Here is a 115,343-nt window from a genome sequence, read left to right as displayed (position 1 = left end):
AGCACCAGCTATACCCGTAAACGTAAAAACTGGTTTGGTGTCTTACCTTGGTCGTGTAAATTACGATTATAAAGGCAAGTACATTGCTACGGCCAGTTTACGTACAGACGAGAGTTCTATTTTTGGCCCAGGTAACAGAAGAGGTTGGTTCCCAGCTTTCTCTGCAGGTTGGAACATTGCATCCGAATCGTTCATGAAAGGCTCAAAAAAATGGTTAGAGAACCTTAAAATTAGAGCAAGTTATGGCGAAACAGGAAACAACCGAATCACGCCATTCTCTTATTTAGATTTGTTGTTTAGATCTAACTATGTATTTGGCGAAGGTACAGGTCAAGTTAGCCCGGGTCAATCGCCAAATAATTTGGTAACCTTTGGCCCAAATATCACGTGGGAAACCACAAAGTCTACCAATATTGGTTTAGATGTGGGCTTATTTAGAAATAAAATTCAGTTAAGCTTAGAATATTACCACTCCATAACCGATAAACTTTTGCTGCAACAAGCACAACAGGCAATTACTGGTTCTGATTCTTTTTGGACAAACAACGGCAAAATCAGAAATCAAGGTTTCGAAATAGAATTTACCTCTAACAACATAGGTACTAAAAACTTTAATTGGACAACCTCTCTTAATGTGGCGGCAAATAGAAACAAACTGCTAAAGCTTGGGGGTAATGAGCCTTACTTGCTAAACTACGGCGAGCGTAGCGAAATTTACGCTTCTATTGTTGGGCAACCTTATGTGCAGTTTTTTGGTTACAAAACCGATGGCGTGTGGATATCGCAAGACGAAGCGGATGCAGCTGTTGCTGGCGGACAAACCTCTATTTTGCAAGGCTACTTTGCCGCAGGAGGTGTAAAGTTAAAAGACATCAATGGCGATAATAAAATTGACCTTAGCGATAGGGTAATAATGGGAAACCCTTTTCCAGATTTTACCTGGGGCTTAACCAATACCATCAGATATAAGAAATTTGATTTGAATATCTTGATGCAGGGTTCTCAAGGTGGCCAATTAATTAACGGCGATTTATTCTATAACGAATCGAAAAGACAGAACGAGCGATACATCAAAGATAGATGGGTAAGTCCAGCCAACCCCGGCGATGGTAAAACACCATATTTTACCAATGGTATTGCCGCAGATTTGTTGCTAACAGATTACGGTGTAGAAAGTGCAACCTACGCCTATCTTAGAAACATCATTGTAGGTTATACACTACCAGCTAAGGCACTTAAAAAGTTTAATGTAAGTAGTTTAAGGTTGTATGCTTCTGTAGATAATGTGTTTTTTATTACAGGTAGTTCTTACCGAGGAATTAATCCCGAAGCTAGGTTAACTACGGCCTCTTATGCATCGCCAGTAGTGGCGGGTTACCAAAGAGGTGGTTTCCCAGTGAATAGAACTTACACTTTTGGTCTTGATTTTAACTTCTAATACCATCAAATCATGAAACAATTTAAACAAATAACAACTCGCTTCATTATTGTGGTATCATTGGCTGCTGCCCTTACTTCATGCAAAAAAATAATTGATGTAGAACCTGTATCTAACGAAACGGTAAACAATTTTTACAAGAATTATAAGGAGGTTAGTGTAGCCTTATCAGGATGCTACAACGGCATGCAAGAACCACTAATTAACGAATGGCAATTTACAGAGCTAAGAAGCGATAATGCCCGCCAGCGTTCGGTAAATAGTACTACCAATACCAACATGGAGCTTAATGTGCTTAACCTGTACACCGCTGGGCCACAACACCAGCAAATTTACAACTATTGGTTAGCAACTTATAAAAATATCAGAAACGTAAATTATGTGCTCAGAAGTTTGGGCGTAACCTATCAAAACAATCAATTGGTATTTAGTACGCCTACGGCAGATGTTACCGAAGCACAACGTGATGAATTGGTGGGGCAAGCACTTTTTATTAGAGCTTATCACTATTTTAACCTAGTGCGTTTGTACGGTGGTGTTTTTTTAGTTACAGAACCTTTAGAGGCTGCACAGGCCAGAAAAGTTAATCGTTCTTCAATTAACGATACCTACAACCTAATTACAAAAGATTTAGAAGCTGCGGTAGCAAAAGCTAGTTTAAGGCCCTACACACAAATTGTTTCTACCGATTTAGGCAGGGCAAACGCATGGGCTGCCAAAGCATTATTGGCCAAAGTTTACCTAACCTTACCGGTACCTCGTGCTGCTGATGCGTTAACGCTATTAGATGATGTGATAGCCAATAGCGGCTATGGGTTAGAAAGTAGTTTTGCTCGTGTATTTGCCATTAATAACGAAATGAACAAAGAAATTTTATTCGCTGTGCGATATAAAGCGGGTTTGGTAGGCTTGGGTAATCCAATGGCAAATCTTTTTGCACCAGCCAGTAGTGGCGATGCCGTAATTAACGGCGATGGTAGTGGGTTTAACTATCCAACCACGAGCGTTTATAATGCTTTCACAGCCAGTACAACTAGTTTTTCCGACGCCCGTAGAGACGTAACAGTCGCTGTTTATGCTAACAGTACCACACCATTTTATGTTAATAAATTCTTTTCTAAAGTTGTAGTAGCGGGCGATGCGGAGAATGATTTTACGGTACTTCGTTTTTCTGACGTGTTATTGATGAAAGCAGAAGCGCAGGGTTATAATGGTGCTTCTGGTACTTCGGTAGGCTTAATTAACCAAGTAAGGGCAAGAGCAGGTGCGGGCAATTTTACCAGCGGTACTTTTACCAGTGCATTTTACCAGTACCCAGTAACTGGCCCAGATGCTATTGCCAGCGAAGCTGATTTTCAGGCTGCTTTGTTAAAAGAGAGACGTTTAGAGTTTGCCTTCGAAAACCAACGTTTTTTTGATTTGGTACGTTTTGGACAAGCGGTAACCACCATGCAAAACCATTACAGTGCAGAGTATAGTGCCTATTATAGTAGGTTTAGACCGCAAATTCCGTTGGCTACTTTACAAGCTAACATTAACAACAACAAATTATTGTTGCCAATTCCGCAAAGAGAAATTGATACCAATACAGAGATTACCATTCCACAAAATCCAGGATACTAAAAACTAAGCAGATGAAAAAAATTCTAAAAACCTTATTGTTTTGCTTTTTAGCAATAGCGATAATTGTTGGTTGTAAGAAAAACGATTTCTCTGATATTGGAGAAGGAACCGTTGAAGCCAAAGAATATACCTTTAACAGGGCAACCAAAACCTTTGATTTGGGCGACGAGCTGAAAAGCAATATTGCGGCAGCGGAAGGAGTTAAATTTGTTTATTGCTACCTACAACGTACCGATAAAACAGATTCTTTAATTCATGTAACCGATAATAAAGGGGTAATTTCGCCCACTTACGAACTAGCTATCCCAATTGCGGCCTTTCCGGTAAACAATATGAGTACCGTAAAAGGGGTAAAGGTATTGGTAAAACAAGGCAACAACAGTTCTTTAGAAGGTTTCGTGCCTATCAAATATTTAGATCCAGCTCTGCCTCAATTTAGTGCATTTCCAGCAACCATCAATGCCAATTTAAATGGTTTGCCAACTGCCATTACGGCTACCATTAAATCAGAATTTGGTATTAAACAAGTTGATATTTTAGACGATTACCAAACCGAGAACACTTATGTGCTGGTAAACAGCATTACTGGTATTGCCAATGTTAAAGAGTACGTATTAAACTATGCTTACACTTACCGTAAGGCAGCTCAACATATCAAAATTAGAGCAACCGATATTTATAACCAAACTAACGAGCAAATTATCGACATGCCAGTTGATGTGTCAATTTTCAAGCCTAGGTTCGAAAATTTTTCAACCACGATAGTACCTAACACTACCGGAACAACGGCTATAACTGGGTTAATTACATCAATAACCGGATTAAAACAAGTAAAAATATATGATGATTATCAAGGTGCTTACGTAGAAATTGCCGATCTAAATAGTTTGAATAATACTTTAAGCTACTCATTTAATTATGCGTACACTTTTAGAAAAAGAGCACAACATTTAAAATTGATAGCTATAGATAAGGAAGATCTACAAACAGAGTTTATCATTACTTTAGATTACAGTTACGGAAGTTTTGTTTATCGCGATGTGGTAATGTCTGCTCAAGGTACGGCATCTGCTGGCTCTGCCAATAGTGTTTTCATATCCGAAACAGGAGCGGTGGTAGGTAACTGCGAATTAAGCGCCAACGAAGACAAAATGGCTTTTGTAATGTATGGTGGTGGTAGTGGCGTAACAGCTAGTATGAACTTCTATAGTCCAACAAATACCGCTAACGTGGCCACAAACTACAGATGTAACGGCGTATCGTGGATTCGCGGTAACGGTACTTTTAAAGCAACCAGGTTTAGGGTGTTAACACAGGGTACCACAGTTAATGATAAAATATATAGCGATGTGGCTAGCGGCGATATTGATTTGATGGATGCAGCTTATTTTACAGGAATAGCAGCGCCAAGTAGTTCTAGCGTACCTTCTTATCATGCAAGCTCGCAGGTTTACAATACAACAAATGCCTCAATTATTTATGCGCAAATACCAAATAGCGCCGGGGTAATGAAAAACTGTATCATCAAAGTGAAAGAGTTTAGCGTAAATAGCACCGTAGGTAACTCAACAATTAAGTTCGATATCTATATACAGAAATAATGATTTTTTTGGTTTATATGTAAAATGATTGCCGTTTCGGTTGGGACAAAACAAGGAAGTAGTATTTCTATTTTCTTCTCCAATTGAGACGGCAGCATTTTTTTTAAGGGATCGGGTATCAGTGGTCAGGTATCAGTTGCTCAAAATTATCAATAACCAATGAACGAATAACCAATGAACCAAAATCTGCGAAGATCTGCGGTTAAAATCAGCGTACATCAGCGGGAGAAAAAGCAACCAATAACCAATAAACCAATAGACCAATGAACCAATGAACCAAAATCTGCGTATATCAGCGGGAGAAGTAGCAACCAACAAACCAATAACCAATAAAACCAAATTCCTTCGTTCAATGATGAAGTTCCATATTCTTTTTCTAGCCCTTTTCCTTACTGTATTTTCAACCAATGCAGCCGAAATTCTGGTAAACTCGCCACAAGAATTAAAATCTGCTGTTGCCAAAGCCAAGCCTGGAGATGTCATTTTACTTAAAAACAAAGTTTGGACAGATGTGCAGTTGGTGGTTGCTGGCAAAGGAACCAAAGAAAAACCAATTTGGATAAAACCCGAAACAGGGGAAAAATTACAGATTTCTGGGAAATCGAACCTGAAAATAGGAGGCGAATATATCTACATCAAAGGGCTTCATTTTAAAAACGGTTACAGCCCAAAAGATCATGTCATTAATTTTAGGGTTGATAACGATAATTTGGCAAACAACTGCCGCATCACACAATTTGCGATAGAAGATTTTAGTCAACCAGAACGGTTTAAGGGAGATTCGTGGGTGGCACTTTGGGGAAAGAACAACCGTGTAGACCATTGCACTTTTACCAATAAGTTAAATGCTGGCCCAGTAATTATTGCAGAGCTTAACGACGAGCGTAGTCAGCAGAATTATCACAGTATTGATTCAAATTACTTTAATGGCCGTCAGCGTTTTGGTTCTAATGGTGGCGAAACTATTCGCATTGGTGTTTCTAGATATTCTTTAACAGCATCAAGAACTCAGATTGTACATAACCTTTTCGAACGTTGCAATGGCGAAGTAGAAATCGTTTCTATCAAATCTGGAGAAAATAACATCAGTTTCAATACTTTTTTAGAATGTGAAGGCAGTTTGGTGTTAAGGCATGGTTCTAAAAATGTAGTGCAAGGCAATTTATTTTTAGGAAACAACAAGCCATTTACCGGTGGCGTAAGGGTAATTAATCCAGGGCACCAAGTTTTTGATAACGTATTTAAAGATTTGAGAGGAACTGCTTTCCGCTCGCCATTGGCAGTAATGAACGGCGTTCAAAATTCGCTCATTAATCGTTATCATCAAGTGGTTGATGCCAAAATAGAGCGCAATACTTTCATTAACTGCGAGCCATCCTTATTTGGTGCAGGTAAAGATGCCGAACGGACTTTAGCTCCACAAAATGTGATTTTTTCGAAGAATTTATTGGTTCAGCCAGTAAATGCACTCTATACAGACGAGAACAAAGATGGTGGCATCAGTATTAAAGACAATGCGGTGGTTTCAAATCTGGCAGTTCAAGAAGGTTTTGTAAGCAAGAAACCATCATACGTAACTATTAATAGCATTTCGTTGCCTTACTTGGCAAATTACGGCGCTCCGTTAAATAAAATGAAGTTTGTACAAAAGGCCGATGTGGGTGCAGCTTGGTATAAGCAAGAAGTAAAAGCCGTAAACCGAAATCCCCAAATTGTTAAACTTAGTGCTAAAGAAAGCAATACTATACAGCAGGCAATTGCGAAATTAAACGGTGGCGATGTTTTAGAACTAATTGATACAGGTTTTTACAGCGTGGAGGACGAAATTGTAGTAGGAAAATCTATTACCATTAGAGCGGCAGCAGACTTAAAAACCAAACCAATCTTTGTAAATGGTAGTAATAAAACTTTGCCCGCTTTTATCACTATAGATAATGGGGCAACGTTAAAAGTGTACGGCATTGCATTTAAGGGCGCATTTGGTAGTGCTGGCGAGGTTCGCTGCGGTATCCGCTCTACAGAATTACCCATGAATAAACCTTACAAAGCATTTATTGATGGCTGTGAGTTTTACGATTATAACGAAAGTTCATTTGCCGGCTTTAAAGGCAGCAAATCTACCTTGGCAGATAGCCTGGTAATTACAAATTCAATATTCAGGAACATTTCTGGTACAGGTATCAACTTGGCCGAAGAAAGGGATGATAAAGGTATTTACGGAGCGGAATATACGGTGATTAAAAACTGCGTGTTTACCAATATTTTGGGAAGTGCAATTAACGTATATCGTGGCGGAAACGACGAAAGTACACTGGGTCCCTTTGTAACCATAGAAAATTGTACCCTTAACGAAGTAGATAACAGAGAGCAAGGCTCTGCCGTTCGTTTGCTAGGTGCGCAATATGCCAGAGTGTTAAATTCCAATTTCGTAAATAGTGGTCAGGGTGGTAGATCTGTAGAGTTTAGAGAATTTCGTTGGGACAATATTTTGGTGGATAACTGTAACTTTTATAATTCAGGTAAGGTTGACACTTTTTATAATAAAGCGCTAGGCAAACGTATTTTCGAAATTAAGTCAGAGTTTAACGATACCGAAGCTTTTGATTTCACATTAAAGGCGGGTAACGCTTTACTAGCTAATGGTATTGGCGCAAATATTCGATAACAAATAAATCATCCAATTAGTATGAAAAAATTTAATAGCCTATTCTTGATGTTTTTATTGGTTAACTGCGTGTTTTGCAGCTCTTGTACAGCTTCAAACGTGGCAGAGGTAGTCGAAGAAAGAAAACAGCAGGCTCCATCAGAAGCTAAGGTTTACACTATAAGCTCAGCTATAGAGTTAAATGCATTAACTTTAGCGCCTGGCGACAAGGTAGTGATGAAGGCTGGCGAATGGAAAAACCAGTTGATTAATTTCAAAGCCAAAGGCACTGCCGAAAAACCAATTACCTTAATTGCGGAAACAAAGGGTAGTGTGATACTATCGGGAAATTCTAACTTAAAGATAGACGGAGAGTGGCTAGTGGTGGATGGATTATCTTTCAAAAATGGTTTTTCATTAAAGGATGATGTGGTAATTTTTACTAAAAACACTGCTAACAGCCGATTAACCAATACCAGTATCGAAAATTATAACCCGAGCGATAAAACGGTTGACTACAAGTGGGTGTCGTTGCATGGAAGAAATAACCGCGTAGATCACTGCGCTATTTCTGGTAAAACGCATCAAGGTACAACCTTGGTAGTCTGGTTAGATGATAAGCCTAACTATCATCAAATAGACCACAATTATTTTGGCCCACGCCCAGATTTAGGGGTAAACGGAGGCGAAACTATCCGTATTGGTACCAGCACCTATTCTATGAACGATTCGTACACCACAGTACAGCACAACATTTTCGATAAGTGCAATGGCGAAATGGAAATCATTTCTATCAAATCTGGCTACAATAAAATTCTGAATAACTTATTTTACGAGTGTGTAGGTACCATAACGTTTAGGCATGGCAACCACTCTGAGGTTAGCAACAATTATTTGGTTGGTAATGGTGTAGCTAATACAGGTGGTATCCGCATCATTGGCGAAAGCCAAAAAGTAACGGGCAATTATCTTTATAAAATTGCCGGAACCAGTTTGCGTGCGGCTATTTCTGTAATGAACGCTTACGAAAATCCAGAGTTAAACGAGTATTGGCAAGTTAAAAATGCTGTTATCGAAAATAATATCATTGTTAATGGAAGAGAAGCTTTTGTGTTGGGTGCAGGAAAAGATAGTAAAAGGGTTTTGGCTCCAGATGGAGTGAAAATCATGAATAATTACATTATCAATGCAGCAACATTGTTGGTAAGCCAAGACGAACCCAAAAACTTAACCTTACAAAATAATCAGGTAGATGGAGGTAATTTCTCTAGCGGTTTCGTAAAAATGGGTAACGATTTGCAACTGTCTGATGGTATTTGGCAAAATAAAACATCGGTAAAAACTCCCTTTTGGTTAAACACAGCCGTTGGTCCAGATTGGAAAAAAGACAATCGGAGTTTTATTTTTAAGTAAAAAGTTTAACGTAAATTTAAACAGTTTCTCAAAAGCATCTTAAATTCCTTAACAAAATTTAACGCATCAACCTTTGCTTCTTAATCAATAACTTTCGTATATTTACGATTATTTCGTAATTAATTGATGGAGAAGTTAACACAGCAAGAAGAGGAAGCAATGCTAGCCATTTGGCAAGTGGGCCCAGGGTTTATTAAAGAATTTATGGATGCCATGCCAGAGCCTAAAGCGCCTTATACTACGCTTGCATCAACAGTAAAAAATTTAGAGCGCAAAGGTTTTTTAAAGGGAGAGCGTTATGCAAATGCCATTCGTTACAGCGCCAAAGTGAAAGAAGCTGATTATAAGAAGCGTTTCATGAACGGTTTTGTAAACGATTATTTCCAAAGTTCGTATAAAGAATTGGTGGCGTTTTTTGCTAAAGATAAAAAGATAAGTGCAGCAGAATTAAAAGAGATAATTGACCTTATTGAACAACCTGAAGATAAATAGAGATGCCATATCTTTTTATTATTCTGTTAAAGATAAACTTGGTGCTGCTGCTATTTGCAGCCACTTATTATCTGGTATTGCGTAGGTTAACTTTCTATATTTTAAATCGTTGTTTTTTGGTTTTAGGGATTGTTTTTTCCACAGCTTATCCATTCATAGATTTAACAGAGTTTTTCCATCAACGAGAAGTAGTTGCTTATTTACCAGAACTTAATCAAAAAGCATCGGCATTAGTACCTACTGGATTTTTTATTAATAATTGGCCAATTTTAAGCGCTTTGTTTTATTTGGGTGTGTTATTTATGACTGTAAGATTGTCCATTCAGTTCATCTCACTTTACAAAATCCATAAAAAATCTAATCCAAATACAGTAGCTAACTACAAAGTGAGAACTTTAGATGAAAGTGTTAGTCCGTTTTCATTTTGGCAAACTATTTACGTTAATCCTAGCTTGCACAACGAAAAGGAATTGGATACCATTTTAGCACACGAAATGGTTCATGTTAAACAATGGCATTCTGTAGATATTATTTTAGCCGAACTAAGTGTGGTTTTTTATTGGTTTAATCCAGGCGTTTGGTTAATGAAAAAAGCTGTAAAAGAAAACCTAGAGTTTATTACCGACCAAAAGATTTTGAAAAAAGGGATGGATAGAAAGGCTTATCAATATAGTTTGTTGGGCGTTGGTCAGTTAAACAATTCAGTAGCCATTGTCAATAATTTCAATATTTCCGATTTAAAGAAACGTATTCAGATGATGAACTTGAAGCGTTCTTCTCGTTTAACTTTAAGTAGGTACGCCTTAGCTTTGCCAGTATTGTTGGCAACAACTTTAGCATTTACGGTTTCAAAAAAAGAAATAAAAACCAATTTGCCACAATTGGTCAAAATTATTCCTCAATTGGCAGATAGCGACGAAAAGCCGAAAGAAGTGGCTCCTGTGGTTAAGGCAAAGCGTACTAAAATATCAGCAAAAACCCAAGAAACTAAAATTAAGGTCGATACGGTTTTCGAAATGCGTGAGGTGGTAAATGCCATTTTTATTAAAAGAGATAGTGGCGCTATTGGCAAACTAACTGCATCAGAATTGGCAGCAATGATGGCAGCTATGAAAGAAAGAGTAGGTTCTTTTACCGATGTAAACAACCCCATAACAAACGGGAAAGTAAACAAAATGGTAATTTACAGGCAAAACGGAGTTGATACGGCAAAGATGGCTGAAGCAAAAAAAATTGCTATTACGTTTAAAGCAACTGCTAAATTTGAAGATGACAAACCCTTACAAACTGACAAAGCAAAAATGGTCACTATTAAAGCTTTTAAATTTGGAGATAATACTACCCACGATCAAATAGAGTATGTAGTTAATGGGAAAGTTTCTCGTGTTAACGATATTAAAAACCTTAATCCGAACGAAATAGAACAAATTAACGTAATTAAGGGTAGCGAGAACAAACCTCAAATGCGTATAGAGATGAAAAAGAGAGCCGAATTGTAGTTAGGCACTTTTTGTTATAAAATGCTTTTTAAACGCAAATGTTGTATTAGCATTATGGTTTTGGCATCTTTAATTTCACCATTATCAATCATTTGTAATGCTTTCTCAAAATCCAATTCCAGTACTTCAATATGTTCTTCTTCGTGAGCTAAACCTCCGCCATCGTTTACTTTCATGCTTTTATTGTAAGCCGCAGTAAAAAAGTAGAGAATTTCTGTTACCGAACCTGGCGACATGTACACTTCAAATATTTTGCGTACATCTGTTATTTTGTAACCAGTTTCTTCTTCGGTTTCGCGTTTAATACAATCTTCTGCATTGTCTTTATCTAATAAACCCGCACAGGCCTCTATCAACATCCCAGAGGGATTTCCGTTTAAATAGGTAGGTAAACGAAATTGTTTGGTAAGAATAATCGACTTTTGTTCTAAGTTATAAAGTAGGATGGTGGCGCCATTTCCTCTATCATAAGCTTCTCGGTTTTGGATCTGCTGGCTACCATCTGGCTTGGTAAACTGGTAGGTAACTTTATTTAGCGTGTACCAATTGTCGCTTAAAATTTCAGTATTTAAAATTTGTATATCCTTGATCATTTATAGAAGGTTTAGATGATAGACGCAATTTTTCAGTTTTTGTAACAGTAAATATCAAAAAAAGAAAAGCGGAAGTATCGGCAATCCTGCCACTTCCGCTTTCATCTAAATTAACGCTCTCGTATATATAAACTAAATTTTAGCGAGATTATTGTTGGGGCGAAAAATTTTTCGCCCATTATAATGGGTTACTGTTGGGACGAAGTTTTTTTTTCACAACCTCGCAATGAGGAACTTTATAAACGTCTAGTAATTAAATGTTGCTCTAAACATGGCTACTCTTCCCGGAATTTGATACGTTCCTACCGTTAAAGAGTTGGCGGTAACGTTAATTGCTTCGAATTGCTTAACATTAGTTAAGTTGGTAATACCAAATTCCAGATCGGTTTTTAGCTTCAATACTTTGTATCGGATGTTAAAATCGGCAAATAGGTATTTTAAATCTGGCTGACTAGATTGTTGCGTAAAAATATGTTCTGCAGAGAAATTTAAAAATACAGATTTGAGCATCGTTACCGCTAAGCCAGATTGTTGCCTCCATTGCTGATAGTTAGTGCTTATTCCAATACCGGCAGTTTTATTTTTACTGTTGGTAAAAGTGCCTAGATAAGTAAAGTTCATAAATTTGGTCAACTTGGCTTCAATACCCGCTTTGTAAGTAAAATTATCGCTTTCGAAAGGCAACAATTGGTTGTTTTGTAGCTGCTGGAATTGGCTGTGCGAATAAGCAAAACCCGCATTTACGGTACTTTTTAAAGCGAATAAGTATTTGCTTAGGCCAGAGTTTAAGCCAAAGTTTTTTGCTTGGTTTGCCAGTGGAATCACAATACGTTGTTGCGCATTATCGGTAAGTATTGATGAAGAAATGGTATTGAGGTTGGTGGTGCTGTAGTTCAAGCTAATGTTGCCAAAAATCATTTCAATCGCTTTGCGAAAGTTAAAAGAGCCAGAAAACGAGTGCGAAGAATTTTCTGAAACAGGCGCATTATTAGCGAAAAGAGAACGGTAGTTGCGTAAAACAGTTCCACTAAAAACATCGTCTATGGTACCTAGATTATTTCTGAAACTGTAAGCTGCATTTACATAGTTTTCTGCACTGGTTTGGTATTTAAAGCTTACCGCTGGGTTTACAAAAAAGCGATGAAGACTTTTATCCATGTCGTGGTTCGCATCAGCATAACTAATACTGTTGTAGCTCAAAGGAACTCTAACTGTAGCCGTTATTTTGTCTGTAGTATATTCGTAGCCATTTTCTATGTATAACCTCGAGCGTAGCCAATCTAAATCGTTTATAGCGCTGGCTGCGGCAAGTTCGCTGCTGCCATTATTTTGCAATTTAGTTAAATTGGTAGATAAGTTTTGTTGTTGAACTAAGAAACCTGCCCTGTAGCTTTGCACAAAATTACCCTTCGGAAAAGCCATTGAAGCAAAGTTATTGGTGTAAAAGGTGGGTAAATCTAAATACTGGTTTAAAGCTGCGTAAGGAGTGCCGCTATTCAAAATTTCCTCATTTAAACCCGGTTTAATATTTAGTGTTTCTGGCTGTGTGCTTCTGCTAACCGCCGATGACAAATGTAAAATGTTGCCAGATTTCAGTTTTTTGCGATACCCTAAATCGTTAGATAACGCAAACATGTCTTGCTTTAACGACTGAAAAGCGCCTACGCCATTGATAAATACATTAGAATTTGTGCGAGTTGGATTATACTCCACAGCAAGAGCATTATTAAAATAGTAGCCATCTGTATTTCCGTTTAAAGTAAATTGACCTTTTAATTTTTGTGGGTTAAGAAAATTGTCTTGATTTTCTTGGTAACTGATGGTTTGCCCAGCCAATCTAGTTTCCGATGATTTATTATAAACCTGTTTGCGTTCATCATACAAATAAGAAACATTTGCTCTTAATTGCAGTTCGTTTTTAAACTTAAAAAGGTTGTTTAAGTTGGCTTGGCCAGCTTTATTAAATAAGGTACGGCTTTGTGGTAGGGTAGGTACGCCTGCTGCTCCGGCAGAGAGTAGGTTGCCAGGTTTAGAGTTTTCATTTGCCAATGGATTAAATGAGGTAAGGTCTAAACTTGGGTCAATACCAATATTGTTGCCTTTTAAATTGTTGAGGAACTTAACCTTTTTGTTGAACAACATGGCATTCACATTGCCATCAAACCGGTCGGGAGCGCCCAAACCTGCTTTCACTTCGCCCATCACTTTTAGCTTGGCGTCATCTTTAATTACCAGGTTTAAAGCAACATCATCGCTGGTATTGTTTTTTTGCAGCATTTTTATGGGCTGGTCTTTTTCAATTACCTGCACTTTATCTACTGCTCCATGTGGAATAGCTTTGGTGCCAATTCCATATTTATCCTCCAATAAGTTGTCGCCATCAATGTACATGTTGGAGATGTTTTTACCGTTATAACTTATTTTTCCGTTTTCTGCTACTTCAATACCGGGCATTTTTTTCAAAACATCGCCAATGTTACGGTCTTGCTTATCAGAAAAATCAGAAGTTTTATAGTTTAGCGTATCTCCGTTAGCGCTTAGCCGAGGGCGATTTTTAACTTCTACCGTTTTAAGGTTAATCTCGCTTTCTGCCAAGCTAATTTCATTGGTTTTTGCGAAATCTAAAAGGTTAATGGTTTTCTTTCCAAAACCTAAGATGCTAAATTCCAAATTTAAGTCTGCTCCGTTTTCGTCTGTATTGATTATGAAATCGCCTTTCTCGTTAGTTCTGGCAAAACCAAGCGTGCTTCCTTCTTTGTCTTTTAAACTAACCATAACAGAAGGAAGCGGCTTAGCTTCATCATCTTTAACCTTGCCTTTAATTTGCTTTTGTGCGAGCACGGCAATAGTACTAACACTCATAAAAATGAGCATAAATAATACCTTTTTCATTAGAACGTGTGTGAGTAAAAGGCTGTATCAAAATAGGAAGGACACAATTTTAAAAGGATTAAATTTGGCGTTATCGTCATTCCCGCGAAGGCGGGAATCATAAAGCGATTTTAATTAAAATAAATTTTGCTTCACAATGCGCAGTAGAACTGGGCATGGCAACTTTCAAAATATTATTTCGCTAGCAAATTCATTTCATCATTTTTGAGACAGCCTAAATAGTTTGTTTGGTTTGGTTTATTTTTTTTCGGGCAGTTCAATAGGGTTATTCATTACCATTTTTTTGGCTCCGCCAGGTGCAGCTACAAAACTGGTGCTGGTTTTTATATTTGCTCCCATGTTTCTTCCTGCCATTTGGGCGTTGATAAATCCTTGTGGGTCTTTGTCTCTGGCTTCTTTTAGCTTGTCTATTTCTTTTTGGGTGGTTTTTACCGCATCCGTAGGTAATTTAATTTCGCTACCTAAATAAGTGCCGCTGTCCATGCCACTAAATTTAAAGGTGCCTGTGCCACCATTGGGCATAGCAATAGTTTGCTCTGCTTCTTTAGGTTTTTCTTCTTCTATCACTTTGTCAATTCCTGCAAACTGAAATTTAACCTCATTTTTTTCATCATGAGCTTCGATAATTAAGCCAGGCAAACCATTTAGTTTCCAAGGGCCACTTTGAAAAGGCAATTCTGGAGCAAACCAAGCAATCCAGTTTCTACCTTTAAAATAAGCAGTTGCTTTTTGGCATTTTATACCCGAAAAGCTTGCGGTATCTTTATTTATTTTCCAGTTAATTTTTGGTGCAGTTTCCTCTACCAAGTAATTACTGATCACACGTTCTTTCGTGTAGAACTTATTTTCATTTGCAAAATAGAAATAGTCTACAGGGCTAACAGGTTTGGTAGAAGTTCTGTTGATGTTGAGACTTGTTAGCGTGCCTCCTTGGCTTTTAATTTGGTCTTCTATAGATTTTTTGATTTCTAGATCACGATTAATCTTATCATAACTGGTATACACCGAAGCGTTGTTTCCAGTTACCAATAGCATGTTTTCGGTATAGAAATTATCTCTTTGTGTGGTATCTCTCATGTGCGAGAAAGTGTACCTTACCCTGGCCAAAGCTTTATCAGCCTTTTGTGCGAATGCAAAAGTGCTAATGGTTGCGGCAATTAATGTAGTGGTTAAAATTTTCATCTGTTTGTTTTATTTAATGGTTGATGAATGGTTTACTGTCGATTAATTTTTCGTAAATCTACGAAATATTCGTAATAAGAGAATATTTTTTAACATTTTTTAACGAGGCTATGGTGTGTAAACTAATTCTCATTGGTAAGAAACTAAGAACTTTGTCCCTTAAAAATATAAAACAAATGAACTATTCAGGGCAAACGCATTAAAATTAAGCATTCTGTTTTGTTGATACTCTAATAATAGCAGAACCTTACCCAAGAACGGATTGGCCTAGCGGATATTTTGAGGAAAAATAGTTGAAACCACCTGTAGTTCCTCTCTAATTGCATTGCACAAAATAATTTTCAGTCGCGAGAAGGCAAAAGGGAAGGGCAAGACCTTAAATTATTTTCGAGGGTGGTTTGACTAATTTTTACCAAAATAGATGCAAGCCTTGATTTTTACTCCACTTTTTGTCAAGAAAAAGTGGAAAAACCTTTCTGGCAAGACAAAAATATTTTAATGCATTTGCTCTGGTAAACTATTGAGCTCATTTGCCTCTTTCGAAAAAAAGAATAGCTTTGTAGCAACACCAAAAATGATATGAACATGCAGCAAAATCCATTTAAGATAGGCGTTACTACCGAAATTGGACGGTTAAGAAAATTATTGGTACACAGCCCAGATAGTGGCTTGGGCAAGGTTGTCCCTTCTAAAGCGCAAGATTGGCTTTTTGAAGATATTGTGCATTTAGACACGATTAGAAAAGACGAATACGATTATTATACGAAGCTCTTAATGTATTTTCTTGATCCGGAAAAGATTAAAGGAAAACTGGCTGAGATAGACAGCGAAGCTGCAAACCGCGGTTTTTACAAGCCCAATCATCCAAACTTCCATAATTCTGAAAATGTGATAGAGCTACAGAATTTATTGGCTGATATTTTGGCAGATGAGTATATCAGCAAGAAGTTAACAGCAGCAGTTTGTGCCATAGAGGGCTGTACCTATAAGCTGCAATTAAAGTTAAGCGCTACAGACCCAAAAGAATTGGCAGAGATTTTTATTTCGGGTACCATGGCCGATGATACGATGGTTTTTGCACGGTGCCCAATTTGATTTTTACTCGCGATGTGGGTATAACCATTAACAATCATGTTTTACTGAACAAACCTGCAAAAAAAGCCCGCGTTCGCGAAACCATGTTGATGCGTTACATCTTTTTTAACCATCCGTTTTTTGCTACCTACCAAAATAATGTCATCGAAATTCCTGACCCAACACAACATTTTTTAAGGCCAGGAGATGAGCCTGCTTTTCGTACTACTTTAGAAGGTGGCGATGTGATGATGGTAGCGCCTAATCACGTGCTAATTGGAGTAAGCGAACGTACTTCGGAAGAGGGCGCAAACGAAGCAATTAAGTTGCTTTTTGAAAATAATGTGGTAGAGAAAGTAACGGTGGTAAAAATTCCAGCTAAGCGAGATTATATGCACTTAGACACCGTTTTTACGCAGGTAAAACGAGACACTTGGGTAATTTTGCATAGCATAGCGCATAGTCCGGTTTATGATGCCACAGAGCCTATTCATTTTTTAAAAGAACCCGAAAAATTGGAAGCTACTACGGCTATCCAATTCCATAAAGATAAACCTGGCATACCTAAATATTACGAGCATGTAGAAGCTTTGCTAGACGATATCAGCAGAAATGATTTGGGGAGCACTACACCTACTAAAGTAATTTATAGTGGAGACGGCGTTTTCCCTTACGATAGTAGAGAACAGTGGACAGACTCTTGTAATTTGTTAGCATTGAAAGAAGGCGTAGTTCTAGGTTACGATCGTAATGATAAAACCGTTGAAGCTTTTAAAGCCAATGGTTTTAACGTAGTTAATGTGAAAGATTTAATTCAGGATTTAGAAAGTGGAAAAGTTGATGCAGAAACGTTAACGGATACTTTAGTGTTAATGCCGTCAGCAGAATTATCAAGAGCCAGGGGCGGTTTTCATTGTATGAGCTTGCCACTCTTGAGAGATGAGATTTAGCACAACTTGTTAAAGTTACCAATTATTGGTAACTTTAATTAAACATATTATTAAAGTAATGGGACATAACACTTCTGTATCATTAGGCAGCTATTTTGAAGAATTTGTTGAAAATAGCATTTCTAAAGGTCGTTATAAAAATGCCAGTGAAATGATACGTGCTGGTTTACGACTTTTAGAAGAAGAAGAAAACAAGACAATTGTCTTGAAAAAAGCTATAAAAGAAGGCTTGGATAGCGGTATTGCACACGACTTCGATCCAAAAAAACATTTAGCTTCCTTAAAAGCCAGAAGTAAAAATGGCTAATTATTTATTTACCAATAAAGCTGTTGAAGACTTAACAGAGATTTGGTACTGTACTTATTATAGCTGGTCTGAAAAACAAGCCGACAAATATTACGAACTTTTAATTTATACTTTTAATCAAATTGCAGAAAAGCCTGAAATTGGCAAAAAATACGATGGTATAGGTGATGCAATATTGGGTGTAAACATTGGTAAACATATTATATTCTACCATGAAACAAAGCCAGATAGCATTGAAATTATAAGAATATTACACGAGCAAATGGATTATAAAAATAGGCTCAAAGAGAAATAAAATGCAAACAACTTCACATATACTCATGATACGCCCGGTTGATTTTAAATTTAACGAGCAAACTGCGGGCGATAATAAATTTCAAGTAGCAAGCGAGCAGGGCAATGTACAACAAAAAGCTTTAGCAGAATTTGATGGCTTTGTGGCTGTGTTACGTGAAAATGGCATAGATGTTACTGTAGTTGATGATACATTGCAACTAGAAACACCTGATTCTATTTTCCCAAACAATTGGGTTTCTTTTCACGAAGATGGTGCGGTTTTTATACCCCATGCACTCGCCAAACAGAAGGCAAGAGCGAAGAAAAAGATATTATTGATGAGTTGAGCAAAAAATTTGAAGTAGATCACTTAACCGATTTAAGTTTTTTTGAACTGCAAGAACGCTTTTTGGAAGGCACGGGCAGCATGGTTTTAGACAGGGTCAACAAAATTGCCTATGCCTGTTTAAGTGTACGTACAGATGAGGAAGTGCTGAACAATTTTGCGATGTTGATTGGCTATCGTGTCATTGCGTTTGAAGCGGTAGACCAGCATGGGTTCCCAATTTACCATACCAATGTAATGATGTGCATTGGCGAAAAGTTTGCAGTGGTGTGTTTAGAAAGTATTAAGTCTACAGCAGACAAAATTATGGTGCTCGAAAGTTATAAGGCAACCCATAAAACAGTTGTTGATATTTCTTTTGAGCAAATGAACCACTTTGCAGGCAATATGCTCGAAGTGCAAAATAAAGATGGAGAGAGTTTGTTGGTTATGTCTGAGCAAGCGCTGAAAGCCTTGCATGGTACGCAGGTTACTGCGCTTTCTGCATTTTCTAAAATTGTGAGTGCTCCGCTTTATACGATAGAGCAAAATGGAGGTGGTAGTGCTAGGTGTATGTTGGCCGAAGTGCATTTGCCGTTGAAAAGATAAAATCTGATCTGGTTTTATTACGTTGTACTATGTCTGTAAGATTGGCAAAGCTTTTTGCTTGTATTTCGTTAATACAGTCCTTCCGATGACAAACTTGTAAACTAAAAATTTAAAAAACCACCCAACCAACCAACCAAATTCCTATTTTTGCATCTTATTTTTTTGACCTAATCATCAATGAGTTTATCTACAAAATACAATCCACAAGAAACTGAAGACAAATGGTACAGCTATTGGTTGGAGAAGCGTTTTTTCCATTCAGAGCCAGATGAGCGTGAGCCGTATACCATCGTAATTCCTCCACCAAACGTAACTGGAGTGTTGCACATGGGGCACATGCTTAACAATACCATTCAGGATGTATTGATCCGTAAAGCTCGTATGCAGGGCAAAAACGCTTGTTGGGTACCTGGTACCGATCATGCTTCTATTGCTACCGAAGCTAAAGTAGTAGCCATGTTAAAAGAGCAGGGCATCAACAAAAAAGACCTTTCTCGTGAAGAGTTTTTAAAGTATGCCTGGGAGTGGAAAGAGAAGTACGGCGGCATTATTTTAGAGCAGTTAAAAAAACTAGGCGCAAGCTGCGATTGGGACAGAACTCGTTTTACGATGGAGGAAGACCTTTCTGATGCGGTAATTGATAGTTTTATCCATTTATATAAGAAAGGATTGATTTACCGCGGCTACCGTATGGTAAACTGGGACCCACAGGGAAAAACCTCTATTTCTGACGAAGAGGTAATCCGTAAAGAAGTAAATTCGAAGCTGTATTATATCAAGTATTTTGTTAGTCAAAAAGACGGAAAGACGATTGATGGGCAACTAGACACCCAAACTTTGGACTTCGGACTTCGGACTTCGGACTATCTGACTATAGCAACCACCCGTCCAGAAACCATCATGGCCGATGCGGCGATTTTCGTGAACCCTAACGACGAACGCTTTAAACATTTGGTAGGTAAAAAGGTACTTATTCCATTAATTAACCGCGAAATAGAGGTAATGACAGATGAGTACGTGGATATGGAATTTGGAACAGGTTGTTTAAAAGTAACACCGGCTCACGATACCAACGACTACGAATTAGGCTTGAAATATAACCTTACGCCTTTCTTAGATATTTTAGATGATGATGCCAAGCTGAACGAAAAGGCCGAAATTTTAGTTGGCGAAGACCGTTTTGTGGCTCGTAAGAAAATTGCCAAAATGCTTGAAGAAGCTGGTAATTTAGAGAAGGTAGAAGATTACAAATCGCAGGTAGGTTTCTCTGAACGTACAGACGCAGTTATTGAGCCTAAGGTGTCGTTACAGTGGTTTGTGAAAATGAAAGAGTTTGCGCAACCCGCTTTAGACGATGTAGTAAATGGCGAAGTAAACTTAATTCCAAACAAGTTTGAGAACACGTACCGTCATTGGATGGAAAATGTTCGCGATTGGAATATTTCTCGCCAGTTGTGGTGGGGACAGCGTATTCCGGCTTGGTATTTACCAGATGGAACGTATGTAATAGCCAAAACACAGGAAGAAGCTTTTGAGGAAGCGAAGTTGAAAGATCCAGCTTTACAGCCTTCAGACTTAAAACAAGATGAAGATGTGATGGATACTTGGTTCTCGTCTTGGTTGTGGCCAATTTCTGTTTTCGATGGATTCCAAAATCCTGATAACAAAGATTTCAACTACTATTACCCAACTAATGATTTGGTAACTGCGCCAGAGATTTTATTCTTCTGGGTAGCACGTATGATCATGGCTGGTCGTGAGTTTACGGGCAAAAAGCCATTTACTAACGTATACCTAACAGGTATCGTTCGTGATAAATTGGGCCGTAAAATGTCTAAATCATTGGGTAATTCACCAGATCCAATTGGTTTAATTGAAAAATACGGAGCAGATGGTGTAAGGGTAGGGATGTTAATGTCGAGCCCAGCGGGTAACGATTTAATGTTCGATGAAGCTTACTGCGAACAAGGCAGAAACTTTGCCAGCAAGGTATGGAATGCTTTCCGTTTGGTAAAAGGCTGGGAAACTGATGCCAACTTGGGTAATCCTAACGAGCAGGCCATCGCTTGGTTCGAAAGTCGATTTAGCGAAGCATTGGTAGAAATTGAGCATAACTTTAAGCAATACCGTTTGTCGGAAGCTTTAATGGCTACCTATAAATTGGTTTGGGACGATTTCTGCGCTTGGTACCTAGAAATGGTAAAACCAGCTTATCAGCAACCTGTAGATGCTGCTACCAAAGCGGCTACAGTGAACTTCTTTGAGCAGATCTTGAAATTATTGCATCCGTTTATGCCTTTCATTACCGAAGAGCTTTATCACGATGAATTGTTTGGCCAACGTGCTGAGATGGATTGTTGTATTGTAGCCGACTATCCTGTTGTTGGTGCCGTAAACGATTGCTTATTGAAAGAAGCAGAGTTGGTTAAGGGGCTGGTTTCGGAAATTAGAAACGTAAGAAATACCCGTCAGATTTCTCCAAAAGAGGCTCTGGAATTAAGCATTAAATCAAATTCTGAGGTTAATTATAACAACTGGTTAAACATTGTTTACAAATTGGCCAATGTAAGCAAAGCTGATTTTGTAAGTGATAAAATTGTAGGTGCAGCGAGCTTTATGGTAGGTAAGGATGAGTTTTTTATCCCACTAAGCCAAAATGTTGATGCTGATGCGGAGAAAGAACGTTTGACGAAAGAACTAGCCTACTTGCAAGGTTTCCTCAAATCTGTTGATGCGAAGTTGAGCAACGAGCGTTTTGTGCAAAATGCAAAACCAGAAATCATCGAAAACGAGCGCAACAAAAAAGCAGATGCAGAATCGAAAATAGAGATTATTAAGGAGAGCTTAGCGGCATTGTAAATGGAAATGAAAAAACTAATCATATTATTTGTTTGTGTAGCTTGGGTTAGTAGCCTATATGCTCAAAAAGCCCCTAACCAAACGAAAAGGATAATTAAATCTAAGACATTGCAGTTTTCAGATCAAAAGAGTATCGACTCTGTTTACCGTGATTTGTTAAAGAAAAAGACAAAGCCAATCATCGTTTTGGATGGAGAGATAACAGACCTTTCCCCGTTTCAACAATGGGATGCCTCTAGGATTAAATTGGTAGAGATTTTAAGTAAGGAAGAAGCAATTAGCATTTATGGAGCCGAGGGAGTAAAAGGTGTAATAAGGTTTACCCCTAAACCTCATAAAGATGGCCTCGTCTTAATGAATTATGTAGGAGATGACGGGCGTAGACCCGAACCTGTAAAGGAAGAGAGTAGGATATATGATAGTAAAACTCCGAACATTTTTATGGCTTCGTTCCCAAGAGGTTTAGACGCTTTAAATGCATTTATAAAAGAAAAGACGGTTTATCCTGAAGATGCGAAAAAAAATAAAATCAAGGGTAAAGTGTATCTCTCTTTCATCGTTGAAAAATACGGGGAAATCACAAATATTAAAGTAGATAAAGGTTTGGGTTACGGTTTGGATGAAGAAGCTAAAAGATTAATAGCTCTGAAAAGATGGAATCTAGCTATATTAAATGGGAATCCAGTAAGGGTATCTTATCAAATGCCAATTGAGTTTATTTTAGAGTAGTTTTTTAAGAAAATATAAACAGCTTAGTTTACGCATTACGATCCCAGACTAAATCTGGGATGACGTTCTTGGGAGTGGTAGTACGGTTTCGGCGTTTTTTCTTTCTTTCTGCGACATCTTCTGTACCTCATCATTCACTTTTGTATAGTCTTATGCGGTTTGCCTCATTCCCGCGTAGGCGGGAATCTTAAAGCGATAGAAAGGAAATTGAAACATGTCTCAATCTCGAATAACCTAGCTACCGCATTATGATCCCAGACTAAATCTGGGATGACGTTCTTGGGAATGGTAGTATGGCGATCAGCAATTAAAGTTGTTCGAAGCTTAATATTTGTTAGCGGGGGACACCAACAAAGGAACATCTACCTTTGGCGTTCCCGCCATCGATTCGTGTTAACTTATATGGTATTTCTTCTTTCAAACACCCCTAATCAGCAATCCACAACGTCTCAGTTGCTCTCCTGTATCAACCCTTTTACAAGTAAAATTCCAATTTTAAAGTAAAACTTGCGTTCTTTATCATTAGAAATAAAAACGCCAATTATGAAAAGAATTTTCCTGTTTTTTGTAGCTGCAGCAGCTTTATCATGCACCAATAGCGAATCCCAAAAAGCAACTACCGCATCAAACATTTTTATAGAGCAAAAAGTATCTGAATTTGTTGCCCAACACCCAGAGTGGACTAACGGCGACAATACCAATGAAGAAATAACCGACAAGTTTCAGCATGAGGTAAAACGTTGGAGTAATGAGCAAAATTTCTTAAAAGATATGCCTTTACAATTGAAATCAATCAGAGATACTACCATAAGTGGCCAAGATGTTAAATTAGGTACTTTCGCTGGATATAATGATAACACTCGCCCCTCGGGTTCTATTTTAAATTACATCCAAGTAACTATTGACGGTATAATGCCGGCAGATATAGCGCAGCAAGTAAAAGTAGATGGCAAATATACCTTAGATGCGATGATGTACAGACAAGGTAGTCGCAAAGATGTTAAGTTAATCCATGTAGCTGATTTTAAGGGATACGACTTAGGGAAATATGTTTTCTCGGTAGTGAAAGCTAATCCAATAGCAACGAAATAGATTAATGATACTGGTAAAGTCTCTTTGCATTTGCGAGAGACTTTTTTGGGATATTAACTTGAAAACGTAGTAAATTAGGCAGAAGTTAATCACTACAATTACTTTAACCTTTCTAATCTTCCTTTTCGTTTAACAATGTTTTTATAATCCCATTGAATGTCCTTCGCTTTTGCTAACCAACGCTTTAAGTCTGCTATGTTTACCTGCTCAACAGCGGTATAACGAGCTTCGGCAGCTTTAAACTTACCTTCGTTTTGCAAGGCTTCTTCCTCAAAAGATTGCCCGCTCCAGAACAGTAAACGAACGCTGTCTTTCAACTTGCTATAACCAACAACTGGGTTGCCATCTAAAAACCAAACCGGATGCGCATGCCAAATTTTATTTTCTGCTTCGCTCAGTTCAACATCAATGGTTAGTGCTAGTAAATCGCAAATAGCTTTGTCTTCAGCTAACTGCTTGTTGTTGTAATCCTGTATCTCAGTTTTCATTTGGTTTGTTTATAAATTCATCTGTGAAGTGAGCTTTTTGGGGTTGCTCGGCAAATTTTTCTGCATTATATGCTTCAGATTTTCCTTTTGGAATAGATAACGATTGCCAACCTTGGCTAGCCAACATTTTGCCCAGCATTACCATTTGACCGATATGGTAGGGGTAGTGTGCCAATTGCCTGTTAATAGCTTCTGTTACCGTGTGGCCTTGGTTGCGTATATAAACGATTTTATCTAAATCAGCTTCGTTTAACGGGGCAATTGCATTGAAAAGGCAAGCCCAACCTTCTTCCCATTTTCTTAAAATCTCGGTTTTACTGACCGTCTGGTGCTCAAATTCTAGATCTCTATTTCGCCATTGTTTTTCGCCGTCGGTAGTGAGAAACGCTGTAAATCGAGAAAGCATATTACCGTGAAGATGGTTTACAATCATAGCAATGCTGTTGCTATCTTCATTGTATTGCCAAAACAAAGTTTCTTCAGTTAGCTGAGCGAAAGTTTTATCGCCGAGCATTTTGTAATACTGGAATTGCTTTTTAACGCTTTCGAGGTAATTGTTGGTCATTTTTTTAAGGTTGCTTGTTTAAATATAGGGATTATTTGCAACTCTCTCTTTGCGTTGCTTGGCTATTGCTTCTAAAACTTTGTATTTAATTTTTACGGCAAACAAATAAAGAATGATGCTAAGCTTGCGAAGTTTTATGAGATGTTTTTTGTTTTTTAAACCTGATTGTAATGAAAAGCCCACAGCCGAGCTTGCGAGGCGAGGAATTGTAATGAAAAGCAGGGCTTTCGATAAAAAAGAAACACAGGTTTTGCTTTTCTACTAAAATTTTACTGAAAATGAATAGAACTAACGTTTAATAATAAAAAATAAATCAAGTTTTGCTTTTCGAAAAAGAATAATACCTTTGCAGCATCAATAAGGGGTGCCTTGTTTTGTAAGAAACACAAATAAAGGCTGAGATCATACCCATTTTGAGATGTAGAGTAATAAGTAGTAAGTGATAAGTAGTAAGTCTGAAGACGTAGAACTTAAAAACTTAAAACGTAGAACTTAAAACCTCAAATGCACCTGATCCAGGTAATGCTGGCGTAGGGATGGTTTATGAAGTTTAACTAATGTCGGGCGTAACCCCTACAACCGATGGGTTTAACTAAAAAACAACAATAAGTTGAAAAAATTAAGATTTGCAGTTTTGGCTGCACTGCTGTGTCCGCTTGTGGCGTTGGCACAGTTCAAAATTTCGGGAAAAGTTTCCGGAACCGAAGGTAAAGCGCTTTCTGGCGCTGGTGTGAAATTAAAAAACAAAAACTTTACTGCGGGTACTAACGCTAATGGCGTTTACGAGTTTAGTAATTTGCCAGCGGGAAGTTACACCTTAGTAGTAAGCTATTTAGGTTATGCTACACAAGAGAAGAGTGTAACGGTTGCTGCCAACACTACAGCAGATTTTACTTTGCAACAACTGTCTTTTGTTGCCGATGAGGTAGTAGTAAGTGCAACCAGAGTAGCTAAAAATGCAGCGTTTACCTACAAGAATTTAAGCAAGGCCGATTTAGAGAAAACCAACCAAGGGCAAGATTTACCTTATTTGCTTAACCAAACACCATCGGTAGTAGTGACTTCTGATGCTGGAGCTGGTATAGGTTACACCGGTATACGCATTAGAGGTAGCGATGCTACACGTATCAACGTAACGCTAAATGGTATTCCGTTGAATGATGCCGAAAGTCAGGGCAGTTTCTTTATTAACTTACCAGATTTAGCTTCTTCGGTAGATAACATTCAAATTCAGCGTGGTGTAGGCACATCTACCAATGGCGCTGGTGCTTTTGGTGCTAGTTTAAATATCCAGACTACTACCAGAAGAGATTCGGCCTATGCCGAGTTGAACAATACTTATGGCTCTTTCGAAACGTGGAGAAACACGGTAAGTGCGGGTACAGGTTTAATCAACAATAAATTTAGTTTTGATGCTCGTTTATCTCGTATTAAATCTGATGGTTACGTAGATAGGGCATCTTCAGATTTGAAATCGTTTTTTGTAACGGGTGCCTATTATGGTAAAAATGATATTTTGCGTGTAAATGTATTTAGCGGTACTGAAAAAACTTACCAAGCATGGAATGGTATTGATAGAGAAATGCTGCAAACGAATCGTAGACACAACGATTTTACTTATGAAAACCAAACGGATAACTATCAGCAAGATCACTATCAGTTATTTTATACCCGCAACTTAAGTAAGCAATTGGTGGCTAATGCCGCTTTGCACTACACTTATGGCAGAGGTTATTACGAAGAATTTAAGACAGCCCAAAACTTATCGGAATATAAAATTTTGCCAGTTGTGGTTAGAGATCCAATTACCGATAATATTGTAACATTTTATAATACTTCTGATTTAGTACGCAGGTTATGGTTAGATAATGATTTTTACGGAACAACCTATTCGTTAGCCTATACACCATCAAATAATTTAAATTTCACTTTAGGAGGCGCTTACAATCGTTACGAAGGAAGACATTTCGACGAAGTGGTTTGGGCACAGTTTGCCAACTATAATGTTTACGATTTGGCCGGCAATGCATCTGGCATACGTCATAGGTATAACGATAATGATGCTTTTAAGAGTGATTTCAATATTTTCGGAAGGGTTAACTATCAATTAGATAAATTAAATCTCTATGCAGATCTGCAGTATCGTAATGTATTCTATTCTTTCTATGGCAGATTAGATGCGGTTAATTTTGCGCAACAAAATGCCCGTCTAGAATTTTTCAATCCTAAGTTTGGTTTAACTTATAGCTTAACAGACCGAAGCAATGTTTATGCTTCTGTTGCTGTAGGCAACAAAGAGCCGAATAGAAGAGATTTTACAGACTCCAATACAGGAACGCGACCTAAACACGAAAACTTAACAGACATTGAGTTCGGGTACCGCACACAACAAGGTAATTTTAATATTGGTGCCAATGGTTTCGCTATGATTTACAAGAATCAATTGATTAATACGGGCAAATTAAATGAAGTAGGTGGGCAAACCCGTCAGAATGTGCCAGATAGTTACCGTATTGGTTTAGAGTTAGATGCTCGTTGGCAAATTGTTAAGAATTTTTCGTGGACAGCAACAGCAACTTTAAGCCAAAGTAAGATCAAGAACTTTACCGAATATGTTTATGATGATACCAGAATTGGCGAATTGTTGACTTTCGATTATAGCAATACCAATATTGCTTATTCGCCACGTTTTATAGGTTCAAATGAGTTTGCATACACTTATAAAAACGCTGGGATTGCTTTGGTAAGTAAATATGTAGGTAAGCAAAATTTAGATAATACGTCATCAAAAGAAAGAGTTTTAGATGCTTTTTTTATTAATGATTTGCGTTTGACTTATAATGTAAAAGCATTAGGCATTAAAAATATTGGATTAAACTTCTTAGTGAATAACATTTTTGATGTACGTTATGCGGCCAATGGTGGTGCTGGTGCTTACCTATCTAATGGAGATTTTGGTAGATACGAATATTTCTATCCACAAGCTACACGTAACTTCTTGTTAAGCTTAAACTTTAAATTCTAGTATTAACTTGTCACATTGAGCTTGTCGAAATGTTCTTACAAAAGGCTTCGGCAAGCTCAGCCTGACAAGTGGCTTACCTTTTCAACGGCTGCAACAAATATTCCAGCCCATTTAGCTTAATTTCATAAAGTGTAGCTAACAACATTCCCAATTTCCCAGCCGGAAAACCTTTGCTTTGGTACCAAACTAGATAATGCTCTGGGATATCGCACAAAACCCAACCTTTATATTTGCCATAAGGCATTCTCATTGCAACAAGCTCTTTAAGTAATTCTGGGTTCATTTTTTAAAGGTAATGAATTAGTTCATTGGTTCATTGGTCATTGGTTGGTTGGTTGGTTGGTTGGTTGGTTGGTTGGTTGGTTGGTTGGTTCATTGTTCCAACTAAAAATCCCCAACTGAAACTATTGCCTGATACCTGACCACTGATACCTGGTTCCTAACTTTCTAACTCCCAAACCATCACTTTTTTATCATCGCCAGTAGATAGTAATTTGCTGCCATCGTGGCTCCAAGTTAGTTTGTTGATCGAATGACTGTGCCCGAAGCCCATTTTTTCAATACTAATGATCTTATAAAGCTTAAAGTTTTCGGCATCCCAAAGCTTAATGCTTTTATCTTGGCTTGCCGTTGCAAAATAAGGTAGCGTAAGATGAAAAGCGATATCGTAAATGCCGAACATGTGGGCAGGAATACTTTTGCTCAGTTCATAAGTTGGTAAATCCCAAATTTTTAATTGTGCATCTCTGCTTCCAGAAATCAAATATTTTCCAAAAGGATGATAAGCTATCGATGTAATGGCCATCGTATGCTCTTTTAACACATGCTTTAAGCTGTAATCTTGAGCATGGTAAATATGTATAGTGCCATCTTTACAGCCAAAAGCAACTTCCTTTTCATCTGGTGATACAGCGATACACCGTACTGTCTCATTAGAAATTGGCAAACGATAAATTTCCGAAAAATCATTTAGCGACCAAATGGCAACCGTCCCATCTTCGCTACTGGTAAGTAATTCCTTTTTGGTTGCAATAGTTGCCATTCCAAAAATAGGTTTTGGATGTGCATTAATTCTGGCGACAACTTCTTGTTTTTCAAAATCGAAAACAGAGAAAGCACCACTTCTCTCTCCTATAAACAACTGATTGTTGTAATTATGCAAATAGTAAACAGAGCTTTGCACAGGTAGTTTTACCATCACAAATGCCATTTTCTTCAAAGACCATTCTACCACACCTTTGTCGTTGCCAGCTGTAAAAAAAATACCCTCTTTATCAGATTTTACCAGTGCATAAATGGGATTTTGATGCCCTGTAAAGGTGTGTAGGTGTCTTAGCATGAAACAAAAGTAAGATTATCAGTGTATATATTTTTAACTCGTTTAGTTTTTTAGAAGCTTTTGTTATTCTGGAGAAAACAATTTTTGTTTAAATTTGTATTGTAATAGCTTAAACAAAATGCTTTTGGTATCATGGGAATAATCGCTAAGTATTCAATAAAAGAACTAGAAGTTCTAACTGGAATTAGGGCGGCTACATTGCGTATGTGGGAAAAGCGATATCAAATCATTACCCCTTTGCGAACTCAAACTAACATACGTTATTATGGTAACGAGCATCTTAAATTACTGCTCAATGTAAATGTGCTTAATCGAAGCGGAATTAAAATTTCGCACATTGCCAAAATGAATGCCAGCGAAATTATAGAAAAGGTTAAAGACTTAAGTTTTGTTAAAACTGGCGATGAAGACCTTTTTGATGGCCTGATGTTAAGTATGATTGATTTGGATGAGGCTTTATTTCATCAGGCGTTTTATAAAGCCGTGGCACGTTTAGGCTTCGAAGATACCATCAATCGCATTATTTTTCCTTTCTTTAGCCGCATAGGCATCATGTGGCAAATAGATTCCATCAATCCGGCACAAGAGCATTTTATTAGTAACATGGTTAGGCAAAAGCTAATTGCCGCTATAGACAACACCGCCACTATAATGGATGCAAAAGCAAAAAAAGTGTTAATGTTTTTGCCCGAAACCGAACTCCATGAATTGGGAATGCTATTTCTTAATTATCTGTTGAAAAACAAAGGTTACCGAACCATTTACCTTGGACAGGCCGTACCTTTGAACGATCTATCAAGGATTTTGCAAATTAGCGATCCTGATATTTTAATAACCAGTGTGTTTAACTCCATCTCGTTAGGAGATATTACCGCTTTTGTTAATAAGCTAATTGTGGTTCCATCTACAAAAAAAGTTTTTATAGCTAGTGCAGGTATTTACGAGTCAGAAGCAACTTTTCCTTCGCATTTTAAAATATTTGAGACGCTTAGAGATTTAGCAGCCGAGTTTTAACGATATTAATCTGTATATTGTGTGAGTAAATCGTTTTGCTTGTATAGCGATTTGTAACATTTTTTTTGTTTATTTTTTTTTAATTAAAGTTAAACAAAATAGATGTATGTTTGTTGTATACACAAAAATGATGCATAAAGTTCCTCCTCGTATAGTAGTTATCGGCGCCGGCTTTGCCGGATTAAGTGCGGCTATTACTTTGGCAGACAAAGGTTACAGTGTAACTGTAGTAGAAAAAAACAAAGAAATAGGCGGAAGAGCACGAGTGTTCGAGAAAGATGGTTTTACATTTGATATGGGGCCTAGTTGGTACTGGATGCCAGAAGTGATGGAGAAATTCTTTAATCAATTTGCCAAATCTACCACAGATTATTTCGAGCTTAAACGTTTAGATCCATCTTATCAGGTTATTTACGGAAAAGATGACGTGCTTGCTGTGCCGGCAAGCTATCAGGCATTAAAAAATGCGTTTGAAGAAATTGAGGAGGGAAGTTCTGTTCAATTAGATCAGTTTTTGGCAGAAGCCGAATATAAATATAACGTTGGAATTAATGAATTTGTGCATAAGCCGGGTTTAAGCATTTCCGAATTTATGGACGTTAAAGTAATTAAGGCCGCTACAAAGTTAGATTTGCTACAATCGTTCGCTAAGCACGTTCGCCGTTATTTTAAATCTCCAAAGCTGTTGCAACTTTTAGAATTTCCAGTATTGTTTCTGGGTGCGGTACCTAAAAATATTCCGGCTTTATATAGCATGATGAATTATGCGGATATTAAGCTAGGTACTTGGTATCCAATGGGTGGCTTCGGCAAATTGGCACAAGCAATGCACCTTTTGGCAGTAGAAAAAGGCGTAGCGTTTAAAACAAATACCGCCGTGCAATCAATTGAAGTGCAGGCTGGGCAAGCAAAAAAAGTAATTACTGCTCAAGGAGAAATTGAAGCAGATGTAGTAATTGGCGCCGGAGATTATCATCATATCGATCAGCATTTGTTGCCAAAACCGTTAAGAAACTATTCTGAAAAAGCTGGGATAAAAGAGTAATGGCACCTTCTTGCTTGTTATATTATATTGGTGTAAATAAAAAAATTCCTAAATTACAGCATCATAATCTTTTTTTCGAAACAGATTTTGATACGCATGCCAAAGCCATTTATGAAACGCAGCAATGGCCAGAAAACCCCTTATATTACGTATGTTGCCCATCTAAAACAGATGCTGCTGTTGCTCCAGAAGGGATGGAAAATTTATTTTTGCTTATTCCTGTAGCTCCTGGCTTACAAGATACAGAAGAGATAAGAGCTAAGTATTTTGATGAAATAATAGATCGGTTAGAAGATTTTTGCGGTGAGCGGTTTAAAGAAAACATTGTTAGCAAAACCACTTATGCTTATACCGATTTTGTAAAGGATTACAATGCTTTTAAAGGCAATGCTTACGGGTTGGCAAATACCTTGGGGCAAACGGCCGTGTTAAAGCCATCGATAAAAAATAAAAAAATAGATAATTTATACTATGCAGGTCAGCTTACTGTTCCAGGGCCAGGCGTTCCGCCTTCCATTATTTCCGGACAAGTAGTAGCCAATTACATCATAAAGCACCAAAAATAACTATGAAAGCACTATTTGATCAGGTTTCGGCAATATGTAGCCAAGTAACCACCCAAAAATACAGCACCTCATTTTCTTTGGGCATCAAATTTTTGGCGCCTAGCATTCGCCCGTCCATTTATGCAATCTACGGGTTTGTTAGACTAGCGGATGAAGTTGTAGACTCTTTCCATGATTTTGATCAGAAGGGCCTGTTGGATCAATTAAGGTTGGAAACTACAGCAGCTCTAGCAAATAAAATTAGTTTAAACCCAATTTTAAATAGCTTTCAAGAGGTTGTTCATCGTTACCAAATTGATGTTGAGCTGATAGATGCCTTTTTAGACAGCATGGAAATGGACTTAAAAAAGCAGGTTTATACTGCACAATTGTATAATAAGTACATTTTTGGTTCGGCAGAGGTAGTAGGGCTAATGTGCCTAAAAGTGTTTTGTAATGGCGATGAGCAAGAATACAATAAGCTTCGTCCGGCAGCTATGAAATTAGGTTCTGCTTTTCAAAAAGTGAATTTTTTACGAGATATCAAAGCAGACCATTATGAATTGGGGAGAATGTATTTTCCTAACATGAATTTTGAATGTTTTACCGAAGAGGATAAGGCAATTATTGAGCGTGAAATTAATGCCGAATTTGATGAAGCGCTAAATGGTATTTTGAAATTGCCTCGTTGCGCTAAAAAGGGTGTATATTTGGCCTATATTTATTATAAATCACTTTTTAGAAAAATACAGGAGATCCCTGCGCAGCAAATTATGGAGAAAAGGGTAAGAGTGCCCGATTTCCAAAAGGCATTACTCATGCTAAACACCTTTTTTGTGCCGCAGGCTCCGGAAAGATTATCGGCAAATGTGGGCTAAACCAATTTTTATAATCGTATCAATATTTTTTTTGTGGTCTACAGAAATATCAAAACAAAGTGTGAGAGCCATGTATGTTAAATCTGTAGATAGCAAGCAAACCGCAAAAAGTTTACTTGCGCTTTTGTCTAAGCAACAACAAAATGCTTTTGTAATGGGATATACCGGAGCAACCAAAATGATGATGGCCAAACACGTATTTAATCCTATCACTAAGCTAAGTTATTTTAATACAGGTAAAAAAACGCTTAACAAAGCTATTGCTAAAGAAAGCAACAATGTAGAGCTAGTGTTTTTGAGATATGCAACGCAAGTTTCTGCGCCAGCTCTTTTGGGTTATAATGATCATATTGAAGCAGATAAAGAATTGATTTTAAGAAGCCTAAACGATGATAAAAAGGTATTGGATCAAGAACTGACGAAGACCATTGTTTCGTTTATGAAGCAGCAGAAATTAACACCTACAGAAAGACAACAATTAGAAGCTATTGCCAAATAAATGGAAAACGTAATATTAGTAGATACACAAGATAGGGAAGTCGGTGTGATGGAGAAAATGCAGGCACATCAGCAAGCGAAACTACACCGTGCTTTTTCTGTTTTTTTATTAAATGATAAAAATGAAATTTTGTTGCAACAACGAGCCGCTAATAAATACCATTGTGGCGGCATGTGGACAAACACTTGCTGTAGCCACCCGCGGGTAGGAGAAACGCTGCAAATTGCTGTAGATAGACGTTTAAGAGAGGAAATGGGCGTTGTATGTGAAACCAATTGGATATATAGTTTTATTTATAAGGCCGATGTTGGCGGCGGACTAGTGGAGCATGAGTTTGACCACGTTTTTTTTGGCAGATTTTCTGGCACACCACAACCCGATGAAAGTGAAGTAGCCAATTGGGCATACTTAGGCTTAAACGAATTGGAAGAAGACGTAAAAAATAACCCAACTAAATACACACCTTGGTTTAAAATTATTTTAGCCGAAGTGGTAGATAAAGAGATTTTAAATAAAGTGGCCTGAGATGAAAAAATATCAATTATATAGAGAAACTATATTGCCCATTACGCTCTTAGAGGCTTGGGACTTTTTTAGTAATCCGAGTAATTTGTCTAAAATTACGCCCAAAGAAATGGAATTTAAGGTGGTTACCCCTAATTTGCCCCAACACATTCATAACGGTTTAATTATTGAGTATGTAGTTAGGCCTTTGGCTGGTGTACCGTTAAAGTGGGTAAGCCAAATTAGCTCGGTTAATGCGCCATATTCGTTCGCAGACGAGCAGTTGAAAGGCCCTTATGCTTATTGGCACCACGAACATACTTTTGAAGAAAAAGACGGCAAAGTATTAATGAAAGACAAAGTAACCTACGCTATTTCGTTTGGTTGGCTAGGCAGATTGGCAAATACTTTAATTGTGCGTAAAAAGCTAGCACATATTTTTGATTATCGTACCACTCAAATACTTAATATATTTAAAGCTGGTTAATATGGTTTTAATAATTGTACTTTGCGTATTAGGCACCTTTATTGTAATGGAATCTGTAGCTTGGCTAGCTCACAGGTACTTAATGCATGGTTTTTTATGGTACTTGCACAAAGACCACCACAAAAAAGATGATGGACAGGTTTTTGAAAAAAACGATTTCTTTTTCTTGATTTTTGCTACCCCCGCTATCGTTTTGTTTCTTTTGGGCTCTATTTATGGCAATGTAATTATGATGGCTGTAGCTGGTGGTATTACCCTTTACGGTTTCTGTTATTTCATGGTGCATGATATTTTTATACATCAACGTTTTAAATGGTTTAGAAATACCAATAATATTTACCTAAAAGCCATTAGGCGGGCACATAAAATGCACCATAAACATTTGGGTAAACACCATGGCGAGTGCTTTGGTATGCTTTGGGTGCCATTCAAATACTTTCGCGAAGCCTATCGTCAACAAAAAATGCAACAAAACAACTCATGAAGCATTATACCTATCTACTCGTTAACTTTTTCTCGGTAATAGTTCCTTTTATCGCTTCCTTTCATCCGAAATTGATGTTTTGGAAAAATGTAAAGGCCTTTTTGCCTGCAAATATCATTACTACCATTTTATTTTTAATATGGGATGTTTGGTTTACAGAAAAAGGGGTTTGGGGCTTTAACCCAGATTATATTGTAGGAATATTTATCTGGAATTTGCCAATCGAAGAAATTCTGTTTTTTCTCTGTATTCCTTACGCCTGTTTGTTCTCTTACCATTGTTTTGGGGTTTGGAAAGAATTGGGGCTACGTAATTACTCCACAAAGTTGATTTCGGTAGTTTTGGTGGTTTTTGGCTTAGTGATGTTTGCAGTGTATTACAATAAGATGTACCCAATGATGAATTTCTTGGTTTTTACCTTGCTTATAGCTTATCTAGGATTTATTAAAAAGCCCAATTGGCTTGGGCAGTTCTATTTCACTTACCTCATCATGATCGTTCCATTTTTAATTGTAAACGGCATTTTGACTGGTACGGGTTTAGATGCACCAATTGTTTGGTACAACAATCAAGAAATTATAGGTATTCGTATTAAAACTATTCCTTTCGAAGATGTTTTTTACGGAATGAGTTTAATCGGATTGAATATTTTTCTTTACGAGAGGTTTTTGGTTAAATTAAAGAATAACAGGAACGTTTAATTTATTCGACATTCTTTATATAAATAGAGAGAAACATTTGAGCAACCATTTGTTTCTCTCCATTATTTTATCAGCTTAATAGTAAGTTAGCCTTACTACACCCGCAATTTTTTTAGCTAACCTAATTACTTGGCGTGTGTAACCATATTCGTTATCATACCAGGCATACAATACTACAGATCTCCCATCCTTTGATAGTATAGTAGCTGGTCCGTCTACAATTGAAGCGTGGCTGTTGCCTATCAAATCGGTACTTACCAGCTCATTAGAAACAGAATATTCTAGTTGCTCAGAAAGATCGCCAAACAGTGATGCTCCTTTTAATAGCTGCTCTATATCTTCTTTACTGGTTTCTTGGTTTAATGATAAATTTAAAATAGCAAGTGAAACGTTAGGCGTGGGTACCCTAACTGCATTGCCCGTTAATTTGCCTGCCAATTGAGGTAATACTTTTGCTACTGCTTTATCTGCGCCAGTTTCGGTAATTACCAAGTTTAGTGCTGCCGAGCGGCCTCTTCGATATTTTTTATGGTAGTTATCTAATAAATTTTGATCGTTGGTGTAAGAGTGTACCGTTTCTATATGGCCTTTTTCAATGCCAAAGCCATCTTCTATCACTTTAAGAACCGGAATAATGGCATTAGTAGTACAAGAAGCATTAGAGAATATGTTTTCTTCTTTAAAATCAAAATCACTATCGTTAATTCCCGTAACTATATTGGGGATATCGCCTTTGGCAGGCGCAGTGAGCAATACTTTGCTTACACCTTTGGCACTTAAATGCCTACTCAGTCCTTCACGGTCGCGAAAAACGCCAGTATTGTCAATCACTAAGGCGTCATTAATGCCGTATGCGGTATAATCTGCTTCTTCTGGATTTTTAACAGCAATGAGGTAAATCGTTTGTCCATTAATAATGAGTGCTTTATTTTCATGATCTTCTACAATGGTGCCGTTAAAAGGACCATGGATAGAATCGGTACGTAACAGCTCGGCACGTTTGGTGAGCTCTTCGTCGCTGTAGCTGCGTGTTACAATGGCACGCAAACGCAATTGCTCGCCCTTTCCGGCCTGCACAATCAATTCTCTTGCTGCAATGCGACCAATGCGACCAAAGCCGTATAAAACTACGTCTTTTGGTTTTAAGCTCATCTTATCTTTGCCAATGTGTTTGCCCAATTTACTGATGATGAAATCGTGCATAGAAGATTGCGTATTGCTTTCGTCAAGCCATTCAGAGGCTAGCCTGCCTACATCAATGCGAGATGGCGCTAAACTAGACTTGGCAATGGTATTGGCCAATTCTAAAGTTTCGTAGATCGAAATGTCTTTTCCGCTGATTTCTTTTGCATAATGGCGATAAGCTAAAATTTCGCTACTGCCTACATCAAACAGTGGTTTACGGAAAAGCACCAGTTCAATAGATCTATCGAACCACAGATGGCCTACGCACTTAATTAACTCAAGTGCTTTTTTTTCTTTTTCAATCCAGTTTTGAAACTCCGACTGATATTTATTAGACATACAAGAAAATTATTTTGGTTAGAAATTGCCGCAAAAGTAAAAAAGATTGAGCGAGTACCCAATCTTTTTTACTTTTATTTTCTTGTAAAATATTGTATAACAGTGTGTTTAACTTACACTAAGTAGGCTTTTATTTTGAGGTTAGCCTAAGTAAGATTTTAAAATTTTACTTCTTGAAGTGTGGCGTAAACGCTGTAAGGCCTTGTCTTTAATTTGGCGTACACGCTCGCGGGTTAAGTTAAACTTCTCTCCAATTTCTTCTAAAGAAAGTGGGTGGTTAGTGCTTAAGCCGAAAAATAACACAATAATTTCGCGTTCTCTTTCTGTTAAGGTTGATAAAGAACGTTTAATCTCCTCAGAAAGCGACTCGTTAATTAAGTTGCTGTCGGTATTAGGCTCGTGATTTTCTAATACATCTAATAATGTATTTTCCTCTCCCTGCACAAATGGAGCATCCATAGATACGTGACGACCAGAGTTACTCAAAGTATCAGAGATTTTATCTACCGTAGTTTCTAAAATGTCAGCTAATTCCTCTGGAGAAGGTTCACGCTCGTATTCTTGCTCCAATTTAGAGAACGCTTTACTAATTTTGCTTAACGAACCTACTTGGTTTAAAGGCAAACGTACAATACGGCTTTGCTCTGCAATAGCTTGTAAAATAGACTGACGAATCCACCATACCGCATAAGAAATGAACTTAAAACCTTTAGTTTCATCAAAACGTTTGGCTGCCTTAATCAAGCCTAAGTTTCCCTCATTAATTAAATCTCCGAGCGTTAAACCTTGGTTTTGGTATTGTTTAGCTACCGAAACCACGAAACGTAAATTGGTTTTTGTTAATCTTTCAAGAGCGGCTTGATCTCCCTCACGTATTTTACGAGCTAAAATTACTTCTTCTTCAGCGGCGATTAAATCTACTTTTCCAATCTCGTGTAAGTATTACTTGTCTAGCGATTGACTTTCGCGATTGGTGATGGATTGGGTTATTTTGAGTTGTCTCATTTATATGTATTGGTCCTCGTTGGATTTTTCGATTCTGCAAAAATACGTTTTTTATGCGGAATAGAAACTTAAATTACTGAAAATGTTATGTTTTGTCATGTATTTTTGAACGATTTGTTTGTAGCAAAAATCATTCCAAGTTTATGGTGTGTCTATACTTTATGTTTTTTGATTAGAATTTAATATTTATTGAATTTCAATAAATATATGTTGCTAAATAAAAATAAATATCTAGTTTTGTAAACGAATTTTTGTTGCATTTGCACTAAAATCAAACTTTTAGCTGACAAGAGTTTTGGAAGTGCTGACAACAGACGAATGCAGGTGTGTAAAAATATAGGCAGTTAGTAAATAAAAATCAACACAAAATAAATTTTAATAACCTTACAAAAACAAATTAGATGAAAAAAGTAAGATACTATTGGGTGGCTAGAGTGCTTAGATCATTTTTGCTGCTGGGTTTTGTACTCTTAGTAATTACCCTTTTAGTAAATATCTCGGCAAGCTTGTTTAAGATGAAAACCTATGCAACTTATGGCGATTTTACCTTCGGTTCTACTCAAAAAGGCTATAAACTAAAAACGAAGCTGCGGTTAAGCATTCCAGATACGGTAATTAGCTACGAGGATGGTCAAAGACGTATTCATAATGAATTTGAAGATCTTTCTTTTTCAAATAAGCGGCGTGAGGAAAGTAAGAACAGGACAATAACAGCGGTAACTGCCAGTAGTATAAGCTCTTTTGAAAATGAAGAGGTTACGGTTTTTAATAGTTTTACAATAAGTGAACCCGTTGAAGCTTATGTAAGTTCTACCAATAAGAAATATTCGTTCTTTTTTGGTTTGTCAGAGCAACTAGATTTATTGTTTACCATTTTATTCTTTTGGCTCTTAATTAAGCTGCTTAATAGATATATGGTGGATAAGATTTTTGAGCAGAGCACATTTAAACTTATTGCGGGCTTTGGTTGGTTAATGATATGTAAGGAAATTATCGCTTTTATTTTTGGTTATATCAGTTCAAAAATAATGGGAGTTCGATTTTTGGAAACCACCGATGTGCTAAATGACAAGAGATATAATTTTATTGATCTAAGTTTGGATTTTTATAATGTATTTAGTTTTTCGAAGGTAGGTATAGGTATGCTAATTATATTAATTGCTTACGTTATTAAAGAAGCGATTATAGCAAAAAAAGAAAATGAATTAACTATTTGAAATTAAATATAAGATGTTCGCAACATGAATTACAGATGCTTACCAAACATCCGCATAGTATGAAATCCGTAATTCATGTTGCAAACAAATACAATTTTAATTAGCCTAAAATAAACAAGAATAGTGTTGCTTTATTTTGCTGCCTGTCCAATATCTAATCGGTTAAATTTTCCTTCGGCATTTTGATGGAACTTGAAAAACACACGGAAAGTACCCCATTGTCCTGCCTCAAATTGGCCATATATGTCTTTTCCTTCATTGGCTACTTTGTCTATATCTAAAAACTTTTCTTTTTTGTCAAAGGCATTGTCAAAAAAAGATTTGAAGGATAGTGTTCTGCCATCATCAGTAAAAATGGCATCGCTAGTAAAATAGCTATACCAAGCACTTTTATCGTTAGCTTGTAAAGCTGCTATGGCCTTTTTTACGTTTTCGTTTGAGATTTTTGTGAGCTCCATTTTTTGTGCTTTTTGAGGTGTAGTTTTTTTATTGCTTTGTCCGCAAGCGTTTAATGCCAGTACAGACATGACTAATAGAATTATAATTCTCATTTTAATTGCTCTTTAAAGGGTGTTGTAAGTACACAATAATGAGGTTAAGCAATAAGAATGGAATTTCTATTGCCGCCCCCTTTAAATCTTTGTGCCACAACTGCAGGCAAATGATCATTAAAATGCCTGCGGCCATTAAAAAATTGCCCCATACAAAAGTCTTGGGAAACAAAATTAACAAGGCTGCTATTATAGTTACAGCTCCGTTAACCATTATTGCTGTTTTAGAAAAATTCCACTTGCTAAACATTTCTAGCATTTCTGGTTTGCTAGATAGCATTGCCCAGCCTTGTTTTAAGCCCATAAATACTGCAACGAGTATTAAAATGGAGTTTAATATTTTTATAGCCATAGTTTGTTGTTGATAAGAAAAAGGTAAACAAACGTGTTGCCTACCTTTCTCGTGTTAATTTAAATTGATTTTACCTAGTCGTATATCCGCCATTTGCAAAAATGGTTTGTCCGGTAATCCACCATCCTTCGGTTACTAAAAACTCTACCAACGGTGCAATGTCTTTAATATCTGTTAGGCCACCCAATGCCGAAGCTGATTTGTGGTAGGCAACAGCATCCTCACTTTCTTGACCGTAGAAGAAAGGCGTATCCATTGGGCCTGGTGCTACCGCAGTTACCGAAATACCTCTGGCGCCAAATTCTTTAGAAGCTGCTCTAGTAAAATGCTCAACAGGAGCTTTGGCGCCCGCATAAGTAGAATATAAACCAGTATAGGCTGCTAACAAAGAAGTAACTATGGTACAGATTTTACCATTATCGTTTATTTTTTTGCCCGCTTCTTGCAAAAAGAAATAAGCTGATTTTGAATTTACGCCAAACATCACGTCGTACTCTGCCTCTGTAGTTTCTGTAAATGGTTTCTTTAGTACCATACCTACAGTGTTAATGGCAATGTCAACCCCTCCAAATTTGGCAATGGTTTCATCAAATAGTTTGGCAATGTTGTCTACTTTAGTTAAGTCGGCCTGAAACAAGAAAGCCTCTGCACCCATAGCTTTTACTTCGGCTAAAGTTTTTTCACTTTCTGCTTTAGAACTCTCGCTGTTGTAGTGTATAGCTAGTTTTGCACCTTTAGCCGCAAAATCTTTGCTTAATAATGCGCCTAAGTTTTTACCGCCACCAGCAATAAGAACCACTTTTCCATTTACGTCGTTTCTGCTCATTTTTTCAATTTTTATAGTTAGATAATAATTATTTGTAAAGGTCTTTATTCCCGAAAAAAATATCGTGGTGAGCTTTTCGGAATTTTATTTTCTGCTTTCATTTCTGAATTGCCCTGGTGTTTTTCCCTCCATTTTCTTGAAAAATTTTAGAAAGTTAGAGGGGTCGTAGGTAAGTAACCTTGCAATTTCCGAAATAGATTGGTTGGTATTTGTGAGCATTTGTTTTGCCTGCTCAATAATTTTAAGATCGTAGAAGTGGCAGGGGTGGTTACCTGTTTCTTGCTGTACAGTATCTGTTAAATGTTTGTGAGAAACAAATAACTCGCTGGCAATTTGGTTAATTTCCATGAAGCTGGTTGCTTTTCCTACAGCCACTTCCATAATGTGTTTGTCCAAGAACTGAAAATAGTTTTGGGTAAGTTGCTTGCTTCTTTTAATACTTGGTGCTGTCATTAATGTAGATAGGTTATGCAATTAACCTGTAATTGGGTTTCAACTAAATTTTGTAGGATTTTTGAAACGCGTTTTTACAGGCAAGCGCAATAGTCATGCTAAATTAGTATCAAATTAAGTATTTGCAACTTTTAAGCACTGTAGGTTGTAAGGTTTTTGGGGTTGTGAGGAATTTGAAGTCGGCAGTGGGATATAAGTAGCGAGAAAATTGAAAAGTAGGAGCTTAGAAGATGCAGGGCTTATTACTCATTTCCTCATTTTGCTGTTGCTTCATCGTCAATTAAATCTATGTACCAATATCCTTGTTCTGTTTCTCCATTAGGTGCCGCAAAGGTTTTGAATATTTTTTCTCCCAAAGTGAAATTTATTGGCTTTTTAAATAAAGGGCCATCAAACACGAAAGTATGGAACTCTCCGTTTTCGCCGCATGGATCTATGCCTGCCGGAAGCTCATCAATAAAATGCTCATCTATGATGCGGCCGCAAAAATTTTCGAGGCCTTGCTGTGCACATACTACAATGGTTTTGTAGCCGAGCGAAATAAATTCTTTTAATACTGCTGTGGTATCTCTTTTCCATAATGGAAATTCGGCTGTTAATCCTATTTCGGCGAGTTTGCTTTCCCGATAAGCCTTTAGATCTGCCAAGAATAAATCGCCAAATATAGCATGTGTAATGCCTTGGGCTTTAAGCAAGGTAAGGTGCTTGTTCATCTCTAATTCGTAGGTAGCCATATCTGGTAGCTCTGGTAACTTTACCTGATACAGCGGAAGGCCTAAACTATTTGCCTGTTTAACCAAAAGGCTTTCGCGTACGCCGTGCATACTTACCCGATTGTAGGCTTGGCTTACTGTAGTAAGCAAATATTTGATATCGAAAAGTTGATTTTGTAAAATATGGTGTAGCGCTAAGCAACTATCTTTTCCGCCACTCCAATTAAAAACACTTAATGCGATATTCATTTTTTAAAATTAGATGATTTGCCGTAAATATATTAATTGGATGGCTTTTACCAATTGTTTTGTACAAATTAACAACAGCTAAATTAGCTACAGAATTTCTTCAGAATTGCATTTTAGGTTTGTACTTATTAACACATCAAATCTAGTAATATGCACAAGGCAACTAAAAAATATACAGCACATGTTATATTTTGGCATAGGATCAATGTCATGGTAATAAGCGGTTCGTTATTTACCGTGTTCTTAAATTCTACCTTGTTAGATAAAAAAAGCAACGCCAAGTTTATAGCACAGCAACTCGAGCAACAAGGCGCATCTTTAACGGCACAGCAAGCCAAAGCAGTGGCCCACGGTTTAGAAGAAAAGGTATGGGATTGGCACGTTTACGTTGGTTATGCACTAATTGCTTTGCTGGTTTATCGGTTAATTGCAGAATTTTCGCAAAACAGTAATCAAAAATTATCCCAAAAAATAAAGAAAGCATTTTTACTGTATCGTGTACAAAAAGATAAATCGATTGTTAAAGAACTTTTGGTAAGTTTAGCTATGTCTTTTTTTATGCAATGTTGGCGTTTATGGCCATCAGTGGGTTAAGCATAAAATTTCATGAACAATTGAGTATATCCGATACCGTAGCGCATAGCGTCAAAGAAATGCATGAGCTGGTCATGTACCTCATACTGTCGTTCATTATAATCCATATTGTAGGGGTAGTCATTGCCGAAAAAAGCAATCAACCCGGAATAGTATCTGACATAATCAATGGTGGCAACGCAGATAACTGATCTGTATTTCTTTAACCTCAAATAAAAATCCAAAATCTCACAACGTATGAAAACCTTACTGTTTTTAATCTTTACTATGGGCATATCAGTAAGTCCTTGGGAAGCTAATTTCGAGAATGCAAAGAAATTGGCTAAAGAGAAAAACCAATTTATTTTGTTGAATTTCTCTGGTTCAGATTGGTGTATCCCTTGCATTAGGATGCACAAGGAAATTTTTACCGATGCGGGATTTTTAAAGATGGCAGATCAAAATTTGGTGCTCGTGAATGCCGATTTTCCACGTAATAAAAAAAATCAGTTGCCTGTTGATATAAAAAAACAAAACGAGGCACTGGCCGACCAATATAATCCTAACGGAAGGTTTCCTTACATCCTGTTGCTAAATGCAGAGGGTAAAGTGATTAAAACTTGGGAAGGATTGCCCGATGAAACCCCAACCCAATTTACCGCTACCGTTAAACAAATTTGTAATGCTAACCACTAGTATTGAGCTTGCTTTACAATCTTTTAAACGCAGCCAAAGGTTAATGGGTAATACTTTTGAGCTTACGGTAGTAGCAGAAGATGAAGCTTGGGCAAACGCTAAATTGGATCTGGCAGTTGATGAAATTAAAAGGATCGAGGCATTGCTGACCACTTTTGATGAGCGTAGCCAAACCAACCAGATTAACCAACAAGCTGGTGTGACAGCCGTAAAAGTTGATAGGGAAGTATTTAGCCTGATTGAACGTTCCATAAGGATTTCTAAAATAACCGATGGGGCTTTTGATCTATCTTACGGTTCTATTGATAAAAGGCTCTGGAATTTCGATCAACACATGAGCACATTGCCCAGTGCAGACCAAGCTAAAGCTATGGTAAGGCTCATCAATTATCAAAATATCATCTTAGATCATGAAAATTGTACCGTAAAACTGAAGGAAAAAGGTATGCGCATTGGTTTTGGTGGTATTGGAAAAGGTTATGCCGCAGAAATGGCTAAAGCCCTGTTAAAAAGGGAAGGTATAGTTAGCGGAATTGTAAATGCTTCTGGTGACCTTACCGCTTGGGGAAATCAGCCCAACGGCCAGCCGTGGACCATCGGCGTAGTTAACCCAGATCATAAACAACTGCCATTTTCTTACCTCAATGTAACCGATATGGCGGTAGCTACTTCTGGCAATTACGAAAAGTATGTGATGATTGATGGCATCAAATATTCGCACACCATTAATCCTAAAACCGGATTGCCTGTAAGAGGTATTAAAAGCGTAACTATCATTAGTCCCAATGCAGAAATAGCCGATGCTATGGCTACTCCAGTAACCATTATGGGCGTTAAAGCTGGCTTAAACCTTATCAACCAAATTCATCATTTGGCCTGCATCATTATCGACGATAATAATCAAATCTACACCAGTAAAAATATCAATCTCAAATGAATACAAAATCAAAAAAGCACCGTTTACTGCCAATGTTACTGCTAGCGCTGTTGGCCTTGGCAAGTTCTTGCACAACGGTAAAAGAATATCAAAAAAACAGATTGAACGATGCGGAAATGGCTTTGTCTAACCGAAAGGTAGAAAAAACTGAGTTAAGTTTTCAAGGTTACCGAGAGGGTGCCTCGGGCGCCAATGCAGGTAAAAGTGGCGGCGGTTGCGGCTGTAATTAATTCGCAAATATTCATCTCATCTTAAACTTACACTGATGAAAAAAGTATTTTTAACGGTAGCTATGGCCTTTGCGCTCTTGCATCCAAGCTTTGCACAAACTAATTCCAAAGCAGAAAACACCGGCTACCAAAGTCGCAAGTTAAAGCTCGAAGAAGTTAACCTGGTATCTAGCTACTACACACAAGATGGCAACAATGCCGCAGTAACGGGCGGTATAGGTTCGCAAAAACTAACCGATATTGCCAATGTGTTCGATGTAAAGCTGACCAAATACGACAGCAAAGAACGTAAGCATACCTTTGGTTTAGAGGTAGGCATAGATCATTACACCTCAGCTTCGTCAGATAAAATAGATTTGCAGGCCAATTCTTCTGCCTCTCATGCCGATACTCGCATTTATCCTTCTTTAAATTGGAGTATCGAGAACGAGAAAAAAGGCACCACTCTGGCTTTTGGCTTATCCTCATCTGCCGAGTACGATTACCTCTCTTTTGGCGGTAATGTGGCTTTTTCTGCTAAAACTAAAGATAGAAATGGCGAGTTTACCGCTAAATTTCAAACCTATCTGGATCAGGTTACGTTAATTTTGCCGATAGAATTTAGGGCCAACGGCGGCGAACACGAAACAGGGGGTACGGCAGCCAGAAATACCTTTGCTGGTTCACTGTCTTATTCGCAAATTGTCAACCAGCGCCTACAGCTCATGCTCCTCGCCGATGTGGTACAGCAAAGCGGTTACCTAAGTTTACCATTTCATAGGGTGTATTTTACATATGGCAGCGTACATCAAGAGAAATTACCTAACAGCCGCTTTAAATTGCCTTTGGGTTTTAGGGCCAATTACTTTTTGGGCGATAACCTGATCATCAGAACCTATTATCGTTTTTATACCGATAATTGGGGGCTTAACGCACACACAGCAGAGCTAGAGTTGCCCATTAAAATGAACCCATTTTTCTCGCTAAGTCCGTTTTACCGATACTATAGCCAAACGGCAGCCAAATATTTTGCGCCGTACCAGCGCCATACTATTGCCGATCAGTATTACAACAGCAATTACGACCTGTCTAAGTTCAATAGCAACTTTTATGGCTTAGGTATACGCTTGGCACCACCAAAAGGGGTATTCGGGCTTCAGCATTTAAGTATGTTAGAGTTGCGTTACGGGCATTACTCCAAAAATATAAACATGAGTTCTAACATCGTTTCGTTAAATATTAAATATAAATAACTAAATTGTTGGTCTGGTTAGCGCTAATGGCTTATGAAGATTTTAGTTGTTGAGGATGAAGAACTACTGCGGTTAAATATCATGGATTATTTGAAGGCCGAAGGCAATGTTTGCGACTTTGCCGACCGCTTTGATACGGCCTCAGAAAAAATAGCCCTGTATGATTATGACTGTATCTTGCTAGACCTTACTTTGCCAGACGGCGATGGTTTAAAGCTGTTGCTACAACTAAAAAAAGAAGATAAAAGCGCTGGCGTCATTATCATTACCGCCAGAAGTTCAATAGATCAGCGCATAGAGGGTTTAAGCTTGGGTGCCGATGATTATTTGATCAAGCCCTTTCATCTTTCGGAACTGAGTGCCCGCATTTTGGCGGTGGTAAGGCGCAGGTCTTTTAAAGGCAATGATCTTATCGTTTTTAATGAGCTAACCATTGATATTCAGCGTAAAACGGTAAAAGTAAATAACCTAGCCATTAACCTTACCCGTAAAGAATTTGATTTGTTGCTGTATTTTTTGGCTAATAAATCTAAGGTAATTGCTAAATCGGCATTAGTTACGCACATTTGGGGCGACCATGCCGATATGGCCGACAGCTTCGATTTTATCTATACACATATTAAAAACTTACGGAAAAAGCTGGTAGATGGAGGTTGTAAAGATTACTTCCACTCGGTGTATGGCGTAGGTTATAAATTTGCCGACGAATGAGGTTGTTTACGGCATATAATAGGGTGTTATTGATCACCAGTATAGCAGGTTTGTTGCTGATAGGCTATCTTTTTTATCATACACTAAGCAATTACCTAAACAGGCAGATTGACAATTACTTGGTAGAGGAGTTGCTGGAGGTAAAAGATTATACCACAAAAAAAGAAAGTTTTCCGGCACATACCGCCTTCGAAGATTTGGTTATAGAATACCATCAAGTTGGGCGGCTTAGCCTAAAAAGACATTTCGGGGATACCATTTTCTATAACACCAAAAAACAGGTAGAAGAAACGGGCAGATATTTAGAAGAAGACTTGCAGATGGGGGCACAAACTTATCGCGTTAAAATCATAGCTTCTAAAATTGCCCATATCGACCAAGCGAAAAGTATTTTTTTAGTGATTATTTTGCCTGTATTGGCGTTGCTGCTGCTACTACTGTTGGTAAGCCGCTACATGATGAAGAAAATGTGGCTGCCTTTTAAACAATTGCTGCTTAATCTTAAATCGTTTAACCTTAACCAAGAGCAAAACTTTGCGCAGGTAAGTAAACTTCCATAGCCGAATTTAAAGAACTTAATGATGCCATTGTAGATATCTCGCAACGGGTAAAATCAGATTACAGAGAAATTAAGTTGTTTACAGAGAATGCTTCGCATGAGATGATGACACCAATTGCGGTAATCAATGCAAAATTAGACATGATGTTACAGTCTGCCAATTTGAGTGAAGAGCAAAGTAAAAACCTGATTGATCTGTACAGAGCTACAGCCAAACTTACCAAGCTCAATCAGTCTTTATTGTTGCTGGTAAAAATAGATAATAACCTGCTACGGGATAGGGAACAACTTAACCTCAAATCCATTTTGGTAGAAAAACTACAATATTTTCAAGAATTTACGCAACAAAAAGGTATTGCTGTACATATAAACTTGCAAGATCACACTTTGCTAATGAGCCGATATTTGGCCGATATTTTATTAGATAACTTAATTGGTAATGCCATACGGCACAATCACGAAGGCGGCAGCATTGATATTAAACTAAATAGCCAGGCTTTATGGATTAGCAATACAGGTACTAACGAGCCATTGGATGATAAAATTGCCTTTGATCGTTTTTACAAGTCGCCATCTTCAGAAGGTATGGGGCTTGGCTTGGCCATTGTTAAACAAATTGTAGAACTACATCAGTTTGGTATTACGTACTCCTATCAGACAGGTGTGCATACTTTTGCGGTATTTTTTACCCCTCACTCCATACAATAATTTAATAGCTATAGTGTAAATTCATCAGTATGATTACAATTGAAAATTATTTAGAGCAGCATTACATCCATAAAAGTAATTGGCTTAGGGCTGCGGTTTTAGGTGCTAATGATGGTATTATTTCTATTTCCAGCTTGGCCATTGGGGTAGCTGCAGCAAGTAGTACCAGAGAGCCTATTTTATTGGCTACGGTAGCGGGTTTGGTGGCCGGGGCCTTATCCATGTCGGCTGGCGAGTATGTATCTGTAAGTTCGCAAACGGATACCGAAAAAGCCGATATTGAAAGGGAAAAAGCTGAACTAAAGACCATGCCCGAAGAAGAACTACAGATTTTAGCTCAAATTTATGAAAGGCGTGGATTGACAAAGGAAACCGCCATGCAGGTAGCAATAGAACTTAGCGAGAAAGATGCTTTAGCGGCTCATATACGAGATGAATTGGGTATTAACGAGGTAAGCAAGGCCAATCCTATACAAGCGGCAATGGCCTCTGGTGCAGCGTTTACCGTAGGCGGCTTAATGCCTTTGTTGGTGGTGTTATTTGCGCCAGTAAAACACATGGAGTATTGGTTATATGGTGCCACCCTAATTTTTTTGATGATCTTGGGCGCTAAAGCGGCCAAAACTGGTGGGTCTAATATCACAAAGGCTATTGTGCGCATTACCATTTGGGGCTCTATAGCCATGGGGCTTTCGGCGCTAGTGGGATACTTGTTTGGGGTTAATGTGTAAAGGGATAGTGGCGGGGTATTGGTGTTTAGTTGCTAAAGTTTAAAGTTGAGTACGCTAATTTAAACCGTACTCTAGTTTTTGGAGAGTTTGCATAGGTAAAAGTATAAATAAGGCATTGGCTAGTTTTCTTCGCGAAGATTTTTAGTAGCCGGCATCTTTGTTACCTTTTTACTAGAATAAGTAAGCTTCTATTTCAGTTTAATGGTGTTGTTGCACTTCGGGTATTGGGTACATCCTAAAAAAGCACTGTGCTTGCCAGTCCTTCTTACCATAAAGCCGCTTTCGCAACTAGAGCAAAGTAAGTTTTTATCTAAAATCTCCAAATTTTTGAAAGTCTGATTGCAGATTGGATAATGAGAGCAGCCTAAAAACCGACTGTTGTTTAGCGGATTTTGTTTTACCATTAACTTTCCCGTTTTGCAATAAGGACAATTGGTGCTTTGAAAAGATTTAGCATTTTTTGCTAAAAGGTAGTTGTTGTCTTCGAGCAATTCGTCTACAAATGGGCTCGCTTCATCAGGGATAAACAATACGACCTCATTTTTGGTGCGTGTTAAGGCAACATAGAACAACCTTCGCTCTTCAGCAAACCTATAAGTTTCATCGTCACTTAAAAGTAGTGATAGGATAGGATCGTCAGTTGCTTTATTCGGGAAACCAAGCCAATCATTTTTAAGGTTCAGTAAAATCACGTTGTCAGCCTCTGCGCCTTTAGATTTATGAACGGTTAAGAAATTAATTTCTACATCCTCAAATCCCTTTACTTCCAATTTGCCTGTTCTTTCTATAAATTTGATGTTGCCGTTAGAAAATTTAATTAGATCAATCACATCAAAGCTGTGCCTTCCCAAAACCAAAATTGAAGTTTTGCCATATCGGCTAACCAAATTTTGCACTTCATTTAGAAAAGTTACTTCAATATTGGCACGGCCATGATGTACAAATTTTATTGGCGAAGCAACAGTTTCTTTTTTTGAAATTGGATTTTTAGCAATTTGTTTTGGGTTCTTTTTTACGAAATTTGCAGATACGTCTATTAGTGCCTGCGAGTTTCTAAACGTTTGCTCTATCAATAATTGTTCATGGTAGCCTACATATTTTCCAAAATTGCTAAATAGGGAGATATCACTGCCGGCAAAACGATAAATGGACTGCCAGTCGTCGCCTACACAGGTTAGGCGAGCGCTAGAAAGATCCCTGATCTCTTTGATTAAATTAAAGTGGGAAAACGAAATGTCCTGATATTCATCAATAATAATGTATTTGTAGCTGTATTTTGGTTGCTTGTTCTTGATTAAATCAGTTGCCCTATTGATCATGTCGTTAAAATCTATCTCGCAGCGTTCCCTTAAAATTTGGTTATACTTATTGAGAATAGGCAACGTAAAACTCAAGAACATTTCTTGCCGCTCGGCCATAAAAAGCTCTTTAACACTGAGCTTAGCGGAGTAAATCTCCTTTAAATTTACCTCCTCCATTTTTCTTGATTTACCTAGGTTGATAAATCCCTCGATAAGCTTAATAATTTCTTTGCCAAAGTTTTGGTCATTTTCCGAAACCTTAGTGTAAATGTCTTTCGAATCCAGCGGCTTAAACAATACGTTTTCTGCTGTTAAGATTTCTTTTAGCTTGCTCAATAAGATTTTATCCCTATTGTAATAAGAATAAGTTTCTAGCAACTTAGTGTGGTATTTTTTGTGGGTTTCACGTTTCAACAACATGTCTTCCACATACTTTGCTTCATTAAGAGATGATAGCCATTTCGCTTCATTATGTTCATCAACCCCGAAATGCTCTAAATAAATATCATAATCTGTGAGGTAGAAATCTGGGCGATATACTCCTGTGCCGTGTGGGTAGGCTTTTTCATATTCATATTCAATGCCGTTAACATACAAGAAATTAGCAATAATCAGTTCTTCCACACTTTTAACCTTCTCGCCCTGAATGGTATCTAGCTTTACGGTTTTAACAATATTTGGCGGTTCGCATTTAGATTTTAAGGTTTGTAAATCAATTCCTTTTTCGGTATCTATTTTTTTCCCTAGCGAATCGTAGCTGTCATTTTCTTCGGGTATATTCATGTAGCAGGCTACATACTCCACATAAGCTTCTAAGGCTTTCCTATCGTTTAGTATATCGGTTTTTAGATAATTGGCAATTACCTTACCTAACGTATTTTCATTTGTGATAACTGGTATGTTGTTCTCGAATTTTTTAATGATGTCATAGCCTAATTTATGAAATGTTACCGCACGGGTGCCTAGGCCGAGTGCCATAATTCTTTTGTTAAGGTCTTCAACAGTTTTATTGGTAAATGATAACAATAGGATATCTTCTGGACTTACATTTTTTTGCTCTATAAGGTATTTTACTTTGGCCAGTATGGTTAAAGTTTTACCAGAGCCCGCACCAGCAATAATGAGGTTCGAATACTCGTCTGTAACTAAAGCGCTGCGCTGCTGCTCGTCTAAACTTTTACCTTCAATATCATCAAAGTATAATTTAAGGCGCTCTTTTTCTGCTTTAACGTAGTTTAGGTTATGTTGCTTTATATGCTGTTCAAAGCTGTGGTAAATCTCGTTAAACCGACTAATGCGTGGTTCTTGCTTATAAAATTTGTTTTTGTTTTTAAAGAAGCTGCCCGTAGCTGCGTAGGTTAATTTAATGTTGTCGCGTTCCACCCATGTAATATACCCTCCTAAAGATTTAATCAAGCTTAAAAATTCAGTCAGCTCTTTTAGCCTAGCCAAATAAGTTGCATTGGTATATTTCTTTTTTCTTTGCTTAATTAGGTAAAGCGAAGCTAAAGTTAGTAGGGAAATAACTAGGATAAATGTTTTTAAAAGCGTTGACATGTAAGTTCTGACAAAATACTATTTTGTATTGGAGGATGAATTTTATTCTTGATGAAGCTAAAATAAGCAAAAGTTTAAATGTCTAAGCAAGTGCTTTCGTCAGAAGTAGAGGAAGTAATGATGTAGTTAGAAACTAAGCGAATTAATTAACAAGATTTATAAACTGCGCAACAAATGTGCGCCAAATCCGACAGATATCCTTTAAAAGCTAAAAATAAAAAGGGCTTCTAGTGTTACCTAAAAGCCCTTCGCAGTACCCCCAACAGGATTCGAACCTGTGACCTACGGTTTAGAAAACCGGTGCTCTATCCAGCTGAGCTATGGAGGCCTCTCATAAAACAAACAATTTTACAACCGTTTTTCTTATGGTGGTGCAAAGATATAATTTCTAAATAATAATTAGAAAAAAGTTTGAAATTTCTTTTGCTAATAGTTTCCAGTAATACCTAGCTCTAAACCACGCAGTTCTGCTAAACCACGTAGTCTACCTATTGCCGAGTAGCCAGGGTTGGTTACTTTGTTCAAGTCGTCCAACATTTGATGCCCGTGGTCTGGTCTGAAAGGCATGGGCTCATTTCGCTTCGCATTTTCGGCAGTAACAGCCTTCATCACATCATACATATTTACATCTCCGCCCAAGTGGTCTGCTTCAAAAAAGTTGCCTTCTTCGTCTTTTTTAACATTGCGCAGGTGTAAAAAGTAAACACGTTCTTTAACCGCTTCAAAAATTTCAACCAAATTGTTTTTAGTTCCAGCGCCTAACGAGCCGGTGCAATAGCAAATGCCATTAAAAGACTGGTCTACTCTTTTTAAAATATCGATAAAATCTTCCTTGGTACTTGCAATACGTGGTAAACCTAAAATAGGATAGGGTGGGTCATCTGGGTGTATCGTCATCTTAATGCCCAATGTGGTACAGGTTTCGGCAATGCCAGATAAAAACCAGGCCAAGTTAGCTCTTAAACCATCGTGACCAATAGTTTTGTATTCGCCAATGCTAGCTCTTAAAGTCTCCAGTTCTATTTCTTTTTCGTTAGGGATGCCCATTAACACGTTGATGCGTAAAAAGTCGATATCTTTTTGGCTCATCGTGGCAAATTTAGCCTTTGCTTTCTCCAAAATTGAGGCCGGGAAATCGGCGGCGGCATTTTCTCTTTCTAAGATATAGATGTCGAAAATGGCCAAATCTGTCCAGTTAAAATATAGGGCTTTTGCGCCGTTTGGCATTTCTAGATCTAACTGCGTACGTGTCCAGTCTAAAACGGGCATAAAATTATAGCAAACCGTTTTTATGCCATTGGCCGCCAAGTTTTTCAACGTTTGGTTATAGTTTTCGATATATTGTTGGGCATTGGCTCTGCGGGTTTTAATGGCCTCGTGAACGGGTACACTTTCTACTACGCTCCACGTTAACCCTGCTGCCTCTATAATCGCTTTGCGCTCTTGTATGTCTGCTAGTGGCCAAACTTCGCCATGCGGAATATGGTGCAGCGCAGTTACAATGCCCGATGCGCCTGCTTGTTTAACATCTTGTAGTGATACCGGGTCGTTTGGCCCGTACCAACGCCACGTCTGTAATAGTTTCTTGCTCATTTTAGTTATATAAGGAATAGTCAAGTATACATATTTTAGCGCATAGCTTAATGATTAAAGCATTAAAATAGTTACGGAAACGTTAGCGTAAACGCACTGCTTGTTGTGGTGTGCTAAGATCCGTATTGTTTCTCTCTAATCAGAGATTGAAAAGGAGGAGCTTTTGATTTGAAATCAATTAATTTAAAATAAAATCGAGCCTTTTAACAAAAAGTATAGTCTATAGTTTAAACACCTTTTAAAATGTCATTCACTAAATTGAAAATGAAGTACACCTTGCTCTTGTTGCCGGTTTTAATCATCATCATTGTTTCCTTTAAAAATAGTGACCAGAAATCTGCCAATTCATTATTTACTTATGAAGGTAAAAGTTATAAGCCTGGCGATACGGTATTTGGTTTTAAACAGTATGTGAAATTGGTGGTAGGAGATGATGATGCTCCTCTGTTATTGGGTGTACCCCATGATGGTATTGGTGTTGGCGATCCCGTGATTCCAGAAACCGGAACTACCGGCAGAGATATCAATACGCTGCCATTGGCTATAGAAATTGCCGCAAACTTTAAATCTGCCACTAAAAAAAGAGCATGGATTGTGATCAATACCATTGGCAGAAAAAGAGTAGATCCTAATACTTTCCCCAACGAGGTAGATAAAAGATATGCCAGCGAAGATGGAAAGCAAACCTACTTGAGTTATCATAGCCTTCTAAAAGCCGCCCGAGAAAGAATGGGCGAAATACAGAAAAATGGTAAAGGTGGTTTGTTTTTAGATTTGCATGGTCAGGCACATAGCTACCAAACGCCGCAACCTTATATTTCGGTAAAAGGAAAAGAGCTGAGCAGTAAGTTTATTGATCAAACAGAGCTGGGCTATGGGATAAGTGGATATGCAATTTCTCAAAGCGATGAATATTTAGATCAACTGGCAGATTCTTCTTCTATTGCAGCAATAGTGAAAGCACATCCAGAAGTGCCTTTTTCGCAGCTAATTAGAGGCCCCTATAGTTTCGGTGGTTTGCTAGAGGCAGAGAAGGTAGTGGCCGTACCTGGTACAAATATCAAAACCTTGGTTGCCGATGCAGCGCTTTTCGGCACCGATGCCAAGGGCGAGCCTAAAAAACGCCCCTACTTTAATGGAGGGTATTGTACCCGTAAATATGGTACGGTTGTTTTAGGGAGTACTACGGGCTATAAAGACAATATTTCTTCTATACAGGCAGAAACACCTGGTATTACTGTTAGAAATAACGAAATGGTACGAGAGATTGCTGCCGAAAGGTTCAATAGGGCCATCATTAATTTCCTTAATAAATGGTATGGCTACAGTTTTAAAAATAGATAGATGTTAAGGATTAAGCTAAAAATTAGACCGATAGCTTTTGTTTTAGTGGCAATGGGCACCATGGTTTTGGGAGCTTGTAAAAAAGAAACTCCGGTAATGGAAGTGGGGGATGCTAAAGTACGTTTTGTGAATAGCTATGTCAATGCTGATCCGCAAGACTTTTATCAGGATAATCAAAAGCTCACTAACCAGCCCATTGAGTATGCGACCTACGGTAGCTATATAAAGGTTAAGTCTGGGCAAACGGTCTTATGGTCAAGCAATGCTACAGAAGCTAAGGCTACTGCGGCAATAGATGCCATTTTGTATGGAAATGCTCAATATACGTTGTTTTATTACCAAACAAAAGAGGCAAAACCTGCGATTGCTGGTTATATTAACGAACCAAAAATACCAGCAGCAGGTAAGTTTAGGGTAAGGTTTTTAAACTTGGCTTTAACTTTCGAGGATAGGTCTTTAATCGTAAAATCGATAAATAATTCGGCTACGGTACCAGATTTAGCTTTGAAGTTTGGCGATTATCCAGTGTATTCGGAATTGCTTGTAGGTACCGAGATTACCGTTAATGTAAGTGAAAAAAATGTGTTGACCCGTTTTGGGATTAACGAATTTAAAGAGGGTAAGATATATTTGGTATGGTTTGATACTTTAGATGGTGTAAAAGTTGATTTTCACGTAGTTGAGCAATAATTATTGATTTTTGTAAGTAGATGTAGGTAAAGTCGTTACGGTAAAATGTAGCGACTTTTTTTATTGGGTAATATTGGGGAATTTTGCTGTTTTTATGATGATTGTTTTTTCTAATTTAAGTGCTTTTTGAGTATTTTTTTACCCATTTAAAGGGTGTTTATTTATGTTTAAGTTATAAAGTGTAGAAAATATTTCACTATATGTGAAATATCGTTTACATTTGGTTAAGTTATTCCTAAAAGGTTTAAAATCTTTATGGGATTACGCTCAAACACAATAAAGAATAGATACACATTTTGTGAAGATTTATACCTAAAGGAATAAGTTGTTTAAACAGCTCGTGTGCATTTTTTTGGTTAGCTATGTTAAAAATTGATGCGCTGAAACGTTCTATATCTAAAAAAAATGCGCTGCTAAGCCAATGCTTATTCGTGGTGCTTTTTTGGCTAATCAATGTTTTTTCTGCAAACGCTCAAATTTGCGGAACATCGGGTATAGACGGGCCAAGTACCAATACAAATCCCATCAACACTTACTTTCCTGTTTCGGGTAATAAAACTTTGCAAGTGGGACAAACTTTTATTCAGTTAGATCCGGTGCCACCCACAGATACGCATGGCAACAATTACGGAAATGTAGCTATCCGTCCAGGAGATTTGATCCTGATTATCCAAATGCAGGATGCCGAAATTAACTATCAGGATAGTAGACGTTATGGCTCTGGTACTAATAACAGTGGTGCCGATGGCTTGGGTGGTACGGGTTACACTACTATGGGCTACTCGGGCAAATTCGAATATGTAATTGCACTAAATGCCCTGCCAATTACCGGCGGAACTTTAAATTTTAGAGGTGCTGGCCCTGGAAACGGGGTGGTAAATGAGTATGTAAATTCGGCGCCAACTAACACCCGTGGGCAAAGAAGGTTTCAAATTGTAAGGGTGCCCCAGTACTCTAACTTAACCTTAACTTCTGATATTACTACAGTGCCCTATAATGGTAGGGCGGGTGGTGTAATTGCTTTTGATGTGGCGGGCAACATGAATTTTAACAGTTTTAAAATTGATGCGTCCGAGAAAGGTTTTAGGGGAGGTTTTGGACCCAACCAATCCACAGATCCGGGGCAGAACAAAAGCAATATTTATGTTTTAGAATCTACCGATACCCGCTCTGTAGGTAAAGGCGAAGGCATTGCCGGCACACCTCGTTACATGTACGATGGCTACACGGATGTAGATAACGGTATAGAAGGTTTGCCAGGAGGTTCTTACGGTCGCGGTGCACCAGCTAATGCTGGCGGTGGCGGTAACGATCATAATGCTGGCGGTGGCGGTGGCGGTAACGGTGGGCAGGGCGGCGTTGGTGGACTAGGCTGGCAGGGCGGTGGTGGCAGTACCGATCCTAATGGTGGCAGGCCCGGAATTAATTTTGCCTTAGATTTAACTAGGCTAATTATGGGCGGCGGCGGCGGCGGTGGCGATGCTAATAATGCTTCTACAGGGGTTAAAGGCGGTGTAGGCGGCGGTATCATTTTAGTAAACGTAGAAAAAATTGTAGGTAACGGTGTAATTGTAGCTAACGGAGGTAATGGCGAGCGTGGCGAATACGCCGGAGCACCCGATGGTGCTGGTGGCGGTGGTGCTGGTGGTACTATTTTTATCAGATCTTTAGCTAATAGCGCTGGTGCTACTTTAACAGTACAGGCCAATGGCGGTAGGGGCGGTAATACCGTAAATGATAATAACAATGAGCATGGGCCCGGAGGTGGTGGCGGTGGTGGTGTAGTCTACTACAATGTACCAGGTGCAGTGGTAAATGCTACCGTAACCAGAGGGGCTTCTGGAAAGGCAAATGATGGCAATGGGATAGCGCATGGAGCTTCTGATGGAAGGGATGGCCTACGTAGTCCATTTGCCAATACCGATTTGCCAACCTATTTACAGGGTGGCGGCCAAATCTGCTATCCAGAACTAACGGCTGTTTTAACCGAAGCTAATCCGGGTATACCCGGAAGTAGAAATGCAGGCACTACAGCTATTTACACTTTTACTTTAAGCAACGCTACTACGGGTGGTAATGCTGGTGGTGTACAGGCCGAACTTAAATTGCCTGCTGGTTTTACCTTAACTTCTATCACTGCTAGTATGGTAGGTGCTACGGGGGCAACTAATCCAACGTTTAACTTGGTTGGCGGCGTATACTACATTGGTTCTACCAATTTAGCCAATGCTTATAACATTGCTCCAGGCGGGCAGGTGGTTTTTACCATCAATGTAGATATAGCTAATAACGTAGCTGAGGGTATGCATCATGCCAGTGCACAAGCCACCTATCTAGACCCAACCCGAACTTCTGCTAATCCAAACAGAAGGGTAACGGCAAAAAATAATGCCTTTGCTGGCAGTAACACGGCGTACGAAACCGGTAACGCCGGCGATGTGCATGGCAATAATTACAATGGAGATTTACCCACTTCAACTGGAGAAGATGTTCATATCAATGCCAAGCCCCTGCCTAACGATTTTGAAATAGATGTGATAGAATGTGACGTAAAAGCGCAAGGAACGCTCACCGCAACCGACCCTGATGCGGCACACACACCTGCTACTTTAGTATATACGCTAGAAGGAACTTACGATACCAGTAAAGGAACTTTTACCCTTAACCCAAATGGCGCATTTCTTTTTGTACCTGTAGAACGTTTTTTTGGCGTAATTACTATTCAGTTTAGGGTAACCGATCCGCTGGGTGCCTATCGTATTGGTGCATTAACCATTAACCAGCCCAAACCGCTATTAGATTTAACGGAAACCATTAGTCATATCACTGTTTATGGTGCTAATAACGGAGCTATCACTGTGGTTTCTAGCGGTGGGGTGGGTGCACATACCTATAGCTGGCTTTATCCCGATGGTAGCGTGGTTACTAGTCAAAATATTGGTAACCTACTGCCGGGCCAATACACACTTACTGTAACTGATGCCAATGGTTGCAAATACAGCGAGCCTTATGTAGTAAGAGAACCTCCGTTGGTAACCTTATCGCCCACTCATCCAGTTTGCGTAGGCGAAGTAAATATTGCTTTGCCTTTTGCTAACCCTAGGGTAAATCCAACGGTTTACAGTATCATTTGGGATGGGGCCGCACTTGCGGCAGGTTTAGCTAACGTAAGTGATGCCGCCTTGCCAATAATTGTAGCGCCAGCAAGCAGTGCCAATATCACTATTTCAGTGCCCGCCAATATTGGCATGGGTACCTATAATGGTGTGCTAAAAGTAAAAAATGCGGCAGGAGATGTAAGTCAAGAGCTGCCTTTCCAAATCATGATTACGCCCTATCCAGTAAAAGCGAATATAGAACTCATTCAATAACTAAAAATTACGAAATCCTTAAAACCACCAAAAATGAAAAGAACAATTACCCGCACAGCGTTAGCTACCTTGTTTTTCCTTTTAGGCATAACTTTTTCTAGCTATGCACAAACGTATTACCATCTTTATCTTTGCGATGCCGGTACAGCCAAGCTCCGCACCCCGCAAGAAGCCGGTTTAGCCGTTGGCGATAAAGTACACTGGTTTGTAGATGGCAACCCTTATGGTACACCTTTAACTTACAATGGCACAGCGGGCTCTACAGATATTACTGTACCTGCAAATTTAGCGGTGGGCTTGCACAACTATACTTCTTCTATAGAGTCCAAGGATTTATGTATGGGGCCATTGTCTAATCCGTTTACCGTATATAAATTACCAAGTAAAACGATTGCACTAAGCGCACCTACCAATCCCACCTATTGCGGCGATGCCAGCGGTACTAACCTAAGTTCTGTAATTACGGCAACTACTACACCAGCTGTGCCTCTGCCAGATGGTGTGGGTTATACTTACACTTGGTCGGCAACTCATAATGGTACCGTGGTTAATCCAATTACTTCTATTGGTACAGTGGGTGGCGGTAATGCAGCAACAACAACGTTTACGCTGAGCACTACTGATGCAGGTACCTACGTATTTAATGCAGCGGTGGTTTATACCTTGTTAGCTGGTAATACGGGTACGCTAAGGCCAACCGATGGTTGTGAAGTTGCTACCACTACTACCCAAACCATTACCGTTACGCCTAAACCTGGAAAACCAACCATCGTATTGGCTAACTAGCAGTAGTATTTAGGATTTACCTAAAGAATGGTTATACGTAGGCTTATAGCTATAGTTGCGTTTCTTTTACAGGTTGCTCTTGTAAAAGCGCAAGAACCTACTGTGGTAAAAGTGCCTTATGGTACGCCAGTAACACTAGGCGTAAATAATCCGAATGGCAATTATACTTACCAATGGTATAGGGATGGCCGTGCTATGGCCAATCAAACCCGGTCTACCTTAACGGTAACTGCAGCGGGTAACTATCAGGTTTTGGCAATCAATCAAGGAGATTGTGCTTCCGATTTATCAGATGTTTTCTCGGTGGTTTTAATGACTTCTGATCTGCAGGTAATAAAAAAATCGGAAGCAAGGCATGTAGGCCCTAACGAAACCTTCGAATACTACATCACAGCTAGAAATAACGGTAATTCTGATAATACAAATATTGTGGTTACAGATAGGTTACCCAGCAACTTGAAATTTATAGCCGTAGATAAAACGGCAGCAGTTTACGAAGAAGGCTTAATTACTTGGCGTATTCCTTCTTTAACCGTAGGGCAGGAAGAAACTTTAGTGGTTAAAGTGCAGGGAAAAATGCAAGGATTGGTAACTAATACGGCAAATATCCAAAGCAATAATACCACTTTACCAGATTTGGTGCCCGAAAACAATAGTTCTACCGATACCAAAAAAATAATCGGAAATATTAAAATACCTAACGTAATTACGCCTAATGGCGATGGTAAAAATGATGTTTTAAAGGTAGATGGTATTGAACTTTATAAAGAGAACAGCATTTCTATTTTTAATAGGTGGGGCAACGAAGTGTACCGAAGTCAAGGCTACCAGAACGATTGGAATGGCAATGGCTTAAGTGAAGGTACTTATTTCTACGTACTCAAATTGGTTTCTAGAGAAGGCGTGTCTAGTAGCGTAACAGGTTATATTACTTTATTAAGAGATAAATAGGATGAAAAGAAGATGGAGGCATAAGATCTATTTATCAACGCTCTCAGCAATCTTAATGCTGGTAAGTTTTGGTGGCTTTGCTCAGCAAGATGCACAATACAGTCAATACATATTTAATGCGGTTTACATCAATCCTGCGTATGCGGGTTACCGGGAAAGGTTAAACCTCAATGCTACTTACCGAAACCAATGGACGGGTATAAATGGTGCCCCCAAGAGTTTTTCTTTAGCAGCCGATGCGTTAATGCCTAACGAAAGGGTGGGCTTGTCGCTTACATTAAGTGCCGATCAAATTGGTGCGCAGAAAAACCTGTCGGCTTTTGCTAACTATGCTTATCGCTTTCCGGTAAATGAAGATGAAACCTCTAAGCTTGCCTTTGGTTTGGGGGCGGGTTTTCAGCAATTGGGTATTTATGGAGATATGTTAGAGCCTGGAGATTTGGGAGATAATTTTATCCCTACAGGGGCGGTAAAAGAGCTTGTGCCCGATGTGCGTGCCGGTGTTTTCTTTTCTACCCCTAAAATGTATGTGGGTGCTTCGGTAAATAATCTTATTGGCAAGTATATTTTAGATAAGAAAAATTTAGACTTCAATTTTCCTACGCCAGAGCCACATTTTTACCTTACTGGCGGCACATTAATTCCTATAGTAGAATACGAGATAGATTTTAAGCCTTTCTTTTTAATTAAGGATGATGCTGCGGGGCCAACCGTGTTAGATTTGAATGCGTTTTTCCTTTTTAAGCAAAAATTATGGATAGGAGCAGGCTATAGGACGGGTATAAAACTATACGACAAGCCAGCGGTGGTGGGCAATGTGAGAAATACCAATGCATTAATTGGCATGGCCGAAGTTTTTATTAGCGATAAACTTAGGATTGGCTATTCCTACGACCATAGTGTAGGTGGTTTAGCTGGCTATAGTGGTTCTACACATGAAATATCCATCAGTTGGAATTTTATGAACGAAAGAGAACGCCGTATTAATTTCTGTTATTTTTAACCCTTAGCGCCCGAAAAGAGGAATTTAATAGAGTTAGCTATGCTACTCATTATTCAAAGTTCCTTTTAACCTGAGCTAGATTATTATTTCCTTAATTTACAGTGGCATATCTTATTTTTGGCATGGCAGACCCTGAAATAAATTTGCTTCGCAGCTACTGCGTAGTTAGGGTGACGCTAAATTGGCATTCCGTCATGCTGAATTTATTTCAGCATCAGCTTTTAAGAGTATTTTAACTAGATTTAATTATCGAACTTAGGTTTTTAGGGGATTTAGGGGTTAAATCTCATAACTAACACCTCGTACTGGTATCTCTACGTTATAGCCTTCTTCTTGCAAAGCACCTTTAAAAGCATTTAAACTGCTCATTTCGCCATGTACCAAAAAGACTTTTTTCAAAGTTGCTTTATCTTGCTGCTTAACCACATTCATCAAATCATCATGATCTCCATGCCCACTCAATAAGTCTGTTTTTGCAATTTTGGCATACACCATTAAGTCTCTGTTTCTTAAACGAACAATAGGGTCGCCACGTAAAAGTCTATCGCCTAAAGTGCCTTTAGCACAATAGCCAATAAAAAATATGGTACAATAATAGTTCTGGATGTTGTAGTAAAGATGATCTTGAATCCTACCGCCTTCCAGCATTCCGGCCGAAGAAATAATAATGCAAGGATCTAAATAATTACTCACGGCCAGGCTTTCTTGCTGTGTTTGTAAATAGGTAAGGTTATCAAACTCAAATTCATCGCCTTTGGCTTGGTAAAAACTTTGGGCTTCCTCATTTACATATTGATGGTGTTTGCGATAGATCTCTGTAGCGTGGTTGGCCAATGGGCTATCCACAAAAACTTCTACTGGAGGTAAAAGTCCTTTGCTAAAAATTTGATTTAGCTTAAAAATTAGCGATTGTGTTCTACCTATGCTAAATGCTGGAATGATTAGTCGTCCTGGATTTTTAACGCAGGTTTCTTCAATCGTTTTTATTAAAGTTTCTTCTAATGAAGTGTCTTTAGAATGCAAGCGGCCACCATAAGTAGCTTCGCAAACCAAATAATCAACAGGTGGTAGCACTTCTGGATTTACCAAAACAGGATAATTTTTTCGGCCAATATCGCCAGTAAAGGCTATTTTTTTGTTAGCGCCATTTTCGTTTACCGAGAGTATTACTGCCGCAGCGCCAAGTAAATGCCCTATTGGTACAAAGGTTAGCTCAATATCGCCATTAATTTTAAAAGGCTTATCAAAACCTATAGTTACAAACCTATCTACAGTTTCCATTACATGTTTTTGCAGATATAACGGTTGTGGCCCGCTGTGGTGTTTTTGCCTGTTTCTAGGCTTCTTTTTTTGCTTGCTCAAGAAAATATTAACCGAGTCAAACAGTAATATCTCTGTTAAATCTGCGGTTGGGCCAGTGCATAAAATCTGACCATCGTAACCCATTCTTACCAAGGTAGGCAGGTTTCCCGAATGGTCTATGTGGGCATGGGTTAAAATCACTAAATCGATATCAGCTGGGTCAAAAGGGAAAAATAAATTTTGTTCCTGATGGTTTCCCTTATCGTAATCTAGTCCGCAATCTATTAATATATTGTAGTTGTTTAGCTGTAAAAGATGCATGCTTCCGGTAACTTGTTGTGCAGCACCCCAAATGGTTAATTTCATCTGTCGATTTCAAAAATTAAGTGCACAAGATATGTTTTTGTATCCAATACACAACAAAACAACAATGTTTTTTCTTAAATCTTAGCTAAGATTTTTTTTGCTTTCAAATTAATTATCCACAAATTTTAAATTGCTAATAAAGCTTGTTTTTAGCAATTTAAGGCAGTTTTTTCGGGTGTGGGTATGGCTAATTGGATACTCAAAAAAGTAGTATCGCTAGCCTATTGATTTTATTTTTGGCATAGTTTTTACGAATTACCATCATATAAACACCGGTGCAACAAATGATAGGTTGGCCAAACCATTTAGGTTAAAGTGTGTTTGCTAAATAATTAAAACTTAGGATAATGAAAAAGATATTAATGGTAGCTGCAGTTGGTGCAACAGTTTTGGCATCTTGCGGTAAAAGCGAAAAGCAAGTAGCTTTAGAAAAACAACAAGCCTTAACAGCTTACAGAGATAGCATTAAATTAGATAGTTTTAAACGTGCCGAAGTTGAAGCTGAAAAACAAAGGGTAGAAGAACAGCACCAGGCAGAGTTGGCAGCAGCTAGACGTAGCGCAGCTAGATCTTACAGTTCTAGTGGCACTGTAACTTCAACCACTTCATCTGGTGGTGTAACGAATACCCAAGCTCAGAAAAAAGGCTGGAGCGCAGCGGCTAAAGGTACCGCTATTGGTGCTGGTGTGGGTGCACTTGGTGGCGTTCTTATAGATAAAAAAGACGGCCGTGGTGCTATTATTGGTGGTTTAGCTGGTGCTGGTGCCGGTTATGTAATTGGCAGGGCCGAGGATAGAAAAAGTGGTCGTGTACAACCAAAGCAATAAACTCTATCATATATATAAAAGGAGCGTCCGTTTTTTTAACAACGGGCGCTTTTATTTTTATAGAACATTTTTAAATTAGCAACGTTTATCTTACAAAAGCCCTTACTTTGTAAAACCACCATCTAAAATAGTTAAGATGAAAACAGATTTGATCGAAATTTTTCAAACCATTAGAGCGGCCATGCAGCCTTACGAAACTTTTGGTTTTACATCTAGAATAAATTCAGATACCGAATACGATTTGTGGAGTGACAAAAATGTAATGCTTTTAGGTAAACAGCGAAATGAAATTTATTTTGCCGGATTGAAAGTAATGACCAGTAGTGTTACCCTTCATTTTATGCTGATTTACACCAATCCTGAGGTTAAAGAACTGCTGCACCCAGATTTGATTAAATTGCTAAAAGGCAAATCGTGTTTCCATTTCAAAAAAATGGATGAAACAATGATGGAGCATGTTGCGCAAGCCTTAGATGTAGGGTATAAAACATATAAAAAGAACGAATGGGTTTAAATCCGTTATTTCAAGAAGATTTTTTTTTAACTATTCAGGATAGGTACCGTGTGGTAGAAAACATTCAAGCCCATCCGTTTAATATCGTTGCCGTTGAAAATTCAGTTTATATCAATCTGGTTTCTCTAAATGCCACTATTTTACCCCAACAATTGCAGTCTTTGCAAGTAGCTTGTCAACAGCAGGGTGTTTTATTGGTTCATTTATGGGAAGACGTTTGGCTAAACAAAAGAGGCCAGGTACTCAGTAGGATACATTCTTTTTGCGGCAAAAATATCAGTCTACATGGCAGAAAAACAAAAGTAATAACAATAGATACAGCTACTGCAAAAGCATTTTTACAAGCGCATCATTTGCAAGGTTATATTAAAACGAAGTTTAATTACGGTTTAAGCTTAAACAATGAGCTAGTTGCCGTAGCCTGTTTTGCAGCAGCTAGGCCTATGAAAAGCAAAGGCGATGATTACAGATCGGCAGAATTGGTTCGGTTTGCTACCAAAACAGGGTATACCATAACTGGTGGGCTTGGTAAACTAGTCAAGCACTTTTTGAAGCAGGTAAGCGTAAATGATTTAATGACCTATGCAGACAGGGACTGGTCGTTAGGGAAGGGATACGATAAGTTGGGCTTTCATTTTTCTGGAAACACCGATCCTGTTACATTCTATGTAGATACAAATAGTATGGAGCGTTATTACGCACATCGCTTGCCCAAAAAAATAGCGCTTGCTTTCGATGAGCAAAAAGTATTAAATTTGGATGATTTTTTAAGCCAAAATGGCTTTTCAAAGGTTTTCAATACCGGAAATCTCAAATATCATCTGTATACCAATGTCTGATAAAAACTTGCTGATTGTACTGGGTTCTACTGCGGTGGGCAAAACAAAGTTAGCGGTACAATTAGCTCAATATTTTGGTGGCGAATTGATCAGCGCCGATAGTCGTCAGGTTTTTACGGGAATGGACATTGGTACTGGAAAAGATCTATCAGAGTATGTGGTAAACGGCATTCAAGTTCCTTATCACTTAATCGATATTAAAAAAGCTGGCGAAAGGTATCATGTAAATGCGTTTAAGGAAGATTTCTATCAAGCATTTGAAGAAATTACGGGAAGGCAAAAGCTGCCCGTTTTATGTGGTGGCACTGGAATGTATATTCATACTTTGCTGCAAAACCATCAACTTACATCTATCCCGGTTAACGAAAATTTACGGCAGCAATTAATGCCGCTCCATAAAGAGCAATTGAAGAGTAAGCTCTATGAATTTCCATTGGAACTTAGAACGCATGTAGATGATAGTTCTTCTAAACGACTAATTAGAGCCATAGAAATAGCTCAGTTTTTAAGTGAAAACGGCAAGCTAGAGCTGCAAAAAAGACCTGCGCTAAAGCCTTTAGTAATTGGTTTGTTTAATGATGTAGCAACCCGAAGAGATAAAATTTTATCGAGGTTAAACGATCGTCTAGCTAATGGCTTGGTAGAAGAAGTACAAACTTTGCTAACCAAAGGAGTGAGCGAAGAAATGTTAGTGTTTTACGGTTTAGAGTATAAGTTTGTAGTGTCTTATTTAAAAAATGAAATGGATTTGGCTACGCTTAAAGAACGCTTGGGCATTGCAATTTGCCAATTTGCAAAAAGACAAATGACTTTTTTTAGAAAGATGGAAAAAGATGGCGTGCAAATTAATTGGATAGAGGCGGTAGAAGATAAGCTTGCTATAAAAAATCAAGCGATTAATTTAATTGAACAAAATTTCTAAAATTATTGCATCTTCGGATAATGTTCGTCATTTCGAGCGAAACGTAGTGTGGCCGAGAAATCTTTGAATTATTTTACGCTATCAAAGATCTCTCCATTCCGCTGCGCTCCAGTCGAGATTACGTAGTCGTTTAAATAACATGTATTACGCTTTAGTCGTAAAATAATTGACATTAATAAGTAATGGATCAAAAAATAAAGCCAATTATCAAATGGACTGGTGGAAAATACCGGGAGTTCGCTTTATTTAAAGATCATATTCCATCTTTTGAGCGTTATATCGAACCTTTTTTTGGCGGTGGTGGCGTTTTTTTCGCTTTGCAACCAAAAACTCCTGTAATTATTAACGATAAAAGTACCGATCTTATAAATTTCTATCGTCAAATTAACGAACCAGAATTTAAAGAACAATTGTACAAATATGCTGATGCTTGGGATGAAATCAAGCTATTTTCGGATGAGCTTTGGAAAAAATGTACAGATGAATTTACTTCCTTCATCAATGAAACTAATCAGTTATTAAAAGAAAGTCTGAAAAGGGAACTTTCCCAATCAATAAAGCCATATCAAAATCTCGTTAATACAGCGTTTGTAATTGAGCCAGAATTGTTCCAGAAATACATTCAAGATAGTTTGTTGGATAAGGCGATACGTATCCAACGTATCTGTAAAAAGGAAAATAGGGTATTTGATAATGCTGAGCTAAAAGATCATTTCGAAACTGGAATTAAAAGTGGCATGTACCTGTTCTTTAGAATGCTGATGAACAAAAATGCAAAGACACCAATTTTTTTGAAAGCAAAAGCCGCTGCCAATTGGTACTTTGTAAGGGAATTTTGCTATGCAGCTATGTTTAGGTACAACAATAAAGGAGAATTTAACATTCCTTATGGGGGTATCGCTTACAACAAAAAAAACTTTAGGCAAAAAGCCGATTTCATTTTTGCAGAAGCTACACAAAAGCTGTTTGGCACAGCCGCAATTTATAATCAAGATTTTGAAGAAATGTTAGTCGAAATAGCTTTAAAGCCTACAGATTTCATTTTTTTAGATCCACCTTATGATAGCGAGTTTTCTGAATACGATCAAAATTCGTTTACGCAAACCGACCAAAAACGGCTAGCAGATTTCTTAATCAATTGCCCTGCGAAGTGGATGGTAGTGATTAAAGAGACACCATTTATCCGTGAGATTTATACGCACCCTCAAGTAAAAATCGTAACTTTTGGGAAAAATTACACTTATAATGTACGGGGACGAAACGATAGGAAAGTAACGCACCTCGTTATTACCAATTATTAGCCTATGTATCAACACTTGCAAATAGAACCCTACGTGTTTAATTGCAAGGAATGTCCAACGCCCTGCAATGGTGTAAGTAAAATGAATTATGTTTTTGAAAATGATGCCGCCTTTTCAGAATATTACGAGCAGCTTTTGATCAATCACATCAATCAACACACGTCATTTACAGCTACAAAGACCACAGAAAAAGGCTATCCAGATATTCAGGTAACAAAAGCTGGAGCAAAATTTTACATCGAGGTAAAGGTACAGCGCCGTACTTTCATGACGGTAGAAAAAAATCTTCCTGATAGTGGTTTGAAGCCCTCGGAAACGGTAGCACTAAATCTAAGTGATTTAACGCGGTACTTTGAACTAGAGCAAGAAAAGAAAATCCATGTTTTTATTTTTTGGGTGCTATTAAACAGGCCTTGCATTTTGGGAGGCGAAGAAAGTAGTTATTATTATCGCTTAGCATCAGAACTTAAACCAATTTGGGAAAAGGAAGGAGAAAAAAGAAAATTTAGGCGCAAAAGTGGCGAGGGAGATGAGGTAGATGGAAAGCATTTAGGGGTAACTGTAAATTATCATTTTAGTTTAAAGGAACTTAAAATTTGGAAAGGTAAATTAGGTTAATTGTAACAGAAATGTTCAGTTTTTAGTACATATATTGGTTGTAAAAATACCTTTTTTATAATGAAGATAATGAAAAATTTTAAAAATTAACTTGCTGTAAGTTAATTGAATGTGTTTGTTTTTGCTTGTTTTTCTATTTTTTAATGGCATACAGTTTGAACATTTAGCATCGATCGCTGTTGTTAACATCAGTAATCAAAAATGTTAAATTGTAAACAAGTAATTAAAATAGAAAACACATGAAATTATATACCAAAGCAATGGCAAGTGCAGTAGCTGCATTAGCTATATTCGTAACTACAAATGTTAACGCTCAAACTGCGTCAGAACCTACAAATCCTTCTAGACAAAAATTGGGTATTGGTTTAAATATTGGTGCTGGCACCAAAGATGGTTTAGGGTTAGCCATTGGAGGCGATTTACGTTACCAAGTAGATATTGACAGGCAATTGTCGGTTCCAGTTTCTGCAGGTTACACAAATTTTTCAGTAAAAGATAATTATGACGGCGGTAGTTTTGGTTATATACCTGTTAAAGCGGGTTTGAAATATTTCTTTAGCGACACAGGTTCGGGGGCGTACGCAATGGCAGAAGCAGGAGCTGGTTTTGGAACTAAGAGCGGAACTGGAACGGCTTTTGTTTATGCACCAACCATAGGTTATTCTTGGAGTAACGGTTTAGATTTGGGAGCTAAATACGAAGGTTACTCAAACGATGGAAATATTGGATATGCTGGTATTCGTTTAGCTTACGGCTTTAAACTATAGGTTGCGTTAATAAATTATAATCACAATATAATATTATGAGGTCTCGGTAATTTTATCGAGGCCTTTTTTGTGTTTTTAGAATTATAAATGCTATTTTGAGCACAAAACAAAACATGCCTTTAACCGATTGTTTCCAAATAGCAATCCTTAAATGAAATATGTATGCAAGGGAAAAAATATATGAGCTTAGCAGCCTTGGCTTTAGCTACTTTGGTGGCTTGCCAAAGTAACCAGCAAACTAAAGAAACCACAGATACTGCTATAGTAGCTACAGACACTGCGCTTCACGCATCTTTAAGCTTTAAAGACCAAAAGTTGCAAACCATTTACACCGCTTATATTAACTTAAAAGACCAGTTGGTATCTACAAACCCAGAAATGGCTAAACCAGCTGCTACCGAGTTGGCTAAAGCCTTACAAGAATTTGCAGGCTGCGAAAATGCCGCTACTATTGCCAGTAAAATTGCCGATGCCAAAGACATTAAGACACAAAGAACTGCTTTTACAGCTTTAAACGTAGAAGTTATCCCAGTGTTTAAACATGCGGCGCTAGCTTCTGGTACAATTTACGTACAACATTGCCCTATGGCTAATAATGGCGATGGTGGCGATTGGCTTTCTTCGGAAAAGAAAATCCAAAATCCATATTATGGAGATGAAATGATGGAATGTGGAAGGATAGCCGAAGAAATTAAAGCAAAATCAACTATTTCAAAATTAAAATTAGATTAGAAAGTGCGAAAAAATGTAACAAGTGTATAATTCTTTCGCCTTAAATTTCAATAAACGAAAATAACTACTTATAATTATATAAAATTTTAGATATATGTCAACTACTGCAGAAATTAAGATAGACGGACAGACTTATGAGTTTCCAATAGTTACCGGAACAGAAGGCGAGAAAGCTATTGATATTTCAAAATTGAGAGATCTTACAGGTCACGTTACGTTAGATTTTGGATATAAGAATACAGGTGCTACCAAGAGTGCCATCACATTTTTAGACGGAGAAGAAGGTATTTTAAAATATCGTGGTTATCCTATTGAAGAGCTGGCCGAGAAAGCATCATTTTTAGAAGTCGCTTATTTATTGATCTATGGCGAGCTACCGTCAAAAGAAACGGTAGAGAAATTCCAGAAGGATATCAGCATGCACACGTTGATCCATGAGGATATGAAGAAGTTTTTTGATGGTTATCCGTCAAAATCTCATCCAATGGCTCAATTGTCTTCATTGGTTTGTTCGCTTTCTACCTTTTACCCAGAAAGTTTAGAAGCTAACCAATCTGAAGAGCAAAAAAATGATACCATCATCAAGATGTTGGCTAAAATGACAACCATTGTGGCTTTCATCTACAAAAAATCTTTAGGACATCCTTTGATTTATCCTAAAAATAAATACGATTACATTACCAACTATTTGTGGATGACTTTTGGTCAACGTACCGAAGATTTTGAACCAAACCCGGTAGTGGTTAGTGCCATGAACAAATTGTTAATACTTCACGCAGATCATGAGCAAAACTGCTCTACTTCTACAGTAAGGATTGTTGGTTCATCAGATTGTAACTTATACGCTTCTATTTCTGCTGGTATTTCTGCACTTTGGGGTCCACTGCATGGTGGTGCCAACCAAGCTGTAATTGAGATGTTAGAGCGTATTAAAGAAGATGGTGGCGATACAGATAAATGGATTGCAAAAGCGAAAGACAAAAACGATCCTTTCCGTATGATGGGTTTTGGCCACCGAGTTTACAAAAACTTCGATCCTAGAGCTAAAATCATTAAGAAAGCTTGCGATGATATTTTAGAAAGTTTAGGCATCAATGATCCGGTATTAGAAATTGCTAAAAAGTTAGAGCAAGCAGCTTTAACAGATCAATATTTCATCGACCGTAAATTATATCCAAACGTAGATTTTTACTCGGGTATCATTTACAGGGCATTGGGTTTCCCTTCAGAGATGTTTACCGTTCTTTTCGCATTAGGCCGTTTACCAGGATGGATCGCTCAGTGGAAAGAAATGAGGGAAAACAAAGAGCCTATCGGCAGACCACGTCAAATTTACGTTGGCGATGTAGATAAACACATGTAACTGTACTCTCTTTACAACCAAATATATGATTGCTAAGCCGGTGGATTGCCGGCTTTTTTTTGTGCAGTTTGGTTTTGATTACTTTTGTTATTGATGGTTACGCAGACTACCTTTTAATAAATGCCAATTGGCATTGGTAGGGGGGCGAAACCCGTTATTAGTTGCGGGGACACCAACAAAAGCACAGCAACCGTTGGCGAGGATGCCAACGGTAAAAGTCATTCTTTCTTTTGAATATCTCTAATTTGTAATCTAAGCTGGTAGAAGAAGAATATGTTTTTATTCCCGTTTGGCTTTAGCCAACGGATTGGAAATAATGTGTTAACGCTTTAGCCACATCAATTGCAAAAATTTTGGCTAAAGCCTCTATTTTGCTTCTATAAACCGTTTGCTAAAGCATACAGCAATTGGCCACCAGCACAAATACTAGCCTTCGACTACCTCTTAACCTGAGTTCGATTGTTAAAGTGTGATTGGGTGGTATTTAAGCACGCTATAACGATTTGTAACCACCCCGCCTTTCAGGCGCCCCTCCAAAGGAGGGGAATTGCGACCTACATTCCTCTCTTTCAGAGGGGTGGTCGAAGACCGGGGTGTTGTAGGGCGATAAATATTAATCGAACTCACGTTCCTGATTTGTAATCTAGTCGAAATAGCCAGCAGTGTGCTTTAATCTTTAATCTTTATTCCTTGTTCCTTATTCCTTGTTCTTTATTCCTTGCTCCTTTATCTACTTCCTTACACTCCAACCTGTTTCCTTATCATATTTTAAACGATAGGTTTTGGTTAAAAACTCGCTATTATCTTCTGGTTTTCTTTGAAACGCAGCAAATGGTGTATTTACCTTTTTAAGAGATACGGTTACTTTAGCAGTAGCATCATTTACTTTAGAGAAATCTACAGGCTTTTCTTCTGTCAATTCGTAGATAACAGCTTTAACAGTTGCCTTGTCTGTTTCTTGCTTTAAAACAAAATCGCTTGCTTTTTGCGTAAGTTTTGCACTGTAAACATAGCTGCTATCTTTAGAAAGAAACTTTTTCTTAGCACTCAATAAAGTTAGCGTAATGTAGCCCTCATTGGCCAATTTGCGATAGTTTTCTAATTCGGTATATTCTTTCTCGTTGTTAAATTTAAGCTCGCCAAAATCAAACCTAGTGGTTTTATATTCTGGATTTCCTTTTAGATAGGTAGTAATTACCTTACCAGCTTCATCGGTATTAATACTAGCATTGTTTTGGCAGGCAAATAAGGTAGAGGCGATTAGGGAAATTAATATTGTTTTTTTCATGTTGGTTTCTTTCAATTGTTTATCCTCCCTTTTAATCTCTCTCCAAAGGAAGACGTGTGATGCCTATGTAATTTATATATCCCTCCTTTGGAGGGGTTGGGGGAGGCCGTTTATTTTCTAAAGCTATTTGCTTTCTTTAAATTTTCCAAATTTGGAAGTATCATTGATGATAAAATAATTGCAACCCCAATCCACCTTAACAAACTAACCTCTTCATGCAAAACCAATGCCGACATGCTTACTGCCACTGGTAACTCTGCAGAACTTAAAATAGAACTTAAGGTTAAACCAATTTTTGGGATACCAGAGGCAAAACATAATGGTGGGATAACTGTGCCGAAAACAGCTAAAATCAACCCCCATTTAAGTAAACTACCCCCTAAAGCACCATTGAAAAGAAAAGTTGGAGGAAGTACCGCAAAAATCAACATACAAGCACCTGTAATCATTAAAGCACTTTTTTGCAGTGGCGGATATTCGTTACCTAGATTACCATTCAGCATCAAGAAAATGGCGTAACATAATGCGGCAACCAAACCGTAGCCAATACCAGCAATACTTAAATTTGCAGCCGATTGTTCGAAATAGCCACTGGCTGCAATGGTTCCCAGCAAAATCATGATGATGGCGAAAACCTGAAGCATATTGGGCTTTTTCTTGAAGAATACTAATTCGAGCAGTACGCTAATCCATACAAATTGCATTAGTAAGATAATGGCTATAGAAGCGGGTACAAGTTTTACGCATTGATAGTAAGTTAAACTTACTAAACCAGTAAAAGTACCAGCTAATACCAGTTTAATCCAATGTGTTTTAATAATGGGTTTAGGTTTATCTTTAGATTGTGTTTTACGTTGAACTAAATAGATAATCCACAACATTGAGGCACCAAATAAAGCCTGTGTACCTGTAACATCGCCTAGCGAATACCCTTCGCTATAAGCTAACTTTACGAAAGTAGAGAGAATACCGAAACTACAAGCACCAAATAATACGAGAAGAATACCCTTGAAAGTCAAAATTAGTCAGATGTCAGATGTCAGAAGACGGATGATGAAATTTAATAATTTTTTATTGTAGTTATTAGTTGGTTCTACTGCCAAACTTCGGTCATCAGACATCAGACATTGGTCTCAACTGCGCCAAATAACGTTTAATGGTTTCTTCTAAGCCTAAATAAAGTGCATCGCTAATTAGGGCATGACCAATAGAAACTTCTAATAAGCCTGGGATAGTTTGCGCAAAATACTTGAGGTTATGCAAATCTAAATCGTGGCCTGCATTAATGCCAATGCCTAATTCGTTAGCTTTATGTGCTGCGGCCAAATAAGGTGCGATGGCTTTTTCTCTATTGTTGTAGTATTGTTGGGCATAAGCTTCGGTATAAAGTTCAATTCTGTCGGTTCCTGTAGTTAAGGCATTTTCTACCATTTCTACCACCGGATCAACAAAAATAGAAACACGGATATCCGCTTGTTGGAATACCGCTACCATTTCTTTCAAGTAGTCTTGATGTTTGATGGTATCCCAACCGTGGTTGGAAGTGATTTGACCTTCTGCATCTGGCACCAAAGTAACCTGAGCGGGTTTGTTGGCTAGCATTAAGTCTACAAACTTTTGTTCTTTGCAGTTGCCTTCAATGTTAAATTCGGTAGCGATAACTGCCTTTAGATCAAAAGTATCTTGGTAACGGATGTGTCGCTCATCTGGACGTGGATGCACTGTGATGCCTTGTGCGCCAAATTTTTCACAATCTAACGCAACTTTAACCAAATCAGGATTATTGCCGCCTCTGCTGTTGCGTAGCGTAGCAATTTTGTTGATGTTAACCGATAACTTTGTCATGCAGCAAAGATACAGTTTAGCTTTTGATAATGGCTAAATTGTGGTATTGTTAAATTGCTAAGACTTCGGTTTTTCTGTTTTCTTGGTTTCTACCAATTGTATCGATTTTGCTTTAAATCTTCCGTTAACAATTTCTCCTGTAACGGTTGCTTTTCTAATCGCATTGCAAAAGCCATCATCAGCATGCGCATCGCCAAAGTCGTCTATTTTTCTGCCATCTACAAAATAAGGCTTGCCATCAATTCTAATGGCTAAGTCGCAGCCTTTTCCATCCATTTTGAACATGCACTCGCCACACGCTATCTCTACTTTCTTTTTCTCTATTTTAGTTGTTTTTGAGGGTGTTTCTTGTGCGTTAACGATATACGTTAATAGTGTGAATAATATGAATAAGCTCGTTTTTTTCATGATTTTGCCGATTAGGTAGTACAAATATGCTGAATATAAGCTAGGATGAGCTAATGATTTTTGTCAATTTAGCGTGTCTTTTTCGCTTTGAGTTAAAATTAACTGCAAAGGATTTTGAAGTTTCGCGAAGAACTCGAAGAAAAATGTTGAAACTTTGTCAATCTTTTAGATGGTGATATAGTGGATTGACAAAGTTGGTTTGATGCACAAGCCTTGCATTTTAAACCTGATTGTAGTGAAAATCCTTTTGTTGTACTACTAGTTTTAAACTTCGTAAGTTTTCAAAACTTACGAAGTCTGTTCTATATAGTGCCAATCACAAAAGATTGTAACGAAAAGCAGGGCTACCATTTCCTATAAAACTATAGCCCTGCTTTTCAGTCGTAATTTTTAAGTTTAATACTGATAGATTTCTCATTTGCGTTCGAAAGAACGGCCGAGTTGTTTAGTTTTTTCTAAGCAATTACCTCTTGTAAATGGTGTACTTTTTTCTTGTAACTCCAGTAAAACACAATTGGATATACGAACAAATTAAATAGCGTATTGGTAATTAAACCACCTATTACCACCACTGCTAAAGGTTTTGACGCCTCGGAACCAATGCCTGTAGATAATGCCGCTGGCAATAGACCTATCGCCGCCATCAAAGCCGTCATAATAACTGGGCGCATTCTGGTGGCAATTCCGTCTTTAATGGCATCGGCAAAAGTCCAAGTAGGCTGGTGTTTTAGCTCTGTGATGTTGCTCTTGAATTTTGTGATCAGGATAACTCCATTTTGTACACAAATACCGAACAATGCAATAAACCCAATGCCCGCCGAGATATTAAAGTTAATGCCTGTTGCTAGCAATGCCAAGATACCACCAACCATAGCAAACGGCACGTTGTTGAGCACCAATAAGGCATCTTTCACGTTTCCGAATAAAATGAACAGGATAAAGAAAATCAATAATAAACTAATAGGAACTGCTTGAGAAAGCTGCTTGCTTGCTCGCTGCTGATTTTCAAAGTCTCCTGCCCATTCTAAACGGTATGGCTTTGGCAGTTTAATGGCGGCATTTACCTTTTGCTGCGCTTCGGCAATTACGCTTCCCATATCCCTACCACGGATAGAGAATTTGATAGCGCCGTAGCGGGTATGTTTATCACGGTAAATCATGCTTGGGCCAGTAATTTTCTTAATTCTGGCGATTTCGCCCAAAGGAACTTTAGAGCCAGAAATGGTGGGAACACGCAAATTAGCGATAGCCGTTTCGTCATTTCTGAAATCTTCTGGATAACGGATAATCAGGTCAAATTTCTTTTCGCCTTCGTAGATTTGTGTAGCTGCTTTACCACCAATCGCCATTTCTACAACAGCATTGGCATCGGCAGTGCTTACACCATATAAACCCATTTTACGCTGACTTAAATCGATTTGTAGTTCTGGCTGGCCTAAATTTCTCAAGATCCCTAAATCTTCGATACCTTCTACCGTTTTAAGAATGTTGAAGATTTTTTCTTCTTCCTGTTCGATAAACTCGAAGTTATCGCCAAAGAGTTTGACTACAATAGAACCTTTAACCCCAGAAACGGCTTCCTCAACGTTATCAGAAATAGGTTGCGAGAAGTTTAAGCTAATGCCAGGAAATCCTTTCAGTTTCTCCTGCATACGCTCAATCAACTGCTCTTTCGTTTGTTTTCGCTTCCATTCTTTTTTAGGGTAGATGTCAACATGGAACTCCATATTGTAAAAGCCAGTGGCATCGGTACCATCGTTTGGTCTGCCGGTTTGCGATAAAACCTGTTTTACTTCCTCAAAACTCAAGAAGATTTTACGCATTTCGTTAGAAAGCTTCTTGGTTTCATCTAAAGAAATACTCAATGGGCCAGTAGCACGTACGTAGATAGAACCTTCATCCAGATTAGGTAAAAACTCGCTACCTAAAAACTTGAAACTGAAAATACCTGTGATTAAAATTACAATTGAAGTGTAAAATGCTATTTTTTTGAATTTAAAGCATTTGTCATAAGCCTTTAAAGTGTATTTAGTGATGAATTCTAGAAAGATATTGTGCTTTTCTTTCACGTTTTTCTTCAGTAAAATGCTTGCCATGGCAGGTACCAAGGTAAAGGTTAGCAATAACGCACCTAATAAGGCAAAACTTAGTGTCCATGCCAGTGGCGAAAACATTTTACCTTCTACTTTTTCGAAAGTAAAGATGGGCATCAAGCCTGTAATGATGATTAGCTTAGCGAAGAAAATGCCTTTTCCATTCTCTAAACAGGTCTTTTTAATTAACCCTAGCTTACTTATTTTGTTGAATTTTTCCATGCCCACTTTATGGGCCTTTTGGTCGAGCACTACAAAAATACCTTCGACCATAACTACAGCACCATCTATGATAATTCCAAAATCAATGGCGCCCATAGATAAGAGGTTGGCCGACATGCCTTTTAGCTTTAAACAGATGAAAGCAAACAGCAAGGCCAGAGGAATAACGATGGATACGATAAGCGTAGTTCGCCAATCGGCCATAAAAAGGAAAACAATAACGGTTACAAACAAAATACCCTCGAACATATTGCCCATTACCGTGTGTGTGGCAAAGTTTACCAAATCTTCGCGGTCGTAAAACGATTTGATTTTTACATCATCTGGCAAAATGTTGTTATTGATGTCTTCAATTTTAATTTTCAGTTTTTTGATGACTTCGCTCGGATTTTCGCCCTTACGCATTACCACAATGCCTTGTACTACATCTGGATCGTAATCTCTACCTACCTGACCTAAGCGTGGTAAAGCAGCTTCGGTAACTTCTGCAATGGTTTTTACATAGATAGGGATGCCATTGTAATTATCTACAACTACGTTTTTAATCTCTTCGATATTATTTAAAACTCCAATGCCACGAACCACATAGGCTTGTCCGCCTTGCACAATCACATCGCCACCTACGTTGATGTTGCTTTTAGAAACAGCATCGAATAACTCCGTTGCTGTAACATTGTATTGTATCGCTTTTTGCGGATCAACTGTAATTTGGTAAGTCTTTACTTCGCCACCAAAGCTCACTACATCGGCTATTCCAGAAACGGATAATAATTCCCTTTGGATAGTCCAATCTTGAATGGTTTTTAGTTCTTTAACCGATTTTTGATTGCTAGTTAGCGTGTAACGAAAAATTTCGCCGGTAGGACCGTAGGGAGGTTGTACTTCTGGTTGTATACCGTCGGGTAAATCTGCTTCTTCGATGTGGTTGTTTACTTGCACCCTGGCAAAAGCGTAATCTACGTCGTCATCAAAAGTTATTTTAACAATAGAAAGTCCGAATAGGGAAGAAGAACGAATGCTGGTTCTTTTTTCGGTAGGGTTCATCGCTATTTCTAGCGGACGGGTAACAAATTTTTCTACCTCCTCGGCACTTCTACCCGGCCATTGTGTAATAATGGTTACGTTGGTATTGGTTACATCTGGAAAGGCTTCGATAGTGGTTTTCTTGAAACTCAAGTAACCCGCTAGCACCAAAATAAAGGTGGTAAAGAAGATGAAATATTTATTCTTTAAAGAAAACCCAATAATGGTTTTAATCAGTTTATTCATTGTGAAATAGAATTAATACCTAGTTTGTCAGTCTGAGCTTGTCGAAGACTATTTATGTTTCGACAAGCTCAACATGACAAGATTTTTTAAGGTTATGCTAGCTTATAATTATCAATTACTTCAAACTTTCAAAAAGGAATACCTGTTTTGAAGCGACAACCTTATCGCCTGCATTTAAGCCTTTACTCACATAAGTGCGATTGCTAGTTTTACGACCAATTTCGATTTCTTGTACTCGTATTTTCTCTTTTGGATCTAGTACCAATACATAGTTTTTATTCTCATCGAATATTACTGCTTTAGGATTGACTGATGGCAAATTGATATCTGACTTAGCAGCTACTTTTACCGTGGCCATCATGCCAGGTTTTAGACTTAAATCTTTATTGGCAATACTTACTCTGGCGTTAATTACTCTACTTTCATTATCAATGGTATTATAAATGCGTTCAATTTTACCTCGGTAGGTTTTTTCAGGATAAGACAGTACCGAAACTTCTACTTCATCTCCTTCCTTTAACATGGCAAATTCAGATTCGTAGATATTGATTACTGCCCACACGTTTGATAAATCGGCTACTTTAAAAAGTGCGTCTTCATTATCGGGGCGTAATTGCATGTGGCTATTTACGTTTTTTTCTATCACAAAGCCAGTAATAGGAGATTTGAGGTTATAGGTGCCTTTGGTATTACCGCCGTTTAGCTTTAATGTAGTTTTAGCACGCTGTAGCTCCGCTTTTTTGATAATCAAGTCGTTTTTTACTTCTTCTAGTTCTTTGGCCGAACTTAAACCACTTTTGTACAATTCTTCTGCTTGTTTCAAGGCTCTTTCGGCGATTTTTAATTCCGCATCGGCACTGATTACTTCCTTATCAAAGCCAGCCATTTCTGCACTGCTAATGTTGGCCAGCACTTGTCCCTTACTCACTCGGTCGCCGATTTTTATATTTACCGAACCTACAATACCGCTAACCATTGGGTAAATTGCAGCTTGCAAATCTTCATTAGCCGTAATTTTTGCAGAGAAATTAAGATCCATTCGATTGTTTGGAGATTGTACGGTGTCAATCAATAGCTTGCTGATTAAAGAGTCGGTTACTTCGAACTTGTCTTCCTTAACAGTGGTATTGGTTGTGGTGCAGCTTTGTGCCAGTATGCCTGCTACAGCAAGGCAGTATAAATAGTTTTTTGAGGATTTAATATAAGACATGCTTTATTTGAATAGGGTGGTTCCAGTAACAAAATTGATTTCTTCTTTGGCATTGATACGCTCGTATTGTAGTTGGTTGAATTGCAAAACGTTCTCCTTGTACGATTGTAGAAGTCTAAAAACTCTAATAAACTGATGTTTCTTTTGGCGAAGTTCTTGGTTACTTCGTCAATCAACTTTTGGTAATCTTGATTAAAGTTTTGATCTCGATTAGCCATTAAGCTTTCTATACGTTTTGCATTTTGATAGGCCTTAAAAACCTCGTTCGATAAAGTGTTTTCTACTTGATTGTATACCGTCTGTTGCGCTTCTATCGCTATTTTAGCTTTTTTAATTTCGCCTTGGTTTCTATTGAAAAGCGGGATGGGCATGCTAATTCCTATGCCTGTGTATTTTTCAGGATAATTGCCCTTTAAATCGTAAGCTAAAGAAAGTTGCACATCTGGGATGGCATTTGCTTTTTGTAACATCAAGTTTTGTTGTGCGTAGGTAATTGCCGTTTGCGCCGATTTTAAGTCTACTCTGTTGGCTTTTGCCGAATCTAATAATGCGGCGTATGCAATTTCGCTAGTTTCAACTTTGTTGGTTTCTGGTACCACAGTTAGGATAGTTGTAGATGTTTTGATTTGTGTAAGCAGTTTCAATTCTGCGGTTAATTCATCTATTTCGCTATTAATTTGATAGTAATCGGCCTGTAAAGTATAGAGCAAAGATTTGATGCGTATCACATCCTTATTGGCGATGTTGCCTAAGTTCAATTGCTTATTAGAAGCTTGTAACAATTGTTCTAAAGCTTTAACCTGTGAGCTGTAAATCTTTGCCGATTGTTGTAGAGAATGTAGCTTAAAAAACGTGCTACGCAATTGATAGCGGAGCGTTCTCATTAAATCGAAGCTTACTCAAATTCTTCTAGCTTTACGGCTGTATTTGCTAGTTTGATACTCTTGTTTCGCTTGCCAGCCAGTTTAAATAGCTGCGATATTTGTGTACTGAACTGCCCCGTAGCAAACGAGGTTTCCAAAAAACGTTTAGTTTCGTGATTGTAAAATAGGTTTTCATGGCTGATTTCTGGGTTATCAAATAATTTAGCAGTGATGACATCGGCTTTTGCCTGTTCTATTTCATATTTCGCTAAAAGTAGCTGATAATTGTTGGCGACAAAAAGCTTTTCAGCCTCGGCAACGTTTAATTTGAGGGTGTCTTGCGCAAAAATGATTTGTTGGAATCCAAGTATGCAACAGATGAATAATAGCTTTACTTTCATTGTTGCCAAAGCTATTTTGACCGAATTAAACGCGAATTAAATTGAAATTAAAAAGTGATTAAAAACTTCTCCATGCTTTGGTCTTCGTCATCCCAGCGCAGGCTGGGGTCGTAAAGCATGAAATAAGATTTAGCCCCGCATTGGCATCCCATACTAATCTGGGATGACGAACGATGTGAAGCAACTGCGGATAAGTTAAATTTTAATCGTTAATGTCCATTAATAAAAAAATCCGATTGTGATCTGCAATCGGATTTCCTCTTCTTTATTTAGGTGTGTTATTTGCTCTGCATTTTACTAACAGCAGTATTCAAAGCACTTTTGATTTTCTCGGTGGCGCCTTTTAGTGCTAAGTCGTAAGTATTGCCCAAATCGCTTGCTACCAACGGCGGTTTGCCATCTAGTCTGGCTTCTATCAAACATTTTTTATCGTTTAAACCAGCTTTGCTGCCGTTTTCGTCAGATAAATGGATTTCTACACGAGAAAGATGGTTGCTGTATCGATCTAAATCTTTAGTCAATTGATCTTTAATCTGTTTTTCGTAAGGCTCATGAATGGTTAAATTCTTATCGGCATTTAATTGAATATTCATATCTAGGTATTTTAAGTGTACCAGATTAACAAATAAAGGATAGCCTTGTTTTTGCAGAACGATATATTATTAAATTCAAATTTTGCTGCTCGTCAATCTCAACCGTAGTGTAGAGGTCTTCAAATATCTTTTTAGGGAATTTTTTTGCCATCCTAGCTCAAGCTACTATAGGTAATTATATAAGAAGAAAAGATATGTCAAAGCTTTAAGATGCCAGACTAAATCTGGGATGACGCATGGTTGAAAGAAGTTGCTAGAAATTAAAATCGTACAAAAAACGTAGTTCCTTTATCTTCCGAAGTAAAACTTAGTTCGCCTTTGGCTAAGGAGATAATTTTATGCGCCATATATAAACCCATGCCGTTACCTTTTAAATTTACATTGCTTGATGAGGTGTAGAAAGGCTCGTAAATATGTTCGCTGTCGTTTTGATTAATGCCAACACCAAAGTCTCTAATTGCAATTTTAATTTCCTGCTTGTTTACCCTTAAAATACAATGCACATCCTGATAATCAGAAAATTTAAAAGCATTGCCAATAATGTTGTTTAAGGCAATTTCTAGCAGGTTTTTATTCACTTGGAGTGTGAGTAAATCGGTTTGGTTTGGTATTTCTTCTAAATTGATAATAAGCTTACTTTGTTTGTTTTTTTGTGCCCAATGCGCTTGCAGCTCCCAAAGTAGTTCATCGATTCTACGGTTTCTGTTTGCGTAGCACCCAATTCCAAATCTGCTTGTGCTAAACTCAGCAAGCTATTGATGGTTGCATTCATTTTATCCGCATCATCAACTACAGATCGTAAAGCTTTTTGGTATTCCTCAGTATTTCTCGGCTGACTAAGGGCTATCTCTGCCTCCATTAATAAGCTGGTAATTGGTGTGCGAAGTTCGTGCGAAGCATTTGCCACAAAGGTTTTTTGTAAGATAAAGGCTTGCTCCAAATGATCCATCAACTGATTGAAATTTTGTGCCAGCAAGTTAATTTCATCTTTGTTTTTGCTTTCCTGCACCCTAAAATCAAGGTTGCTAGACTTGATTTTTTTCACTTCTTCAATAAAAATATCCAAAGGTTTTAGAATTTTATTGGCCATCCATCTAGCCGAAAGCAACAAACCCACCACTATGATGATGAACGTAGCGATCATAATGAGCCTTAGTTTGCCAATTCTATTGTAGGTACTGTTGTCAATTGCCGAAGCTAGGATGACAAAGTCGCCTTGATTATCTCTGTAAAATATGCCTACTGTCTGTCTTAAACCATCTTTTGTGCGTAGTTTTTTAGCTTTCCGTACTTTATTGATGAAATCGTTAGTCCAGAATTGTTGGTTATCGGTAATGAAACGAGGCTTGTTGTTGCTGTCGTAAATCCGTACAATTTCTCCGTTTAGAGTTTCTAGGTATTCTGTCTTAACTCTTTTTAGCGAATCTGCCGAGATTTCGTCTGCTTCTAAATATAAATTTGCATTAATGAAAGCTCTATCATAAAGTCTATCATAAAAATCGCTTTCCAAAAATTTGATAAAAATAAAGTAAACAGCAAATAAAACCGCCAATAGTACGGTGGTACTAATTAGTGTAAAATATACTGCCAAGCGGTCTTTGATTTTCATCAGCAAATTATTTAAAAATGTAACCCATACCTATTTTAGTGTGGATCAATTTTCGCTCAAAACCTTTTTCTAATTTGTTACGAAGAAAGTTGATGTAAACGTCTACTACGTTGGTACGAGTGTCGAAGTTTACGTCCCAAACTTGTTCTGCAATGTATTGTCTGGAAAGCAAACGGTTAGGGTTTTTCATAAAAAGCTCCAGAAGATGAAATTCCTTCGCTGTTAGCTCAATAATAGAGTTTCCTCGTTTCACTTCCTTACTTCTAATATCAAGTGTTACATCTTCAAACTTTAATTGGTTAGGCTGAAGGGCGTTATTGGTGTTTTGCCTACGCAATATGGCTTCTATACGTGCTAGCAATTCCCTAAAATGGAACGGTTTCACTAAATAATCATCAGCGCCTGCTTCTAGGCCATTTACCTTGTCGTCTACAGTTCCAAGTGCCGTAAGCATTAAAATGGGTGTTTGTATTTGGTCTTCACGCAGTTGTCTGCAAATATTTATACCTGTAATTTGCGGCATCATTACGTCTAATATCAAGAGCTGAAAAGTTTTTGATCGAAAGGCTTCGAGGGCACTTTTGCCATCTTGATAGGTGTGCACTTCATAACCGTTTTCTTCTAAACCGTTCTTGATGAGCGCTGCAATTTTATGATCGTCTTCTGCTAAGCCAATACTGTACATGGCTCAAAAGTAACATTTATTTTTTAACGGATGGGAGAGTGCTAGCGACGCTGCGGGCTAATAAGGTAGAATATTTTGTGCCTTCAAAACCATATTAGAAACTACAAAGCCCCGAAATTTTCGAGGCTTTGTGGGCTTTGTTCTTTATTCTTTGCTCCTTGTTCTTTATGCTTTGATCTTTAGTCCTTAGTCTTTATTCTTTGCTCCTTGCTCCTTGTTCTAAATTAAAATTCAGCACTTTTAGGGAAACGAGGAAATGCAATTACATCGCGGATGTTGGTCATACCGGTTACAAAAAGCACCAAACGTTCGAAGCCTAAACCAAAACCTGCATGTGGTGCAGAGCCGAAACGACGGGTATCTAAATACCACCATAGCTCTTCTTGCGGTACACCCATTTCATCCATACGTTGTTTCAACACCTCCATACGTTCTTCGCGTTGCGAGCCGCCAATCATTTCGCCAATACCTGGAAACAAAATGTCCATTGCGGCAACGGTTTTGCCATCATCATTTAAACGCATATAGAACGATTTGATATCCTTTGGATAATCAATTAAAATTACTGGGCGTTTAAAGTGCTTTTCTACTAAATAACGTTCGTGCTCACTTTGTAAATCGGCACCCCAGCTATCAATTAGGTATTTAAACTGCTTTTTCTGATTTGGTTTCGATGCTTTTAAAATATCAATTGCCTCTGTATAAGTTAAACGTTGGAAATTGTTTGCTAAACAAAAGTCTAATTTCTCTAATAAAGAAAGTTCACTGCGCTCGTTCTGAGGTTTTTGTTTTTCTTCTTCTGCCAAGCGATTATTTAAGAATTCTAATTCTTCTTTACAGTTTTCTTTAGCATAGCTGATCACATATTTCATCATGTCTTCAGCCAATTCCATGTTATTTTCCAAATCTGCAAAAGCAACTTCTGGTTCAATCATCCAAAACTCGGCCAAGTGGCGGGTTGTGTTAGAGTTTTCTGCTCTAAAAGTAGGGCCAAAAGTATAAATTTGACCAAATGCCATTGCTGCCAATTCACCTTCCAACTGCCCAGAAACCGTTAAGTTAGTTGCACGACCAAAGAAATCTTCCGCAAAATCTACTTTTCCGTCATCAGTACGAGGTGTTTTATCGAAATCTAAAGTAGTTACTTTAAACATTTCGCCAGCACCTTCTGCATCACTCGCCGTAATTACAGGTGTGTGCATATATACAAAACCTCTTTCGTTGTAAAACTGATGAATAGCGAATGCTAGAGCATGGCGTACTTTGAATACTGCATTAAAGGTATTGGTTCTGAAACGTAAATGTGCAATTTCCCTTAAAAACTCTAAACTGTGTTTTTTAGGTTGCAATGGGAATTTTTCAGGGTCACTATCGCCCAAAATCTCAACAGCTGTAGCTTTAATTTCTACGGTTTGCCCTTTTCCTAACGATTCGATTAAATTACCAGTAGCTTTAATGGCGGCGCCCGTGGTAATTCGTTTCAACAAATTCTCGTCGGTATTATTAAAATCAACCACTACTTGGATGTTGCCCATGCAAGATCCGTCGTTTAACGCAATAAACTGATTATTACGGAAGGTTCTAACCCATCCCATAACCGTTACCTCAGTGTTAAAATCTGTAGATTTTAGTAAATCCTTAATTTGTTGTCTCTTAATCATATTGAGTTTATTATAAAAGCTGCAAAAGTAAAGATTTGTTGCTTAATTTTAGGTATATAAGTAAGTTAAATTTAAAGTAAGTTTGCCTATCTTTCAATGAATATGGCTATGTTTGCTAGTATACTTATTCCTAATACGCAGTGGCAAATTTACGTTCGTGGCTAAGTGCTAATCATATTATCGGCAATCCTCAGAAGTTTTCATTAGAAGAACGAATATTCAATACGTTTTGTGTAATTGCGGTAATAGCGCTTTTTATAGAGATTTTCTTTAATTATTATATAGGCCTAAAAACAGTTGCTTTAATTTGTTTATTTGGTACACTTTTTTCTGCTTGCCTTTATTATTTGTCTCGATACAAGCGCAGTACCAACTTGGCTATCACTTGTTTGGGTATTGTAGCCAATTTTACATTTTTACTCAACTATTTCTTTAATTCGGGCATTTACGGTCCAAATTTAGTATTGTTTTGCTTGATACTGCTCATTACTGTTGTGGTGGTTCCAAAAAAGCAGTTGGCGCTTTGGATTGGCTTAAATTTGGTAACCGTTTTCGGTGTGCTCACTTTCGAGTATTGTTATCCAGAGCTTATTCCTAATGTTTATGTAGATGATTTAACAAAAACGATAGATTTTGGAGTTACCTATGGTGTAGCAGCTCTGCTAATTTCTTTAAGTATTTTCTTTATTAGAAACAATTACGATAAAGAACGAACCATAGTGTCTCTTAAAAATTTAGAGATTGAGGAGCAGAGTGCCCAGATATTAGAGCAAAATAAAGAGCTCGAAAAATTGAACTCTGAAAAAGCGAAGCTTTTTTCGATAGTTGCACACGACATTAGGTCTCCTCTAAGTTCTATTCTGGGCTATTTGGAAGTACTGGTAGATGCGGATATTACCGAAGCAGAAGACCTGCAAGTTAAAAGCCGTTTGTTGGAAGTTACTAAAGACACCTCAGAAATGCTTGCTAACGTTTTAGCTTGGTCAAAATCTCAGTTAGATGGAGCTAGGGTAGATATTGGCAGGATAGATATGGGCTACGAATTGAGGAAGGGTTTGAACTTGGAAAAAAATATAGCTTATAGAAAAGGTATAGAGCTCGTGTTTAATCTGGCAGATGGTGTTTTTGTGGCGGCAGATCTGAACATGTTTCTTATTGTAATGCGTAATCTGGTTAATAATGCCATCAAGTTTACGCCCCAAGGAGGAAAGGTGGTAATTGCTGTAACTCGTAACCATGAAAATGGTTTTGTAAAAGTGTGTGATAACGGATTGGGAATAAGTAAAGAAGAGCGGGATAATTTGTTTAAGATGCGGGCACTATCTACTTTCGGCACCAATAACGAAAAAGGTGTAGGGTTGGGGCTTTTGCTTTGTAAAGAATTTACTGAATTGCAAGGTGGTAAAATTTGGTACGAGGCCAATCAAGAACAGGGAGATTTTTTTGTAGTTTCGTTTGGTCTTTACGATTTGTTTAAAGGAAAGCAAACTAGGTAGCCATTTTCCTGGTTTTCTATTTTTCCTCTGTGCATTTCTATCAACAATTTTCCAATTAAAAAAGCGGCGTCGCTAACATTAGTAGTTTCGGTGTTATATATTTTGATTTCGCTGTTGTTTTCTCTGGTGTGCAGTTCAATATCAATCGTATTGCAATTTTTAGCTGCTATTAGTTGAGTAATGGCTTGCTTCAATTTGGAGTAATCTCCATAAATCACTACGGGGTTGTCTTTTTTGATATTTATATGTATTGCAGGGCAACTGTTTTTAATGTCGCTTACTAGTGTGCTCAGGTTTATTTCGGTTACGCTTAGTTTAAAACTGCTTTGTTCTGCTAAGGGGAATGTGGTTTTGAGGTCTTCCAGATTAGAGAAAAGTCTTTTGCTTGCCCTATCAAGTTTGTCAGAAAAACCTAATATCATTTTAGGGTCTTCCGATTTTTTCTTTAATAATTCTGCGGTTAATGCAATAGAAGTAAGCGGATTTTTAAGATCATGTATGGTTTTGTGCAGAAAATCGGTAAATGTTTTTTGCATGTTTTGGATTTCCAGGTCTTTCTCTATTGTGTTGGCTGTGATTTGAGCAAAGTGCGAAACTGTTGAAATTTCGTCTGTTGTAAAGGTTTTTAGTTTGTTGTAGGTTAAAATTAGAGCGCCAATTCTATTGGCTGTAGACGACATTAGCGGTGCGCTGATGTAACTAAGCCCAAGAGTAAGATCGTTTTTGGGTGTTGTAGACCAAGTGTACACTTCTTTTTTGTCTAAAATTTCTTTTAAAGCGTCTTCTTTAAAGCTATTTAGTTCTTTTTCTAGATGTTCGGGATAGATAAAAGCCTGTTGCTCGTTAACGATAATGGTAAATGAATTAGAAAAATCTAAACTTTTGATCATTAGTTGATTTATTAGAGTTAGAGAATTAACTAACGAAGTGTTTTTTGTGACCTCAAATTTATCCATCTTCTATTTTTGATTTCTATTGCCTAAGCAAATATACACTTTGTTTATTTGTGGTTTTTTTTATGATTTTTTTAAATGTGTATATTTTTTTGGTGTAAAATCTGTTATTACTCTTTGTTTTTTTATGTTTTTTTTGTGTATTTATTGATTTAATTTGATTTTTTGTTTGTTTTTTATGTGTTTTTAATTGATTTATTTAATTTTTTTGTTTTTAAGTTGTTTTGTTTGATTTTTTGAAGCTATTTTATTGTATTTTTTTGATTTTTAGTTAAAAAAAATTAAAATAATAATTGAAAATTGTTTTGAATTTAAAAATTAAGCGCTATATTTGTTGTGTTCATACAAAAAAGTACATTTATATTTGGTTTGATTAAAGCTCTGGTTGGATGGCCAGAGCTTTTTCATAAAACAAGATTACTTTTGAAAAAATATTAAACTAAACCTAAACAACCTATATAAAGCCAGTCAGTTTTTGATTGGCTTTTGTTATTTATAGGGGTTGTTGAGGTGGTTTTAGGATAATACAGATAGTTCGGGCAGTAGCGAAGCTTATTTAGGTGCTTTTATCAACCAAATCTGCTTGCCGCAACCATCTATTTATTTATCGGTATGTTAAATAATAGCGAACAATCTGTTCATAAAAGTATGTAGCGGGCTTATAGTTCTTTTAAATGCCAATAAGGGGTTAAATAGAAAGATTTAAAAAGTGCAATTTTGGCTGCCAACACACTGTCGAAATTACTTTTGATATGCCCAAAACCAGAAAGCTAAAAGCCAAACATCCAAAAACCAATTACTTTATATAGTTGTTCTGTGTAAAAATATTTGTTGGGCAAGCTATTTCTCGAATTAAAATTACATTTTTGCAAAAATTTTTAGACAATGCAGAGTTACGAAGAGTTCCTTGATCTGAGTGTTGGCTTCCCGCAAGAAGGTTACAGCATTATAGATGATGAATTATATTTCCACGATTTAAACTTGATGGAAATGATTGAAACCTATGGTACGCCATTGCGTTTCACTTACTTGCCTATGGTAAGCAAGAAAATTCAGCAGGCAAAACTGTTGTTTCAGCAGGCCATTATTAAGAACAATTACCGTGGCGATTATAAATACTGTTATTGTACTAAAAGTTCACATTTTAAGCACATTGTTGAAGAAGCGTTAAAGAACGATATTCACTTAGAAACTTCGTCGGCTTTTGATATGCCAATGATTGAGGCTTTGGAGAAAAAGGGTAACCTAACCAAAGAAACTACCATCATTTGTAATGGCTTTAAAACTTTTCAATACAAGCAATATATTATCGATATGTTGCATGACGGTTATAGGAATATTATTCCAGTTTTAGACAACAAAGAGGAGTTCAATCTTTACGATGACGAGATTGAGATGGATACGCCTTGCAATTTAGGTATCCGCATTGCGGCAGAAGAACAACCAGATTCGCAGTTTTATACCTCTCGTTTAGGTGTTAGAATGGAGGATGTAATTGAGTTTTATAATAACAAAGTTGCTGCTAATCCGAACTTTAGAGTAAAATTATTACACTTCTTTATTAATTCTGGTATTACGGATTCGCCTTATTATTGGAACGAGTTAGAGAAATATGTGACTTTGTATTGCAAGTTCAAGAAAATCAATCCAGAGTTAGATACATTAGATATTGGTGGCGGTATGCCATTTAAAGATAGTTTGGTGTTCGATTTCGACTACGAGTACATGGTAAACGAAATTGTAAAGCGTATCAAAGAAATCTGTGCCGAGCACGACGTAGTTGAACCCGATATCATTACAGAGTTTGGTAAATATACAGTTGCGGAAGCTTCTGGAATTTTATACAAAGTATTGGGTCGCAAGCAACAAAACGACCGTGAAAAATGGTTGATGTTAGATGGTTCATTCATTACCAACTTGCCAGATGTTTGGGCATTAAACCAAAAATATATATTGCTTCCTATAAACAATTGGGATGCAGAGTACGAACGTGTAAACTTAGGTGGTATTACTTGCGATGGTCAGGATTATTACAACCAAGAAGCGCACATGAACAGTGTATTTATGCCTAAAACCCGTAAGGTGCAGTATTTGGGCTTTTTTAATACTGGCGCTTATCAGGAAGTATTGAGCGGTTATGGAGGTATTCATCACTGTTTGTTGCCTAGTCCTAAACACGTAATTATTCGCCGCAACCGCGATGAAACTTTTAATTTCGAAGTTTTTGGAGAAGAGCAAAACAGTAAGCAAGTACTTAAAATTTTAGGTTACGTTTAACTGGAATAAAGAATAAGGAGCAAAGAATAAAGACCGAGCTTATGAATCCTTTCCATTTTGGGAGGGATTTTTTGTTTTTATTAACCACCTAAGACACCTAAGTCCAATTAAGCATAATGTTGGGTCATCTTCCTTAATCTGCGGATACATCGGCGAAAATCTGCGGGAGAAATAATTATTCAAGTTAATCAAAAAAATGAGGACTTAGTTTGTACCACCTTAGAAACCTAAGTCCACTTAAGCATAATGTTGGATCATCTTCCTTAATCTGCGGACACATCAGCGAAAATCTGCGGGAGAAATAATTAAAACTAAAGTGTGCTAAGGTGTCTTAGGTGGTTCAATTTTTTTTATTTAATCTGCGGACACATCAGCGAAAATCTGCGGGAGAATTAAAGCAGCAATAATTCAGAAAATTTTAGTAATTTGGATATACATCTATCCGAGCTATTATGTTAAAAGACCTTAAACTCAACAATGTCTTTGTCATCGATATTGAAACCGTTCCGCAAAAGGAAAGCTTTGACGAATTATCGCCGCACCTTCAAGATTTATGGGAACAGAAAAGTCGATACCAACGTAAACAAGAACAAACCGCAAATGAATTTTATGAAAAAGCAGGCATTTGGGCAGAGTTTGGCAAAATAGTTTGTATAAGCATTGGCATTTATCATTTAGAGCGTAAACAAATTCATTTAAGGGTCTGTTCATTTGCAGATAGCAATGAAAAAACGATCCTCAAACAATTCATCAGTTTATTAAGTAAGCAATCTAAAAACCTTCAGCTTTGTGCACACAACGGCAAAGAGTTCGATTTTCCTTATTTGTGCAGAAGAATGCTCATTAACGGATTGCCTATTCCTCATCAACTACAAATAACAGGCAAAAAACCTTGGGAAATTAACCATTTAGATACCATGGAACTCTGGAAATTTGGCGATTACAAAAACTACACCTCGCTAAATTTGCTCGCAGCAATTTTCGATTTGCCCACACCAAAAAATGATATTGATGGCAGTAAGGTAAAAGAAGTATATTACCAAGACAAAGATTTGGCAAGAATTGCAGGATATTGCGAAAATGATTTGATAACTACAGCACAAATTTTATTACGTTTTAAAGGATTGCCTGTAATTCCGCCAGAAAATATTACTTTAGTGAAGTAATCGTGTGTTTTTATGAAACGTGAAAAAAATAGCTTTGCTTTAAAAATGTTTTTTTCTTTATTGGCTTTAGTTCTTTCTTGGTTCAGTATTGGCATTGGCTTCTCGACGCCTATCCATCCTCAATTGAACGGCCTATTGTTTATTGGTGGATTGTTAGCTTTTTTCGTGTCAGCTGCTGCCTTAATCTATTTTTTTATCAGACAAATTCAAAGCTAATCGTTGCTAATGCTTAAAGTAAAAGATCTTGCCGTAAAATTTTATAACCAAGAAGATAAAACCTGGTTAGAAACCGTTCATAAAGTTAGCTTCAGTCTCGAAAAAGGCAAAGTTTTAGGCATTGTTGGCGAGTCTGGTTCTGGTAAATCCGTTACTTCTTTCTCTATCATGCGTTTGCACGATAGCAAGAATGCAAAAATAGCTGGCGAAATTAATTTAGATAGTATTGATTTACTTCATTTAAGCGACCAAGAAATCAGAAAATATCGCGGCAATAAAATAGCCATGATCTTTCAGGAGCCCATGACTTCGCTAAACCCAGTTTTTACATGCGGAGAGCAAGTTAGGGAGGCGATTATGTTACACCAACAGGTGGATAAGCAAACTGCCAAAACGCACACCATCAATTTATTTAAGGAAGTGCAATTACCACGACCAGAGAATATTTTCGACAGCTATCCGCACCAACTCTCTGGCGGACAAAAACAAAGGGTAATGATTGCAATGGCTTTAAGCTGCAATCCAGAACTACTTATCGCCGACGAACCCACTACAGCGCTTGACGTTACCGTTCAAAAAACTATTCTCCAGTTATTGGCTCGTTTAAAGACCGAACGTAACATGGCTATGATTTTCATTTCTCATGATTTGGGGCTAATGAGCGAAATTGCTGACGAACTGATGGTAATGTACAAAGGCGATATTGTAGAGCAAGGTGCCGCAAAACAATTATTCGAAAATCCTCAGCATCCCTATACAAAAGGCTTACTGGCTTGTCGCCCATCGCCTAAAAGATTGCTTAAAAAATTGCCAACTGTTGCAGATTTTCTAAACGAAGACAAAGAAGTGGGTTTACAGCATTTGCTAGATAAAAATACTTTTACCCAAGAAGAAGTCAACCAAAGAAGAGCTAAACTGTATAGTCAAGAGCCAATTTTAAAAGTACAAGATTTATGTACTTGGTACCCCATAAAAAAAGGTTTGTTTGGTAAAACGCAAGATTTTGTAAAAGCAGTTGATCAAGTTTCGTTTGATGTTTTTCCGGGAGAGACTTTAGGTTTAGTGGGCGAATCTGGCTGTGGTAAAACTACCTTAGGCAGAACCATTTTACGCTTGGTTGAGCCTACTTCTGGTAAACTGATTTTTGATGGTAATGACATTACTAATTTGAATAAAAAGGAGCTTAGAAAATTAAGGCGAGATGTGCAGTTAATTTTCCAAGATCCATACTCATCGCTAAATCCTAAAATTACGGTTGGGCAATCTGTTATGGAGCCACTAATTGTTCATGGTGTTTATGCTAATGATGCGGAAAGAAGGGCGCATGTAATTCAACTGCTAGAAAAGGTAAACTTAGGAGCAGAGCATTTTAATCGCTATCCGCATGAGTTTTCTGGCGGCCAAAGACAACGTATTGTTATTGCCCGAGCTTTGGCACTTAAACCTAAGTTTATTGTTTGCGACGAATCAGTTTCTGCTTTAGATGTTTCTGTACAAGCGCAGGTTTTAAATTTACTGAGAGATTTGCAGGAAGAATTTGGCTTAACCTATATTTTTATCTCTCATGATTTGGCCGTAGTTAAGCATATTTCAGATCGAATGATTATCATGAACAAAGGGAAAATAGAGGAGCAAGGCTTTCCGGAGGAGATTTATAAAAGTCCTAAAGCAGCCTACACGCAAAAATTAATAGATGCCATACCGGGTAATTTCTAATTTTTCACTGGGTAATTTTTTACTCAAAAAAAGAGTATTTTCCCCAGCTTGAAATTTTTTCTACACTTATTGGTTGTGAGAAAAATGGCTGATTGTTGGTTCAGAACGTTTTACCTTTCACAACTGTTTTTGGTACTATTTTTTCTATGTTTTTATAAAATTTTAGAAAAGAGAATGTTAAAAAAGAGGTTTCTGCTAGTTGCTTCCGTTTTATTTTCTACAACCATTTACTCTTGTAAAAAAGAAACACAAGATTTAACAGCTGTAGAATTAGATAATGCCGCAAAAATTATCAAAATCAATAATTCAAATGTTGCAAACCGTGTAGATCTGAATAATGAAGGTCTGGTTTTGAATTTTCAGGCTAACGCTGCAACATTAAATGATAATGTAACTACTGATGCGTTAACTCCTGCTTTCCCATATCAATTGGTTTACAAAGGAAAAATTGCGCCCCAAGTTGGTGTAAACAATAATGCGTTAAGTGCACTAGAAGTTTCTCCCTATGGTAATTATTATGCTATTGCTTATCAAACCCCAGGCGAAGCTTACGGTGGTGGTGTAGATATTTTTCAATTACAAGCATCGGGTACGCCACAACTGGTTTCTGCTGTGAGTACTACCGAGGCAGATGTAACTTGTTTAAGCAATGGCAACGGTCGCCTTTATCTCGGAATGGATCTTGAAACTCACGAAAATTATAATTTACCAGCACCATCAGTGGCTGGTATCATTAAAGTAGAGGGCAATAGTTTAACTCAGGCACAAGTGGTTGGCTTGCAGGGTTATTCTACAAAAGACATTAAATATAACGAAAGCAACGGTAAGCTTTATGCGGCTTCTGCAAATAATGGAGGTATTAGCATCATTTCTTTTTCCGGTCAAACAGCTACAAAAACTGCATTTCAATCGTATGGCGAGGTAAAGTCTATTACTTTTTCTAATAACGATATCATTGCAACAAATGGATACAGCTATGCAACATTTAACCCTACCACAGCGGTAATTGGTAATTACAAACATTGGATCATCCCAAGCAACCAAGAAGGTATAGGTTCGGTAGCTTCAACACCAAATGGGAATTTTCTTTTTGGCAATAACTATTATCTAATTTATGTAGATAAAAGTAGTAACGCAGTTTTGCATCAAGTAGATGTGGCGGGTTCTATCAATTCCATATCTATAGTAAACGATAAAATATACATTTCTACTGGCAGTAGTTTAATAGTAGCTCAAATTGAGAACGATAAAATTAAAATATTAGCACGAATACATTTTCCAACAACATTTGGTGGCAGTTTTAATGTGCTTAAATCTAGGGTAATAGGCAGTACGGTAATTGTGGCTTGTGGCGATAGAGGCACCTATATCTTTGATTTGAAAAAGATATAGATAATTTAAAAATTTGTACAAAACAGCTCAGGGTTTCCTGGGCTGTTTTTGTTTATGCCCTAATGATAAATTTTAATTGTGCTAACCGTTTTAGGCTAATCGCATTAAAAAGCAACCTAAAAACACAATTAAACGCCTACTTTTGTTATCTTCGGTACAATTGGAAAACGATTATGGCAAAAAACAAAAATGCTCAGTTTAAACTTGTTCTTACTCAGCTAATAAGCGATGTTTTTGAGAAAAATAAGAATATAGCACTTAATCACAAGCAAGTTGCAGCTCGCTTAAACCTAGACGATAAAGCATCTATAGATACAATTTTAGAAGTATTGATAGAACAAACCGAGAAAGGCCTGTTTGTAAGGCCCGAACGCGGTAAGTTTAAAATGAAAGATCTAAAAACGTTTGTAACTGGTACGGTTGATATGACGGCAGATGGTTCTGCTTTTATTGTACCAGATGACGAGTTTGAAAAAGATATTTTTGTTGCGCCCAGAAAGTTAAGAAATGCACTGCATGGCGATAAGGTAAAAGTTTACGTTTTTGCCAAGAAAAGTGGCGGCAGAAGAAACGAAGGCGAAATTGTAGAAATATTAAAGCGTGCCAAAACAGAATTTATTGGTGTAGCCAAGGTTTCAGATCGTTTTGCTTTTGTTATTCCTGATGATAGAAAAATGCACCATGATATTTTTGTGCCGTTAAGCGATTTAAACGGAGCTAAAAATGGTCAAAAGGTTCAGGTAGCGCTTGCAGATTGGCCAGAGGGAGCTAAAAATCCGATAGGAAAAATTATTCATATTTTAGGAGAACAGGGCGAAAACAACACCGAGATGAATGCCATCTTAGCCGAATATGGTTTCCCTTTAAGTTTTCCATCTGAAGTAGAAAAGGAAGCGAACGCTATTCCTGAACAAGTTAGTGAAGCTGATTTGAAAAACCGTAGAGATTTTAGAGATACGGTAACTTTTACCATAGATCCTATTGATGCAAAGGACTTTGATGATGCTATTTCCTTTAAAAAGTTGGATAACGGACATTATGAAATAGGGGTGCACATTGCTGATGTTTCTCATTATGTAACCCCAAATAGTAGCTTAGATAAAGAGGCAGAACATAGAGCAACTTCAGTTTACTTGGTAGATCGAGTAATACCGATGTTGCCAGAAAGATTAAGTAACGGGGTATGTTCGTTACGCCCCAATGAAGATAAGTTGTGTTTTGCCGCTGTTTTTGAGATGGATGACCAAGCTAATATTCACGACCAATGGTTTGGACGTACCGTAATTCATTCTAATAGGCGTTTTACTTACGAAGAAGCACAAGAGGTAATTGAAACTAAATCTGGAGATTACGCAGAGGAAATATTAAAATTAAACGAAATAGCTTACGTACTTAGAGATGCGAAGTTTAAAAATGGAGCCATCAGTTTCGAAAATGCTGAAGTTAAATTTAAGCTCGATGATTTTGGTAAACCTATAGGCGTTTACGTAAAAGAACGTAAAGATGCGCACAAGCTTATCGAAGATTTTATGTTGTTGGCCAACAAAAAAGTAGCCGAGTTTATTGCTAAAAAGGGTAAAGGAAAGCAAAAGTACACTTTTGTTTATCGTTCGCACGATTCTCCTAACCTAGAAGCGCTCACTAGTTTTGCTACGTTTGCGTCTCGTTTTGGCTATAAGATAAGCTACTAAATCTGATAAAGATATAGCCAAATCGTTGAATTTTTTGATGAATGATGTAGAAGGTAAAAAAGAACAGAATTTGTTAACTTCTTTGGCTATCAGATCAATGGCTAAAGCTATTTACACCACTAAAAAGACCAGTCATTATGGTCTAGCTTTTGAATATTATACTCATTTTACTTCTCCTATTCGTCGTTATCCCGATGTAATGGTGCACCGTCTGTTAGCTTTATATCTTGATGGTGGAAAATCGGCCAATGCAGAAGAAATTGAAGCGGCTAGCGTACACTCATCTGCTATGGAAAAACGTGCCGCCGATGCAGAAAGAGCTTCTGTAAAATATAAACAGGCCGAATACTTGGAAGAAAACATTGGCTCTATCTACACAGGCATCATTTCTGGAGTAACAGAGTGGGGCATGTATGTAGAAATTGAAGAAAATAAATGTGAAGGGATGATCCGTTTACGTGACATTAGTGATGATTTTTATGTGCTAGATGAAAAAAACTACTGCATAATTGGCCAGCGTAAAAAACGTAAATATCAACTGGGTGATGAAGTGCAGATTAAGGTTAAAAAAGTAGATTTATCTAAGCGCCAGATTGATTTTTCATTAATGCCAGATTAGGCTTGCGGTTGGCAGTTTAAAGTTAGCAACTTTACAACCTTCCAACTTTAAAACTATCCAATCAAACCGAAATTTGCTAATCAATTTTTTAAATTTGCATCTTCAAACATAATAATGCGCAACTGTTTTCTGTTTCTTTTACTGATAGTGGGTATAGCTGTAAAGGCGCAAACGCTGCAAGGTAAGGTAGTAGACGAAATTACAGGAGAGCCCATCCCTTTTGTATCTATCGGAATAGTAGGAACCAACCAAAGTACTGTTACCAACGATGCTGGAGAGTTTATCATTAAAAACGTAGACATCCCTTCTAAGATAAGATATAGCCATGTAAGCTATGTGATGCTCGAACAAGAGTTAACAAATACTGCTAACATACAGTTGGTTAAATTAAAACCTGCGGCAATTAACCTAAAAACCGTTGTAATAGATCCTTTTAGAGGGCAAAGGTTATTAAAAGCCGCACTGGAAAAGGCTGCGGGTTTTCAAAATCAAAATTTTTACGGAAGCGCATTTTACAGGCAGTTAACCTCAATTAACGGTAAACCTAATCAAATTTACGAGCTGTTTTACGACCTAGAATTTAACGTTTCTAAAGTTAAAGGATGGATTGCCAAGCAAACAAGATTTGCAGAATCTAACGAGGGTATTGCCTTTTCGTTGAGCAACCAATCTTATCTCACTTTTTCGTTGGCTGGCTATCTTTTGGAAACTAAAAAGCAAGGTAAATTCGTTACACTTAAAAGTCTAAAAGATTTTGAAATTGCTGTGGATAGGGTTATTGAGCAGAAAGATCAGGATATTGCCGTCGTTTCTTGCAAGTTTAAAGGAAGCAAGAAACAATTTTATATCAATGCTAATTATTATATCGGTGTAAACGATTTAAAAATCTATAGACTAGAAAACAGCATCTTTAATTTACCGATGACCATTAGCGCTACCGTGAAAATACCACCTGTAGCAACCACTATTGCCACCTTTAACGGCGCTAGTACACCAATACCAGTGTTAGAAAGCATTGCAACTAAATTGCAGCTTAGCTTAAATGTACAAGGAAGAACCTTAAATCCTTCAATTAGCTCTATGCTTACTGTATATCAGTTAGATAAAAAATTGAATACGCAAAAATTTACCGAATTAAATAGAAAAGTTCAAGATAAAACCATTGTCGAATCTATTGTTTACAATCCAGTATTTTGGAAATATAACCCTATTGTAAAGCAAACCGCTTTAGAAGAGTCTTTTGTTAAAATGATGGAAAGCAAATCGGCATTTGGTACCATGATAGATCCACAATAATGCATAACCCTACAGAATTACAGAAACTTATAGAAAATGCTATCCTAAAAATAGCTTACCCTGCGCAACCTGCCAATTTATACGAACCTATTAAATATATTATGAGTTTGGGTGGCAAACGAATTAGGCCAGTAATGGTACTGATGGCAACCGAACTTTTTACGGATGAAGTTGAAAAAGCATTAGACGTTGCCTTGGCGATAGAGACTTTCCATAACTTTACCTTGGTGCATGATGATATTATGGACAATGCACCTTTGCGCAGGGGCAAACAGACTGTACACGAAAAATGGGGAGTTAACAATGCCATTTTAAGTGGCGATGTAATGATGGTGGAATCCAACAAACATCTATCTAAAGTTAATATCAGTGTGTTAAAACCTGTTTTAGATACCTTTAACCAAACGGCACAAGGTGTGTGCGAGGGCCAACAGCTGGATATGGAGTTCGAAACCAGAGATGATGTAAGCATAACAGAATATATCGAAATGATTAGGCTTAAAACTGCTGTTTTATTGGGCGGTGCAATGAAATTGGGTGCAATTGTTGGCGGAGCCAATGAAGAAAATGCAGAATTACTCTATCAATTCGGTGAAAACCTAGGCATTGCCTTCCAGTTACAAGACGATATTTTAGATGTGTATGGCGATCCAGAGAAATTTGGAAAACAAGTTGGCGGCGATATCATTTCGAACAAGAAAACATTTCTTCACTTAAACGCAAAGGCACTAATTAATACCGAAGAAACTGATATTCTATTAGGAAAACATGAAAGTGCTGAGCAAAAAGTAGCAGCTGTTACAGCCCTGTACAATAATTATGGTATTAAAGATTTGTCTAACGTAAAAATGGAACAATACCTCACTAAGGCTTACCAAGCTTTAGATGATTTGGCAGTAGAAGAAACTAGGAAAACTTACCTTCGGGAGTTAACTAAGCAGATTATGGAAAGAGAGAGTTAATCTAGATTGCAGATTTGTTATATTGGCAGTCTAAATTGTTCATAGCAATAAACATCATATATACGTCATTTCGACCGCAGCCTAGCGAGCGGAGAAATCTTCGGATCTAGAACTCCATCATTTATTTAAAGCAGTTTTTTAGTGCAAAACCTTTTCAACTTATAGAGCAAGTAATTAACGTGAGCCATGGATATTACTTATTGACTGTCAATTCGTAAGTTCGGGCGATTGGTTTTTTGTCGTAACGTAATTGCCAGGCACGAAGCACCTGCGTAGCAAGCTTGAATGCAGATGAAGAAAAAATAAAGTAATGAAAAATCTTAAAACGGTAGTTTTTGTCGCCTGTAATAGTTGTACGATTGATTCGTGTCTCTTAATGACGAATTGCCATCTATAAATCATGTTAATTATGGAATGAAAATATTAGACTTGCCAAAATTTATAAGAGTAGTCCAACTTTAAATGCAAAGCCATAATACCTATTGCGCAGTACGGGCATTTGCTCCTTAATAGTTTGGTCTATAAAACCCACACTGCCTACTAAAGCAGTTTTTTCAGAAGGCTTAATTTTATATCCTATGCCTAAATTAAACATAGGGCCTTTGCTAATATTGTCACTAATGGCAACCGATGATCCTACATCTCCGTAAGCAAAAAAGGTGTTTTCATCATTTTTAAAATAATACCTTGCATCAAAAAAAACTTGAAAAGTGTTATCCCAATTATTATTGTCAGTTTTGTGCGTGTAATTCTCTAAGCCCACACCTAGCCCTAAGGCTATTTTATTGGTAATAAACAAACCGTTGATATTTCTTAAACTTATGCCGTAGGCACCATCGTAAACTACTTTAAAACTGTTTGTGCTAGTTTGGCTTTCGTATGCATTGTTAACCATAAAATATCCTAGCTCGGTAATGTTAAAATACCCTTTTTCTTGCTTGGTAATTTCTTGCGCATAAAGCGTAGGCATGTAAAATACGCCGATGACTAGTAAAATTGCTTTCTTCATATTTATTTTTCTTAATCTTTCATTTTTACTTTTAATCTTATACCTTTCCATTGTCCATTGTATTTAACTGCACCAAAAACCATAGCCGTTTTTACTTCGAAACTGGTCGTTAGCTCTTCTGTAATTAATGACTTGGCAATTTGACTTGCACTTAGAGCAATATTACTTGGATTTGTAGATATTTTAATCTGAACAGTTGAGAAATCCAATGGTATATCAATTTTATCCTCGTTATAAGACACTTGTTCATACGGAGATACAAATGTATTTATTTTACTGTTTTTTAGTACATCATCTCTTAAAATATTAGAGGTATAGCTCTTCGGCATATTTTCCATATCATTAATAGAAAGATATTTTACTTCGCCATTTCCATTTAAAGAGTAAACAGGAAATTTAAAATTATAAGGGTCATTATTCGTAATTGAAGCGCCAGATGGGGGTGCCGACTTAACTAATATGTTTTTTAGTTCATTCCATCCTTTCTTAATTAAGCCTTTAAATAAACTTGATTTGACTTCATAACCATCTGGTTGAAAAGGTACTAGCCAGCCAGGGAACATTATTGTGAAAACTTCATTACTTCCTCTTTTCATATTCCATCCATATAAATTGTATCTTTTACCACTACCGCTTGTCGTTCCCCACATAGGTGCTCCATAATATGGTACGTCATAAGGATTAATTAAATAAGGTGCGCCTAAAGAGGGTGGGATTTCTGTATTTGGTAATGTGATTTTTGGTACATTTACCGCAGAGTTATAGGCTATATAATCCCAACCACCTCTAATTTCAGGAGCATTTGTCTTATTCCACCAAAACCACCCTTTCTTTTGAAACTTGATTTTAATTCCTAATGTTTTTACAATAGCGTAATTTCTGTTGTACATCAAAGCACTAATTCTGTAGTTATCATTAAAATAGTTGTAACGTGTCGAGTTTTCAAAAAGTGTTTGAATAATACTTCCAATTCCATTCCTATAATCTATTTCATAATCAACCATGTTTTGGTAAGCAGGGTTAGTTTCAACAGAAGAAATATCATTTGGTACAGCACTAAGATAATTTACTTGTCTTCTCTCTAATGGGATGCTATCATCAGGCTGAGGGATGTTAATTGGAGAAATCGTCCTTGGTGGAAAAATAAATGGATATAGTTGGTCATCGCTAGGGAAATCCAGCGGCTGTAAATTTACATTTTCTGTTTCAATAAAGGAGTCAACAAAATAAACATAATCATTTAGTAGTACTACATCATTGTATTGAGTTCCAGTTACGTCAATTTGATCTAATGCAATTGGTGTAGTAAGATCATTTATTCTCAGCGTATAATCGTTTTGAATATACACTATGTCAAACACACTATTTAAAAGTGCTTCATTTCCGACAGAAGTATAAAAAGTGCCAAATGGGGTCACTTTGTATATGATATTGTTGACTTCAATTTCACCATCTTCATTAAGCATTGTACCGAATGCTTGGTCATCAACCATCTGTTCAAGAACCTCGTCATACATTGGTTGCTCCACATTTACTCCTTCATTATAACTAATTTTACCTGTGGAGTTTGAAGATGTTTTGGATATGTGATTTATATTTTTTTTATCTAAATCCTCTAATTTGCTCGCAGTTTTACTAATTTTATCGTCCAAATTAGAGCCAATGAGTGAAATAAAGTTAGGTGTTGATTTTTTGAGTTTTTGAAAAGCTTGGATATTAACCGTTTGGTTCGAAACTTTACGTAAATCTCTGTAAATCAAATCGAATTCATTTTGATTTAGTTTAAGTCTGGTCGAGGTTGAAACATTAATTTCGTTTACTTTATCAGTAAGTTCTTTTTTACAAGAATTACTAAAAAATAATATTATAATTAGGTATATCCAATACGTTTTTGAATTGTTTTTGAATTGTTTCATAGCAGATGATTTTTAATTTTCTGCAAGGTAATGCCTAGAGTGATTTTGTGAAAATTTTTTACCCTACATTATTTATAGGGTAGATAAGTTATTTATAGGGTAGATAAGTTGCAGTTGTCAAAAAAATAGCTATACCTAATCTTAAAAATCAAACTGTTGGGTTCATACATTCAAAACCTAATAAACGCAAAAGCCCCGAGAAACTCTCGGGGCTTTTAAATGTAATCGAATTACAAATATTATTCTGCAGAATCAGCAGCAGGTGCTTCTTCAACTTTAGCAGCTTTTTTAGCAGGAGCTTTCTCAGCTGCAGCTTTCTTAGGAGCAGCAGTTTTCTTAGCTTCAGCTTTAGGAGCAGCTTCTTTTTTAGCAGGAGCAGCATCTTCTACTACAGCTGGTAATACAGAAACGTATGATTTGTTATCTCTTTTCTTTTTAAAAGTAACGATACCTGGTACCAAAGCAAATAAAGTATGGTCTTTACCAATACCAACACCTTTATCTGGGTGGTGTTTTGTACCACGCTGACGAACAATGATGTTACCAGCGATAGCCTCTTGACCACCGAAAATTTTAATACCTAGACGTTTACTATGCGACTCGCGACCGTTTTTTGAACTACCGGCTCCCTTCTTATGTGCCATTTTTTTATCTTTTATATGACTAGCTAAAAAAGCAGCTAATCATTGAATTTGCAAATAATTTAACTACAGAGTGATACTCTCAATCTGGATTTTGGTGAACGATTGACGGTGACCATTTTTCTTTTTGTAACCTTTTCTACGTTTCTTTTTGAAAACGATTACTTTATCACCTTTTAAATGAGACACGATTTTAGCCGCAACCTTAGCTCCTTTAACTGCAGGCGCACCTACAGAAATTTTACCACCATTGTCAACCAACAATACATTGTCAAATTCAATACTAGCGCCCTCATCTCCTTGTAAACGGTGTACAAAGATGTGCTGGTCTTTTGCAACTTTAAATTGTTGCCCTGCTATATTTACTATTGCGTACATTGTTAAATAATTATTTTATTTCTATTTATTTTTATTCGAGGTGCAAATATAGAACATTTAATTTTTAAACGCAATAGCGGAGATCAAATATTCGATAGTTGAATTGTATTATTCTAATCTATGATTAATGGTTTCGTTAAATGCTTTTATAAAAAGACTTTAGGATTTTAAATGGCCGAAAGCAACAGACACCCCCAACCTAAAATCATTAACAAACCACCAAGCGGCGTAACTGGGCCTAAAAACTTAAAGTTCTTTTTCAGATATTCTGCTAAAGAGAGCAAGTAAATGCTGAAAGAGAATAGGATGGCACCAATTGTAACTAAGTAATAAGCCCATTGCATTATGCTAAGCTGGAAATTAGCATTGTATCCAATTACAATTAGAAACAGGGCACTGTAAGTTTGGTATCTCACGCCAACTTCAAAAGAAGCTAGTTTTTCTGCCGATAAAACTTTTTTTAAAGCATGTGCGCCAAAAGCGCCTAAGATAATAGCAAGTATGCCAAAGGCAGCCCCAGTAGCAATTGCACAATTGTTGGTCATGTGGTAAAGATAGTGATAATTTGCAGATGCTTTAAAACTTGCGTCATTTCGAACGTAGGGAGAAATCTACTGAATATGGCGTAACCTACGATAAATCAGATGTTGTACAATAAGTAGATTTCTCTTCGTTCCTCATCGAAATGACTAATGTATTATTTACTCAAAGCTTTCCTCACTTGAGGTGCAATTTTCTCTCCAAAAATTTCAATAGATTTCATCATGTGATCATGAGCTGGCGCACCAACATCCATGTGTGCCGAGAAACGAGTTAAGCCAAACAATTCGTTCATCATAATGATTTTCTCTGCAGCCTCGTTTGCATCGCCAATAATTAAATGTCCATGTTTTGAACGTCCAAAATCGTACTGGCCTCTTTGGAACGGCGGCCAACCTCTAGATTTTCCAATCCTATCCATCTGTGCCGAATAAACAGGATAGTAGTAATCTGCCGTGGCCTTACTGTCATCGCCAAAGAAAGCGTGCATGTGCACACCCACTTGGAATTTGCTCATATCGTGGCCAGCATCTTCATAAGCCTGTTTATAATAATCAAATAATGGTTGAAACTGCTCTGGATTACCACCAATAATAGCAAACATTACAGGCAAGCCTAATTTGCCGGCTCTTACTACCGAGGCTGGTGTGCCGCCAACTGCAACCCACATTTTTAAGTTATTATTTACCGCACGTGGCAATATTTGCTGTTCTTTTAGTTCTGGTCTAAATTTTCCTTTCCAGGAAATGGTTTCTTGCTCGTTAATCTTAACCAAAAGGTTCAATTTCTCCTCAAATAAGGCATCGTAATCTGCCAAATTTTGGCCATATAATGGAAATGATTCAATGAAACTACCACGACCCGCCATTAACTCTGCTCTACCGTTAGATATTAAATCTACTGTAGCGAAACTTTGATATAATTTAACCGGATCTGAAGAACTTAACACCGAAACGGCGCTTCCCAGCTTGATGTTTTTGGTTACCGTAGCTGCCGCAGCTAAAACAATTTCTGGTGCAGAAACGGCGTAGTCTGGTCTATGGTGTTCGCCAATGCCGTAAAAATCTAAGCCAACTTGATCCATCAGCTTAATTTCTTCTATAATTTCTTGTAAACGTTGTTGTGCCGATTGTATTTCGCCTTTGGCGTTAATTTGTAAATCGCCAAACATTCCAATACCTAGTTCCATAGTGTTCCTTTTATTTGATACAAAGATAACGCTATCTATAGTGCAAAGTTTTTGATGTATGTTAAGAAATCTATATCGAAGCTACAATTTAATAGATAGTTCATCAGGAGATAACACCAATATTTCACTATCTCTAAAATCTTTAATATTTCGGGTTACGATACAATTGATGTTTTCTACAGTTGTAGCCGAAATAATCTGAAGCGCATCTTCGAAATCTTTGTGCTTAGATTTGAATCCTCTCTTCAAGGTATTTATATCTATAGGCACAATGGATAGGTAGTCGAGAAGGTTGTCAAGTATTTCTCTTAGTTGATTTTCATCAATATACTTTTTAAGTAAATAATGGGTGGTTGCAATAGAATGTGAAGAAGCAAATAGTTGGATTTTACCTTCTTCTGCCTTAGAAAATAATTCAATAGCATATTTGCTAAAAGGCCTTCTGTCGGCGATTAAATCTACAATGATATTTGTGTCAACAAATATTCGTTTCATAAATGTTTCTTTTCAAGATATGAATGTAGTTCTTTGTGCTCGTTAAAATCTTTAGGCAATTTTACTGCTCCCACAATTTTTTTAAGCTTAGGCGAAATTTCTTTTTTAGCTTCATCTTGAGTGACAGTATCAAGATAGCTTTCAATTAATTCTGACAAACTTCTGCCTGTGCCTTTTGCGTAGGATTTAGCTCTCTCTATTACTGATTTTTCTACCGTAAGCGTGAGTTTTGTTGTCATTATACGTGTGTTTTTTATAAAATTACGTGTAATTTTTTGCAAATGCAAAAGTGAATTTAGCCATTTTCTAGATACTCAATTACCTCTTCACTTTGCCCAGGTTCGAACCAAGTGTTTTCTGTATCTTTTCTAAACCAGGTCAATTGCCTTTTTGCAAAGCGACGAGTATTTTGCTTAATCTTATCAATAGCAGTTGGTAAATCTGTTTTACCTTCTAAATAATCGAAAATTTCTGAATAGCCAACGGTTTTAAGTGCGTTGAGTTCTTTATAAGGCTCCAAAGATTTAACTTCTTCCATCAAGCCATTTTCCATCATTAAATCTACTCTGTGGTTAATTTGTTGGTAAAGTTTTTCTCTATCGGTATTTAAACCGATTTTAATGATGTTAAACGGGCGTTCTTTTTTGTTGGAAGTAAGGAAAGAGCTGAGTTTTTGTCCGGTAGATAAAACCACTTCCAAACCTCGTATCATTCGTTGTGGATTGCTTTGATCTACTTTCGCAAAATATTCTGGGTCTAACTGTGATAATTGTTCTCTTATAGGTTCAATCCCTTCATTAAGAAATTGCTGATTTAATCTTTCTCGGATAGCTAAATCAATATCAGGCATTTCATCTAAACCATTGCAAACAGCATTGATGTACAACCCAGAGCCGCCAACCATAACTAAGACATCATGTCTGACAAATAATTTATCCATCAAAGCTAAAGCTTGTACTTCAAAATCGCCTGTACTAAATAACTGCGTAACACTATGCGAATTCACAAAATGATGTGGTGCCGCTGCCAGTTCTTCTTCAGATGGTTTGGCTGTGCCTATGCTCATTTCCCTAAAAAATTGACGCGAGTCGGCAGAGATAATCTCCGTATTAAAATGCTTCGCTAACTCAATAGCTAATGCCGTTTTACCAATGGCAGTTGGCCCAACTACAACAATTAAAGTCTTCATATAAGTTGCGAGTTATGGGGTACGTGTTGCGGGTTTTAAGATATGCAAATTACCTTCGGCTATTAAAACGTAGAACTTATAACGTAAAACCTACGACTTTTCGACTAATAATCGTCCTTATCGTTGCCGTAATCGTCATTTCCATAATCGTCTTCGCCATCTCCAAATTCATCTTCTTGCTCATCCTCTTCGTCATCGTGGCCTTCTTCTTGCGCATTAATGCCCCGGCCGCCCATTGCTTCAAGTTCGTCGGTGTCTTCGGGTACAAAATCCATCTCGTTTAAGAAATCGAAATCATTGTTTGCTGCGGTAGTATTTGCTGCAACAGCCCCAATATTTCCTTTTTCGATAATTTTTGGCGCTTCTCCAATGCTTTTAACCAAATATGGATATTCGATTTTAGGATCGTTATCTAAAATAATCTTGATGAGCTCTACGTGAAAATCGTAAGGTCTTTCGAAATTATAGATGTAGTAAAATTTTTGGTGTGGATCTTCGATAAATGCACTCAGCTTTGAGTTTTCCATCAAAACTACACCATTATCAATCTTGCGTTGAGTAGGGTGTATGGCAATTTCATCGCCTTTAATCCAATTATCGGTACTTACGTAAAAGGACGAAGGTTTGTCGGCATTATATCCGGTGCTGCGGTGTATGGCTCTATGTAAATCTTCGAAAGTTTGGTTGCTTTTGATGTCTATTTCTCGGGTAACGTCGTCGTAATCTTCAAAAGAAATTCTAAATCTATAAATTGCCATGTGTTATAAAATGCTGCTTTATTGTGGTGTAAAATTAACAAAAAAATGTAATTGTTAGATTGATTAATTGCTCAATTCTTAATTTTAGAAACTCAAAACATTAATTAATTGTTTCGCTATCTACCGCTTTTAAGCCTAAATCTTTAGCTTTTTTAATCATAAATTTAAAAGCTTCGTCGTAGCTGTTAGTGATATCGCCCTCTAAAATGGCTTCACGTATGGCATTTTTTAAAATACCAACTTCTTTTCCGGCTGTTAAGCCAAAAGTTGTCATAATATCATTGCCAGAAATTGGAGGCTGCCAATTGCGTAACTGATCGCGTTCTTCTACATCTTTAATTTTTTGTTTGACTAGCTCAAAGTTGTTGCGATATTTCTTGATTTTGTATTCGTTCTTTGTCGTAACATCTGCATTGCAAAGTAGCATCAATGCTTCAATGTCTTCTCCAGCTTCGAAAAGCAAGCGGCGTACTGCAGAGTCGGTAATTTTATCTTGCGCCAGTACAATAGGGCGTAAATGCAGTAAAACTAACTTCTGCACAAACTTCATCTTTTCGTTTAAAGGAAGTTTGAGCTGTGCAAAAATTTGAGGCACCATGCGTGCGCCTTTGTCTTCGTGGCCATGGAAAGTCCAGCCGTGGCCTTCTTCGAAACGTTTGGTAGCAGGTTTAGCAATATCGTGAAGAATTGCGGCCCAACGCAACCATAAATCGTCGGTGGTTTGGCAAATGTTATCTAAAACCTGCAACGTGTGATAAAAATTATCTTTGTGCCCTCTGCCTTTGATGATATCTACCCCATATAATTTAGCCATTTGCGGGAAAATTAACTCCAAAAGTCCAGTATCAAACAAATAATTAAAACCTATAGAAGGCTTTTTAGCAAGGATAATTTTATTTAGCTCATCGCTAATTCTTTCTTTAGATACAATTTTAATGCGCTCTTTTTGAGATTTAATAGCATCGATGGCAGTTTGGTCAATCTCGAAATTGAGCTGAGTAGCAAAGCGAATGGCTCTCATCATTCGCAACGGATCATCAGAAAAAGTAACTGTAGGGTCTAAAGGTGTACGGATAAGTTTGTTGGCTAAATCTTCTAATCCGTTAAAAGGATCTACCACTTCGCCGTAATTTTCTTTGTTTAGAGATATGGCTAAGGCATTGATGGTAAAATCGCGGCGTAGTTGGTCGTCTTCTAAAGTGCCGTTTTCTACAATAGGTTTACGAGAGTTTGCTCTGTAGCTTTCTTTACGAGCGCCTACAAATTCTACTTCTAAATCTGCATGTTTTAACATGGCAGTGCCGAAGTTTTTAAAAACAGCAACATTGGTTTTCAGTTTCTGACCAACTTTTTCTGCAAATGCAATACCATTGCCCAATACCACAACGTCAATATCTTTACAAGGCCTACTCAAGTAAATGTCGCGAACAAAGCCGCCAATCACATAAGTTTCGGTATGGGTGTGCGCTGCAGTTTCGGCTAAGATTTTAAAGATAGGAGCCTCAATATTCTCGAGAAGTGATTTTGCATCGTGAGACTGTGGGTTAGTTTGCATACGCTGCAAAGTTAAGAAAAACCCTTTAAAAATGCCGTCATTGCGAGGCATGAGGCAATCTTACTACTATAATTAGATGATTGACCTTTCGCTTTAAGATTACTTCGTGTCTCGCAATGACGAAAACACTATTTCCTAATAAACTCAAACTGTCCGCCAGTACCCAGTTTAACAATAGTTGATGGCTGTTTTGGCGTTTTATCTTCTTGCTCTAACTCTACAATGTAATCTACAGCATCTTTTACCTCATCACTAATTTCATCGAAAAATTTAGGTGTAGGTTCTCCGCTAATGTTAGCAGAAGTAGACACAATAGGTTTTCGAAAACGCTGAACTAACTGTTGGCAAAAGTCATGTTTAGGAATTCGGATACCTACGCTGCCATCTGCATTAATCACGTTTGCTGCTAAGTTTTTAGCATTCGAGAAGATTACGGTTAGCGGCTTTTCTGCATATTCAATTAAATCGTAAGCAACTTCTGATACATCATTAACGTAGCTTTGCAACTTATTATCTGTGTCTAACAGTACAATTAAGCTTTTATCCGCAGAGCGACCTTTAATTTCGTTTACTTTAGCCACAGCTTCTGCATTTGTTGCATCACATCCTAATCCCCAAACCGTATCGGTAGGATAAAGAATTACGCCGCCATTTTTTAAAATCTCTAAGGTTTTATTGATTTCTTCTTTTATCGCCATAGCGCAAAGTTAAGGATAAGGTTTGAACGTTTTCTACTTAAATATGACAATATTAACAACAACATTTTGACTTTTAAATGTGTTTTAATGGTATGATTATTATAATGTTATCGTTAAATTTACGTAATCACACACAAATATAAATGCTATGAAAACGATGAAAAAAATAGGTGGTTTCTTAGTGATGGGTATATTGCTAGCCGCCTGCTCGAGTTTGCGTGTAGCGTCTGACTTTGATAGAGAAGTAAACTTCAGTAGCTACAAAACGTACAATTTTTACGAGAAAGGTTTAGAGAAATTAGAATTAAATGGTATTGATAAAAAAAGGATGCTGGCCGCTGTTGATGCCGAAATGCAAGCCAAGGGGTTTACCAAGGCAGAAAAGCCAGATTTGCTGGTAAACTTGGTAATTGTGAAACGCGAACGTACCGATGTTTATGACAATGGTTTCTACGGAGGTCCTTGGGGATGGCGTGGCTGGGGTTGGGGAATGGGATGGGGACCATTTTGGGGCGGAGGGATGAGAACTGCAGACCGTTACCAAGAAGGGATGTTCATTATTGATTTCTTAGATCCAAAAACCAAAATGCACGTATGGCATGGCCGCGGCGACGGATTTAATTTAGATAGCTTTAAAAATAGAGAAGAAAGAATTAATACCGGCGTAAAAGAAATTTTGGCGCAGTACCCACCTAATTAACTAAAGTAGTTTTGAGTTACAGGTTACGAGTTGTGGGCTTTATATCCCGTAACCAATAACCTGTAACTCGCAACTGTAGCTAAACCGCTACGTTGTTTTCTCTCAAGGCATCATTAAGAGAAGTCTTTTTATCTGTTGATTCTTTACGCTTTCCAATAATTAAAGCACACGGTACTTGGTACTCGCCAGCTGGAAATTTTTTAGTGTATGAACCTGGGATTACTACTGAACGAGCCGGTACAATACCCTTGTATTCTACTGGAGTTTCGCCAGTTACATCAATAATTTTAGTTGAGGCAGTTAATACCACATTTGCGCCTAAAACAGCTTCTTTTTCTACACGAACGCCTTCTACCACAATTGCTCTAGAACCTAAGAAACAATCGTCTTCTATAATAACTGGAGCTGCTTGAACTGGCTCTAAAACACCACCAATACCAACGCCACCACTTAAGTGCACACGTTTACCGATTTGTGCACATGAACCTACGGTAGCCCAAGTATCAACCATTGTGCCTTCGTCTACATAGGCGCCAATATTTACATAAGAAGGCATCATGATTACGCCAGGTGCCAAGAAAGCACCGTAACGAGCACTTGCCATTGGTACTACACGTACACCTTTTTCTTTATAATCGGTTTTTAAATCCATTTTATCATGGAAAACAAAAGGACCAGCCTTAGTTTCGCCCATTTGCTTAATAGGGAAATAAAGGATTACCGCTTTTTTAATCCATTCGTTAATTCCCCAACCATTTAAAATTGGCTCGGCAACTCTAATTTCGCCAGCATTTAGTTTTTGGATAACGACTTCAATAGCTTCAGAATATTCTTTGTATTGTAATAAGCTTCTATCTTCCCAAGCTTCTTCTATTTGTTTTTTAAGTTCAGCGATCATTGTATTTTAAAAATTTACGCAAAATAAGCGTTTATAAGTTAAAAGTTAAAGGTTAAAAGTCAAAAGTTGAAAGTCGAAAGGTAAAACCGAGCAAAATGTTCATTAGTTTTGCAATTATGGCAGAAGCAGAAAAACTACGTATCGATAAATATCTTTGGGCAATTCGGGTGTTTAAAACTAGAAGTATGGCAACTGATGCCTGCAAAGCTGGACGTGTGAAGTTAAAAGGGCAGAACATTAAACCCTCTGCTATAGTTAAAATTGGCGATGTTTATCAAATTAGTAAAGGCGCAGAGCGAAAAGTGATAGAAGTGGTAGATTTTTCTTACAACAGAACTGATGCTAAAATTGCCGTTACCAAATACAAAGATTTAACTCCTGTGGAAGAAACTCGTGCTTTTAAATCGGTTTTTCATGCGCCAACTTTACAAAGAGATAGGGGAGCGGGCAGGCCAACCAAGAAAGACAGACGTGAAACGGACGATTTAATAGGTAGCTTTTGGGCTTATGAAGATGAATAGGATTTAGGTGCTAGTGGTCAGGTATCAGTTAACCGATTAACCTCCCGATAGCTATCGGGATCAACAATTAACCGATTATTTCTTCTTCTTTTTCGCCAAGTTTTCCGCTACACAAAAATCTACAATCTTTTTAATTAAATCCATTGGCAATGGTTTATCTATAGGCAACTGAACTGTGCCTTTAGAAGTGTGGTAACCTTTCAAATCTTCTGCGAAAACCTCAATAGCTTTGCTTCCTGGATATAGACCGATATGGTTTTTATAACCTGCGAAATGGATTAAGTTACCATTTAGCTCAAAGGTAGGTATAGCATAGCTGATTTTCTGCTTCGCTTCTGGAACCATCTTTTGTAGGTCTTCTCTCAGTTGCTGTAAAATTTTTTGAGTTTCTTGAGAGAAAGATGCGATGTATTGATCTATTGTGGTATATTTTTCCATAGTGTTTTGGTTAAGGTTGAGACGCAAGATTTTGCGTCTTTACTTGTTTTGGCTGAGACGCAAAAGTTGAGAGGTAGAGTTGAGACGCAAAATATTGCGTCTTTGTATGCTTCCCCGAAATTGGTCCGATTAAAAATAGAAAAAAGACACTATTTTTAATTAACAATTATGAAAACAACACAATTTACAGAGGCACAGATTGTTTCAATATTGAGACAGCATGAAAAAGGCGTTAAGGTAACAGATATTGCCAGAGCAAACGGCATATCAGAGAAGACCTTCTATCGATGGCGAAGCAAATATGGCGGGATGGAAATTAACGATCTCAAACGCCTAAAGGAACTTGAGGCAGAAAACTCCAAGCTGAAACGGATGTATACCGATCTGGCACTTTTGAACGATGCGCTAAAGGATCTGATTGAAAAAAAGCTTTAGCGCCTTGCGATAAAAAAGAAGCTGTTACTTTTCTGCTTGTCGAACATCAGATCAGTAAGCGCAAGGCTTGTGATAGCATTAAAATCTCAAGAAGCAGCTTCAGTTACTTGGCCCGCATAAAGCAGGATGACAAGTACATTGAACTATTAAATGGTTTGACAGAAAAGCACGTAAGCATAGGTTTTTGGCAATGCTACCATCGGATAAGAAAGTCAGGGGAAATGATCAACCATAAAAAACTCTACAGGATTTACACCGCACTAAAACTGAACATAAGAAGAAGGGCTAAAAAAAGATTGCCAGCAAGGGTAAAACAGGCTTTGTTCCAGCCCGGCAAAATCAACGAGGTCTGGAGCATAGATTTTATGAGTGACAGCTTATGGGATGGCAGAAAAATAAGGTTATTGAACGTGATTGATGATTTTAACAGGGAAGTTTTAACGATAGAAACAGACACATCGCTGCCAACATTACGGGTAATAAGGAGTTTGGAAGAAATCGCCCAGCAAAGGGGTTATCCCAAAATGATAAGGGTTGACAACGGGCCAGAATTTATTAGTGCAAAACTGGATATTTGGAGCAAGGAAAATAAGATCCAACTTGTGTTCATTCAGCCTGGTGAGCCCACGCAAAATGCTTATATCGAAAGGTTAAACGGAACTTTCAGAAGGGATATATTAAATGCCTACGTATTTAAATCAATTCAGGAAGTAAGAACAATAAGTGAAGAATGGATGAATGACTATAACTATAGTAGGCCACATAGAGCACTCAAAAATAAAACACCAATAGAATACAAATTATGCCAATAAATTCTATTTTTGATTGGTACGAAATTTAGGGAAGCACACATCTTTACGGGAGTTTTTTCGCTTCGTTCCAGTAGATATCCATATCGGCCAAGGTCATGTCTTGTAAAGCTTTTCCACTTTCTTTGGCTTTTTCTTCTAGGTATTGAAAACGTTTGATGAACTTCTTGTTCGTTTTTTCTAAAGCATTTTCTGGGTTGATATCTACAAAACGAGCATAGTTTACCAACGAAAATAACAAATCCCCAAACTCAGCTTCGGCTTTTTCAATATCAATTTCTTTACCATTGGCAATGTTAAATTCATCCTTAAATTCTTGCAATTCTTCCTCTACCTTTTCCCAAACCTGTTGTTTTTCTTCCCAATCAAAGCCAACGCCTCTAGCTTTTTCTTGTATTCTACTAGCCTTAACCAATGCCGGCAAAGAAGTTGGTACGCCGGCTAAAACGGATTTGTTCCCTTCCTTCAGCTTCAGTTTTTCCCAATTTTGTTTTACTTGTTCTTCGTTTTCTACTTCCACGTCTCCATAAATATGCGGATGCCTGCTAATCAGTTTATCGCAAACGCCATTTAAAACATCTGTAATGTTGAACTGATTTTGCTCGTCCCCAATTCTGGCGTAAAAAACTAGGTGCATCATTACATCGCCTAACTCTTTTTTGATTTCCTGCATATCTCCATCTAAAATGGCATCAGAGAGTTCGTAGGTTTCTTCAATGGTTAAGTGGCGTAGCGTTTCCATGGTTTGTTTCTTATCCCATGGGCATTGTGTACGTAAAGTATCCAGTACATTTAACAAGCGTAAAAAAGCACCATCTGGTGTTGCAGAACTTACAGGAGGGATATTATCAGGCATAATTATATAACGTTAAAAGCAATTAAAATGGTAGTTAGAAATAAGATGATTAATCCGCAAAGAAATAAAACATCTGCCAATTTTTCTAGTCTAGTTGAGCGTTGCTGAGATTTGTTTCTGATAGAGAGAAATGATAGCAAGCAGCTGCTCATGAAACTTACAATCGCAAGCGTTGCCCCTTCATCAATATAAGAGGCTTCGTTCATTTTAGTGATTTTACTAGAGGTAAGTACCACAAAGCAAAAACCTAACAAATTTGCAGAAGTATTTAATATGTGGGGCGATTTTGAAGTTCGGTTAGTTGGTTCGCTCATCAGTTTTTATAACTTTTTTGGTTTTAAATAGCGATCTTCTTTTCTTTATTCGAGGAACTTTTTGTTCTTCGCCAAGTAAAATTGCCCAAGCATGTAAGCCATCAACTTTTTGGAAAATAATTTTAAGCATTGCTAGGTAAGGCATACATAAAAACATTCCAGAAATTCCCCAGAGCATTTCGCCAACTACAATGCCTATAAAAGCAATTAAGGCATTGATTTTAACTTTCGAACCTACAATTAAAGGCATCAAGATATTGCCATCAATAGTGTGTATGCCAACATAAGCAAATAGCACAAAAAGTGCTTTGGTAGCTCCAGCGGTGGCAAATGTAATGAGTACACTGATAATTAAAGAAATCGAAATTCCTAAATAAGGAATGATATTGAAAATACCAGCCACCAGGCCAAGTAATATGGCGTATTTAACTCCTAAAATAGACAATGTAAGCACCATTAGCATACTTACAATTACCATTTGTATAAATAAACCAGTAATGTATTTTTTAATGATATATTGTATCTCGTTAACGGTTTCGGTAACTTTTGTTCTATGCTCTTCTATAAATACAGTGCTCAGAAATTTATAGAGCAACCTTCGGTAGTTGAGGAAGAAAAAAGTAAACAACAGGGTAAATGCAACGAACAATAAACTAGAAGAAAGTGTAATTAATGTGGTTCCCACAACGGTTGCGCTGGTTGCCAATGCCTTTTCGGCACTATCTGCCAAATAAGTTTCTTGTTTGCTAATGTTAACGTGAAAAGTTTTGGATATCCAGTGCTGTAATTCGTGAAAAGAGTTGGTAACTTGTTTTTCTAGTAGCGGCCAATCGTTCCAAAGTTCGCTTAGTTGCAAAGCGAAAAAATGACCAACACCATAAATTACCGTAAGCATAATTACTACAGTGAGTATGGTTGCCAAGCTTCTGGTTAGCTTCAGTTTTACTTCTAAGAAATTAGCCAAAGGCAACATTAAAAATGCCAAAAGCAACGAAAATAATAAGGGAGAGAGTATACTTTTACCAATAATAGCAAGGTAACCCAGCATTAAAATGGATAATAGTGTTAAAGTGAGCCTCACTATAAAAGGTAATTGTATTTGCATATCTGTTTTTAATAGGAATAAGTTACTAATAAAATTATAACAATTTAGATTATTTTAAATCATTTTAACAGCCCTTAACATTTCTCTTTTTCCTGGTGCGCCGGGTAGTTTTTCAATCTCGAAGCCACAAGCTTTTACCGCTCTTTTTAGATTACCCGTAATGGCATAGGTTACAAAAATGCCACCTGTTTTTATGAAACTACAGGCGTGGGCAATTATTTCGTTGGTCCAAAGTTCGGGTTGGTGCCTTACCGAAAATGCATCAAAATATAAAACGTCAAATTGTTTTTCGGTACTAAAATTTTGCAGCGTAGTATGACTGATTTGTAGTTTGCAGCTTTCCGAAAGCTCGACTTCACTTTCAAGAGCCTTTTCATAATTA

Annotated in this window: 110 protein-coding genes, 1 tRNA gene and 2 pseudogenes (2 of these 113 running past the window's edge); 63 read left to right on the top strand and 50 right to left on the bottom strand. The window is 37.5% G+C overall.

Going from position 1 to position 115,343, the window contains the following annotated elements; genetic code table 11:
• The 7 genes from OVA16_RS18525 to OVA16_RS18495 all read left to right on the top strand — a co-directional run.
• Positions 1-1,438 carry the final stretch of a SusC/RagA family TonB-linked outer membrane protein gene (locus OVA16_RS18525; protein ID WP_267762418.1) on the top strand. The gene continues 1,769 nt to the left of window position 1, outside the view, so 1,438 of the gene's 3,207 nt are visible here — the last part of the coding sequence; the start codon falls outside the window, past its left edge; it ends in the stop codon at positions 1,436-1,438.
• Positions 1,439-1,450: 12 nt separating this feature from the next.
• The gene (locus tag OVA16_RS18520) at positions 1,451-3,061 is read left to right on the top strand and encodes a RagB/SusD family nutrient uptake outer membrane protein (protein WP_267762416.1); all 1,611 of its coding nucleotides are present in this window, start codon (positions 1,451-1,453) and stop codon (positions 3,059-3,061) included.
• 11 nt (positions 3,062-3,072) lie between these two features.
• Entirely contained in the window at positions 3,073-4,662 is a 1,590-nt protein-coding gene (locus OVA16_RS18515; RefSeq protein ID WP_267762415.1) for a hypothetical protein, read from the top strand.
• Positions 4,663-4,933: 271 nt separating this feature from the next.
• Positions 4,934-7,327, top strand: a complete 2,394-nt coding sequence (locus OVA16_RS18510; protein ID WP_267762413.1) for a chondroitinase-B domain-containing protein — start codon at positions 4,934-4,936, stop codon at positions 7,325-7,327.
• A gap of 21 nt (positions 7,328-7,348) precedes the next feature.
• The gene (locus OVA16_RS18505; RefSeq protein WP_267762411.1) at positions 7,349-8,719 is read left to right on the top strand and encodes a polysaccharide lyase 6 family protein; all 1,371 of its coding nucleotides are present in this window, start codon (positions 7,349-7,351) and stop codon (positions 8,717-8,719) included.
• Between the two features lie 126 nt (positions 8,720-8,845).
• Entirely contained in the window at positions 8,846-9,211 is a 366-nt protein-coding gene (locus OVA16_RS18500; protein ID WP_267762410.1) for a BlaI/MecI/CopY family transcriptional regulator, read from the top strand.
• Positions 9,212-9,213: 2 nt separating this feature from the next.
• Positions 9,214-10,710: a M56 family metallopeptidase gene (locus tag OVA16_RS18495; protein ID WP_267762408.1), complete on the top strand. Its 1,497-nt coding sequence runs from the start codon at positions 9,214-9,216 to the stop codon at positions 10,708-10,710.
• 14 nt (positions 10,711-10,724) lie between these two features.
• Here the strand turns inward: OVA16_RS18495 and nudK are convergent, their stop codons facing one another.
• From nudK to OVA16_RS18480, 3 genes are all read right to left on the bottom strand, one after another.
• A complete protein-coding gene (gene nudK / locus OVA16_RS18490; protein WP_267762407.1) occupies positions 10,725-11,303 on the bottom strand; it encodes a GDP-mannose pyrophosphatase NudK in 579 nt (192 codons plus the stop codon).
• A gap of 246 nt (positions 11,304-11,549) precedes the next feature.
• On the bottom strand, positions 11,550-14,195 hold the full coding sequence (locus OVA16_RS18485) for a TonB-dependent receptor (protein WP_267762406.1): 2,646 nt from the start codon (positions 14,193-14,195) through the stop codon (positions 11,550-11,552).
• A 237-nt stretch (positions 14,196-14,432) separates the two neighbouring features.
• Positions 14,433-15,377 (bottom strand): GLPGLI family protein, encoded by a 945-nt coding sequence (locus tag OVA16_RS18480; RefSeq protein ID WP_267762404.1) that lies wholly within the window; start codon positions 15,375-15,377, stop codon positions 14,433-14,435.
• Positions 15,378-15,956: 579 nt separating this feature from the next.
• On the opposite strand from OVA16_RS18480, the gene OVA16_RS20190 reads away from it, so the two are divergent.
• The 9 genes from OVA16_RS20190 (at position 15,957) to OVA16_RS18445 (ending at position 23,598) form a co-directional block, all read left to right on the top strand.
• Positions 15,957-16,472, top strand: coding sequence for a hypothetical protein (locus tag OVA16_RS20190; RefSeq protein ID WP_324288452.1), 516 nt, complete (start codon positions 15,957-15,959; stop codon positions 16,470-16,472).
• A complete protein-coding gene (locus tag OVA16_RS18475) occupies positions 16,460-17,401 on the top strand; it encodes an arginine deiminase family protein (protein ID WP_324288451.1) in 942 nt (313 codons plus the stop codon). Before OVA16_RS20190 ends, OVA16_RS18475 begins: the two co-directional genes overlap by 13 nt.
• 58 nt (positions 17,402-17,459) lie before the next feature.
• Positions 17,460-17,708 carry a type II toxin-antitoxin system ParD family antitoxin gene (locus OVA16_RS18470; protein WP_267762403.1) on the top strand — a complete coding sequence of 83 codons (249 nt, stop codon included), beginning with the start codon at positions 17,460-17,462 and terminating at the stop codon, positions 17,706-17,708.
• Positions 17,701-18,003 (top strand): type II toxin-antitoxin system RelE/ParE family toxin, encoded by a 303-nt coding sequence (locus OVA16_RS18465; RefSeq protein ID WP_267762401.1) that lies wholly within the window; start codon positions 17,701-17,703, stop codon positions 18,001-18,003. The genes OVA16_RS18470 and OVA16_RS18465 overlap by 8 nt, the downstream gene beginning before the upstream one ends.
• A 1-nt stretch (position 18,004) precedes the next feature.
• Complete coding sequence (locus OVA16_RS20185) at positions 18,005-18,331, top strand: arginine deiminase-related protein (RefSeq protein WP_324288450.1); 327 nt, start codon at positions 18,005-18,007, stop codon at positions 18,329-18,331.
• On the top strand, positions 18,328-18,918 hold the full coding sequence (locus OVA16_RS20180; RefSeq protein ID WP_324288449.1) for an arginine deiminase-related protein: 591 nt from the start codon (positions 18,328-18,330) through the stop codon (positions 18,916-18,918). The genes OVA16_RS20185 and OVA16_RS20180 overlap by 4 nt, the downstream gene beginning before the upstream one ends.
• Before the next feature lie 177 nt (positions 18,919-19,095).
• A complete protein-coding gene (locus OVA16_RS18455; protein WP_267762399.1) occupies positions 19,096-21,777 on the top strand; it encodes a valine--tRNA ligase in 2,682 nt (893 codons plus the stop codon).
• A 6-nt stretch (positions 21,778-21,783) separates the two neighbouring features.
• On the top strand, positions 21,784-22,506 hold the full coding sequence (locus OVA16_RS18450) for an energy transducer TonB (RefSeq protein ID WP_267762398.1): 723 nt from the start codon (positions 21,784-21,786) through the stop codon (positions 22,504-22,506).
• 543 nt (positions 22,507-23,049) lie between these two features.
• Positions 23,050-23,598, top strand: a complete 549-nt coding sequence (locus OVA16_RS18445) for a hypothetical protein (protein ID WP_267762397.1) — start codon at positions 23,050-23,052, stop codon at positions 23,596-23,598.
• A 98-nt stretch (positions 23,599-23,696) separates the two neighbouring features.
• On the opposite strand, the gene OVA16_RS18440 is transcribed toward OVA16_RS18445, so the two are convergent.
• Both OVA16_RS18440 and OVA16_RS18435 read right to left on the bottom strand, forming a co-directional pair.
• A complete protein-coding gene (locus OVA16_RS18440; protein ID WP_267762395.1) occupies positions 23,697-24,086 on the bottom strand; it encodes a DUF1801 domain-containing protein in 390 nt (129 codons plus the stop codon).
• Positions 24,076-24,651 carry a DUF1572 family protein gene (locus OVA16_RS18435; protein WP_267762394.1) on the bottom strand — a complete coding sequence of 192 codons (576 nt, stop codon included), beginning with the start codon at positions 24,649-24,651 and terminating at the stop codon, positions 24,076-24,078. Before OVA16_RS18435 ends, OVA16_RS18440 begins: the two co-directional genes overlap by 11 nt.
• A gap of 610 nt (positions 24,652-25,261) precedes the next feature.
• On the opposite strand from OVA16_RS18435, the gene OVA16_RS18430 reads away from it, so the two are divergent.
• Positions 25,262-27,676, top strand: coding sequence for a TonB-dependent receptor (locus OVA16_RS18430; RefSeq protein ID WP_267762392.1), 2,415 nt, complete (start codon positions 25,262-25,264; stop codon positions 27,674-27,676).
• 73 nt (positions 27,677-27,749) lie between these two features.
• Here the strand turns inward: OVA16_RS18430 and OVA16_RS18425 are convergent, their stop codons facing one another.
• Positions 27,750-27,959, bottom strand: a complete 210-nt coding sequence (locus tag OVA16_RS18425; protein ID WP_267762391.1) for a DUF3820 family protein — start codon at positions 27,957-27,959, stop codon at positions 27,750-27,752.
• Positions 27,960-28,115: 156 nt separating this feature from the next.
• Entirely contained in the window at positions 28,116-29,015 is a 900-nt protein-coding gene (locus tag OVA16_RS18420) for a WD40 repeat domain-containing protein (RefSeq protein ID WP_267762390.1), read from the bottom strand.
• Positions 29,016-29,147: 132 nt separating this feature from the next.
• Between OVA16_RS18420 and OVA16_RS18415 the strand changes: the two genes are divergently transcribed.
• The 9 genes from OVA16_RS18415 to OVA16_RS18375 all read left to right on the top strand — a co-directional run bounded on the left by OVA16_RS18415 (position 29,148) and on the right by OVA16_RS18375 (position 35,172).
• Entirely contained in the window at positions 29,148-30,029 is an 882-nt protein-coding gene (locus OVA16_RS18415; protein ID WP_267762388.1) for a MerR family transcriptional regulator, read from the top strand.
• A 127-nt stretch (positions 30,030-30,156) separates the two neighbouring features.
• Positions 30,157-31,074: a phytoene desaturase family protein gene (locus OVA16_RS18410; RefSeq protein ID WP_267762387.1), complete on the top strand. Its 918-nt coding sequence runs from the start codon at positions 30,157-30,159 to the stop codon at positions 31,072-31,074.
• The gene (locus tag OVA16_RS18405) at positions 31,074-31,640 is read left to right on the top strand and encodes a phytoene desaturase family protein (RefSeq protein ID WP_267762385.1); all 567 of its coding nucleotides are present in this window, start codon (positions 31,074-31,076) and stop codon (positions 31,638-31,640) included. The genes OVA16_RS18410 and OVA16_RS18405 overlap by 1 nt, the downstream gene beginning before the upstream one ends.
• 2 nt (positions 31,641-31,642) lie before the next feature.
• Positions 31,643-32,497, top strand: a complete 855-nt coding sequence (locus OVA16_RS18400) for a phytoene/squalene synthase family protein (RefSeq protein WP_267762384.1) — start codon at positions 31,643-31,645, stop codon at positions 32,495-32,497.
• A gap of 70 nt (positions 32,498-32,567) precedes the next feature.
• The gene (locus tag OVA16_RS18395) at positions 32,568-32,996 is read left to right on the top strand and encodes a hypothetical protein (protein WP_267762383.1); all 429 of its coding nucleotides are present in this window, start codon (positions 32,568-32,570) and stop codon (positions 32,994-32,996) included.
• Positions 32,997-33,521 carry an isopentenyl-diphosphate Delta-isomerase gene (gene idi, locus OVA16_RS18390; protein WP_267762382.1) on the top strand — a complete coding sequence of 175 codons (525 nt, stop codon included), beginning with the start codon at positions 32,997-32,999 and terminating at the stop codon, positions 33,519-33,521. It abuts the gene before it with no gap.
• Position 33,522: 1 nt separating this feature from the next.
• Positions 33,523-33,987, top strand: a complete 465-nt coding sequence (locus tag OVA16_RS18385) for an SRPBCC family protein (protein ID WP_267762381.1) — start codon at positions 33,523-33,525, stop codon at positions 33,985-33,987.
• Position 33,988: 1 nt separating this feature from the next.
• Positions 33,989-34,471, top strand: coding sequence for a sterol desaturase family protein (locus tag OVA16_RS18380; protein WP_267762379.1), 483 nt, complete (start codon positions 33,989-33,991; stop codon positions 34,469-34,471).
• Positions 34,468-35,172 carry a lycopene cyclase domain-containing protein gene (locus OVA16_RS18375; protein WP_267762377.1) on the top strand — a complete coding sequence of 235 codons (705 nt, stop codon included), beginning with the start codon at positions 34,468-34,470 and terminating at the stop codon, positions 35,170-35,172. The genes OVA16_RS18380 and OVA16_RS18375 overlap by 4 nt, the downstream gene beginning before the upstream one ends.
• Before the next feature lie 75 nt (positions 35,173-35,247).
• Here the strand turns inward: OVA16_RS18375 and OVA16_RS18370 are convergent, their stop codons facing one another.
• Together OVA16_RS18370 and OVA16_RS18365 are read right to left on the bottom strand one after the other, a co-directional pair.
• The gene (locus OVA16_RS18370; protein WP_267762376.1) at positions 35,248-36,696 is read right to left on the bottom strand and encodes a glyceraldehyde-3-phosphate dehydrogenase; all 1,449 of its coding nucleotides are present in this window, start codon (positions 36,694-36,696) and stop codon (positions 35,248-35,250) included.
• A 141-nt stretch (positions 36,697-36,837) separates the two neighbouring features.
• Positions 36,838-37,701: pseudogene (locus tag OVA16_RS18365) on the bottom strand (sigma-70 family RNA polymerase sigma factor).
• 401 nt (positions 37,702-38,102) lie between these two features.
• Here OVA16_RS18365 and OVA16_RS18360 point away from each other — a divergent pair.
• The gene (locus tag OVA16_RS18360) at positions 38,103-38,918 is read left to right on the top strand and encodes a DUF2975 domain-containing protein (RefSeq protein ID WP_267762375.1); all 816 of its coding nucleotides are present in this window, start codon (positions 38,103-38,105) and stop codon (positions 38,916-38,918) included.
• A gap of 131 nt (positions 38,919-39,049) precedes the next feature.
• Here the strand turns inward: OVA16_RS18360 and OVA16_RS18355 are convergent, their stop codons facing one another.
• The 5 genes from OVA16_RS18355 to OVA16_RS18335 all read right to left on the bottom strand — a co-directional run bounded on the left by OVA16_RS18355 (position 39,050) and on the right by OVA16_RS18335 (position 42,062).
• Positions 39,050-39,469 (bottom strand): hypothetical protein, encoded by a 420-nt coding sequence (locus OVA16_RS18355; protein ID WP_138730179.1) that lies wholly within the window; start codon positions 39,467-39,469, stop codon positions 39,050-39,052.
• 1 nt (position 39,470) lies between these two features.
• On the bottom strand, positions 39,471-39,821 hold the full coding sequence (locus OVA16_RS18350) for a DoxX family protein (RefSeq protein WP_138730180.1): 351 nt from the start codon (positions 39,819-39,821) through the stop codon (positions 39,471-39,473).
• A gap of 70 nt (positions 39,822-39,891) precedes the next feature.
• Entirely contained in the window at positions 39,892-40,647 is a 756-nt protein-coding gene (locus OVA16_RS18345; RefSeq protein WP_267762372.1) for an SDR family oxidoreductase, read from the bottom strand.
• Positions 40,648-40,731: 84 nt separating this feature from the next.
• On the bottom strand, positions 40,732-41,100 hold the full coding sequence (locus OVA16_RS18340) for a helix-turn-helix domain-containing protein (protein WP_267762370.1): 369 nt from the start codon (positions 41,098-41,100) through the stop codon (positions 40,732-40,734).
• A 254-nt stretch (positions 41,101-41,354) separates the two neighbouring features.
• Positions 41,355-42,062 carry a diphthine--ammonia ligase gene (locus OVA16_RS18335; RefSeq protein ID WP_267762368.1) on the bottom strand — a complete coding sequence of 236 codons (708 nt, stop codon included), beginning with the start codon at positions 42,060-42,062 and terminating at the stop codon, positions 41,355-41,357.
• A 150-nt stretch (positions 42,063-42,212) separates the two neighbouring features.
• Between OVA16_RS18335 and OVA16_RS18330 the strand changes: the two genes are divergently transcribed.
• From OVA16_RS18330 to OVA16_RS18290, 10 genes are all read left to right on the top strand, one after another.
• Positions 42,213-42,656 (top strand): cytochrome b/b6 domain-containing protein, encoded by a 444-nt coding sequence (locus tag OVA16_RS18330; protein WP_267762366.1) that lies wholly within the window; start codon positions 42,213-42,215, stop codon positions 42,654-42,656.
• The gene (locus OVA16_RS20305) at positions 42,626-42,847 is read left to right on the top strand and encodes a cytochrome b/b6 domain-containing protein (RefSeq protein WP_420712330.1); all 222 of its coding nucleotides are present in this window, start codon (positions 42,626-42,628) and stop codon (positions 42,845-42,847) included. Before OVA16_RS18330 ends, OVA16_RS20305 begins: the two co-directional genes overlap by 31 nt.
• Before the next feature lie 46 nt (positions 42,848-42,893).
• Positions 42,894-43,331, top strand: a complete 438-nt coding sequence (locus OVA16_RS18325; RefSeq protein WP_267762365.1) for a thioredoxin family protein — start codon at positions 42,894-42,896, stop codon at positions 43,329-43,331.
• Positions 43,318-44,268: an FAD:protein FMN transferase gene (locus OVA16_RS18320; RefSeq protein WP_267762364.1), complete on the top strand. Its 951-nt coding sequence runs from the start codon at positions 43,318-43,320 to the stop codon at positions 44,266-44,268. Before OVA16_RS18325 ends, OVA16_RS18320 begins: the two co-directional genes overlap by 14 nt.
• 32 nt (positions 44,269-44,300) lie before the next feature.
• Positions 44,301-44,498 carry a DUF4266 domain-containing protein gene (locus OVA16_RS18315; RefSeq protein ID WP_420712353.1) on the top strand — a complete coding sequence of 66 codons (198 nt, stop codon included), beginning with the start codon at positions 44,301-44,303 and terminating at the stop codon, positions 44,496-44,498.
• Positions 44,499-44,533: 35 nt separating this feature from the next.
• On the top strand, positions 44,534-45,730 hold the full coding sequence (locus OVA16_RS18310; protein WP_267762360.1) for a DUF3570 domain-containing protein: 1,197 nt from the start codon (positions 44,534-44,536) through the stop codon (positions 45,728-45,730).
• Positions 45,731-45,763: 33 nt separating this feature from the next.
• Positions 45,764-46,441: a response regulator transcription factor gene (locus OVA16_RS18305; RefSeq protein WP_267762359.1), complete on the top strand. Its 678-nt coding sequence runs from the start codon at positions 45,764-45,766 to the stop codon at positions 46,439-46,441.
• Between the two features lie 29 nt (positions 46,442-46,470).
• The gene (locus OVA16_RS18300) at positions 46,471-47,001 is read left to right on the top strand and encodes a hypothetical protein (protein WP_267762358.1); all 531 of its coding nucleotides are present in this window, start codon (positions 46,471-46,473) and stop codon (positions 46,999-47,001) included.
• A gap of 74 nt (positions 47,002-47,075) precedes the next feature.
• The gene (locus tag OVA16_RS18295; RefSeq protein ID WP_267762356.1) at positions 47,076-47,708 is read left to right on the top strand and encodes a sensor histidine kinase; all 633 of its coding nucleotides are present in this window, start codon (positions 47,076-47,078) and stop codon (positions 47,706-47,708) included.
• Positions 47,709-47,737: 29 nt separating this feature from the next.
• Positions 47,738-48,439, top strand: a complete 702-nt coding sequence (locus tag OVA16_RS18290; RefSeq protein ID WP_267762354.1) for a VIT1/CCC1 transporter family protein — start codon at positions 47,738-47,740, stop codon at positions 48,437-48,439.
• Positions 48,440-48,627: 188 nt separating this feature from the next.
• On the opposite strand, the gene OVA16_RS18285 is transcribed toward OVA16_RS18290, so the two are convergent.
• The 3 genes from OVA16_RS18285 to uxuA all read right to left on the bottom strand — a co-directional run bounded on the left by OVA16_RS18285 (position 48,628) and on the right by uxuA (position 52,890).
• Positions 48,628-51,297: a UvrD-helicase domain-containing protein gene (locus OVA16_RS18285; protein WP_267762352.1), complete on the bottom strand. Its 2,670-nt coding sequence runs from the start codon at positions 51,295-51,297 to the stop codon at positions 48,628-48,630.
• Positions 51,298-51,551: 254 nt separating this feature from the next.
• Positions 51,552-51,625, bottom strand: a tRNA-Arg gene (locus OVA16_RS18280).
• 98 nt (positions 51,626-51,723) lie between these two features.
• On the bottom strand, positions 51,724-52,890 hold the full coding sequence (uxuA, locus tag OVA16_RS18275) for a mannonate dehydratase (protein WP_267762351.1): 1,167 nt from the start codon (positions 52,888-52,890) through the stop codon (positions 51,724-51,726).
• A 243-nt stretch (positions 52,891-53,133) separates the two neighbouring features.
• Here uxuA and OVA16_RS18270 point away from each other — a divergent pair, with 243 nt between their 5' ends.
• The 6 genes from OVA16_RS18270 (at position 53,134) to OVA16_RS18245 (ending at position 61,035) form a co-directional block, all read left to right on the top strand.
• Positions 53,134-54,234: a hypothetical protein gene (locus OVA16_RS18270; protein WP_267762349.1), complete on the top strand. Its 1,101-nt coding sequence runs from the start codon at positions 53,134-53,136 to the stop codon at positions 54,232-54,234.
• Positions 54,235-54,924, top strand: coding sequence for a DUF4397 domain-containing protein (locus OVA16_RS18265; RefSeq protein WP_267762347.1), 690 nt, complete (start codon positions 54,235-54,237; stop codon positions 54,922-54,924).
• A gap of 362 nt (positions 54,925-55,286) precedes the next feature.
• Complete coding sequence (locus OVA16_RS18260) at positions 55,287-58,295, top strand: Ig-like domain-containing protein (RefSeq protein WP_267762345.1); 3,009 nt, start codon at positions 55,287-55,289, stop codon at positions 58,293-58,295.
• A gap of 33 nt (positions 58,296-58,328) precedes the next feature.
• Positions 58,329-59,081 carry a hypothetical protein gene (locus OVA16_RS18255; protein WP_267762343.1) on the top strand — a complete coding sequence of 251 codons (753 nt, stop codon included), beginning with the start codon at positions 58,329-58,331 and terminating at the stop codon, positions 59,079-59,081.
• 27 nt (positions 59,082-59,108) lie between these two features.
• On the top strand, positions 59,109-60,032 hold the full coding sequence (locus OVA16_RS18250; protein ID WP_267762342.1) for a gliding motility-associated C-terminal domain-containing protein: 924 nt from the start codon (positions 59,109-59,111) through the stop codon (positions 60,030-60,032).
• Between the two features lies 1 nt (position 60,033).
• Positions 60,034-61,035 carry a type IX secretion system membrane protein PorP/SprF gene (locus tag OVA16_RS18245; RefSeq protein WP_267762341.1) on the top strand — a complete coding sequence of 334 codons (1,002 nt, stop codon included), beginning with the start codon at positions 60,034-60,036 and terminating at the stop codon, positions 61,033-61,035.
• A 279-nt stretch (positions 61,036-61,314) separates the two neighbouring features.
• On the opposite strand, the gene OVA16_RS18240 is transcribed toward OVA16_RS18245, so the two are convergent.
• Entirely contained in the window at positions 61,315-62,703 is a 1,389-nt protein-coding gene (locus tag OVA16_RS18240; RefSeq protein ID WP_267762339.1) for an MBL fold metallo-hydrolase, read from the bottom strand.
• 347 nt (positions 62,704-63,050) lie between these two features.
• Between OVA16_RS18240 and OVA16_RS18235 the strand changes: the two genes are divergently transcribed.
• From OVA16_RS18235 to OVA16_RS18195, 9 genes are all read left to right on the top strand, one after another.
• On the top strand, positions 63,051-63,530 hold the full coding sequence (locus OVA16_RS18235; RefSeq protein ID WP_267762337.1) for a YMGG-like glycine zipper-containing protein: 480 nt from the start codon (positions 63,051-63,053) through the stop codon (positions 63,528-63,530).
• Positions 63,531-63,666: 136 nt separating this feature from the next.
• Complete coding sequence (locus tag OVA16_RS18230) at positions 63,667-64,044, top strand: hypothetical protein (protein ID WP_267762335.1); 378 nt, start codon at positions 63,667-63,669, stop codon at positions 64,042-64,044.
• Positions 64,035-64,883, top strand: coding sequence for a hypothetical protein (locus OVA16_RS18225; RefSeq protein WP_267762334.1), 849 nt, complete (start codon positions 64,035-64,037; stop codon positions 64,881-64,883). Before OVA16_RS18230 ends, OVA16_RS18225 begins: the two co-directional genes overlap by 10 nt.
• Positions 64,876-65,805 carry a tRNA (adenosine(37)-N6)-dimethylallyltransferase MiaA gene (gene miaA, locus OVA16_RS18220; RefSeq protein ID WP_267762333.1) on the top strand — a complete coding sequence of 310 codons (930 nt, stop codon included), beginning with the start codon at positions 64,876-64,878 and terminating at the stop codon, positions 65,803-65,805. The genes OVA16_RS18225 and miaA (OVA16_RS18220) overlap by 8 nt, the downstream gene beginning before the upstream one ends.
• 182 nt (positions 65,806-65,987) lie before the next feature.
• Positions 65,988-67,106, top strand: a complete 1,119-nt coding sequence (locus OVA16_RS18215) for a DNA adenine methylase (RefSeq protein ID WP_267762330.1) — start codon at positions 65,988-65,990, stop codon at positions 67,104-67,106.
• Positions 67,107-67,187: 81 nt separating this feature from the next.
• Positions 67,188-67,724, top strand: a complete 537-nt coding sequence (locus OVA16_RS18210) for a hypothetical protein (RefSeq protein ID WP_267762329.1) — start codon at positions 67,188-67,190, stop codon at positions 67,722-67,724.
• Positions 67,725-67,963: 239 nt separating this feature from the next.
• The gene (locus tag OVA16_RS18205) at positions 67,964-68,491 is read left to right on the top strand and encodes a hypothetical protein (RefSeq protein WP_267762328.1); all 528 of its coding nucleotides are present in this window, start codon (positions 67,964-67,966) and stop codon (positions 68,489-68,491) included.
• Between the two features lie 162 nt (positions 68,492-68,653).
• Positions 68,654-69,223, top strand: coding sequence for a DUF3347 domain-containing protein (locus tag OVA16_RS18200; RefSeq protein WP_267762326.1), 570 nt, complete (start codon positions 68,654-68,656; stop codon positions 69,221-69,223).
• A 94-nt stretch (positions 69,224-69,317) separates the two neighbouring features.
• The gene (locus OVA16_RS18195; RefSeq protein WP_267762324.1) at positions 69,318-70,586 is read left to right on the top strand and encodes a citrate synthase; all 1,269 of its coding nucleotides are present in this window, start codon (positions 69,318-69,320) and stop codon (positions 70,584-70,586) included.
• Between the two features lie 730 nt (positions 70,587-71,316).
• Here the strand turns inward: OVA16_RS18195 and OVA16_RS18190 are convergent.
• The 13 genes from OVA16_RS18190 to asnS form a co-directional block, all read right to left on the bottom strand.
• Positions 71,317-71,874, bottom strand: a complete 558-nt coding sequence (locus OVA16_RS18190) for a hypothetical protein (RefSeq protein ID WP_267762323.1) — start codon at positions 71,872-71,874, stop codon at positions 71,317-71,319.
• 110 nt (positions 71,875-71,984) lie between these two features.
• Entirely contained in the window at positions 71,985-72,893 is a 909-nt protein-coding gene (locus OVA16_RS18185; protein WP_267762322.1) for an EamA family transporter, read from the bottom strand.
• A 94-nt stretch (positions 72,894-72,987) separates the two neighbouring features.
• Complete coding sequence (locus OVA16_RS18180) at positions 72,988-73,719, bottom strand: pyridoxine 5'-phosphate synthase (RefSeq protein ID WP_267762321.1); 732 nt, start codon at positions 73,717-73,719, stop codon at positions 72,988-72,990.
• A gap of 57 nt (positions 73,720-73,776) precedes the next feature.
• Complete coding sequence (locus OVA16_RS18175; protein WP_267762320.1) at positions 73,777-74,127, bottom strand: DUF6370 family protein; 351 nt, start codon at positions 74,125-74,127, stop codon at positions 73,777-73,779.
• A 455-nt stretch (positions 74,128-74,582) separates the two neighbouring features.
• Positions 74,583-77,711, bottom strand: a complete 3,129-nt coding sequence (locus tag OVA16_RS18170) for an efflux RND transporter permease subunit (RefSeq protein ID WP_267762319.1) — start codon at positions 77,709-77,711, stop codon at positions 74,583-74,585.
• 115 nt (positions 77,712-77,826) lie between these two features.
• Complete coding sequence (locus OVA16_RS18165) at positions 77,827-78,921, bottom strand: efflux RND transporter periplasmic adaptor subunit (RefSeq protein WP_267762318.1); 1,095 nt, start codon at positions 78,919-78,921, stop codon at positions 77,827-77,829.
• The gene (locus OVA16_RS18160) at positions 78,873-79,805 is read right to left on the bottom strand and encodes a TolC family protein (protein WP_267762316.1); all 933 of its coding nucleotides are present in this window, start codon (positions 79,803-79,805) and stop codon (positions 78,873-78,875) included. The genes OVA16_RS18165 and OVA16_RS18160 overlap by 49 nt, the downstream gene beginning before the upstream one ends.
• Before the next feature lie 11 nt (positions 79,806-79,816).
• A complete protein-coding gene (locus tag OVA16_RS18155) occupies positions 79,817-80,185 on the bottom strand; it encodes a TolC family protein (protein WP_267762315.1) in 369 nt (122 codons plus the stop codon).
• 278 nt (positions 80,186-80,463) lie between these two features.
• Positions 80,464-80,778 carry an HPF/RaiA family ribosome-associated protein gene (locus tag OVA16_RS18150; protein ID WP_267762313.1) on the bottom strand — a complete coding sequence of 105 codons (315 nt, stop codon included), beginning with the start codon at positions 80,776-80,778 and terminating at the stop codon, positions 80,464-80,466.
• A gap of 260 nt (positions 80,779-81,038) precedes the next feature.
• The gene (locus OVA16_RS18145) at positions 81,039-81,356 is read right to left on the bottom strand and encodes a sensor histidine kinase (RefSeq protein ID WP_267762312.1); all 318 of its coding nucleotides are present in this window, start codon (positions 81,354-81,356) and stop codon (positions 81,039-81,041) included.
• Between the two features lie 38 nt (positions 81,357-81,394).
• On the bottom strand, positions 81,395-82,387 hold the full coding sequence (locus OVA16_RS18140) for a histidine kinase dimerization/phospho-acceptor domain-containing protein (RefSeq protein ID WP_267762311.1): 993 nt from the start codon (positions 82,385-82,387) through the stop codon (positions 81,395-81,397).
• A 7-nt stretch (positions 82,388-82,394) separates the two neighbouring features.
• Positions 82,395-83,072, bottom strand: coding sequence for a response regulator transcription factor (locus OVA16_RS18135; protein WP_267762309.1), 678 nt, complete (start codon positions 83,070-83,072; stop codon positions 82,395-82,397).
• 224 nt (positions 83,073-83,296) lie between these two features.
• Positions 83,297-84,733 (bottom strand): asparagine--tRNA ligase, encoded by a 1,437-nt coding sequence (gene asnS, locus OVA16_RS18130; protein ID WP_267762307.1) that lies wholly within the window; start codon positions 84,731-84,733, stop codon positions 83,297-83,299.
• Between the two features lie 140 nt (positions 84,734-84,873).
• Here asnS and OVA16_RS18125 point away from each other — a divergent pair, with 140 nt between their 5' ends.
• Positions 84,874-86,229, top strand: a complete 1,356-nt coding sequence (locus OVA16_RS18125) for an ATP-binding protein (RefSeq protein ID WP_267762306.1) — start codon at positions 84,874-84,876, stop codon at positions 86,227-86,229.
• On the opposite strand, the gene OVA16_RS18120 is transcribed toward OVA16_RS18125, so the two are convergent.
• Positions 86,196-87,119, bottom strand: coding sequence for a histidine kinase dimerization/phospho-acceptor domain-containing protein (locus OVA16_RS18120; protein ID WP_267762305.1), 924 nt, complete (start codon positions 87,117-87,119; stop codon positions 86,196-86,198). The two genes, OVA16_RS18125 and OVA16_RS18120, sit on opposite strands and share 34 nt — an antisense overlap.
• Before the next feature lie 948 nt (positions 87,120-88,067).
• On the opposite strand from OVA16_RS18120, the gene OVA16_RS18115 reads away from it, so the two are divergent.
• From OVA16_RS18115 to OVA16_RS18085, 7 genes and pseudogenes are all read left to right on the top strand, one after another.
• Positions 88,068-89,459, top strand: a complete 1,392-nt coding sequence (locus tag OVA16_RS18115; RefSeq protein ID WP_267762304.1) for an arginine decarboxylase — start codon at positions 88,068-88,070, stop codon at positions 89,457-89,459.
• A gap of 452 nt (positions 89,460-89,911) precedes the next feature.
• Positions 89,912-90,625: a 3'-5' exonuclease gene (locus OVA16_RS18110; RefSeq protein WP_267762303.1), complete on the top strand. Its 714-nt coding sequence runs from the start codon at positions 89,912-89,914 to the stop codon at positions 90,623-90,625.
• 225 nt (positions 90,626-90,850) lie between these two features.
• Positions 90,851-92,557 carry an ABC transporter ATP-binding protein gene (locus OVA16_RS18105; protein ID WP_267762302.1) on the top strand — a complete coding sequence of 569 codons (1,707 nt, stop codon included), beginning with the start codon at positions 90,851-90,853 and terminating at the stop codon, positions 92,555-92,557.
• Between the two features lie 174 nt (positions 92,558-92,731).
• Positions 92,732-93,949, top strand: a complete 1,218-nt coding sequence (locus tag OVA16_RS18100; RefSeq protein ID WP_267762301.1) for a hypothetical protein — start codon at positions 92,732-92,734, stop codon at positions 93,947-93,949.
• Between the two features lie 173 nt (positions 93,950-94,122).
• A pseudogene (gene rnr / locus OVA16_RS18095) lies at positions 94,123-96,259 on the top strand (ribonuclease R).
• A gap of 114 nt (positions 96,260-96,373) precedes the next feature.
• Positions 96,374-97,555 carry a carboxypeptidase-like regulatory domain-containing protein gene (locus OVA16_RS18090; RefSeq protein ID WP_267762300.1) on the top strand — a complete coding sequence of 394 codons (1,182 nt, stop codon included), beginning with the start codon at positions 96,374-96,376 and terminating at the stop codon, positions 97,553-97,555.
• On the top strand, positions 97,555-98,517 hold the full coding sequence (locus tag OVA16_RS18085; RefSeq protein ID WP_267762298.1) for a polyprenyl synthetase family protein: 963 nt from the start codon (positions 97,555-97,557) through the stop codon (positions 98,515-98,517). The genes OVA16_RS18090 and OVA16_RS18085 overlap by 1 nt, the downstream gene beginning before the upstream one ends.
• 439 nt (positions 98,518-98,956) lie before the next feature.
• Here OVA16_RS18085 and OVA16_RS18080 read toward each other — a convergent pair whose 3' ends face one another.
• The 12 genes from OVA16_RS18080 to OVA16_RS18025 form a co-directional block, all read right to left on the bottom strand.
• Positions 98,957-99,526, bottom strand: a complete 570-nt coding sequence (locus tag OVA16_RS18080; RefSeq protein WP_267762296.1) for a hypothetical protein — start codon at positions 99,524-99,526, stop codon at positions 98,957-98,959.
• Positions 99,527-99,537: 11 nt separating this feature from the next.
• A complete protein-coding gene (locus OVA16_RS18075) occupies positions 99,538-101,442 on the bottom strand; it encodes a hypothetical protein (RefSeq protein ID WP_267762294.1) in 1,905 nt (634 codons plus the stop codon).
• 239 nt (positions 101,443-101,681) lie between these two features.
• Positions 101,682-102,086 (bottom strand): 50S ribosomal protein L27, encoded by a 405-nt coding sequence (gene rpmA, locus OVA16_RS18070; protein WP_138724197.1) that lies wholly within the window; start codon positions 102,084-102,086, stop codon positions 101,682-101,684.
• A 63-nt stretch (positions 102,087-102,149) separates the two neighbouring features.
• On the bottom strand, positions 102,150-102,461 hold the full coding sequence (rplU, locus tag OVA16_RS18065; RefSeq protein ID WP_138731332.1) for a 50S ribosomal protein L21: 312 nt from the start codon (positions 102,459-102,461) through the stop codon (positions 102,150-102,152).
• Between the two features lie 167 nt (positions 102,462-102,628).
• Positions 102,629-103,006, bottom strand: coding sequence for a DUF423 domain-containing protein (locus OVA16_RS18060; RefSeq protein ID WP_267762291.1), 378 nt, complete (start codon positions 103,004-103,006; stop codon positions 102,629-102,631).
• Positions 103,007-103,158: 152 nt separating this feature from the next.
• Entirely contained in the window at positions 103,159-104,190 is a 1,032-nt protein-coding gene (locus OVA16_RS18055) for an LLM class flavin-dependent oxidoreductase (RefSeq protein ID WP_267762290.1), read from the bottom strand.
• 81 nt (positions 104,191-104,271) lie between these two features.
• A complete protein-coding gene (locus OVA16_RS18050) occupies positions 104,272-104,685 on the bottom strand; it encodes a type II toxin-antitoxin system VapC family toxin (RefSeq protein ID WP_267762288.1) in 414 nt (137 codons plus the stop codon).
• Positions 104,682-104,924, bottom strand: coding sequence for a DUF6364 family protein (locus OVA16_RS18045; RefSeq protein WP_267762287.1), 243 nt, complete (start codon positions 104,922-104,924; stop codon positions 104,682-104,684). The genes OVA16_RS18050 and OVA16_RS18045 overlap by 4 nt, the downstream gene beginning before the upstream one ends.
• 56 nt (positions 104,925-104,980) lie before the next feature.
• Entirely contained in the window at positions 104,981-105,874 is an 894-nt protein-coding gene (miaA, locus tag OVA16_RS18040; protein WP_267762275.1) for a tRNA (adenosine(37)-N6)-dimethylallyltransferase MiaA, read from the bottom strand.
• A 104-nt stretch (positions 105,875-105,978) separates the two neighbouring features.
• A complete protein-coding gene (locus OVA16_RS18035) occupies positions 105,979-106,632 on the bottom strand; it encodes an IS1096 element passenger TnpR family protein (RefSeq protein WP_267762274.1) in 654 nt (217 codons plus the stop codon).
• A 100-nt stretch (positions 106,633-106,732) separates the two neighbouring features.
• The gene (locus OVA16_RS18030; RefSeq protein WP_267762273.1) at positions 106,733-108,187 is read right to left on the bottom strand and encodes a CCA tRNA nucleotidyltransferase; all 1,455 of its coding nucleotides are present in this window, start codon (positions 108,185-108,187) and stop codon (positions 106,733-106,735) included.
• A 128-nt stretch (positions 108,188-108,315) separates the two neighbouring features.
• Positions 108,316-108,885, bottom strand: coding sequence for an L-threonylcarbamoyladenylate synthase (locus OVA16_RS18025; RefSeq protein WP_267762271.1), 570 nt, complete (start codon positions 108,883-108,885; stop codon positions 108,316-108,318).
• 148 nt (positions 108,886-109,033) lie between these two features.
• Here OVA16_RS18025 and OVA16_RS18020 point away from each other — a divergent pair, with 148 nt between their 5' ends.
• The gene (locus OVA16_RS18020; RefSeq protein WP_267762270.1) at positions 109,034-109,585 is read left to right on the top strand and encodes a DUF4136 domain-containing protein; all 552 of its coding nucleotides are present in this window, start codon (positions 109,034-109,036) and stop codon (positions 109,583-109,585) included.
• A gap of 79 nt (positions 109,586-109,664) precedes the next feature.
• Here the strand turns inward: OVA16_RS18020 and OVA16_RS18015 are convergent, their stop codons facing one another.
• The gene (locus OVA16_RS18015; protein WP_267762269.1) at positions 109,665-110,483 is read right to left on the bottom strand and encodes a 2,3,4,5-tetrahydropyridine-2,6-dicarboxylate N-succinyltransferase; all 819 of its coding nucleotides are present in this window, start codon (positions 110,481-110,483) and stop codon (positions 109,665-109,667) included.
• Between the two features lie 116 nt (positions 110,484-110,599).
• On the opposite strand from OVA16_RS18015, the gene OVA16_RS18010 reads away from it, so the two are divergent.
• Positions 110,600-111,004 (top strand): RNA-binding S4 domain-containing protein, encoded by a 405-nt coding sequence (locus OVA16_RS18010; protein ID WP_267765430.1) that lies wholly within the window; start codon positions 110,600-110,602, stop codon positions 111,002-111,004.
• A 75-nt stretch (positions 111,005-111,079) separates the two neighbouring features.
• On the opposite strand, the gene OVA16_RS18005 is transcribed toward OVA16_RS18010, so the two are convergent.
• Complete coding sequence (locus OVA16_RS18005; RefSeq protein WP_267762268.1) at positions 111,080-111,442, bottom strand: iron chaperone; 363 nt, start codon at positions 111,440-111,442, stop codon at positions 111,080-111,082.
• 168 nt (positions 111,443-111,610) lie between these two features.
• On the opposite strand from OVA16_RS18005, the gene OVA16_RS18000 reads away from it, so the two are divergent.
• Positions 111,611-112,689 (top strand): IS3 family transposase gene (locus tag OVA16_RS18000; protein ID WP_267759787.1). Its coding sequence is split into 2 segments (ribosomal slippage): positions 111,611-111,872 and positions 111,872-112,689, totalling 1,080 coding nucleotides; the frame shifts between segments, so codons are not numbered across the junction.
• Positions 112,690-112,732: 43 nt separating this feature from the next.
• On the opposite strand, the gene mazG is transcribed toward OVA16_RS18000, so the two are convergent.
• The 4 genes in view from mazG to mnmD are tightly spaced (at most 54 nt apart) and all read right to left on the bottom strand, a layout consistent with a single transcriptional unit that may run on beyond the window.
• The gene (gene mazG, locus OVA16_RS17995) at positions 112,733-113,542 is read right to left on the bottom strand and encodes a nucleoside triphosphate pyrophosphohydrolase (RefSeq protein WP_267762266.1); all 810 of its coding nucleotides are present in this window, start codon (positions 113,540-113,542) and stop codon (positions 112,733-112,735) included.
• A gap of 2 nt (positions 113,543-113,544) precedes the next feature.
• A complete protein-coding gene (locus OVA16_RS17990) occupies positions 113,545-113,856 on the bottom strand; it encodes a hypothetical protein (protein WP_267762265.1) in 312 nt (103 codons plus the stop codon).
• On the bottom strand, positions 113,840-114,961 hold the full coding sequence (locus OVA16_RS17985; protein WP_267762264.1) for an AI-2E family transporter: 1,122 nt from the start codon (positions 114,959-114,961) through the stop codon (positions 113,840-113,842). The genes OVA16_RS17990 and OVA16_RS17985 overlap by 17 nt, the downstream gene beginning before the upstream one ends.
• A 54-nt stretch (positions 114,962-115,015) precedes the next feature.
• Positions 115,016-115,343, bottom strand: the 3' end of a protein-coding gene (gene mnmD, locus OVA16_RS17980) for a tRNA (5-methylaminomethyl-2-thiouridine)(34)-methyltransferase MnmD (RefSeq protein ID WP_267762262.1). 344 nt of this gene lie beyond the right edge of the window; only the last 328 of its 672 coding nucleotides appear in the window; the start codon falls outside the window, past its right edge; the stop codon is at positions 115,016-115,018.

Source organism: Pedobacter sp. SL55 (assembly GCF_026625705.1).
GTDB lineage: Bacteria > Bacteroidota > Bacteroidia > Sphingobacteriales > Sphingobacteriaceae > Pedobacter.
Note: the sequence above shows the minus strand (reverse complement) of the source record. Positions and strands in the feature narration are given on the sequence as shown.

Excerpts from the sequence above, each read along its gene's own strand:
- OVA16_RS18495 (WP_267762408.1), top strand. The coding sequence starts at position 9,214 with ATGCCATATCTTTTTATTATTCTGTTAAAGATAAACTTGGTGCTGCTG.
- mazG (WP_267762266.1), bottom strand. The coding sequence starts at position 113,542 with ATGCCTGATAATATCCCTCCTGTAAGTTCTGCAACACCAGATGGTGCT.
- OVA16_RS18015 (WP_267762269.1), bottom strand. The coding sequence starts at position 110,483 with ATGATCGCTGAACTTAAAAAACAAATAGAAGAAGCTTGGGAAGATAGA.
- OVA16_RS18330 (WP_267762366.1), top strand. The coding sequence starts at position 42,213 with ATGCACAAGGCAACTAAAAAATATACAGCACATGTTATATTTTGGCAT.
- OVA16_RS18375 (WP_267762377.1), top strand. The coding sequence starts at position 34,468 with ATGAAGCATTATACCTATCTACTCGTTAACTTTTTCTCGGTAATAGTT.
- OVA16_RS18355 (WP_138730179.1), bottom strand. The coding sequence starts at position 39,469 with ATGAGAATTATAATTCTATTAGTCATGTCTGTACTGGCATTAAACGCT.
- OVA16_RS18210 (WP_267762329.1), top strand. The coding sequence starts at position 67,188 with ATGAATTATGTTTTTGAAAATGATGCCGCCTTTTCAGAATATTACGAG.
- OVA16_RS18115 (WP_267762304.1), top strand. The coding sequence starts at position 88,068 with ATGCAGAGTTACGAAGAGTTCCTTGATCTGAGTGTTGGCTTCCCGCAA.
- OVA16_RS18405 (WP_267762385.1), top strand. The coding sequence starts at position 31,074 with ATGGCACCTTCTTGCTTGTTATATTATATTGGTGTAAATAAAAAAATT.
- OVA16_RS18030 (WP_267762273.1), bottom strand. The coding sequence starts at position 108,187 with ATGCAAACTAACCCACAGTCTCACGATGCAAAATCACTTCTCGAGAAT.
- OVA16_RS18180 (WP_267762321.1), bottom strand. The coding sequence starts at position 73,719 with ATGACAAAGTTATCGGTTAACATCAACAAAATTGCTACGCTACGCAAC.
- OVA16_RS18170 (WP_267762319.1), bottom strand. The coding sequence starts at position 77,711 with ATGAATAAACTGATTAAAACCATTATTGGGTTTTCTTTAAAGAATAAA.
- OVA16_RS18035 (WP_267762274.1), bottom strand. The coding sequence starts at position 106,632 with ATGGCAATTTATAGATTTAGAATTTCTTTTGAAGATTACGACGACGTT.
- OVA16_RS18055 (WP_267762290.1), bottom strand. The coding sequence starts at position 104,190 with ATGGAACTAGGTATTGGAATGTTTGGCGATTTACAAATTAACGCCAAA.
- OVA16_RS18370 (WP_267762376.1), bottom strand. The coding sequence starts at position 36,696 with ATGTCTAATAAATATCAGTCGGAGTTTCAAAACTGGATTGAAAAAGAA.
- OVA16_RS18045 (WP_267762287.1), bottom strand. The coding sequence starts at position 104,924 with ATGACAACAAAACTCACGCTTACGGTAGAAAAATCAGTAATAGAGAGA.
- OVA16_RS18320 (WP_267762364.1), top strand. The coding sequence starts at position 43,318 with ATGCTAACCACTAGTATTGAGCTTGCTTTACAATCTTTTAAACGCAGC.
- OVA16_RS18360 (WP_267762375.1), top strand. The coding sequence starts at position 38,103 with ATGAAAAAAGTAAGATACTATTGGGTGGCTAGAGTGCTTAGATCATTT.
- OVA16_RS18340 (WP_267762370.1), bottom strand. The coding sequence starts at position 41,100 with ATGACAGCACCAAGTATTAAAAGAAGCAAGCAACTTACCCAAAACTAT.
- OVA16_RS18230 (WP_267762335.1), top strand. The coding sequence starts at position 63,667 with ATGAAAACAGATTTGATCGAAATTTTTCAAACCATTAGAGCGGCCATG.
- OVA16_RS18105 (WP_267762302.1), top strand. The coding sequence starts at position 90,851 with ATGCTTAAAGTAAAAGATCTTGCCGTAAAATTTTATAACCAAGAAGAT.
- OVA16_RS18290 (WP_267762354.1), top strand. The coding sequence starts at position 47,738 with ATGATTACAATTGAAAATTATTTAGAGCAGCATTACATCCATAAAAGT.
- OVA16_RS18165 (WP_267762318.1), bottom strand. The coding sequence starts at position 78,921 with ATGTCTTATATTAAATCCTCAAAAAACTATTTATACTGCCTTGCTGTA.
- OVA16_RS18190 (WP_267762323.1), bottom strand. The coding sequence starts at position 71,874 with ATGAAAAAAACAATATTAATTTCCCTAATCGCCTCTACCTTATTTGCC.
- OVA16_RS18425 (WP_267762391.1), bottom strand. The coding sequence starts at position 27,959 with ATGAACCCAGAATTACTTAAAGAGCTTGTTGCAATGAGAATGCCTTAT.
- OVA16_RS20185 (WP_324288450.1), top strand. The coding sequence starts at position 18,005 with ATGCAAACAACTTCACATATACTCATGATACGCCCGGTTGATTTTAAA.
- OVA16_RS18215 (WP_267762330.1), top strand. The coding sequence starts at position 65,988 with ATGGATCAAAAAATAAAGCCAATTATCAAATGGACTGGTGGAAAATAC.
- OVA16_RS18335 (WP_267762368.1), bottom strand. The coding sequence starts at position 42,062 with ATGAATATCGCATTAAGTGTTTTTAATTGGAGTGGCGGAAAAGATAGT.
- OVA16_RS18520 (WP_267762416.1), top strand. The coding sequence starts at position 1,451 with ATGAAACAATTTAAACAAATAACAACTCGCTTCATTATTGTGGTATCA.
- OVA16_RS18195 (WP_267762324.1), top strand. The coding sequence starts at position 69,318 with ATGTCAACTACTGCAGAAATTAAGATAGACGGACAGACTTATGAGTTT.
- OVA16_RS18380 (WP_267762379.1), top strand. The coding sequence starts at position 33,989 with ATGGTTTTAATAATTGTACTTTGCGTATTAGGCACCTTTATTGTAATG.
- OVA16_RS18135 (WP_267762309.1), bottom strand. The coding sequence starts at position 83,072 with ATGTACAGTATTGGCTTAGCAGAAGACGATCATAAAATTGCAGCGCTC.
- OVA16_RS18445 (WP_267762397.1), top strand. The coding sequence starts at position 23,050 with ATGAAAAGAATTTTCCTGTTTTTTGTAGCTGCAGCAGCTTTATCATGC.
- OVA16_RS18515 (WP_267762415.1), top strand. The coding sequence starts at position 3,073 with ATGAAAAAAATTCTAAAAACCTTATTGTTTTGCTTTTTAGCAATAGCG.
- OVA16_RS18395 (WP_267762383.1), top strand. The coding sequence starts at position 32,568 with ATGTATGTTAAATCTGTAGATAGCAAGCAAACCGCAAAAAGTTTACTT.
- OVA16_RS18440 (WP_267762395.1), bottom strand. The coding sequence starts at position 24,086 with ATGAAAACTGAGATACAGGATTACAACAACAAGCAGTTAGCTGAAGAC.
- OVA16_RS20190 (WP_324288452.1), top strand. The coding sequence starts at position 15,957 with ATGAACATGCAGCAAAATCCATTTAAGATAGGCGTTACTACCGAAATT.
- OVA16_RS18150 (WP_267762313.1), bottom strand. The coding sequence starts at position 80,778 with ATGAATATTCAATTAAATGCCGATAAGAATTTAACCATTCATGAGCCT.
- OVA16_RS18090 (WP_267762300.1), top strand. The coding sequence starts at position 96,374 with ATGCGCAACTGTTTTCTGTTTCTTTTACTGATAGTGGGTATAGCTGTA.
- OVA16_RS18450 (WP_267762398.1), top strand. The coding sequence starts at position 21,784 with ATGAAAAAACTAATCATATTATTTGTTTGTGTAGCTTGGGTTAGTAGC.
- rplU (WP_138731332.1), bottom strand. The coding sequence starts at position 102,461 with ATGTACGCAATAGTAAATATAGCAGGGCAACAATTTAAAGTTGCAAAA.
- rpmA (WP_138724197.1), bottom strand. The coding sequence starts at position 102,086 with ATGGCACATAAGAAGGGAGCCGGTAGTTCAAAAAACGGTCGCGAGTCG.
- idi (WP_267762382.1), top strand. The coding sequence starts at position 32,997 with ATGGAAAACGTAATATTAGTAGATACACAAGATAGGGAAGTCGGTGTG.
- miaA (WP_267762333.1), top strand. The coding sequence starts at position 64,876 with ATGTCTGATAAAAACTTGCTGATTGTACTGGGTTCTACTGCGGTGGGC.
- OVA16_RS18305 (WP_267762359.1), top strand. The coding sequence starts at position 45,764 with ATGAAGATTTTAGTTGTTGAGGATGAAGAACTACTGCGGTTAAATATC.
- OVA16_RS18155 (WP_267762315.1), bottom strand. The coding sequence starts at position 80,185 with ATGAAAGTAAAGCTATTATTCATCTGTTGCATACTTGGATTCCAACAA.
- OVA16_RS18465 (WP_267762401.1), top strand. The coding sequence starts at position 17,701 with ATGGCTAATTATTTATTTACCAATAAAGCTGTTGAAGACTTAACAGAG.
- OVA16_RS18270 (WP_267762349.1), top strand. The coding sequence starts at position 53,134 with ATGTCATTCACTAAATTGAAAATGAAGTACACCTTGCTCTTGTTGCCG.
- OVA16_RS18410 (WP_267762387.1), top strand. The coding sequence starts at position 30,157 with ATGATGCATAAAGTTCCTCCTCGTATAGTAGTTATCGGCGCCGGCTTT.
- OVA16_RS18060 (WP_267762291.1), bottom strand. The coding sequence starts at position 103,006 with ATGACCAACAATTGTGCAATTGCTACTGGGGCTGCCTTTGGCATACTT.
- uxuA (WP_267762351.1), bottom strand. The coding sequence starts at position 52,890 with ATGAGCAAGAAACTATTACAGACGTGGCGTTGGTACGGGCCAAACGAC.
- asnS (WP_267762307.1), bottom strand. The coding sequence starts at position 84,733 with ATGATTAAGAGACAACAAATTAAGGATTTACTAAAATCTACAGATTTT.
- OVA16_RS18245 (WP_267762341.1), top strand. The coding sequence starts at position 60,034 with ATGAAAAGAAGATGGAGGCATAAGATCTATTTATCAACGCTCTCAGCA.
- OVA16_RS18485 (WP_267762406.1), bottom strand. The coding sequence starts at position 14,195 with ATGAAAAAGGTATTATTTATGCTCATTTTTATGAGTGTTAGTACTATT.
- OVA16_RS18020 (WP_267762270.1), top strand. The coding sequence starts at position 109,034 with ATGAAAACGATGAAAAAAATAGGTGGTTTCTTAGTGATGGGTATATTG.
- OVA16_RS18075 (WP_267762294.1), bottom strand. The coding sequence starts at position 101,442 with ATGAAACAATTCAAAAACAATTCAAAAACGTATTGGATATACCTAATT.
- OVA16_RS18085 (WP_267762298.1), top strand. The coding sequence starts at position 97,555 with ATGCATAACCCTACAGAATTACAGAAACTTATAGAAAATGCTATCCTA.
- OVA16_RS18225 (WP_267762334.1), top strand. The coding sequence starts at position 64,035 with ATGGGTTTAAATCCGTTATTTCAAGAAGATTTTTTTTTAACTATTCAG.
- OVA16_RS18480 (WP_267762404.1), bottom strand. The coding sequence starts at position 15,377 with ATGAAAATTTTAACCACTACATTAATTGCCGCAACCATTAGCACTTTT.
- OVA16_RS18080 (WP_267762296.1), bottom strand. The coding sequence starts at position 99,526 with ATGAAGAAAGCAATTTTACTAGTCATCGGCGTATTTTACATGCCTACG.
- OVA16_RS18470 (WP_267762403.1), top strand. The coding sequence starts at position 17,460 with ATGGGACATAACACTTCTGTATCATTAGGCAGCTATTTTGAAGAATTT.
- OVA16_RS18505 (WP_267762411.1), top strand. The coding sequence starts at position 7,349 with ATGAAAAAATTTAATAGCCTATTCTTGATGTTTTTATTGGTTAACTGC.
- OVA16_RS18160 (WP_267762316.1), bottom strand. The coding sequence starts at position 79,805 with ATGAGAACGCTCCGCTATCAATTGCGTAGCACGTTTTTTAAGCTACAT.
- OVA16_RS18260 (WP_267762345.1), top strand. The coding sequence starts at position 55,287 with ATGTTAAAAATTGATGCGCTGAAACGTTCTATATCTAAAAAAAATGCG.
- OVA16_RS18420 (WP_267762390.1), bottom strand. The coding sequence starts at position 29,015 with ATGCTAAGACACCTACACACCTTTACAGGGCATCAAAATCCCATTTAT.
- OVA16_RS18205 (WP_267762328.1), top strand. The coding sequence starts at position 67,964 with ATGAAATTATATACCAAAGCAATGGCAAGTGCAGTAGCTGCATTAGCT.
- OVA16_RS18285 (WP_267762352.1), bottom strand. The coding sequence starts at position 51,297 with ATGTCAACGCTTTTAAAAACATTTATCCTAGTTATTTCCCTACTAACT.
- miaA (WP_267762275.1), bottom strand. The coding sequence starts at position 105,874 with ATGAAGACTTTAATTGTTGTAGTTGGGCCAACTGCCATTGGTAAAACG.
- OVA16_RS18110 (WP_267762303.1), top strand. The coding sequence starts at position 89,912 with ATGTTAAAAGACCTTAAACTCAACAATGTCTTTGTCATCGATATTGAA.
- OVA16_RS18175 (WP_267762320.1), bottom strand. The coding sequence starts at position 74,127 with ATGAAAAAAACGAGCTTATTCATATTATTCACACTATTAACGTATATC.
- OVA16_RS18200 (WP_267762326.1), top strand. The coding sequence starts at position 68,654 with ATGCAAGGGAAAAAATATATGAGCTTAGCAGCCTTGGCTTTAGCTACT.
- OVA16_RS20305 (WP_420712330.1), top strand. The coding sequence starts at position 42,626 with ATGTTGGCGTTTATGGCCATCAGTGGGTTAAGCATAAAATTTCATGAA.
- OVA16_RS18140 (WP_267762311.1), bottom strand. The coding sequence starts at position 82,387 with ATGAAAATCAAAGACCGCTTGGCAGTATATTTTACACTAATTAGTACC.
- OVA16_RS18315 (WP_420712353.1), top strand. The coding sequence starts at position 44,301 with ATGTTACTGCTAGCGCTGTTGGCCTTGGCAAGTTCTTGCACAACGGTA.
- OVA16_RS17990 (WP_267762265.1), bottom strand. The coding sequence starts at position 113,856 with ATGAGCGAACCAACTAACCGAACTTCAAAATCGCCCCACATATTAAAT.
- OVA16_RS18310 (WP_267762360.1), top strand. The coding sequence starts at position 44,534 with ATGAAAAAAGTATTTTTAACGGTAGCTATGGCCTTTGCGCTCTTGCAT.
- OVA16_RS18050 (WP_267762288.1), bottom strand. The coding sequence starts at position 104,685 with ATGAAACGAATATTTGTTGACACAAATATCATTGTAGATTTAATCGCC.
- OVA16_RS18385 (WP_267762381.1), top strand. The coding sequence starts at position 33,523 with ATGAAAAAATATCAATTATATAGAGAAACTATATTGCCCATTACGCTC.
- OVA16_RS18350 (WP_138730180.1), bottom strand. The coding sequence starts at position 39,821 with ATGGCTATAAAAATATTAAACTCCATTTTAATACTCGTTGCAGTATTT.
- OVA16_RS18240 (WP_267762339.1), bottom strand. The coding sequence starts at position 62,703 with ATGAAATTAACCATTTGGGGTGCTGCACAACAAGTTACCGGAAGCATG.
- OVA16_RS18100 (WP_267762301.1), top strand. The coding sequence starts at position 92,732 with ATGTTAAAAAAGAGGTTTCTGCTAGTTGCTTCCGTTTTATTTTCTACA.
- OVA16_RS18325 (WP_267762365.1), top strand. The coding sequence starts at position 42,894 with ATGAAAACCTTACTGTTTTTAATCTTTACTATGGGCATATCAGTAAGT.
- nudK (WP_267762407.1), bottom strand. The coding sequence starts at position 11,303 with ATGATCAAGGATATACAAATTTTAAATACTGAAATTTTAAGCGACAAT.
- OVA16_RS18025 (WP_267762271.1), bottom strand. The coding sequence starts at position 108,885 with ATGGCGATAAAAGAAGAAATCAATAAAACCTTAGAGATTTTAAAAAAT.
- OVA16_RS18510 (WP_267762413.1), top strand. The coding sequence starts at position 4,934 with ATGAACCAAAATCTGCGTATATCAGCGGGAGAAGTAGCAACCAACAAA.
- OVA16_RS18345 (WP_267762372.1), bottom strand. The coding sequence starts at position 40,647 with ATGAGCAGAAACGACGTAAATGGAAAAGTGGTTCTTATTGCTGGTGGC.
- OVA16_RS18250 (WP_267762342.1), top strand. The coding sequence starts at position 59,109 with ATGGTTATACGTAGGCTTATAGCTATAGTTGCGTTTCTTTTACAGGTT.
- OVA16_RS18235 (WP_267762337.1), top strand. The coding sequence starts at position 63,051 with ATGAAAAAGATATTAATGGTAGCTGCAGTTGGTGCAACAGTTTTGGCA.
- OVA16_RS18010 (WP_267765430.1), top strand. The coding sequence starts at position 110,600 with ATGGCAGAAGCAGAAAAACTACGTATCGATAAATATCTTTGGGCAATT.
- OVA16_RS18255 (WP_267762343.1), top strand. The coding sequence starts at position 58,329 with ATGAAAAGAACAATTACCCGCACAGCGTTAGCTACCTTGTTTTTCCTT.
- OVA16_RS18400 (WP_267762384.1), top strand. The coding sequence starts at position 31,643 with ATGAAAGCACTATTTGATCAGGTTTCGGCAATATGTAGCCAAGTAACC.
- OVA16_RS18500 (WP_267762410.1), top strand. The coding sequence starts at position 8,846 with ATGGAGAAGTTAACACAGCAAGAAGAGGAAGCAATGCTAGCCATTTGG.
- OVA16_RS18265 (WP_267762347.1), top strand. The coding sequence starts at position 54,235 with ATGTTAAGGATTAAGCTAAAAATTAGACCGATAGCTTTTGTTTTAGTG.
- OVA16_RS18415 (WP_267762388.1), top strand. The coding sequence starts at position 29,148 with ATGGGAATAATCGCTAAGTATTCAATAAAAGAACTAGAAGTTCTAACT.
- OVA16_RS17985 (WP_267762264.1), bottom strand. The coding sequence starts at position 114,961 with ATGCAAATACAATTACCTTTTATAGTGAGGCTCACTTTAACACTATTA.
- OVA16_RS18120 (WP_267762305.1), bottom strand. The coding sequence starts at position 87,119 with ATGATCAAAAGTTTAGATTTTTCTAATTCATTTACCATTATCGTTAAC.
- OVA16_RS18435 (WP_267762394.1), bottom strand. The coding sequence starts at position 24,651 with ATGACCAACAATTACCTCGAAAGCGTTAAAAAGCAATTCCAGTATTAC.
- OVA16_RS18005 (WP_267762268.1), bottom strand. The coding sequence starts at position 111,442 with ATGGAAAAATATACCACAATAGATCAATACATCGCATCTTTCTCTCAA.
- OVA16_RS18455 (WP_267762399.1), top strand. The coding sequence starts at position 19,096 with ATGAGTTTATCTACAAAATACAATCCACAAGAAACTGAAGACAAATGG.